General features: G+C 69.6%; 108 protein-coding genes and 1 tRNA gene (1 of these 109 running past the window's edge). 58 read left to right on the top strand and 51 right to left on the bottom strand.

All coding sequences use genetic code 11. The annotated features are described in order from the left end of the window. Positions 1–19: 19 nt before the first annotated feature. The 3 genes from ACQPXB_RS49310 to ACQPXB_RS49300 form a co-directional block, all read right to left on the bottom strand. Positions 20–2,380 (bottom strand): transglycosylase domain-containing protein, encoded by a 2,361-nt coding sequence (locus ACQPXB_RS49310; RefSeq protein ID WP_432857181.1) that lies wholly within the window; start codon positions 2,378–2,380, stop codon positions 20–22. 558 nt (positions 2,381–2,938) lie between these two features. Beyond that, positions 2,939–5,548 carry a transglycosylase domain-containing protein gene (locus ACQPXB_RS49305; RefSeq protein WP_386944827.1) on the bottom strand — a complete coding sequence of 870 codons (2,610 nt, stop codon included), beginning with the start codon at positions 5,546–5,548 and terminating at the stop codon, positions 2,939–2,941. Between the two features lie 517 nt (positions 5,549–6,065). Further along, positions 6,066–6,467 (bottom strand): DUF5318 domain-containing protein, encoded by a 402-nt coding sequence (locus ACQPXB_RS49300; protein WP_285971410.1) that lies wholly within the window; start codon positions 6,465–6,467, stop codon positions 6,066–6,068. A gap of 257 nt (positions 6,468–6,724) precedes the next feature. Here ACQPXB_RS49300 and ACQPXB_RS49295 point away from each other — a divergent pair, with 257 nt between their 5' ends. After that, positions 6,725–7,270 carry a PadR family transcriptional regulator gene (locus ACQPXB_RS49295; protein WP_366587689.1) on the top strand — a complete coding sequence of 182 codons (546 nt, stop codon included), beginning with the start codon at positions 6,725–6,727 and terminating at the stop codon, positions 7,268–7,270. An 83-nt stretch (positions 7,271–7,353) separates the two neighbouring features. Next, positions 7,354–8,442, top strand: a complete 1,089-nt coding sequence (locus ACQPXB_RS49290; protein WP_285971412.1) for an inositol-3-phosphate synthase — start codon at positions 7,354–7,356, stop codon at positions 8,440–8,442. 58 nt (positions 8,443–8,500) lie between these two features. Here the strand turns inward: ACQPXB_RS49290 and ACQPXB_RS49285 are convergent, their stop codons facing one another. Then, a complete protein-coding gene (locus ACQPXB_RS49285) occupies positions 8,501–9,142 on the bottom strand; it encodes an HAD family hydrolase (RefSeq protein WP_366587687.1) in 642 nt (213 codons plus the stop codon). A gap of 65 nt (positions 9,143–9,207) precedes the next feature. Here ACQPXB_RS49285 and ACQPXB_RS49280 point away from each other — a divergent pair, with 65 nt between their 5' ends. The 6 genes from ACQPXB_RS49280 (at position 9,208) to ACQPXB_RS49255 (ending at position 17,103) form a co-directional block, all read left to right on the top strand. Continuing rightward, entirely contained in the window at positions 9,208–9,684 is a 477-nt protein-coding gene (locus ACQPXB_RS49280; protein ID WP_432848989.1) for a MarR family winged helix-turn-helix transcriptional regulator, read from the top strand. Then, a complete protein-coding gene (locus ACQPXB_RS49275; protein WP_432848988.1) occupies positions 9,674–10,894 on the top strand; it encodes an MFS transporter in 1,221 nt (406 codons plus the stop codon). The genes ACQPXB_RS49280 and ACQPXB_RS49275 overlap by 11 nt, the downstream gene beginning before the upstream one ends. A 92-nt stretch (positions 10,895–10,986) precedes the next feature. Next, on the top strand, positions 10,987–13,086 hold the full coding sequence (locus ACQPXB_RS49270; RefSeq protein WP_432848987.1) for a PhoX family protein: 2,100 nt from the start codon (positions 10,987–10,989) through the stop codon (positions 13,084–13,086). Positions 13,087–13,141: 55 nt separating this feature from the next. Further along, positions 13,142–14,593, top strand: a complete 1,452-nt coding sequence (locus ACQPXB_RS49265; RefSeq protein ID WP_432848986.1) for an SdrD B-like domain-containing protein — start codon at positions 13,142–13,144, stop codon at positions 14,591–14,593. 144 nt (positions 14,594–14,737) lie between these two features. Continuing rightward, positions 14,738–16,408, top strand: coding sequence for a hypothetical protein (locus ACQPXB_RS49260; RefSeq protein WP_432848985.1), 1,671 nt, complete (start codon positions 14,738–14,740; stop codon positions 16,406–16,408). Between the two features lie 17 nt (positions 16,409–16,425). Continuing rightward, positions 16,426–17,103, top strand: coding sequence for an SDR family oxidoreductase (locus tag ACQPXB_RS49255; protein WP_432848984.1), 678 nt, complete (start codon positions 16,426–16,428; stop codon positions 17,101–17,103). Between the two features lie 4 nt (positions 17,104–17,107). Here the strand turns inward: ACQPXB_RS49255 and ACQPXB_RS49250 are convergent, their stop codons facing one another. Together ACQPXB_RS49250 and ACQPXB_RS49245 are read right to left on the bottom strand one after the other, a co-directional pair. Then, the gene (locus ACQPXB_RS49250) at positions 17,108–18,415 is read right to left on the bottom strand and encodes an amidohydrolase family protein (RefSeq protein WP_432848983.1); all 1,308 of its coding nucleotides are present in this window, start codon (positions 18,413–18,415) and stop codon (positions 17,108–17,110) included. Positions 18,416–18,449: 34 nt separating this feature from the next. Further along, positions 18,450–18,920, bottom strand: a complete 471-nt coding sequence (locus ACQPXB_RS49245) for a COG4315 family predicted lipoprotein (protein WP_432848982.1) — start codon at positions 18,918–18,920, stop codon at positions 18,450–18,452. 141 nt (positions 18,921–19,061) lie between these two features. Here ACQPXB_RS49245 and ACQPXB_RS49240 point away from each other — a divergent pair, with 141 nt between their 5' ends. Then, on the top strand, positions 19,062–20,084 hold the full coding sequence (locus tag ACQPXB_RS49240) for a CHRD domain-containing protein (RefSeq protein WP_432848981.1): 1,023 nt from the start codon (positions 19,062–19,064) through the stop codon (positions 20,082–20,084). A gap of 61 nt (positions 20,085–20,145) precedes the next feature. Here the strand turns inward: ACQPXB_RS49240 and ACQPXB_RS49235 are convergent, their stop codons facing one another. Next, a complete protein-coding gene (locus tag ACQPXB_RS49235; RefSeq protein WP_366579993.1) occupies positions 20,146–20,799 on the bottom strand; it encodes a response regulator transcription factor in 654 nt (217 codons plus the stop codon). Continuing rightward, complete coding sequence (locus ACQPXB_RS49230; protein WP_432848980.1) at positions 20,796–22,583, bottom strand: sensor histidine kinase; 1,788 nt, start codon at positions 22,581–22,583, stop codon at positions 20,796–20,798. Before ACQPXB_RS49230 ends, ACQPXB_RS49235 begins: the two co-directional genes overlap by 4 nt. Before the next feature lie 178 nt (positions 22,584–22,761). Between ACQPXB_RS49230 and ACQPXB_RS49225 the strand changes: the two genes are divergently transcribed. Next, the gene (locus ACQPXB_RS49225; protein ID WP_366579997.1) at positions 22,762–23,472 is read left to right on the top strand and encodes an ABC transporter ATP-binding protein; all 711 of its coding nucleotides are present in this window, start codon (positions 22,762–22,764) and stop codon (positions 23,470–23,472) included. After that, positions 23,469–25,733, top strand: coding sequence for an FtsX-like permease family protein (locus tag ACQPXB_RS49220; RefSeq protein ID WP_432848979.1), 2,265 nt, complete (start codon positions 23,469–23,471; stop codon positions 25,731–25,733). The genes ACQPXB_RS49225 and ACQPXB_RS49220 overlap by 4 nt, the downstream gene beginning before the upstream one ends. A 123-nt stretch (positions 25,734–25,856) precedes the next feature. On the opposite strand, the gene trmB is transcribed toward ACQPXB_RS49220, so the two are convergent. From trmB to ACQPXB_RS49180, 8 genes are all read right to left on the bottom strand, one after another. Continuing rightward, positions 25,857–26,564, bottom strand: a complete 708-nt coding sequence (gene trmB / locus ACQPXB_RS49215) for a tRNA (guanosine(46)-N7)-methyltransferase TrmB (RefSeq protein ID WP_432848978.1) — start codon at positions 26,562–26,564, stop codon at positions 25,857–25,859. Between the two features lie 121 nt (positions 26,565–26,685). Continuing rightward, on the bottom strand, positions 26,686–27,261 hold the full coding sequence (locus tag ACQPXB_RS49210) for a hypothetical protein (protein ID WP_432848977.1): 576 nt from the start codon (positions 27,259–27,261) through the stop codon (positions 26,686–26,688). 203 nt (positions 27,262–27,464) lie between these two features. Then, positions 27,465–28,208, bottom strand: a complete 744-nt coding sequence (locus tag ACQPXB_RS49205) for a hypothetical protein (RefSeq protein ID WP_432848976.1) — start codon at positions 28,206–28,208, stop codon at positions 27,465–27,467. Beyond that, entirely contained in the window at positions 28,205–29,113 is a 909-nt protein-coding gene (locus ACQPXB_RS49200; RefSeq protein ID WP_432848975.1) for an ABC transporter ATP-binding protein, read from the bottom strand. Before ACQPXB_RS49200 ends, ACQPXB_RS49205 begins: the two co-directional genes overlap by 4 nt. Before the next feature lie 159 nt (positions 29,114–29,272). Next, positions 29,273–30,025, bottom strand: coding sequence for an ABC transporter permease (locus tag ACQPXB_RS49195; protein WP_432848974.1), 753 nt, complete (start codon positions 30,023–30,025; stop codon positions 29,273–29,275). A 38-nt stretch (positions 30,026–30,063) separates the two neighbouring features. Next, positions 30,064–31,005: an ABC transporter ATP-binding protein gene (locus ACQPXB_RS49190; RefSeq protein WP_366580008.1), complete on the bottom strand. Its 942-nt coding sequence runs from the start codon at positions 31,003–31,005 to the stop codon at positions 30,064–30,066. 202 nt (positions 31,006–31,207) lie between these two features. Then, entirely contained in the window at positions 31,208–31,864 is a 657-nt protein-coding gene (locus tag ACQPXB_RS49185; RefSeq protein WP_366580010.1) for a response regulator transcription factor, read from the bottom strand. Then, the gene (locus ACQPXB_RS49180) at positions 31,861–33,078 is read right to left on the bottom strand and encodes a sensor histidine kinase (RefSeq protein WP_432857178.1); all 1,218 of its coding nucleotides are present in this window, start codon (positions 33,076–33,078) and stop codon (positions 31,861–31,863) included. Before ACQPXB_RS49180 ends, ACQPXB_RS49185 begins: the two co-directional genes overlap by 4 nt. 185 nt (positions 33,079–33,263) lie before the next feature. Here ACQPXB_RS49180 and ACQPXB_RS49175 point away from each other — a divergent pair, with 185 nt between their 5' ends. The 9 genes from ACQPXB_RS49175 to ACQPXB_RS49135 all read left to right on the top strand — a co-directional run bounded on the left by ACQPXB_RS49175 (position 33,264) and on the right by ACQPXB_RS49135 (position 43,432). Further along, on the top strand, positions 33,264–34,763 hold the full coding sequence (locus tag ACQPXB_RS49175) for a dynamin family protein (protein ID WP_432857176.1): 1,500 nt from the start codon (positions 33,264–33,266) through the stop codon (positions 34,761–34,763). 32 nt (positions 34,764–34,795) lie between these two features. After that, the gene (locus ACQPXB_RS49170; RefSeq protein WP_366580012.1) at positions 34,796–35,422 is read left to right on the top strand and encodes a hypothetical protein; all 627 of its coding nucleotides are present in this window, start codon (positions 34,796–34,798) and stop codon (positions 35,420–35,422) included. A 119-nt stretch (positions 35,423–35,541) separates the two neighbouring features. Then, the gene (locus tag ACQPXB_RS49165) at positions 35,542–35,955 is read left to right on the top strand and encodes a nucleotide exchange factor GrpE (RefSeq protein WP_386944021.1); all 414 of its coding nucleotides are present in this window, start codon (positions 35,542–35,544) and stop codon (positions 35,953–35,955) included. Next, entirely contained in the window at positions 35,952–37,778 is a 1,827-nt protein-coding gene (locus tag ACQPXB_RS49160; protein WP_432848973.1) for a dynamin family protein, read from the top strand. The genes ACQPXB_RS49165 and ACQPXB_RS49160 overlap by 4 nt, the downstream gene beginning before the upstream one ends. A gap of 98 nt (positions 37,779–37,876) precedes the next feature. After that, positions 37,877–38,572, top strand: a complete 696-nt coding sequence (locus ACQPXB_RS49155; RefSeq protein WP_432848972.1) for a hypothetical protein — start codon at positions 37,877–37,879, stop codon at positions 38,570–38,572. A gap of 354 nt (positions 38,573–38,926) precedes the next feature. Continuing rightward, positions 38,927–40,747 (top strand): phosphoenolpyruvate carboxykinase (GTP), encoded by a 1,821-nt coding sequence (locus tag ACQPXB_RS49150; RefSeq protein WP_366580018.1) that lies wholly within the window; start codon positions 38,927–38,929, stop codon positions 40,745–40,747. Between the two features lie 137 nt (positions 40,748–40,884). Beyond that, positions 40,885–41,490, top strand: coding sequence for an ABC transporter ATP-binding protein (locus ACQPXB_RS49145; protein WP_432857173.1), 606 nt, complete (start codon positions 40,885–40,887; stop codon positions 41,488–41,490). Between the two features lie 43 nt (positions 41,491–41,533). After that, positions 41,534–42,811, top strand: coding sequence for a DUF6297 family protein (locus ACQPXB_RS49140; protein ID WP_432848971.1), 1,278 nt, complete (start codon positions 41,534–41,536; stop codon positions 42,809–42,811). 45 nt (positions 42,812–42,856) lie between these two features. Continuing rightward, positions 42,857–43,432 (top strand): EndoU domain-containing protein, encoded by a 576-nt coding sequence (locus ACQPXB_RS49135; protein WP_366580022.1) that lies wholly within the window; start codon positions 42,857–42,859, stop codon positions 43,430–43,432. Here ACQPXB_RS49135 and ACQPXB_RS49130 read toward each other — a convergent pair. Further along, positions 43,429–43,704, bottom strand: a complete 276-nt coding sequence (locus ACQPXB_RS49130; RefSeq protein ID WP_386944029.1) for a helix-turn-helix domain-containing protein — start codon at positions 43,702–43,704, stop codon at positions 43,429–43,431. The two genes, ACQPXB_RS49135 and ACQPXB_RS49130, sit on opposite strands and share 4 nt — an antisense overlap. A 373-nt stretch (positions 43,705–44,077) precedes the next feature. Here ACQPXB_RS49130 and ACQPXB_RS49125 point away from each other — a divergent pair, with 373 nt between their 5' ends. After that, complete coding sequence (locus tag ACQPXB_RS49125) at positions 44,078–44,356, top strand: DUF3311 domain-containing protein (protein WP_285971437.1); 279 nt, start codon at positions 44,078–44,080, stop codon at positions 44,354–44,356. Continuing rightward, on the top strand, positions 44,353–46,014 hold the full coding sequence (gene mctP, locus ACQPXB_RS49120; RefSeq protein ID WP_432848970.1) for a monocarboxylate uptake permease MctP: 1,662 nt from the start codon (positions 44,353–44,355) through the stop codon (positions 46,012–46,014). The genes ACQPXB_RS49125 and mctP overlap by 4 nt, the downstream gene beginning before the upstream one ends. A gap of 3 nt (positions 46,015–46,017) precedes the next feature. Here the strand turns inward: mctP and ACQPXB_RS49115 are convergent, their stop codons facing one another. Beyond that, positions 46,018–46,677, bottom strand: coding sequence for a hypothetical protein (locus ACQPXB_RS49115; protein WP_432848968.1), 660 nt, complete (start codon positions 46,675–46,677; stop codon positions 46,018–46,020). Positions 46,678–46,747: 70 nt separating this feature from the next. Between ACQPXB_RS49115 and ACQPXB_RS49110 the strand changes: the two genes are divergently transcribed. Continuing rightward, on the top strand, positions 46,748–47,317 hold the full coding sequence (locus tag ACQPXB_RS49110; RefSeq protein WP_432848966.1) for a peroxidase-related enzyme: 570 nt from the start codon (positions 46,748–46,750) through the stop codon (positions 47,315–47,317). Here the strand turns inward: ACQPXB_RS49110 and ACQPXB_RS49105 are convergent. From ACQPXB_RS49105 to ACQPXB_RS49085, 5 genes are all read right to left on the bottom strand, one after another. Further along, on the bottom strand, positions 47,305–47,592 hold the full coding sequence (locus ACQPXB_RS49105) for a hypothetical protein (RefSeq protein WP_366580032.1): 288 nt from the start codon (positions 47,590–47,592) through the stop codon (positions 47,305–47,307). The genes ACQPXB_RS49110 and ACQPXB_RS49105 overlap by 13 nt on opposite strands. Then, complete coding sequence (locus ACQPXB_RS49100) at positions 47,593–48,522, bottom strand: bifunctional helix-turn-helix transcriptional regulator/GNAT family N-acetyltransferase (RefSeq protein ID WP_386944036.1); 930 nt, start codon at positions 48,520–48,522, stop codon at positions 47,593–47,595. Positions 48,523–48,767: 245 nt separating this feature from the next. Further along, positions 48,768–48,917 carry a hypothetical protein gene (locus ACQPXB_RS49095; RefSeq protein WP_162836041.1) on the bottom strand — a complete coding sequence of 50 codons (150 nt, stop codon included), beginning with the start codon at positions 48,915–48,917 and terminating at the stop codon, positions 48,768–48,770. 256 nt (positions 48,918–49,173) lie between these two features. Beyond that, positions 49,174–50,364 carry an AAA family ATPase gene (locus ACQPXB_RS49090; RefSeq protein ID WP_432848963.1) on the bottom strand — a complete coding sequence of 397 codons (1,191 nt, stop codon included), beginning with the start codon at positions 50,362–50,364 and terminating at the stop codon, positions 49,174–49,176. A gap of 766 nt (positions 50,365–51,130) precedes the next feature. Then, the gene (locus ACQPXB_RS49085; RefSeq protein WP_432848961.1) at positions 51,131–51,880 is read right to left on the bottom strand and encodes a MerR family transcriptional regulator; all 750 of its coding nucleotides are present in this window, start codon (positions 51,878–51,880) and stop codon (positions 51,131–51,133) included. A 189-nt stretch (positions 51,881–52,069) separates the two neighbouring features. Between ACQPXB_RS49085 and ACQPXB_RS49080 the strand changes: the two genes are divergently transcribed. After that, positions 52,070–52,573 carry a DoxX family protein gene (locus tag ACQPXB_RS49080; protein ID WP_432848959.1) on the top strand — a complete coding sequence of 168 codons (504 nt, stop codon included), beginning with the start codon at positions 52,070–52,072 and terminating at the stop codon, positions 52,571–52,573. Positions 52,574–52,609: 36 nt separating this feature from the next. On the opposite strand, the gene ACQPXB_RS49075 is transcribed toward ACQPXB_RS49080, so the two are convergent. Continuing rightward, positions 52,610–53,899, bottom strand: coding sequence for an acetyl-CoA C-acetyltransferase (locus ACQPXB_RS49075; protein ID WP_366580043.1), 1,290 nt, complete (start codon positions 53,897–53,899; stop codon positions 52,610–52,612). A 94-nt stretch (positions 53,900–53,993) separates the two neighbouring features. Between ACQPXB_RS49075 and ACQPXB_RS49070 the strand changes: the two genes are divergently transcribed. Together ACQPXB_RS49070 and ACQPXB_RS49065 are read left to right on the top strand one after the other, a co-directional pair. Continuing rightward, positions 53,994–55,328, top strand: a complete 1,335-nt coding sequence (locus ACQPXB_RS49070; protein WP_432848956.1) for a 3-oxoacyl-ACP reductase — start codon at positions 53,994–53,996, stop codon at positions 55,326–55,328. Position 55,329: 1 nt separating this feature from the next. After that, the gene (locus ACQPXB_RS49065) at positions 55,330–56,166 is read left to right on the top strand and encodes a MaoC family dehydratase (RefSeq protein ID WP_432848954.1); all 837 of its coding nucleotides are present in this window, start codon (positions 55,330–55,332) and stop codon (positions 56,164–56,166) included. On the opposite strand, the gene ACQPXB_RS49060 is transcribed toward ACQPXB_RS49065, so the two are convergent. Then, positions 56,155–56,829 (bottom strand): TetR/AcrR family transcriptional regulator, encoded by a 675-nt coding sequence (locus ACQPXB_RS49060; protein WP_386944048.1) that lies wholly within the window; start codon positions 56,827–56,829, stop codon positions 56,155–56,157. The genes ACQPXB_RS49065 and ACQPXB_RS49060 overlap by 12 nt on opposite strands. 117 nt (positions 56,830–56,946) lie before the next feature. Here ACQPXB_RS49060 and ACQPXB_RS49055 point away from each other — a divergent pair, with 117 nt between their 5' ends. The 3 genes from ACQPXB_RS49055 to ACQPXB_RS49045 are packed head-to-tail and all read left to right on the top strand — an operon-like array spanning position 56,947 to position 59,136. Next, positions 56,947–57,561 (top strand): SCP2 sterol-binding domain-containing protein, encoded by a 615-nt coding sequence (locus ACQPXB_RS49055; protein WP_432848952.1) that lies wholly within the window; start codon positions 56,947–56,949, stop codon positions 57,559–57,561. Positions 57,562–57,580: 19 nt separating this feature from the next. Further along, complete coding sequence (locus ACQPXB_RS49050; protein ID WP_432848949.1) at positions 57,581–58,183, top strand: SCP2 sterol-binding domain-containing protein; 603 nt, start codon at positions 57,581–57,583, stop codon at positions 58,181–58,183. Between the two features lie 56 nt (positions 58,184–58,239). Next, entirely contained in the window at positions 58,240–59,136 is an 897-nt protein-coding gene (locus tag ACQPXB_RS49045; protein WP_432848947.1) for a YDG/SRA domain-containing protein, read from the top strand. Here the strand turns inward: ACQPXB_RS49045 and ACQPXB_RS49040 are convergent. Genes ACQPXB_RS49040 through ACQPXB_RS49015 form a run of 6 tightly spaced genes read right to left on the bottom strand, consistent with a single transcriptional unit; the run spans position 59,133 to position 64,824 of the window. Next, entirely contained in the window at positions 59,133–59,597 is a 465-nt protein-coding gene (locus ACQPXB_RS49040; RefSeq protein WP_432848945.1) for an FxsA family protein, read from the bottom strand. The two genes, ACQPXB_RS49045 and ACQPXB_RS49040, sit on opposite strands and share 4 nt — an antisense overlap. 49 nt (positions 59,598–59,646) lie before the next feature. Next, positions 59,647–60,147, bottom strand: a complete 501-nt coding sequence (locus ACQPXB_RS49035; RefSeq protein WP_432848943.1) for a DNA topology modulation protein FlaR — start codon at positions 60,145–60,147, stop codon at positions 59,647–59,649. Between the two features lie 10 nt (positions 60,148–60,157). Next, a complete protein-coding gene (locus ACQPXB_RS49030) occupies positions 60,158–61,657 on the bottom strand; it encodes a hypothetical protein (RefSeq protein ID WP_432848942.1) in 1,500 nt (499 codons plus the stop codon). 55 nt (positions 61,658–61,712) lie between these two features. Beyond that, the gene (locus ACQPXB_RS49025) at positions 61,713–62,303 is read right to left on the bottom strand and encodes an ABC transporter ATP-binding protein (protein ID WP_432848941.1); all 591 of its coding nucleotides are present in this window, start codon (positions 62,301–62,303) and stop codon (positions 61,713–61,715) included. A 5-nt stretch (positions 62,304–62,308) separates the two neighbouring features. Next, positions 62,309–64,243, bottom strand: coding sequence for an ABC transporter ATP-binding protein (locus tag ACQPXB_RS49020; protein ID WP_386944834.1), 1,935 nt, complete (start codon positions 64,241–64,243; stop codon positions 62,309–62,311). Positions 64,244–64,257: 14 nt separating this feature from the next. Continuing rightward, on the bottom strand, positions 64,258–64,824 hold the full coding sequence (locus tag ACQPXB_RS49015; RefSeq protein WP_366580542.1) for a TetR/AcrR family transcriptional regulator: 567 nt from the start codon (positions 64,822–64,824) through the stop codon (positions 64,258–64,260). A 129-nt stretch (positions 64,825–64,953) separates the two neighbouring features. Between ACQPXB_RS49015 and ACQPXB_RS49010 the strand changes: the two genes are divergently transcribed. The 5 genes from ACQPXB_RS49010 to ACQPXB_RS48990 all read left to right on the top strand — a co-directional run bounded on the left by ACQPXB_RS49010 (position 64,954) and on the right by ACQPXB_RS48990 (position 67,311). Continuing rightward, positions 64,954–65,943 carry a LuxR C-terminal-related transcriptional regulator gene (locus tag ACQPXB_RS49010; RefSeq protein ID WP_432848939.1) on the top strand — a complete coding sequence of 330 codons (990 nt, stop codon included), beginning with the start codon at positions 64,954–64,956 and terminating at the stop codon, positions 65,941–65,943. Positions 65,944–66,013: 70 nt separating this feature from the next. Continuing rightward, positions 66,014–66,385: a hypothetical protein gene (locus tag ACQPXB_RS49005; protein ID WP_432848937.1), complete on the top strand. Its 372-nt coding sequence runs from the start codon at positions 66,014–66,016 to the stop codon at positions 66,383–66,385. Between the two features lie 15 nt (positions 66,386–66,400). Next, entirely contained in the window at positions 66,401–66,787 is a 387-nt protein-coding gene (locus ACQPXB_RS49000) for a hypothetical protein (protein ID WP_432848935.1), read from the top strand. Between the two features lie 12 nt (positions 66,788–66,799). Next, positions 66,800–66,982 (top strand): hypothetical protein, encoded by a 183-nt coding sequence (locus tag ACQPXB_RS48995; RefSeq protein WP_432848933.1) that lies wholly within the window; start codon positions 66,800–66,802, stop codon positions 66,980–66,982. Further along, positions 66,979–67,311 carry a hypothetical protein gene (locus tag ACQPXB_RS48990; RefSeq protein WP_366580083.1) on the top strand — a complete coding sequence of 111 codons (333 nt, stop codon included), beginning with the start codon at positions 66,979–66,981 and terminating at the stop codon, positions 67,309–67,311. The genes ACQPXB_RS48995 and ACQPXB_RS48990 overlap by 4 nt, the downstream gene beginning before the upstream one ends. A gap of 48 nt (positions 67,312–67,359) precedes the next feature. Here the strand turns inward: ACQPXB_RS48990 and ACQPXB_RS48985 are convergent, their stop codons facing one another. From ACQPXB_RS48985 to pdhA, 3 genes are read right to left on the bottom strand one after another with little or no spacing between them, the layout of a single operon-like run. Continuing rightward, positions 67,360–68,691, bottom strand: a complete 1,332-nt coding sequence (locus tag ACQPXB_RS48985) for a dihydrolipoamide acetyltransferase family protein (RefSeq protein ID WP_432848931.1) — start codon at positions 68,689–68,691, stop codon at positions 67,360–67,362. A gap of 16 nt (positions 68,692–68,707) precedes the next feature. Further along, positions 68,708–69,700, bottom strand: a complete 993-nt coding sequence (locus ACQPXB_RS48980) for an alpha-ketoacid dehydrogenase subunit beta (RefSeq protein ID WP_366580087.1) — start codon at positions 69,698–69,700, stop codon at positions 68,708–68,710. Then, positions 69,700–70,905, bottom strand: a complete 1,206-nt coding sequence (gene pdhA / locus ACQPXB_RS48975; protein ID WP_366580089.1) for a pyruvate dehydrogenase (acetyl-transferring) E1 component subunit alpha — start codon at positions 70,903–70,905, stop codon at positions 69,700–69,702. Before pdhA ends, ACQPXB_RS48980 begins: the two co-directional genes overlap by 1 nt. Positions 70,906–71,257: 352 nt before the next feature. Between pdhA and ACQPXB_RS48970 the strand changes: the two genes are divergently transcribed. From ACQPXB_RS48970 to ACQPXB_RS48955, 4 genes are all read left to right on the top strand, one after another. Beyond that, the gene (locus ACQPXB_RS48970; protein WP_432848929.1) at positions 71,258–72,688 is read left to right on the top strand and encodes a M20/M25/M40 family metallo-hydrolase; all 1,431 of its coding nucleotides are present in this window, start codon (positions 71,258–71,260) and stop codon (positions 72,686–72,688) included. A gap of 232 nt (positions 72,689–72,920) precedes the next feature. Beyond that, on the top strand, positions 72,921–73,862 hold the full coding sequence (locus tag ACQPXB_RS48965) for an ABC transporter substrate-binding protein (protein ID WP_366580093.1): 942 nt from the start codon (positions 72,921–72,923) through the stop codon (positions 73,860–73,862). Positions 73,863–73,886: 24 nt separating this feature from the next. Beyond that, complete coding sequence (locus tag ACQPXB_RS48960; protein WP_386944073.1) at positions 73,887–74,852, top strand: amino acid ABC transporter permease; 966 nt, start codon at positions 73,887–73,889, stop codon at positions 74,850–74,852. After that, complete coding sequence (locus ACQPXB_RS48955) at positions 74,849–75,622, top strand: amino acid ABC transporter ATP-binding protein (RefSeq protein ID WP_432848927.1); 774 nt, start codon at positions 74,849–74,851, stop codon at positions 75,620–75,622. Before ACQPXB_RS48960 ends, ACQPXB_RS48955 begins: the two co-directional genes overlap by 4 nt. A 56-nt stretch (positions 75,623–75,678) precedes the next feature. On the opposite strand, the gene ACQPXB_RS48950 is transcribed toward ACQPXB_RS48955, so the two are convergent. From ACQPXB_RS48950 to ACQPXB_RS48935, 4 genes are all read right to left on the bottom strand, one after another. Beyond that, positions 75,679–76,425 carry an ESX secretion-associated protein EspG gene (locus ACQPXB_RS48950; RefSeq protein WP_432848925.1) on the bottom strand — a complete coding sequence of 249 codons (747 nt, stop codon included), beginning with the start codon at positions 76,423–76,425 and terminating at the stop codon, positions 75,679–75,681. A 283-nt stretch (positions 76,426–76,708) separates the two neighbouring features. Beyond that, complete coding sequence (locus ACQPXB_RS48945) at positions 76,709–77,953, bottom strand: hypothetical protein (protein ID WP_432848923.1); 1,245 nt, start codon at positions 77,951–77,953, stop codon at positions 76,709–76,711. Position 77,954: 1 nt separating this feature from the next. Next, on the bottom strand, positions 77,955–78,542 hold the full coding sequence (locus tag ACQPXB_RS48940; protein WP_432848921.1) for a DUF3558 domain-containing protein: 588 nt from the start codon (positions 78,540–78,542) through the stop codon (positions 77,955–77,957). A 14-nt stretch (positions 78,543–78,556) separates the two neighbouring features. Further along, on the bottom strand, positions 78,557–79,069 hold the full coding sequence (locus ACQPXB_RS48935; protein ID WP_432848919.1) for a hypothetical protein: 513 nt from the start codon (positions 79,067–79,069) through the stop codon (positions 78,557–78,559). Between the two features lie 314 nt (positions 79,070–79,383). Here ACQPXB_RS48935 and ACQPXB_RS48930 point away from each other — a divergent pair, with 314 nt between their 5' ends. Both ACQPXB_RS48930 and ACQPXB_RS48925 read left to right on the top strand, forming a co-directional pair. Then, positions 79,384–81,684, top strand: a complete 2,301-nt coding sequence (locus ACQPXB_RS48930; protein WP_432848917.1) for an oxidoreductase — start codon at positions 79,384–79,386, stop codon at positions 81,682–81,684. Positions 81,685–81,701: 17 nt separating this feature from the next. Further along, positions 81,702–82,142 carry an SRPBCC family protein gene (locus tag ACQPXB_RS48925; RefSeq protein ID WP_432848915.1) on the top strand — a complete coding sequence of 147 codons (441 nt, stop codon included), beginning with the start codon at positions 81,702–81,704 and terminating at the stop codon, positions 82,140–82,142. Positions 82,143–82,884: 742 nt separating this feature from the next. Here the strand turns inward: ACQPXB_RS48925 and ACQPXB_RS48920 are convergent. Beyond that, positions 82,885–83,541 (bottom strand): hypothetical protein, encoded by a 657-nt coding sequence (locus ACQPXB_RS48920; RefSeq protein ID WP_432848914.1) that lies wholly within the window; start codon positions 83,539–83,541, stop codon positions 82,885–82,887. A gap of 151 nt (positions 83,542–83,692) precedes the next feature. Here ACQPXB_RS48920 and ACQPXB_RS48915 point away from each other — a divergent pair, with 151 nt between their 5' ends. Genes ACQPXB_RS48915 through ACQPXB_RS48905 form a run of 3 tightly spaced genes read left to right on the top strand, consistent with a single transcriptional unit; the run spans position 83,693 to position 87,718 of the window. Beyond that, entirely contained in the window at positions 83,693–85,537 is a 1,845-nt protein-coding gene (locus ACQPXB_RS48915; protein ID WP_432848912.1) for an NHL domain-containing thioredoxin family protein, read from the top strand. A 39-nt stretch (positions 85,538–85,576) separates the two neighbouring features. Further along, complete coding sequence (locus ACQPXB_RS48910) at positions 85,577–85,870, top strand: GroES family chaperonin (protein ID WP_360598303.1); 294 nt, start codon at positions 85,577–85,579, stop codon at positions 85,868–85,870. A 24-nt stretch (positions 85,871–85,894) separates the two neighbouring features. Beyond that, complete coding sequence (locus tag ACQPXB_RS48905; protein ID WP_432848910.1) at positions 85,895–87,718, top strand: VanW family protein; 1,824 nt, start codon at positions 85,895–85,897, stop codon at positions 87,716–87,718. A gap of 65 nt (positions 87,719–87,783) precedes the next feature. On the opposite strand, the gene ACQPXB_RS48900 is transcribed toward ACQPXB_RS48905, so the two are convergent. From ACQPXB_RS48900 to mug, 4 genes are all read right to left on the bottom strand, one after another. Beyond that, positions 87,784–88,059: a GlsB/YeaQ/YmgE family stress response membrane protein gene (locus ACQPXB_RS48900; protein ID WP_354865225.1), complete on the bottom strand. Its 276-nt coding sequence runs from the start codon at positions 88,057–88,059 to the stop codon at positions 87,784–87,786. 229 nt (positions 88,060–88,288) lie between these two features. After that, a complete protein-coding gene (locus tag ACQPXB_RS48895) occupies positions 88,289–90,133 on the bottom strand; it encodes an acyl-CoA dehydrogenase (RefSeq protein WP_432848908.1) in 1,845 nt (614 codons plus the stop codon). A 159-nt stretch (positions 90,134–90,292) separates the two neighbouring features. Next, on the bottom strand, positions 90,293–91,081 hold the full coding sequence (locus ACQPXB_RS48890; protein ID WP_366580117.1) for a response regulator transcription factor: 789 nt from the start codon (positions 91,079–91,081) through the stop codon (positions 90,293–90,295). A gap of 296 nt (positions 91,082–91,377) precedes the next feature. After that, on the bottom strand, positions 91,378–91,926 hold the full coding sequence (mug, locus tag ACQPXB_RS48885; protein ID WP_432848907.1) for a G/U mismatch-specific DNA glycosylase: 549 nt from the start codon (positions 91,924–91,926) through the stop codon (positions 91,378–91,380). A 539-nt stretch (positions 91,927–92,465) separates the two neighbouring features. On the opposite strand from mug, the gene ACQPXB_RS48880 reads away from it, so the two are divergent. Then, entirely contained in the window at positions 92,466–93,131 is a 666-nt protein-coding gene (locus tag ACQPXB_RS48880) for a class I SAM-dependent methyltransferase (protein ID WP_432848905.1), read from the top strand. Positions 93,132–93,176: 45 nt separating this feature from the next. Continuing rightward, the gene (locus ACQPXB_RS48875; RefSeq protein WP_220245205.1) at positions 93,177–93,353 is read left to right on the top strand and encodes a hypothetical protein; all 177 of its coding nucleotides are present in this window, start codon (positions 93,177–93,179) and stop codon (positions 93,351–93,353) included. Here ACQPXB_RS48875 and ACQPXB_RS48870 read toward each other — a convergent pair. Both ACQPXB_RS48870 and ACQPXB_RS48865 read right to left on the bottom strand, forming a co-directional pair. After that, positions 93,294–93,965, bottom strand: a complete 672-nt coding sequence (locus tag ACQPXB_RS48870) for a VanZ family protein (RefSeq protein ID WP_432848903.1) — start codon at positions 93,963–93,965, stop codon at positions 93,294–93,296. The two genes, ACQPXB_RS48875 and ACQPXB_RS48870, sit on opposite strands and share 60 nt — an antisense overlap. A gap of 61 nt (positions 93,966–94,026) precedes the next feature. Next, positions 94,027–94,158: a hypothetical protein gene (locus ACQPXB_RS48865; protein ID WP_364169609.1), complete on the bottom strand. Its 132-nt coding sequence runs from the start codon at positions 94,156–94,158 to the stop codon at positions 94,027–94,029. A 120-nt stretch (positions 94,159–94,278) separates the two neighbouring features. On the opposite strand from ACQPXB_RS48865, the gene ACQPXB_RS48860 reads away from it, so the two are divergent. Together ACQPXB_RS48860 and ACQPXB_RS48855 are read left to right on the top strand one after the other, a co-directional pair. Next, positions 94,279–95,070, top strand: coding sequence for an alpha/beta fold hydrolase (locus ACQPXB_RS48860; RefSeq protein WP_432848901.1), 792 nt, complete (start codon positions 94,279–94,281; stop codon positions 95,068–95,070). A gap of 109 nt (positions 95,071–95,179) precedes the next feature. Next, complete coding sequence (locus ACQPXB_RS48855) at positions 95,180–96,868, top strand: bifunctional metallophosphatase/5'-nucleotidase (protein ID WP_432848899.1); 1,689 nt, start codon at positions 95,180–95,182, stop codon at positions 96,866–96,868. Between the two features lie 155 nt (positions 96,869–97,023). On the opposite strand, the gene ACQPXB_RS48850 is transcribed toward ACQPXB_RS48855, so the two are convergent. Then, positions 97,024–97,971 (bottom strand): LysR family transcriptional regulator, encoded by a 948-nt coding sequence (locus tag ACQPXB_RS48850; RefSeq protein WP_432848898.1) that lies wholly within the window; start codon positions 97,969–97,971, stop codon positions 97,024–97,026. A gap of 132 nt (positions 97,972–98,103) precedes the next feature. On the opposite strand from ACQPXB_RS48850, the gene ACQPXB_RS48845 reads away from it, so the two are divergent. Continuing rightward, positions 98,104–99,381, top strand: a complete 1,278-nt coding sequence (locus ACQPXB_RS48845; RefSeq protein WP_432848896.1) for an MFS transporter — start codon at positions 98,104–98,106, stop codon at positions 99,379–99,381. A gap of 149 nt (positions 99,382–99,530) precedes the next feature. Here the strand turns inward: ACQPXB_RS48845 and ACQPXB_RS48840 are convergent, their stop codons facing one another. Both ACQPXB_RS48840 and ACQPXB_RS48835 read right to left on the bottom strand, forming a co-directional pair. Further along, positions 99,531–100,061, bottom strand: a complete 531-nt coding sequence (locus ACQPXB_RS48840; protein WP_432848894.1) for a GNAT family N-acetyltransferase — start codon at positions 100,059–100,061, stop codon at positions 99,531–99,533. Between the two features lie 9 nt (positions 100,062–100,070). After that, the gene (locus ACQPXB_RS48835) at positions 100,071–100,448 is read right to left on the bottom strand and encodes a nitroreductase family deazaflavin-dependent oxidoreductase (RefSeq protein WP_366580135.1); all 378 of its coding nucleotides are present in this window, start codon (positions 100,446–100,448) and stop codon (positions 100,071–100,073) included. A gap of 114 nt (positions 100,449–100,562) precedes the next feature. Here ACQPXB_RS48835 and ACQPXB_RS48830 point away from each other — a divergent pair, with 114 nt between their 5' ends. From ACQPXB_RS48830 to ACQPXB_RS48810, 5 genes are all read left to right on the top strand, one after another. After that, positions 100,563–101,213, top strand: coding sequence for a hypothetical protein (locus tag ACQPXB_RS48830; protein WP_432848891.1), 651 nt, complete (start codon positions 100,563–100,565; stop codon positions 101,211–101,213). 99 nt (positions 101,214–101,312) lie between these two features. Beyond that, positions 101,313–101,660 carry a YciI family protein gene (locus tag ACQPXB_RS48825; protein ID WP_432848890.1) on the top strand — a complete coding sequence of 116 codons (348 nt, stop codon included), beginning with the start codon at positions 101,313–101,315 and terminating at the stop codon, positions 101,658–101,660. After that, positions 101,657–102,850, top strand: coding sequence for an RNA polymerase sigma factor (locus tag ACQPXB_RS48820; RefSeq protein WP_432848889.1), 1,194 nt, complete (start codon positions 101,657–101,659; stop codon positions 102,848–102,850). Before ACQPXB_RS48825 ends, ACQPXB_RS48820 begins: the two co-directional genes overlap by 4 nt. A gap of 109 nt (positions 102,851–102,959) precedes the next feature. Continuing rightward, positions 102,960–103,352 (top strand): nuclear transport factor 2 family protein, encoded by a 393-nt coding sequence (locus tag ACQPXB_RS48815; RefSeq protein WP_366580143.1) that lies wholly within the window; start codon positions 102,960–102,962, stop codon positions 103,350–103,352. Continuing rightward, positions 103,349–103,663 (top strand): antibiotic biosynthesis monooxygenase family protein, encoded by a 315-nt coding sequence (locus ACQPXB_RS48810; RefSeq protein WP_432848887.1) that lies wholly within the window; start codon positions 103,349–103,351, stop codon positions 103,661–103,663. The genes ACQPXB_RS48815 and ACQPXB_RS48810 overlap by 4 nt, the downstream gene beginning before the upstream one ends. Positions 103,664–103,669: 6 nt before the next feature. On the opposite strand, the gene ACQPXB_RS48805 is transcribed toward ACQPXB_RS48810, so the two are convergent. Beyond that, a complete protein-coding gene (locus ACQPXB_RS48805; protein WP_432848886.1) occupies positions 103,670–103,945 on the bottom strand; it encodes a hypothetical protein in 276 nt (91 codons plus the stop codon). Between the two features lie 78 nt (positions 103,946–104,023). On the opposite strand from ACQPXB_RS48805, the gene ACQPXB_RS48800 reads away from it, so the two are divergent. Further along, positions 104,024–105,183, top strand: a protein-coding gene (locus tag ACQPXB_RS48800) for an IS3 family transposase (RefSeq protein ID WP_432848885.1) whose coding sequence is annotated in 2 segments (ribosomal slippage) — positions 104,024–104,302 and positions 104,305–105,183 — 1,158 coding nt in all. Because the reading frame shifts where the segments join, the coding sequence is not laid out codon by codon here. A gap of 122 nt (positions 105,184–105,305) precedes the next feature. Here ACQPXB_RS48800 and ACQPXB_RS48795 read toward each other — a convergent pair. Next, positions 105,306–105,379: transfer RNA gene (locus ACQPXB_RS48795), tRNA-Gly, on the bottom strand. A 118-nt stretch (positions 105,380–105,497) separates the two neighbouring features. Here ACQPXB_RS48795 and ACQPXB_RS48790 point away from each other — a divergent pair. Continuing rightward, positions 105,498–106,694: an oxygenase MpaB family protein gene (locus ACQPXB_RS48790; RefSeq protein WP_432857168.1), complete on the top strand. Its 1,197-nt coding sequence runs from the start codon at positions 105,498–105,500 to the stop codon at positions 106,692–106,694. Between the two features lie 83 nt (positions 106,695–106,777). Beyond that, entirely contained in the window at positions 106,778–107,359 is a 582-nt protein-coding gene (gene dcd / locus ACQPXB_RS48785; protein ID WP_366580153.1) for a dCTP deaminase, read from the top strand. 252 nt (positions 107,360–107,611) lie between these two features. Here dcd and ACQPXB_RS48780 read toward each other — a convergent pair whose 3' ends face one another. Beyond that, positions 107,612–108,799: an FAD-dependent oxidoreductase gene (locus ACQPXB_RS48780; protein ID WP_432848883.1), complete on the bottom strand. Its 1,188-nt coding sequence runs from the start codon at positions 108,797–108,799 to the stop codon at positions 107,612–107,614. Between the two features lie 105 nt (positions 108,800–108,904). Here ACQPXB_RS48780 and ACQPXB_RS48775 point away from each other — a divergent pair, with 105 nt between their 5' ends. Together ACQPXB_RS48775 and ACQPXB_RS48770 are read left to right on the top strand one after the other, a co-directional pair. Next, positions 108,905–109,375, top strand: coding sequence for a MarR family winged helix-turn-helix transcriptional regulator (locus ACQPXB_RS48775; RefSeq protein ID WP_366580157.1), 471 nt, complete (start codon positions 108,905–108,907; stop codon positions 109,373–109,375). A 63-nt stretch (positions 109,376–109,438) separates the two neighbouring features. Beyond that, positions 109,439–113,706: the 5' portion of a DUF7507 domain-containing protein gene (locus ACQPXB_RS48770; protein ID WP_432848881.1), read on the top strand. It continues 1,087 nt past the right edge of the window; the window shows 4,268 of its 5,355 coding nt (coding positions 1–4,268); it begins with the start codon at positions 109,439–109,441; the stop codon falls past the right edge of the window.

Below are 113,706 nucleotides of genomic sequence, written 5' to 3'. Positions count from 1 at the left end.
TCTCTTTGCGACTCCCTCGTTATTGGCTGGGATCGCCGGTGCCTCCGGGGTCGCCGGTATCGGTGGGACCACCCGTGGGCGTGTTCTTCGGCGGTTTCGGCGTATGGGTCGGGAACGACGGGAAGTTGCCGCCCGGGCCGACCGGGCCGCCGGGACCGTTCGGGTCGCCGGGGTTCACCGGGTTGCCGCCGTTGCCGTTACCCGGGTTGTTCGGGTCGTTGGGGTTGTCGGTCGGCGTGATGTCGCCCTGCGGGATGTTCGTGTCGCTCGGCTGGTCGGACGGAGGCGCGGCGTCGCCGATCAGGTCCACCTGCGAGAAGCGCTCGGCCGGCTTGCCCGCGAGGTAGTTCGTCATGAACTTCTGCCACAGCGGACCGGCGATGGTGGACCCGAAGATCGGCGTGTTGCCCTTGCCGTGCAGGGCCAGGTCGCCGTCGCCGCCGACCCAGACCGCCACGGAGACCGACGGCGTGTAGCCGACCATCCACGTCTGCGCGTTGGCGTTCGCAGCCGAAGCCGGCTCACCCGCGCGCTTCGTGTGCTGCTGCGTCCCCGTCTTGCCGGCGCATTCGTGGCCTGAGGGGCACTTCAGCTTCGAAAAGCCGATCACGGGCTGCAGAGCCTTGGTCACGTTGCCCGCGATCTGCTTGCTCAGCTCGGAGTCGCCGTCGGCGAACGCCGATTTCGCGGGCTGGGCCTGGGCTTCGTAGGCCACCTCGTTCTGCGAGTTCGTCACCTTCAGCACGAAGTGGCGGTCGCGCTGCTGGCCGTCGCCCGCGAAGGTGGCATACGCCGAGGCCTGGTCGGCCGGCGTGATCTTGGTGTCGCCACCGCCGAGGGAGATGTTGTTGTTCGAGATGTCGATCTGCGAGTTGCCGCCGCCGTTGTCCTTGGTCTTCACGCCGGCTTCCTCGGCGGCCTGCTCGACCGGGCCCTGCTTGGTGACGTTGAGGACCATGTCGTAGAACACCGTGTTCGCCGAGATCTTCATGGCCTCGGCCACGGTGCACTGTTCCGAGCAGCTGTCGCTGTCACCGGCGTTGCGGACGATGCGCCCGTCGAACTCCCGGTTGTTGCGACCGTCGAAGGTCGAGTTGATCCCCTTGCCCATCTTGAGGAACGCCGTGAGGTCGTACGGCTTCATCGACGAACCGGGGTTCTGCGGCGTATCGGCCCAGTCGCGCGCCTTCTGCTTCTGGCCGTTCACGTCGACGGTCGTCGGCCCGCCGTAGTACGCGAGCACGCCGCCGGTTTTCGGGTCGACGGCCACGAGCGCGTCGAGCAGCCGCTTGTCCGACTGGTTCGCCAGCGCGTCGGCACCCGCTTGCATTGCGAGGTCCTGAGCCTTCCTGTCGATCGTCGTCTGGATCGTGTAGCCGCCGGAGTAGTACTGGTCGTCCGAGATGCCGTGGGCCGCGAGCTCGGTCTTCACCTGGTCGGAGATGAAGCGGTACGGCGCGGTCGAGTCGTCCTGGTCCTCCGACAGCGGGATCGGCGTGGGGAACACCGCCGCCTTGCGGTCGGCCGCAGTGATGTAGTGGTTCTCCACCATGCGGTCGAGCGCGGTGTTCCAGCGGTCGTGCGCCACCTTCGAGTTCTCCGACCGGCCCGGCTGCTGGATGAGCCCGGCGAGCAGCGCGGCTTCGGAGAAGCTGAGGTCCTTGACGTCCTTGTGGAAGAAGGCCTGTGACGCCGCGCCGACGCCGTACGCACCACGCCCGAAGTAGATGATGTTCAGGTACGCGGTGATGATGTCCTGCTTCGAGTACGTCTGGTTCATCTTGAACGACTTCGCCAGCTCGGTCCACTTGCGGGTGAGCGTGGGCGCGTCGTTGTCGGTGGCCTTTTTGATGTACTGCTGGGAAATCGTCGAGCCACCGCCGGTGCCGCCGGTGACCTGGTTGTACACGGCGCGCAGGATGCCGGTGACGTCGAAGCCCGAGTTGGTCTCGAACGACGAGTCCTCGGTCGCGATCGCGGCGTGCTTCATGATGTCGGGGATCTGGTCGGCCGTGAGGATTTGCCGGTTGCCGCCCGCGGGCACGTCTTTGCCCATCGGGCTGCCGTCGGCGTACAGGTACGTCACGGCCTGGTTCTGGTTCTGCGCCACGCTCTGCGGCGAAGGCACGTCGACGCTGAAGTACGTGATGACGAACGCGATCGCCGGGATCACGATGAAGATGCCGACGAACGCGTAGATGCTGCGCCGGATGATCTTCCAGCGCCGCTTTTTCTTCTGCGCGGCCGTGAGGACGGGCCGGCCCTTCTTGTCGAGCTCCGGCTCGTCCGGGTAGACGTCGTCGGGGTCGAGCGGTCCCCCGGAGTCGTACCGGGCGTCGTAACCGTCGTCGGCAGTGCCGTTGTGCACGTGGTGCGTCATCAGCTCCGGCTCACGACGCGGCGGCGGGGTCGGGCGGCGCGCGCCCGGCGGTGGCTGGCGGAAGCTGGGCGGCGGGGTGCCGGGGCGGTTCTGCGGCGCGCGCGGCGGCTGCCCCGGCTGACCGGGCTGCGCGGGGTTGCCGGGTGGGGGCGTGCGAGGGGCGCCGCCCGCAGGCGGCTGGTTGCGGGCCCATGGCGGCGGCCCCTGCCGTCCGGCGGGGGGTGGTTGACGCCGCGGATCGGGATCCCGGTCGGGCCAGGAGCGGTTGCGGTCGTCGTTCACGTGCGGATCCTCTTCTCGGACGCGGGCGTGCTGCGGGCGCAGATCCCCTCTCCACAAGGGGACGCATCGCGGGTGGGGTCGGTTCACTCGACCGGCGGGACGTATCTCTGGGTAACGGCCCCGGCGCGGCGTGAACCGGACAAAACTACGCCCAGCGTGGCGGCTGGGCGATGTCGCCTGGGTCACTCCGGCAGGGGCACTCCGGGCGTGGGTCGCGGCGGCCCGGACACGACGAGGGGCTCCCCTCCTGACCGGAGAGGAGCCCCTCGCCACGTGTTATCCGCCTGGCTGTCTCGGCGGCGGAGTCACCTCCACCCCGCCGCCGTCGCCGCCACCGCCGTTTCGGCCGGGACCGCCACCGTTGCCGGGGCCACCGCCGAAGATGCCGCCGGGACGGCTGGTCGTGGTGGTGCTCGACGTCGTCGTCTCGCTCGACGTGGTGCTCGACGTCGTGGTCGGGGTCGACTGTGTGGTGGTGGGGCTGGACGTGGTGGTCACCGAGCTCGACGTGCGGGTCGTGGGCGTGACCGTGTCGGCGTCCTTGCCGATCGGGTCGACCTTCGGGAACTTCTCGGTGGGCTTGCCCTTGAGGTAGGTGTCCATGAAGTCCTGCCACGCCGGGCCGGCGATGGTGGCACCGAAGATCGGCTTGTTGTTCTTGTCGTGCAACGGCTTGTTGCCGTCACCGCCGATCCACACCGCCGCGGAGATCGACGGGGTGTAGCCCACCATCCACGTCTGGGCGTTGCGGTCCGCGTAGCCCTTCGGCAGGTTCTTCTGGTTGCCCGGGTCGAACTGCTGCGTACCGGTCTTGCCGGCGCACTCGTGGCCGGTCGGGCACTTGAGGTGCGATTCCTTGATGACCGGCTGGAGCGCGTCGGTGACGTTGCCCGCGATCTGCTGGCTCTTCTGCTCGTCGGGGTCGAACGCCGGCTTGCCCTGCAGCGTCGTCTCGTCGAACTCCACCTCGTCCTGGGAGTTGGTGAGCTTCGAGACGAAGTGCTGCTGGCGGTAGATGCCGCCCGAAGCGAAGGTCGCGTAACCCGCGGCCTGGTCTTCCGGCGTCAACGACGTCTCACCACCGCCGAGCGCGATGTTGGCGTCGTTGGTGCCGAGCTTGGCCTTGCCCTTCGGCGCCGGCTGGACCCCGGCTTCCTTCGCGGCTTCGGCGACGGGCGCGGGTTTGGTCACGTTCAGCACCATGTCGTAGAACACGGTGTTGGCCGAGACCTCCATGGCCTTCTTGACCGTGCACTGCGGGCCACAACTGGCACTCTCACCCGCGTTGCGCACGATACGGCCGCCGAGCTCGCGGTTGTTGGTGCCGTCGAAGGTCTCGCCGAGGCCCTTGCCCATCTTGAGGAACGCGGTGAGGTCGTACGGCTTCATCGACGAGCCCGGGTTCTGCGGGGTGTTGGCCCAGTCGTTGGCGAGCTTGTCCTTGCCGCTGTCGTCCTTCACCGTGTTCGGGCCGCCGTAGTACGCGACGACCCCACCCGTTCTCGGGTCGACGGCGACCAGAGCTCCCAGGATGTCGGGGTCGGTTTGCCCCTTCATGTTGTCCTGCACGGCTTGCACCGCCGCCTGTTGCGCCGCGGGGTCGATCGTCGTGTAGATCTTCGCGCCGGTGCTGTAGAGCTTGTCCTGGTCGTAGCCCTTGGCTTCGAGCTCGTCGAGGATCCGTTGCTGGATGAAGTAGTCGAGCGTGCCCGCATTCTCCTTCGCCTGCGAGCCCTTGGGCACGAGCTTGGGGAACGTCGCGGCGTCGCGGTCGGCCTTCGACAGCCAGCCGTTGGCCACCATCTGGTCCATCACGTAGCTCCAGCGCCTCTGCGTGTACGCCGGGTCTTCCGAGCGGCTCGGCAGCTGGATCAGACCGGCGAGCAGCGCCGACTCCGACGGGGAAAGCTGGCTCACGTCCTTGCCGTAGTAGGCCTTCGCGGCCGCCGCGATGCCGTTGGCGCCGCGGCCGAAGTACACGATGTTCAGGTAACCCGTGATGATGTCCGATTTGGACTCTTCGTTGTTGAGCTTGAACGACTTCGCGAGCTCGGTCCATTTACGGGTCAGTGTGGGCGCTTCGTTCTCGGTGGCCTTCTTGATGTACTGCTGCGAGATGGTCGAACCACCACCGGTACCACCGGTGACCTGGTTGTACACCGCGCCGAGGATGCCCTTGATGTCGAAGCCCGAGTTGGTCTCGAACGTCTTGTCCTCGGCCGAGTACACGGCGTGCTTCACGACGTCGGGGATTTGGTTCGGCTGCAGCAGCTCGCGGTCGCCACCCGGCGGGACGCTGCGGCCCATCACCTGGTTGTTGGCGTAGTAGAACGTGATGGGCTGGCTCTGCAACGCCTTCACGTCCTGCGGGGAAGGAACCTTCACCAGGAAGTACGTGATCACGAAAGCGACGGCCGGCACCACGATGAACAGACCCACGCACGCGTACGCGATGCGCCGGATGATCTTCCAGCGGCGCTTCTTGCGTTGCTTCGGCGTGAGCGGCGGCTTGATCGGCTTGCCGTTCTCGTCGAGCTCGGGGCCCTCGTCCTCGAAGTCGTCCTCGTCCGAGTACTGGGGGTGTTCGGAGCTGTCGTACCGATCGTCGTAACGGTCGTCGTACGGGTCGTAGCCGAACTCCGTGCCGTTGTGGACGGCGTGGGTGATCAGGTCCGGTTCGCGGTCGGGGTACGCGGGGGCCGGCGGCTCCGGCCGGCCCTGCGGCGGACGGCGGACAGGACCGGACGCGGTGCGGCCTGGACCACCGGGCCCGGGCGGGCCCGGCTGGCGGAATCCCTGCGGCGGGCTCGCGGTGGGACCGTTCGGGCCGGGCGGACGGCCACCGGGCGGTGGCGGGGGCGGCGGAGCCTGCCGGCGTGGCGGCATGCCGCCCTGGCCGTTGGCGTTCGGCACGCGCTGGGACTGCTGGGGGCGCTGCGGCGGCCGCTGCGGACGGCGAGGGGGCTCGTCAGCGGGCCACTGAGGGTCTGAACCGCGCGGGTCCGCACCACGCGGGTTCGAACCACGGCGGTCTGCACCACCACGCGGGTCTGGACCACGGCGGTCCGCACCACGCGGCTCGTCACCGCTGGGCCACGCGGGCGCGGCACCACGAGGCTGCCGCGGCGCGGCCCCGTTGGGACTGCGCCGCGGTGGGGCCTGCCGCTGCGGGCGGCGAGGGGCGTCCTCGCCCGGCCAGGCGGGACCCGGTTCTTCCTCCGGCCATTGGGCACGGCGAGGTGCATCTGGCTCCTGGCCGGGCCAGGAGCGGTTGCGATCGTCGTTCACGAATGGGCCTCCGAAGGCGGCACTGCCGGCACTGCCGGTACCGGCAATGCCGGCACCGGCGTTCGGGAAAAGCCGGAGCGTGCAGCCCTGTGCTCTGCAGCGGTTTTGGTACTCGTCACTGGCCCGCTGTCCTCCGCGGCCGGGTGGGCTGGGGCTCGCCCGTGCCGAGGACGTAGGACAGGACCAGGTGATTCCAGTGGCACGTCCGGCACACCTCTACGTCGTAGACGGTGAACTCGCCGAACAGCCCCGCCATGCGGGCCAGTTCGTCGGGTGTCCGCGCCGATCCCGAGACGTGCTTCAGCTCGTCGCCGTAGACCCACGACACGAGGGTCAACGGCGTCCGGCGGCACATCGGGCAGGCGCGGTCGTCCGGCCTGCCGTGGAACTTCGCCGCTCGGAGCAGGTACGGGCTCGCGTCGCAGACCTCATGGTCGCCGACGCGTCCGGAGCGGACGCCGGCCAGCAGCGCACGGCGCTGCAAGGCGTAGTCCACGACCTGCCGCTGGGTAAGCACGAGGAACAGAGTACGGGCTCTTCCTGTGTGCGCAGTGCCCCCTGCGGGAGGCCACCCAGGGCGACCAGTCGGACACGCCGGAAATTCGATAACTCTCTGGTGACGTTCGCCCTGGTCTGACCACTTCCGGGGGTTACTTCCGCCACTTCGATGTATCGGCGCGATATAGTTGCCGAGTAGGTTCGTGGAGGCGGTCGGCCCGGTGACCACTGGGCCAACGGCGGCCGCTGCGGTTTGTTCCCGTGAGGGGGTGCGGTGTGCTCGAACTCGCGATCCTCGGGTTGCTGCACGAGGCACCCATGCACGGGTACGTGCTGCGCAAGCGTTTGCACGAGACGCTCGGGATGTTCCGGGCGTTCTCGTACGGCTCGCTGTACCCGACCCTGCGTCGGTTGCTGCGGGCGGGATTCCTCGTCGAGGAGCTCGACGAGGCGGACGACCGGGCCTGGTCCCGGCGCGGCCGCCGCGTCTACAAGCTCACCGCCGAGGGCAAGGAGCGGTTCGCCGAACTGCTCGGTGACGCGGGTCCGCAGACCTGGGACGACGAGGGATTCGGAGTCCACCTGGCGTTCTTCTCGCGGACACCGGCCGACGTCAGGATGCGAATCCTGGAGGGCCGGCGGCGTCGCGTGGAAGAGCGTCGCGAGGGTTTGCGCGAGGCGCTGGCCAGGGCCGAGGAGAGGATCGACCGCTACACCCGCGAGCTGCACCGGCTGGGACTCGAGTCGAGTGAGCGGGAGGTGCGCTGGCTCAACGAGCTGATCGCGCACGAACAAGCCGAGCAGCGTGACCCGCAGGAGTGAGGGCGCGCCGCTCGGGCCGCGGCGTCCTGAAAACGTCACGGCCAGACCTGCAGATGAAGTAACGGATTGAAGGAGAAACCGGCATGGGCGAGAACCGCCGCGTTCGGGTGGCCATCGTGGGCGTCGGCAACTGCGCCTCCTCGCTGGTCCAGGGTGTGCAGTACTACCGCGACGCGGATCCCGGCACGCGCGTGCCCGGTTTGATGCACGTCCAGTTCGGCGAGTACCACGTCAGCGACATCGACTTCGTCGCCGCGTTCGACGTCGACGCCAAGAAGGTCGGCCACGACCTGTCCGAGGCGATCTTCTCGAGCGAGAACAACACGATCAAGATCGCCGACGTGCCGCCGCTCGGCGTGCCGGTGCAGCGCGGGCACACCTACGACGGGCTCGGGCGGTTCTACCGCGAGACCATCTCGGAGTCGGACGAGGCGCCCGTCGACATCGTCGGCGCGCTGCGCGACGCGAAGGTCGACGTGCTCGTCTCCTACCTCCCCGTGGGTTCGGAAGAGGCGGACAAGTTCTACGCGCAGGCCGCGATCGACGCGAACGTGGCGTTCGTGAACGCGCTGCCGGTGTTCATCGCGTCGGACCCGGTGTGGGCCAAGAAGTTCGAAGATGCCGGTGTGCCGATCGTCGGTGACGACATCAAGTCGCAGGTCGGCGCCACGATCACGCACCGCGTGCTGGCGAAGCTCTTCGAAGACCGTGGCGTGCAGCTCGACCGCACGATGCAGCTCAACGTGGGCGGGAACATGGACTTCCTGAACATGAAGGAGCTCGAGCGCCTCGAGTCGAAGAAGATCTCGAAGACCCAGTCGGTGACCTCGCAGGTCGACCGCGAGCTCGGCAAGGGCAACGTCCACATCGGACCGTCGGACTACGTGCAGTGGCTCGACGACCGCAAGTGGGCCTACGTGCGCCTCGAGGGCCGCGCGTTCGGCGACGTGCCGCTGAACCTGGAGTACAAGCTCGAGGTGTGGGACTCCCCCAACTCGGCGGGCATCATCATCGACGCCGTGCGTGCGGCGAAGATTGCGAAGGACCGCGGCATCGGTGGCCCGATCCTGTCCGCGTCGTCCTACTTCATGAAGTCGCCGCCGGAGCAGTACGACGACTCCACCGCGCGCGACGCGGTCGACAAGTTCATCCGCGGTGAGCTGGAGCGCTGACGCGTTTCCTCGCCGGTAGAAGGGCTCCCCGGTTCGCCCGGGGAGCCCTTTTCGGCGTCTACAGGCCCAGCGCGGCCGGGAGCTCGTTGATGTCGCGCAGCACGGCGGTCGCCTGCTCCAGCACGGCCGGGTCCGGCGGGAAGTGCGGGTTCGGCACCGCGTACACGGCCATTTCCGCAGCCAGCGCCGCCTTCAGCCCGTTGGTGGAGTCCTCCACGGCGGCGCACGACGCGGCCGGCACGTTCAGCAGCTTCGCCGCGCGCAGGTAGACGTCGGGCGCGGGTTTGCCGGCGCCGACCTCCTCGCTCGACACCGCCACGGGCACCAGCGACGTGAGGTCGCAGGCCTGCAGGAACGCCTGGATCAGCACCGGCGGTGACGAGCTCGCGATCGCCACCGGGTAGCGGCGGGCGACCGCGCGGACCACGTCGGGCGCGCCGTCGATCACGGGCGGGCCCGATGCGTAGCGCTGCGCCATCCGGTCGATCACGGTCTGCGCGATCTCGTCGGGCGTCAGCCGTGCGCCGAGCGTATTGACCAGGTAGGCCGCCCACTCGGGCGTGCTCATCCCTTGCTGTTCCCTGGTCGATTCGGGTAACCAGGTACCGCCGTGCTCCGCGACCACGGCGCGGCGCACCTCATCCCACGTCTTTTCCGAGTCCACCAGCACGCCGTCGAGGTCGAAGATCACCGCGTCCATGCCTGCAGCCTAGTCTGTGAGGCGAATTACTTCGCCACCCTAACTAAATTTGTTAGCCTAGCTAAGTGACTTCCGGAATCGTGGATCTCGCGCACCGCCTGTGGCCGGTCGTGTTCCGGCTCTACTACCTGGTGCGCCGCGAGACTTCGCAGGCGTTGACGCCCACTCAGGGCTCGGTGCTGTCCGAGCTGGTGCGCGTCGGGCCCAGCCGCATGAGCCGGCTGGCCCAGCTCGAAGGCGTGCGCATGCCGTCGATGACCGACGTCGTCGGGCGGTTGGAGCGGCTCGGGCTCGTGGTCCGGCGCCCCGACCCCGACGACGGGCGGGCCGTGCTGGTCGAAGCCACCGAGGCGGGCGAGGGCTTCTACGCCGAGCTCGTCGCGGCGCGCGAAGCGCAGATGCGCGATCGGCTGCTGGAGCTGACCGACTCCGAGCGGGCCGCGATCGACGCCGCCCTGCCCGCGCTCGGCAAGCTGATCCGCGATTTCCACGTCGTACCCGGGAAGAAAAGTGAGGAGGAACTGATCAGCGATGAGCGCTGAGCACCACTCGAGCCTGCTGGACGCGGTCAAGGGCCAGCCCAAGCAGGTGTGGATCACGGCGTTCGCCGCGGTCATCGCGTTCATGGGCATCGGCCTGGTCGACCCGATCCTGCTGTCGATCGCCAAGGGCCTGAACGCGTCGCCGTCGCAGGTCACGCTGCTGTTCACGTCGTACCTCGGCGTGCAGGTGATCGCGATGCTGTTCACCGGTTCGATGTCCGCGCGCTTCGGCGCGAAGCGCACCGTGCTGGTCGGGCTGACGCTGATCGTCGCCGCGACCGCGTTGTGCGCCGCGGCCGGTTCGATCGAGCAGCTCGTGGGCCTGCGTGCGGTGTGGGGCCTCGGCAACGCGTTCTTCATCGCCACCGCGCTGTCGGTGATCGTCGGCGCCGCCACGGGCGGGCAGTCCGGCGCGATCCTGCTGTACGAGGCGGCGCTGGGCGTCGGGCTGTCCGTCGGCCCGCTGCTGGGCGCGCTGCTCGGCACGATCTCGTGGCGCGGCCCGTTCCTGGGCACGGCGGTGCTGATGGCCGGCGCGCTCGTGCTGTGCTCGGTGTTCCTGAAGAGCGATTCGCATGAGTTGCGTGAGCCGATCAGGCTGCTCGACCCGATCCGCGCGTTGAAGCACCCCGGTCTGCTGCGCACTTCGGTCGCGTCGGCGCTGTACACGGCGGCGTTCTTCGCGGTGCTGGCGTGGTCGCCGTTCGTGCTGGGCTGGAGCGCGATCGCCGTCGGGCTGATCTTCTGCGGCTGGGGCCTGTGCGTGGCGGTGGCCGGCGTCGCGCTGGCGCCGAAGCTCGCCGCGCGGTTCGGCGAACGGCACGCGGCCGCGCTCGCCGTTCTCGGCTACACCGTGCTGATGCTGGTGCTGGCCGTGCCGAACAAGACGGTCGTGGTGATCGGCATCGTGCTCTCCGGCCTGGTTTCGGGGCTTCTGAACACGTTGTTCACGGGCACCGCGATGTCGATCAGCACCGCGCCGCGCCCGGTCGCCAGCGCGGGCTACAACTTCTGCCGGTGGCTCGGCGGCGCCGTCGCGGCCACGCTCGTGGGGCACGTCGCCGACTGGCTCGGCTGGGAGCAGGGCCCGTTCGTGATCGCGGCCGTGCTGTGCCTCATCGCCGCCGTGCTGCTGTCGTTGCGGGAGAAGAAGGCCGACCCGCACGACGTGCCGAAGGAAGCCGCTCTGGTGGGCGAAGAGGAACTCTGAACCCGGGCCGAATACATCTGTTGTTCACTTGAAGGTCCGATTTTGCCGCATATGGTCGCTTTGTTCCCTTACTGAAGTGACCTGGAGGCCCTGTGTCGACGGAACGCGGGCGACTGCTGCCCCTGTTCGCCACTCACCCTGGCGGCCGTTCTCCCCTGACCTGCGAGTACCGCTGCGGCAACGCCTGTTCGCACGAAGCGCCGAACCCCTCGGGCAACGAGTACTTCGGTGACGTCGCGAAGGGCGTGTCCCGGCGTGGCGTGTTCAAGGCCGGCGCCGTGATGGCCGCGGCGGCCGGCGGGTTCGCCGCCCTGTCGGGCTCGGCCGCGGCTTCGCCCGCCCACCCTGGCGGACACCCCGGCGGACACCCCGGCGGCGGCCACCCGCGTCCGGTGCCTGGCACCGACTTCGACGCCGTGGCGCCCAACAAGCTCGACCGCGTGAGCATCCCCGAGGGCTACGACCAGCACGTGGTCATCCGCTGGGGCGACGCCGTGGTGCCGGGGGCGCCGAAGTTCGACTTCCGCGGGCAGACCGCGGCCGCGCAGGCCAAGCAGTTCGGCTACAACAACGACTTCGTCGGCCTGATCCCGCAGGATTCCCTGGGGCTGCGCAATTTGCTCGTGGTCAACCACGAGTACACCACCGAGGTGCACCTGTTCCCGGCCGACCAGTACGACCCGGCCAACCCGACCGAGGAGCAGGTGAAGATCGCGTGGGTGGCCCACGGCCTGTCCGTGGTCCAGACGCTGCGCGACCCGATCGGCGGCGGCCTGCGCACCGTGGCGAGCCCGCTCAACCGGCGCATCACGCTCGACACGATCTTCGAGGTCCGCGGCCCGGCGGCCGGTTCGAAGTACCTCAAGACGTCGGCCGACCCGTCGGGCAAGCGCGTGCGCGGCACGCAGAACAACTGTTCCGGTGGCGTCACGCCGTGGGGCACCGTGCTCTCCGGCGAGGAGAACTTCCACCAGTACTTCGCCAACGCCGACCAGGTGACCGATCCGGCGCAGGCCGCGCGGCTCAGGCGGTACGTGATCGGCACCGGAGAGAGCACGCGCAAGTGGGAGCGGTTCGACAAGCGCTGGGATGTACCGCGCGAGCCCAACGAGCCCAACCGCTTCGGCTGGGTCGTGGAGATCGACCCGAACGACCCGCACTCCACGCCGGTCAAGCACACCGCGCTCGGGCGCTTCAAGCACGAGGCCGCGAACGTGAAGATCACCGCCGACGGCCGCGTCGCCGTGTACTCCGGTGACGACGAGCGCTTCGAGTACATCTACAAGTTCGTGTCGAAGGGCAAGTACAAGAAGGGCACGTCCGCCCTGGCCCGCCGCCACAACTCGGCGCTGCTGGACGACGGCACGCTCTACGTCGCGAAGTTCACCGGCGACAGCCCCGCCGCGGAGATCGACGGCACCGGCAAGCTCCCGGAAGACGGCGAGTTCGACGGCGCCGGCGAGTGGATCCCCCTGGCCAGTGGCAACAAGTCCTTTGTGGACGGATTCACCGCCGAGGAGGTGTACGTCTTCACGCGCCAGGCCGCCGACAAGGCGGGCGCCACCAAGATGGACCGCCCGGAGGACATCGAGCCCAACCCCGTCAACGGCCGGATCTACGCGGCCCTGACCAACAACACCGACCGCGGCGCGGCCGGCAAGGCGGGCGTCGACGAGGCGAACCCGCGCAACGGCAACAAGAACGGTCATGTGCTCGAGTGGGAAGAAGCGCGCGGCGACTCGGCGTCGACGCGGTTCGCCTGGCGCCTGCTGCTGGTCTGCGGCGACCCGGCCACGGCCGACACCTACTTCGGCGGCTTCCCGAAGAGCCAGGTCAGCCCGATCTCGTGCCCGGACAACGTCGCGTTCGACCCCCACGGCAACCTGTGGATCTCCACCGACGGCAACACGCTCGGCGCCAACGACGGCCTGTTCTCCGTGCCCGTGTCGGGTCCGGAGCGCGGGCACGTGAAGCAGTTCCTGTCCGTGCCGGTGGGCGCGGAGACGTGCGGGCCGGTCGTCACCGACCACCTGGTGCTCGTCGCCGTGCAGCACCCGGGTGAGAACGCGGCGAGCTCGGCGAACCCGTCGTCGCACTGGCCCGACGGCGGCACCGCGCAGCCGCGCCCGGCCATCGTTTCGGTGTGGCGCAAGGGCCGCTTCGGGCTCGCCGGCCGCATCGGCGTGCGGTAACTCTTTGGAGTGGCTTCCGCTGCGCCGAACCCGTGCGGAGTAATAGCTTCGGTGGGTGAGGCGGGCAGGAAAAGTCGCGATCGGACGTTCGGCGGGCGCGTCGGCCTGCACCCTGGTGCTGGCCGGTGCGCTCGTCGTCGTCCTTCCGGGTTCCGCTCCGGCAGCCGACACCCCGGCGTGCGGCGGAGTGGCCCCCAACCCGAGCGTCGAGCAGGCGAATTCGCCCGGCGGACCACCGGCGGGCTACGTGTTCACGCCTGCCGCACCCGTGCCGCGCAGCACACCGCCGGACAAGGTGCCGAAGCTCGTCACCGACACCGCGCACGCGTCCGACGGCAAGCTCAACGCGCGGATCCAGACGCCCGACGGCCGCGTCAGCTCCGCCACCCAGACCCTGCCCGCCGCGCCCGGCGGCATCTACACGCTCTCGGCGGCGACCGGTTCCGTCGGCTCGGCGCTGGCCGACCGCGCCAACGCCCAGTCGACCGGCCTGCGCTTCACCGACTCCGCCGGCCGCACGTTGCTGGAGAAGTCGCAGAACGTCACGCACGACGTGCAGTCCGACGGCAAGCTCGCGCGCCAGGACTTCCCCGCGCAGACGGCGCCGGACAGGACCACGTCGGTGGTGTTCTTCGCGACCACCAACCGCAACTGGGTGATGTGGGACTGCGTGAACCTGCAGCTCGCCGCGTACACGGTGAAGCTGGAGGTGCAGAACCCCGCGACCGGCGAGTGGGGCCCGTCGGCCACGATCCCGGCCGGCGAGACCGCGCACTACCGCACGACCGTCACGAACTCGGGCTCGCAGCCGCTGACCGGCGTGCTGCTGAAGGACTCGTGGTGCTCGTCGCTGCCGGGCGCGTTCGACCTGGCCCCCGGCGGGTCGAACGCCGTGCCCTGCGACCACCCGAACCTGGCCGAGAACGACACCGGCCACGTGAACAAGATGCGGATCACCGGCGTCACCTCGCCGAGCGGCGCGCTGACCGACCAGTCGGCCACGGCGTCGATCACCGTGACGCCGCTGCCGCTGATCGACAAGATCGGCGACCGCGTGTGGCGCGACACCGACCGCAACGGCCTGCAGGACGACGGCGAGCCCGGCGTCGCCGACATCCCCGTGACACTCAAGGACGGCGCGGGCGGCACCGTCGTCACTACGAAAACCGCGGCTGACGGCTCGTACCTGTTCGACAAGCGCAAGGACGGGACGTACCAGGTCTGCTTCGACGTCTCGCACCTGCCGGACGGGCTTACCGTGACGAAGCGGGCGGCCGGCGACGCGGCGCGCGACTCCGATGTCGACCCGGCCACGGGCTGCACGGCGGCGTTCACCCTCGGCGGGGCGACGCACGAGAACCTGAACGCGGACCTGGGCCTGGCCCCGCCACCCCCGCCGCCTCCGGCGCCGGCCCCGACGTCGAGCGCTCCCCCGCCACCGCCTTCTCAAACCCCCGCACCTACGGAAACCCGGCCCCCTTCGGCGAGTCCGACCCCTTCGGCCTGACCCGACCACCCCAATGTGGCGTTCGTTGCGTTGAGCGCACCGAACGCCACATTGGGTGCGTTGAGCGTAACCAACGCCGCATTGGGGCGCTTGCCGTCCAACCCCGGATGCGAGACTGGGAAAAGACCACCGGGGAGAGGGGCCATGACGACAGCCACCACCGCCACGACGAAATCCGTGGCGGCGCCCACGCCGTGGCTCAAGTCCCCGACCACATGGCTGACTTTCGCGACGCTGGCGCTCTACGCGTACCTCTCGTGGCGCCGCCGCTGGATGTCGGACGACGGGTTGCTCGTCCTGCGCACGGTCCGGCAGATCCTCGCCGGTCACGGGCCCGTGTTCAACGTCGGCGAGCGCGTCGAGGCCAGCACCAGCCCGTTGTGGACCTGGCTGCTGGCCGCGCTCGGCACGATCCCGGGCCCGGCGCTGGAGTGGCTGTCCGTGGTCACCGGCCTGGTCTGCGCCGTCGGTGGGCTGTTCTTCGCGATGGACGGCGCTCGTCGCCTCTACGACAGCCCGGTCGTCCCGGCGGGGGCGCTGATCGTGTGCGCGCTTCCGCCGTTCCGGGACTTCGCGACGTCCGGCCTCGAAACCGGGCTGGCGATGCTGTGGATCGGGCTGACGTGGTGGCTGCTCGTGCGCGGCAAGGCGCCCAAGGCCACGGCGTTCGTCATCGGTCTCGGGGTGCTGGTGCGGCCCGACCTGGCGTTGTTCAGCATCGTCGCGTTCGCCGCGTTGGTCTTGCTGCGCCGCCCGCGCCTGCGTGCCGGCCTCGGCTGGCTGGGCGTCGGGCTCGCGTTGCCGGTGGCGTACCAGGTCTTCCGCATGGGCTACTACGGCCTGCTCGTGCCGAACACGGCGCTGGCCAAGGAAGCGGGCACGAGCAACTGGTCGCGCGGGTTCGACTACCTGCTCGACCTCGTCGACCCGTACTACCTCTGGCTGCCGATCCTGGCGCTGGCGGTCGCAGCGTTCCTGAGCCGGAAGTCGCGGATCCTCACGCTCACGCCGGTGGCGGGTGCGGTGCTGCTGGCCGCGTACGTGGTGCGCGTCGGCGGCGACTTCATGCACGGCCGGATGCTGCTGCCCGCGCTGTTCGCGCTGCTCCTGCCGGTGATGGCGGTGCCGTTGACGCGCAAGACGTTCGCGCTGCTGGCGGGCGTCGCCGTGTGGTCGGTGGCCGCGGCGGGGTGGCTGCGCGTGCCGTACGCGAACGACCACGCGGCCGTCGGCGTCACCGACGAGCGCGCGTACTGGTCGTGGGTCACCGGGCACGAGCACCCGGTATTGGCGTCGGACTTCCTGGGCGAGCCGGTGATGCGCGCGGCCGTCGAGGCCACCGACGCGACGCGCGCGCCGGCCGTGCTCGTGTACAGCTACGGGGAAAAGCGCTGGTACACGTTCCCGACGGACCGCCCGTACGTCACGCTCGCGGCCGACAGCATGGGCGCGATCAGCAACCTGGTGTCGCTCGACGTGCGCGTCCACGACGGCTACGGCCTGGCCAGCGACCTCGGCTCGCACTCCACGTCGATCCCCGGCGGGCGGCCCGGGCACTCGAAGTGGCTCACCGCGGCGTGGGAGATCGCCGACGCCGGCCGCGGCGACGTCGCAACGGACGGGCAGATGCATGTCTTCACCCCGGCCGAGATCGAAGCCGCCCGGCAGGCGCTGCGCTGCCAGGGCGAGCAGGACGTGCTCACCTCGACGCGCAGCCCGTTGACCTTCGGTCGATTCGTCGACAATTTCGCGGGATCTTTCAGCCGTACGGGCATCCGGTTCGACCGCGACCCCCGCGCGGCGGCGTCCTGCTGACGCTTACGGTGGATCGCATGACCGATCTTCCACTCGCCCTGGTCACCGGTGCCTCGCGTGGCATCGGCGCCGCCGTCGCCCACCAGCTCGCCCCGACCCACCGCCTGCTCCTCGGCGGCCGCGACGAGGCCGCGCTCGAGAAGGTGGCCGCCGAGCTGCCGGGCGCCGCGCCGTGGCGCGTCGACCTCACGGACGAGGCTTCGCTGGCGGCCGCCGCTGCGCAGATCGAGCGCCTCGACGTCCTCGTGCACTCGGCCGGCGCCGCCCGGTTGAACACCGTCGCCGAAGCCACCGCCGACGACTGGCGCGTGAACTACGAGGTCAACGTCGTCGCCGTCGCCGAGCTCACCCGCCTGCTGCTGCCCGCGCTGCGCGCCGCCCGCGGCCACGTCGTCGTGATCAACTCCGGCTCCGGGCGCACTTCCCGCGCCGGCTGGGGCCCGTACGCCGCGAGCAAGTTCGCCGCCCGCGCCTTCGCCGACGCCGTGCGCGAGGAAGAACCGGACCTGCGCGTCACCACCGTGTACCCGGGCCGCACCGACACCGACATGCAGCGCGCGGTCATCGCCCACGAGGGCGGTGAGTACGACTCGGCGCGCTTCCTCCGCCCCGACTCCGTGGCGACGGCCGTGCTCACCGCGGTGAGCGCGAGCCCGGAAGCGCACCTGACGGAAGTGATCCTGCGCCCGCGCTGACCGATCAGGCGCGCAGTCGCGCAGCGGTGTCGGCGACCGACGCCTGGATCTTCGCGCGGTCCACGCGCGTCGGCTCGGCGTCGGCGACGACCTGCTCGCCCGCGACCCAGACGTCGCGCACGCGGCGGGAACCCGCGGCCCACACGAGGTTGGACAGCAGCTGCTCGTCGGGCACGTCCAGGCCGGCCGCGAAAGCCGGGTCGTCGAGGTCGACGTGGACGAGGTCGGCCCAGCGGCCCGGCTCGAGGGCCCCGATGTCGATGCGGCCCAGCGCGTCGGCGCCGCCGCGGGTGGCCATGACGAAGACGTCGGCGGCGGTCAGGACCGTGGAGTCGTCGTTGGCGAGACGGGCGAGCATGGCCGTGAGCTGGAGCTCTTCCCACAGGTCGATGTCATCGTTCGACGCCGGGCCGTCGGTGCCGAGGCCGACGGCGACGCCGGCCGCGCGCAGGTCCTTGATGCGGGCGATGCCCGACGCGAGCTTCGCGTTCGAGCCCGGGCAATGGGCCATGCCGACGCCGCGGGCGGCGAAGAGCGCGATGTCCTCGTCGGACAGGTGGATGGAGTGCGCGGCGAGAGTGCGGCCGGCGAACATGCCGAGCGAGTCGAGCAGCGCCGGCACCGAGCCGTACGCCTTGCGCTGGGCGAGGTCCTCGTTCGCGGCCTCCGCCACGTGGATCTGCACCAGCGCGCCGCGCGCGGCCGCCGATTCCGCGGTGGCGCGCAGGCCGTCGGGGTTGAGCATGTACGCCGAGTGCGGGCCGTAGCCCAGCTCGATGCGGTCGCCGGGGCCGCAGCGCAGGCCGTCGGCGTCGATCCAGCGGTCGATGGCCGCCAGCGACGTGCGCCAATCCGTGCCCGGCAGCTCCATCACCGGCGGCGCCACGAGCACGCGCCCGCCGGTGGTGAGCACCGCGTCCACGAGCTGCTCGCCCTCGAAGTACATCTCGGCGCTGGTCGTGACGCCGTGGCGCAGCATCTCGACGGACCCCAGCAGCATGCCGGTCCGCACGTCCTCGGGCCGCAGCTTCGCCTCGGTCGGCCAGATGATCTCGCGCAGCCACCGCAGCAGCGGCAGGTCGCCACCCATGCCGCGCAGCAGCGTCATCGGGCTGTGCGCATGGGTGTTCACCAGGCCGGGCAACAGGATCCCGCCGAGCCGCGTCACCTCGCCGGTGAACTCGGGTGCCTCGGCGACCGGGCCCACGAACGTGATCCGGCCGCTGTCGTCGACGTCCACGACGGCGTCGCGCAGCAGCGAGCAGGCGGGATCGGCGGGCAGGACGACGGGCGCGTGGAAACGGTGCGACATGCGGAGATAGTACGGGCGTCCCAGACAGCTGTGGTCAGGGTGTCTTCTTGATCAGCTTCCCGTCGGCCCCGACGACGAACCACAGGTTGTCCACACCCTGGCCGTCGATGTCACCGGGACCCTGGTCGCCGACGTAGTAGTACAGCGGCCACACCCCGTACTTCGCCTGCTCGACACCCGGTGTCCGTTCCGTCGCGGTGAGCAGTTTCTGATCCGCGCCCGCGCCCGCGGTGAAATTCTTGCCGCCGGTCAGCGCGGGCCACGTCGCGAGGCAATCGGACTCGCACGTGCTGGTTCCCGTTTTGTCATCCGCGAAGGCATAAAGGGTCCGACCCTCGGAGTCGGTCAGAATGGGGCCGACGCTGGACTGCCCGATCTTCACGGCGCCCACTGGAGCCGGCGTCGACCCTTCGGGTGCCGAAGCAGATCCGCTGGTCGCGGTGCTTCCGCAGGCAGCGAGGGTGCCGAGCAGGGCGGCACCGGCCAGGACGATCGAGACACGCATGAGAACTCCTCCACCGATTCACGTCGAATTCGCGACGAGACACGGCGGGCGCGGCGAAACGGTTCAACCGAATTTTTCCCTGAACCGCCGAACGCCGGATTCCGTGTCGGCTGCGGAATCCGACGTGAAAGGACGAACCTGATGCGAGCACGAATCGCTGCACTGGCCGCGCTGACCGCCGGCCTCGGCCTGCTCGGCGCCGTCACCGCCACCGCCAGCCCGATGCCCGGCACCCCGACCACACCCGACATGCCCGGCATGAGCGGGATGAACATGGACATGCCCGGGATGGACATGCCCGGCCAGGGCGCCTCGACCCCGGCCAAGGCGCCGGCCAGCCTGTCGACGGCCATCCAGCGCTCCCAGCAGAAGCCGATCTTCCTGCAGGCCAAGCTCACCGGCGCCAACGAGGTCCCGGTGGCCGGCAAGCCCGCCGTGGGCGACCCGAAGGGCAGCGCCACCGGCATCGTCGAGGTGCAGGGCGACAAGGTCACCTACGCGTTCTCGTGGAAGGGCATCAGCGCCCCCACTCTCGGCCACATCCACGAGGGCAAGGCCGGGGTGAACGGTGACGTCAAGGTGCCGCTGTTCGGCACCGCGATGCCCGACACCGTGACCGCGGCCGCCGGCACCGCCACGATCACCGACCAGGCCACGGCCGACGGCCTGCGCAAGAACCCGTCCGGCTTCTACCTCAACCTGCACACCAAGGAGTTCCCCGGCGGCGCCGTCCGCGGGCAGCTCACGCCGCTGCGCTCCTCGGTCGACATGCTGAAGCTGCTGCAGGGCGGTGGCCTGCACGCGTTCATGTCCGGCAACCAGGAGGTCAAGGCCGCTCCGGGCGAGCCGAAGGCCGGTGACCCGAAGGCCAACGCCGTCGGCTTCGTCCGCCCGACCGGCACGCAGGTGCAGTTCTCCTTCGCGTGGTTCGGTTTCCAGCCGACGCTCGCCCACATCCACAAGGGGAACTTCGGCAAGAACGGCGCCGTGGTGGTGCCGCTGATCGGCACGACCGTGCCCGCGGGCGTGTTCGCCGTGTCCGGCACCGCGACCGGCCTCGACTCGGCCCTGGTGAAGGACATCGCGCGGCACCCGCTGTCGTACTACGCCAACCTGCACGACGCCGCCTTCCCCGGTGGCGCCGCGCGCGGCCAGCTTTTCTGATCCAGCACTGAAAACGGGGGCCGGCTCACCAGCCGGCCCCCGTTTTCCTTGGCGAGAAAACTCAGTTCACGACCCCGCTGCGCCAGGCCCACGCGGCGATCTCCACGCGGTTGCGCGCCCCGACCTTGCCCTGCACCGAAGCCAGGTGGGTCTTCACCGTCGAGAGCGACAAGTACAGCTCCGCGCCGATCTCCGTGTTCGTCAGGCCACGAGCGGCGGCCTTCACCACGTCGAGCTCACGTGCGGTGAGCGGTTCGGACGGCGGCGGCACCTCGCGCTTGTGCCCGTTGGCGCCGTCGAAGTGCTTGAGCAGCCGCACGGTGATCTGGGGCGACACGAGCGCGTCGCCGCGTTCGGCCGCGCGGATGGCCTCGATCAGCAGCGCCGGGCCGGCGTCCTTGAGCAGGAAGCCGCTCGCGCCGTTGCGCAGCGCGGTGTGCACGTACTCGTCGAGGTCGAACGTGGTCACGACCACGACCTTCAGCGGGTCGGTGACGTCCGGGCCGGCGAGCTGCCGCGTGACCTCGAGGCCGTCGAGGCCCGGCATGCGGATGTCGAGCAGGCAGACGTCCGGGCGCAGCTCGCGCGCCTTGGTGACGGCCGAGACGCCGTCGGCGACGTCGGCCACCACCTCGATGTCGTCCTGCGCGTCCAGGATCATGCGGAACCCCATCCGCACCATCTCCTGGTCGTCCGCGATCAGTACCCGGATCACCCGTCATCCCCGTTCGCCTCGAGTGGCAGCCAAGCTTCCACGCGCCAGCCGCCGTCGGGCCCGCGCCCGGCCGTGAGCCGGCCGTGCAGCAGGGCGACGCGCTCGCGCATGCCGACCAGACCGTAGCCGCCCGACCCGCCGGCCGGTCGGTGAGCCTTCTCCCGGCCGTCGTCACGCACCGACAGGTGCAGCTCGCGGCCGGTGACCTCGGCGTGGACCAGCGCTTCGGTCGCGTCGGCGGCGTGCTTGCCGACGTTGGTGAGCGACTCCTGCACCAGCCGCAGCGCCGAGCGTCCGACCTCGTGCGGCAGGTCCGGCGGCAGGTCCAGCACCAGCGTGGTCTTCACGCCGTGGTTGGCGCCGTCGACGAGCTTGCGCAGGTCGGCGGCCAGATCCGTGGTGGCCTGCTCGCTCAGGTCGCTCGCGCCGGCGGGCGCGTCGCCGCGCATGCTGCGCACGAGCCGGCGCATCGCCGCGAGCGCTTCCGTGCCCGCGTCCTCGATGCGGCCCATCGCCTCGAGCGCGAGCTGCGGGTTCTTCTCGCCCATCATCCGCGCGGCTTGGGCCTGCACGACGATGCCGGTGACGTGGTGGGCCACCACGTCGTGCAGCTCGCGCGCGAGCGCCATCCGCTCGGTGGTCTGGGCGTCGGTGACCGCGGCCTTCATCACCTGCGTGCGCTCGGAGTCGCGGGACCGCAGGAACATCCCGATCGCGATCGCGATGCCGAGCAGCAGGCCGGCGACCACCACGTACGAGCCGATCTCCTGCGGATCGCTGAGCACGGAGAAGGTCGACCGGTGGGCGTTGAGGATGGTCCCGATGGCCACCACCGCCGACAGCACCGCGATCCTCGGCCACGCCTTGACCAGCGGCACCGCGCGGACCAGGGTCACCACCACGCCGATCCCGGCCACGACCTGCGTCGGCGGGATCCCGGCGGCTATCCGGTACTCGTAGCCCAGCCGCAGCCACGGCGTCACCAGCGCGGACAGCAGCATCAGTCCGGCGACGCCGAGCATCGCGTCGCCCGGCCGGCGCGGCGAGAGCACCGCGACCACGGCGGCGCCGATCGAGCAGAACAGCACCGGGAACCCGGAGGCCCCGCCGTCGTAGGTGAACCCGAACTCGAACAGGAGCGTGATCGCGAGCAGGCCGATCAGCGGCCACTGCCCCATCGCCAGTGCGTTCACGCGCCGCAGGCGACGCAGCCGCTGCTCGCGCTGCACGGTCCGGGTGCGGCCCGAAACTCCGATCACCACCGCCGCGATGAGCAGCACGCTGCCGAAGAGCAGGGCCTGCGCGATCGTCGAGTACGAGAGGTCACCGTACGGGTACCGCCCGAAAACCGCGATCAAAGCGCCGACCACGAGCGAGCTGATCGCTGCGAACGCCACGCCCGGGCGGACCTTGCGCGCGGCGTAGTAGACCATTTGGGTCCCCGCCACGACCTCGGTGATCGAGAGGTTCGCGAGCACGCTCGAATACGCGGGCGCGTGCAGGTAGCGGATGAAGATCGTGAAGAACGCCAGCGCGAACGCCCCGACCATCGCTGCCACGGCAGCGCGCCGGCGAGCCCAGATCGCGCACCCGGCCATCGCGAAGATGCCAGGCAGCAGCTCGAAGTCGACCCAGCGCGGCCCGATCTCGTCGAACGCCGCGTTGGTCACGAAAGCGAGGTCGAACATCAGCGCCGAAAGCAGCACCACCACGGGCATGCCGAGGCGGCGCACGACCTCGGTCACGCGCGTGGAAAAGGAGGAAGACGGCGGAGCTTGGGACACAACCGAACGGTAGAGGATCTCGGGCCGCGCGCACCTTGGCCAGGTGGTTCGAGCCGCATCGGCCGATCGGCCGATGCGGGTGATCGCCGGACTGGCCGTCTGCCCGAAGTGGACACCGGCCCCGATCCGTGAAGGTGGTTCCCGACAAGCCGATGATCAACGAGGGAGAAGCACCCGGATGAGTAATCCACAGTGGACTTCCGGCCCGGTGCTGTCGGGGCGGGGGCTGGTGAAGCGGTACGGCGGGCAGTACGCGCTGGCCGGTATCGACATCGACATCCAGCCCGGCGACGCGGTGGCCATCGTGGGCCCGTCCGGGTCGGGCAAGACGTCGCTGCTGCACGTGCTCGCGGGCATCCTCCGCGCCGACGGCGGCGAGATCCACCTGATGGGCCGGCGCATCGACAACCTGAACGAGAAGAAGCGCAGCGAGCTGCGGCGCACGGAGTTCGGGTTCGTCTTCCAGTCCGGGATGCTCGTGTCCGAGCTGACGGCCGAGGAGAACGTGGCGCTGCCGTCGCTGCTCGCGGGCAAGGCCCGCCGGGAGTCGATCGCCGCGGGCCGCGAGTGGCTGGCGCGCCTCGGCCTCGCCGGCAAGGAGCAGCGTCGTCCGGGTGAGCTCTCCGGTGGTGAAGCCCAGCGCGTGGCCATCGCCCGGGCGCTCACGCATCGGCCGAAGGTGATCTTCGCCGACGAGCCCACCGGCGCCCTCGACACGCGGACCGGCCGCGAGACCATGCAGGCGCTGCTCGGTGCCGCGCAGGAGTCCGGCGCCGCCGTGATCGTCGTGACCCACGACCGCGAGCTCGCCGAGTCGATGCCGAAGACCGTGGCCATCCGCGACGGCCTCATCGCGGCGGCGTCTCAGCAAAAGAGGTTGGCGGTATGAACTCGCTCCAGCTCGCCCTGCGCGTGCTCCGCGTCGACCGGCGGACCCGCACCTCGGCGATCCTCACCGCGGTCGGCGTCGCCGTCGCGACCGGGCTCGTGCTGCTGCTCGCGTCACTGCCCTTCGCGACGCAGGTGCGCGAACAGCGCGGCATCTGGCAGTCGTACTACAACTTCGACACCAGCGGCACGCCCGTCATGCTCGTCACCGGGGCCAAGGACTACTTCCACGGCCAGGAGATCATCCGCGTCGACGTCGCGGCCACCGGCAACACGGCCGGGGTGAAGCTGCCGGCCGGGATCCCGAAGCTGCCCGGACCGGGCGAGACGCTCGTGTCGCCCGCGCTGGGCCGGCTGCTGAACAACACGCCGGCCAACCAGCTCGGCGACCGGTTCGGCAAGCCCGTCGCCGCGCTCGGCGACGAGGCGCTGAAGTACCCGGAACAGCTCGTGGCGCTCGTCGGCCACAGCGAGCAGGAGCTCAGTGCAACGGAGGCCGAACGCGCGACGGAGGCCGTCGCGCAGCCGGTGAGCGCGTTCCCGGACCAGAAGGCGAAGGCGGATCCGCTGCTGACGCTGCTGGCTTGGGTCGGCATCATCGTGCTGCTCGTGCCGAGCCTGGTGCTCGTCGCGTCGTCGGCGCGCCTGACCGCGGCCCGGCGTGAACGCCGGCTCGCCGCGATCCGCCTGGCGGGTGCGACGCCGGGGCAGGTCACGTCCATGGTCGCCGGGGAAACGATCCTGTCCGCGGGCGTCGGGGCCCTGCTCGGCCTGGGGATCAGTCCGGCGCTGCACGGCCTGGCGAGTTTCGTCCCGTGGGACGGCGGCACGTGGCTGGCCACGGACTTCACGCTGCCGATCCCGCTCGCGGTGTTCATCGTGATCGCCATCCCGGCGCTCGTGGTGCTGGCCGGCGTGCTCGGCCTGCGGCGCGTGCTGCGCAACCCGCTCTTCGCGACCGGCGGCCACACGGTGAAGCCGCTGCGCTGGTGGCGCCTGCTCGTGCTGCCGGTGGCGGGCCTGTTCTTCCTCTACGCCGTGGTCGGCTCCCGGGACGGCGGCTCGGCCGACATGGTGCTGGTCGGACTGTTCCTGCTGATCGCGTCGGCGATCGTGGTCGGTCCGTGGGTGACCTCGGCGGTCGGCGGTACGTTCGTGCGGGGCTGGCGCGGACCGTCGGCGCTGCTGGCCGGGCGCCGGCTGCGTGACGACCCGAAGGGCGCCTACCGCGCCACGGCGGGCATCGTGCTCGCGGTGTTCACCGGCTCGATGGCGCTCACGCTGCTGCCGTCGTTCGAGTCGCTCGCCGGTGGCGGGCGGACGTACGCGGACTCGGTGCTCTACGCCGACAGCACCCCGGACAAGGCCGCGGCCGTCGTGGACCACGCCAACTCGACACTGGCCCGCTACGGCCAGCAGGAACGCGCGATCGCCGTGGGCCAGGTGTACCTCGAGCAGGGCACCGGCAACGAGCGGTCGTACCAGCGGGCACTGGTGATGTCCTGCGCCGACGCGGCCCGGCTCACCCGGCTGGGGATCACCGCGGCCGACTGCAAGCCCGGCGTCGGGCTGTACGCGCCGTACGAGCTGAACCCCGCCGAGTACCACGTGGTCGGCGACCCCGAGCCCAGCGACCCGGGCCAGCCGCTCGGCTCGGTGCCGGTCGGGACGTTCAAGATGAGCGACAACGTGAGCAGCTCCTACCTGCTCGACCCGGCCGCGGTGCCGGCCGGCGTGAAGCTCGGCGCGGCCACCGTGATCGCCCCGACGACGGACGCCGACCGCGAGATCGTCCGCACCGCCCTGGCCTCGGCCGCGACGGGCGCGGAGGTCGGCAGCCGCGACCAGTACCTCTACGACCAGCAGACGCAGCTCTCGGACCTGCGCCGGGTGACCGTGATCGGCCTGGTGGCCGCCGGCATCCTCGCCGGCTGCAGCGCGGCCGTCGCCACGGCCGGCTCGATCATGGACCGGCGCCGGACGTTCGGGGCCCTGATGGCGGCCGGCACCCCGGTGAAGGTGCTGTCGAGGGCCCTGCGCATGGAGACGGCGCTGCCCGCGCTGGTCGCGACGATCGGCGCCGGCGTGGTCGGCATCCTCGTCGGGATCGGGCTGTTCAGCACGGCCGGCGAAGGCGGCGTCGTGTTCAGCCCGTGGATCTTCGCCCCGGTCGTGCTCGGCGTCGGGGTGGCGCTGCTCGGAGCCTCGATCTGCACGCCCGCCCTGCGGCGCGTGCAGGCGGAACCGCTGGCCGACGAGTAGCGGGCGGTCCGCCCTTCACGGGGTGGGGCGGACGCCGGGGGTGAAAAAGGGGGAGAAAAGGGCCGCTGCCGGGGGTGGGAACCCGGCAGCGGCCCTTTTCGAAGACCTTTTTACGACAAATTGTCAGCGTTTCTCGAAAATGAGGTCGTGTGACACGCGGCCTTCGGCGTCGGCGCGCTGTTCGAACTTCGTCCGCGGCCGCCATTCGGGCCTCGGTGCCCAGCCGCCCGGTTCGTCCGCGTAGCGGTTGCGCAATGCGGGCTCGGCTGAACACACTTCCAGCATCTGCTCGGCGTAGTGCTCCCAGTCGGTGGCGAGGTGGAACGTGCCGCCCTCCGCGAGCCGCGACGCGACGAGAGCCACGAAGTCCGGCTGCACGATCCGGCGCTTGTGGTGGCGCTTCTTCGGCCACGGGTCCGGGAAGTACAGCCGCACGCCGGCGAGCGCACCGGGCTTGACGTGCTCGGTCAGCAGCACCACCGCGTCGCCGTGCATCAGCCGCAGGTTCTCGACGCCGAGCTTCTCCGCGCGCAGCATCAGCTGGCCCAGGCCGGGGTCGTAGACCTCGGCGGCCACGTAGTTGAGCTCGGGCGCGGCCGCCGCGAGCTGCGACGTCGTCTCGCCCATGCCGGAGCCGATCTCCAGCATCACCGGCGCCTCGCGGCCGAACCACTCGGCGAAGTCGACGGGTCCGGCCGGCAGGTCGGCGACCGTGCGGCCCAGCTGCGGCCAAAGTTCGTCCCAGGCACGCTGCTGGCCGACGGTCATCCGGCCGCCGCGGTTGACAAAGCTGACCACGCTGCGCAGCCGGGGCTGGTCCTCGTTCTCCACCCCGACAAGATACTGATCCGGCCAAAAGCAGGCCGACCCCCACGCGGCACGTAACCGTTGCAACGAAGCCATTCGGCCGTGACTGTGATCGGATCAGTATCCATCGGCGCGGCCGGGCGGGTCAGCGGACGGCTTCGAACTCCCCGAGCCGGGAGCGCAGTCCGGCGAGCCCGGACACGGCGATCGGGTGCGGCGTCGTGCCCGTGTGGGCGGGCAGCACGTCGATCCAGCCGGGATGGCGATCGGTGTTCAGCACGGTCGTCGGGACGGAGTGCCCGGACTTCCCGCGCTCGGACGGCATGAACTCCCAATAGCCCGATTCGCCGTCGGCGGCCCAGGGCACGAACTCCCAGCCGGAGCGGCGGGAAAGCAGTTGCTGGATGCGGTCTTCGATGCGGAACCCGAGCTCACGCGACTCGAGCCGCCCGCTCGCGACGGCGCGCAGCCACCACGGCGCGGGCACCGGACCCTGCATGCCGCTGGCTCTCCGGTAGAGGGCGAGCACCAGGTCTTCGGCCGCGCGGTGCACCCACGCCTGGCGCAGGTCGCCGGGTTTCATCGCGGGCTGCGCGAACCGGGGCAGCTCGATCGCCTGCGACCATTCGAGGTCCAGCATCGGTTCGAGCCGGGGTTGGGGCGCCGCTTCGTTGTGGCTTTGGGGGGCCGCTTCGGTGCGGGCCGAGGGAATGGGACTCATGAGCCCCTGACCAGCGTCCACCGTCAAGGTTCACCTCCGGGGAGCTGAGACGGACGAGCACGCTCTTGATCTCGAATATCCTGGGGACTTTGCCAGTATGTCCGCTCCCTGTGAGAGAAGCCACAACGACTTAACGCGGTCTTAATCCGTTTGCCTCGTGGACACCTGTTCTGCACGTGCAGATTAACGCGAATGTGCTCTCGTCAGGCGTCGCGGCGGTTCGCGGTCACCACGCCGGCGACGAAGAACGCGAGACAAATGCCGCCGAAATACGCGAGGTAGCCCCACGGACCGAAAGCGGGCGTCATGTTCAGCGCCGCTTGCGTGAAATCCCCACCGGCGAACTGCCCGGCCGCGAAGAACGGCAGCCACGGGTAGACGTCGGGGCCGACGCGCGGGATCAGCAGCACCAGCCCCTCCACGAGCTGGGTCCAGACGAGCACGAGCGTCAACGCGAGCGCGGTGCTCCGCAGCAGCAGCCCGACGCCGACGCCGAGCAGCCCGGTGAGCGCGAAGGTCACCGTCTGCCCGAGCACCAGTCGCCAGTCGCCCGCGGAGTGCAGCGCGAGGTCCGCGTCGGGGCGGATCAGCGCCGCGATGCCCCACGAGCCGACTCCCGCGAGCAGCCCGAGCACCGCGCAGACGACCACGACCACGGTGCCCTTCGCGAGCAGCGCGGGCACGCGCGTCGGCACGGCCTGGAACGTCAGCCGGAGCGTGCCCCAGCTCGCGTCGGAGGTCGCGGTGAGCACGGCCAGCACCAGCGCGACCGTGCGGCCGATGCCGGTGGCGAGCTGGGTGTTGCCGACGCTCGCGGTGACCTCCGAACCGGCGAGCGCGAAGAACAACGTCGTGAACGCCAGCGGCGCGAGCACCGAGAGCGCGCCGCACCACCAGGGCGCGCGGGTGGAGAAGAGCTTGATCCGTTCGGCCCGCAGCACGTTCACCGGGCACCTCCGCTCGTGAACTCGGCCGTCTGGCCCGTCAGCTCCAGGTACGCCTGCTCCAGCGACCCGGCCAGCGGGCTCAGCTCGTGGAGGGTGGCACCGACCGTGAACGCGACCTCACCCACGGTGTCGCTGTCCACTTCGGACACCACGAGCGCATCGCCCTCGTCGGTGAACGTGATCCCGCGCTCGGTCAGCGCGGTGCGCAGGGCGCCGGCCTGGGGCGTGCGCACGCGGACACCGCGGGAGCCGGCGCGGTGGACGAAGTCGGCCATGGTGCCCTGGTAGGTGAGCCGCCCGCGGCCGATCACCACGAGGTCCTGCGCCGTCTGCTCCATCTCCGGCAGCAGGTGGCTCGACACGAACACGGTGCGGCCGTCGGCGGCCAGCGAGTGCATCAGCTGCCGGACCCACAGCACGCCTTCGGGGTCGAGACCGTTCACGGGCTCGTCGAACAGCAGCACCTTCGGGTCGCCCAGCAGCGCGGTCGCGATGCCGAGGCGCTGCAGCATGCCGAGGGAGAACTCGCCCGCGCGTTTCTTCGCGACGGACCCGAGGCCGACGAGGTCGAGCACCTCGCCCACGCGCCGCTCGGGCAGGCCGTCGGTCGCGGCGAGCCAGCGCAGGTGCTGCCGGGCGCTGCGGCCGGGGTGGCGCCAGGTCGCGTCGAGCAGGGCGCCGACCGTCCGGAGTGGATCAGCCAGCTGCCGGTAGGGCTTGCCGTCGATGTGCGCGGTGCCGGCCGTGGGCGTGTCGAGACCGAGCAGCAGCCGCATCGTCGTCGACTTGCCGGCGCCGTTCGGGCCGAGGAAGCCGGTGACGCGGCCGGCTTCGGCGGTGAAGGTGAGGTCGTCGACGGCCAGGGTTTCGCCGTAGGACTTGGTCAGCCCGTGGGTCTCCAGCACGCGGGCACCCTACCGAGCCGAGCGCGTGCCGAAAACGAAAAGATCCGGGTCGCCCCCCGAATTGGCGACCCGGATCTTTCTTCTATCCCCTTTTTCCCCCGTTCAGCCGGTTTCGGCCCCCGCCGCTTCCGCCCGAACGTCCCTGTGGTGGGTCTTTCGTCAGGCGTCGCGCTTCTTCGCGACGCCGATCGCGATGGCCAGGAGCACGATCGCGATGCCCGCGAAGTAGGCCAGCGACCAGCCCTGCGAGAGCACTGCGTCGGACTGCGGCGGGCCGCCCCGCGTCGCCCCGCCGCCACCGCGGAGGAACTTCTCCGCGACGTTGAACGGCAGCCATTCGTGGATCTTCGGGCCGACGGTCGGGATGAGCTGCACCAGGCTTTCCACGGCCAGCACGTAGATCAGCAGCAGCGCGATCGCGCCGGCGCTGTGGCGGATCAGGATGCCGACCGCCACCGCGATCACCGCGGCGAAGGCGAAGAGCACGCCGACGCCGGCGACGTTGATCCACTCGGCCGAGGTGTCGAGCGCCAGTGCGTCCGACGGGCGGATGGCGTAGCCCAGTGCCCAGGCGCCGAACGCGCCGACCTCACCGATCACGAGCGAAAGCAGCGCGACGACAGTGGCCTTGGCGATGAGCACCGACGTGCGGCCCGGCACGGCCTGGAACGTGGTGCGGATGGTGCCGAAGCGGTACTCCGTGGTCACCGAGAGCGCCGCCAGCACCATGATCACGGCGATGCCGAACTGGTAACCGAACTGGGTCGTCGCGACGTCGATGGTCTCGTCGCTCGACGCCGCGCTCGCCACGAGCGCGGAGAAGCCGGCGGTGAGGACGATGGCGATGAGAGCGCACCACCACGGTGAGCGGGTGGTGAACAGCTTGATGCGTTCGACCGCGAGCAGAGTCATGGTTCTTTTCCCCGGAATCCTTGTCGTACGAGTGGTCGTCAGCGGGCGGTGGGCTGAAGGGCTTGCTGCGCCTCGGCCTCGAGCCCGGTGTGGTACTCGACGGAGTCGCCGGTGATCTGCATGAAGGCCTGTTCGAGCGAACCGGTCTGCGGGCTCAGCTCGTGGAGCACGACATTCGCGGAAGCCGCGAGCTCGCCGATCTTGGCACTGTCCATCCCGGACACGATGAGCGCTTCACCCGAGTCGGTCACCTGGGCGCTGGCGCGCACCAGCGCCTCGCGCAGCACAGGCAGCTGCGGCGAGCGCACCTTCACGGTGTTCTCCGCGGCGCGCGCCACGAACTCCTCGGTGGACGACTGCGCGATCAGCTGACCCTTGCCGATCACCACGAGCTCGCTCGCGGTCAGCGCCATCTCCGAGAGCAGGTGGCTCGACACGAACACCGTGCGGCCGTCGTCGGCCAGGCGGTGCATGAACTTGCGGATCCAGAGGATGCCCTCGGGGTCGAGGCCGTTCACCGGCTCGTCGAACAGAAGCACCTCCGGGTCGCCCAGCAGCGCGCCCGCGATCCCCAGCCGCTGCGACATGCCGAGCGAGAACCCGCCGGCGCGCTTGCCGGCGACGCTGGTGAGACCGACGACGTCGAGCACTTCGTCCACACGCGACGCCGGGATGCGGTTGGACTTCGCCATCCACGTCAGGTGCGCGCGGGCCGAGCGGTTGGGGTGCACCCACTTCGCGTCGAGCAGCGCGCCGACGGTGCGCAGCGGGTCCTTCAGCTCGTGGTACTTCTTGCCCCCGATGCGGACCTCGCCGCCCGTGGGGTTGTCCAGCCCCAGGATCATGCGCATGGTGGTGGACTTGCCGGCGCCGTTCGGGCCCAGGAAGCCGGTGACCTTTCCCGTGGCCACGCTGAACGACAGGTTGTTCACCGCCAGCGTGTTCCCGTAACGCTTGGTGAGACCTGATGCCTCGATCATTCCTGCTCCCTCGTTGACGGCTGTGCCGCTGTACCCGCAACATCGTGACCGAGCGAGACCGGTCTTCGCGTCATCCTGTGGGTCGAACTCGTCACCCGACCTGAGTAGTACCCAACCGCTCCGGCGGTGGATGTGCGATCGGTGAAACCCCTGAGACGACCCTGAACTTCAGCGTCCGAAATGGATCAAGTGGATCAAGACCTCAGCCGAGGCCGGGGCGCGCGAGGCCGGTCTCGTAGGCCAGCACCACGGCCTGCACGCGGTCGCGCAGGTCGAGTTTCGCCAGGATACGGCCCACGTGCGTCTTCACGGTGGCTTCGGAGAGGAAGAGCGTTTCCGCGATTTCGAGGTTGGACATGCCCTTCGCGATGAGCACGAGGACTTCGCGTTCGCGGTCGGTCAGCACGTCGAGCTCGCTCGCGTCACGCACCGGGGAGCCGCCGGCGCCCACGAAGCGGTCGAGCAGCCGCTTGGTCACCGAGGGTGACACCACGGCGTCGCCCGAAGCCACCGACCGCAAAGCCGACACGAGGTGGTCCGGTGGGGTGTCCTTGAGCAGGAAACCCGACGCGCCGCCCTGCAAGGCCGCGTAGACGTACTCGTCGAGGTCGAAGGTGGTCATCACGAGCACCCGCGCGGTCCCGGCGGCCACGATCTGCTTCGTGGCCTCCACCCCGTCGAGCACCGGCATGCGCACGTCCATGAGCACGACGTCGGGCCGCAGCTCGTCGGCCAGGCGGATGGCCTGCGCGCCGTCGCCGGCCTCGCCCACCACGTCGATGTCGGACTGCGCGCCCAGCACCATGCGGAAGCCGACGCGCATCAGTTCCTGGTCGTCCACGACCACCACTTTGATCACGGCGCCAACCTAACGGGCAGCACGGCCCGCACCTGCCACCCACCGGCGGGCGCGGGGCCCACCTCCAGCGTTCCGCCGTACACGTTCGCGCGCTCCCGCATCCCGATCAGCCCGTTGCCGCCCGCGACCTGCAGCCGTGGGGTCTTCTTCGACGGCGCCGCGGCACCCACCGTCACCTGTTCGAGCTGGCGAGCGCGGCCGGCGCCGTCGTCGCGGACGAGCACCTCGACCACGTCGCCGGTCTTGCTGTCGCCCTTGCGGTGCACGTGGACCTCGGCCCGCGCACCGGTGCCGGCGTGCTTGAGCGTGTTCGTGAGCGACTCCTGCACGATGCGGTAGACGCCGAGGGAGACGCCGGCGGGCAGGTCGGCGAGGCCTTCGCCCACTTCGAGGTCGACGGGCACGCCCGCGCCGCGCATGCGTTCGGCCAGCTCGCTCAGCGCGTTGGCGTCGGGCTGCGGCACGCGGGGCTCGCCGTCGCCGTGGTCGCCGCGCAGCACCTCCAGCAGCCGGCGCAGCTCGCCGAGCGCGCCGCGGCCGGTTTCGGAGATCGTGTGCAGCGCGCGCCCGGCCAGCTCCGGGTTCGTGGGCAACGCGAGCGCCGCGCCGTCGGCCTGCACCACCATCACGCTCACGGAGTGGGCGACCACGTCGTGCAGCTCGCGCGCGATGCGGCCGCGTTCCTCGGCCACGGCGATGCGCGTGGCCTGGTCGCGTTCGGTCTCCAGCAGGTGCAGGCGGGCTTCCACTTCCAGCTGGTACGCGCGCCGCGCCCCGACGAACTCGCCGAGCGTCCAGCACAGCGCGATGCCGAAGGCGGTGAACAGCGCGTTGCCCAGCCACGGGGTCGACTTGTCGGTGAACACCTCGACCCCGGTCATCAGCACGAGCGCGCCGACGTAGATCAGCCCCTGCTTGCGCCCGATGTAGACGAGGATCGAGTACAGGCTCATCGCCAGCGCCGCGACGGAGGAGAAGCCGAGCGACAGCGCCCCGTGCGCGATGGCGACGAAGAAGACCACGTAGGCCGAGACCAGCGGCTTCTTCCGCCGGAACACGAGCGGCGCCACCATGGCGACGTCGATCGGCAGCGTGATGAACCACGGCGGCGGGTGGTTCTTGGTCCCGACGGTGCCGCCGACGAACAGCACGAAGTCGATGAACAGCAGGACCACGGCGAGCAACGTGTCCCCCGCCATGGGGTGGGCACGCATCCAGAGGCTCAGCCGTCGCACCCGACAAGATTAGGTCGGTACTCGGGCACGCCGCGTCATCCTCGGGTAGCACTGTCGGTAGCACTCGCGGCGACGTGGCATGGCACGATTTCCCGGCGAGAGCAGCCGGGCGAGAGGGGACTGGGGCCGTGACGGAGCCGGGGCGCCTCGCGGGCCCGCTGTCGATGTCGGTCGCGAACCTGTGCCACCGGCTCGCCTCGCAGGTCTCGCCACGTACGGCCGCCGGGTTCGCCGAGGTGCAGCGCCGGCTCGCCGCGCCGCTGCAGGTGGCTGTGGCCGGACGGATCAAGTCGGGCAAGTCCACGCTGGTCAACGCGTTGATCGGCCGCCGGGTCGCGCCCACCGACGTCGGTGAGTGCACGCGTCTGGTCACGCGCTTCCAGTACGGCACGGTCGACCGGGTCGAGGTCGTGTTCACCGACGGCACCAAACAGGTGCTGCCGTTCGCCGCCGACGGGTCGATCCCGGCCGAGCTGGGCGTGGACATCAAGAAGGTCTCGCACCTCGAGGCCTACCTGACCAACGCGGTGCTGCAGGGCATGACCGTGATCGACACCCCGGGCCTGGGCTCGCTCGACGCCGCGTCCGTCTCGCGCACGGAGCAGCTGCTGGGTGCCGCGCAGGAGGACACCGGTTCGGACCACCTCGACGACACGTCCCGCAACGCCGTCGCCGGCGCCGAAGCCGTGCTCTACGTGGTGACGCAGGGCGTGCGCGCCGACGACCAGCAGGCGCTCGCCGCGTTCACCGCCGCCACCGCGAGCCGCGAGGCGGGCCCGGTGAACGCGATCGCCGTGCTGAACAAGGCGGACACGATCGTCGCGGAGACCGTCGAGGGGTCGGGTGGCGACATCTGGCTGGCGGCGAAGTTGCTGGCGGAGAAGCAGGCGAGCACGCTCAAGCCGCGCGTGGCCGACGTGCTGCCGGTGATCGGCCTGATCGCCGAGTCCGCCGAATCGGGCGGCTTCACCTCGGCCGATGCCGACGCGCTGCACCAGCTCGCCGCCCTCGAAGACGACGTCCTCGAGACCATGTTGATCTCGGCCGACATCTTCACCAGCTGGGAGTGCGACCTCCCCGCCGGCGTCCGGCTGCGGCTGCTGGAGAAGCTCGACCTCTACGGCGTCCGCCGCGCCGTCGACGCGATCCGCGCCGAGCCCGCCATCACCGCCGGCGCGCTGCGGAGGGTGCTGCTCGACGCGTCGGGACTCGACGCCGTGCGGCAGCGCCTGGCCGTCGTCTTCGCCGCGCGCGCCGACGGGATCAAGGCGGCCGCGGCGCTCGCGTCGGTGACCGCGCTGGCCCACGCGTCGGGCGATCCCGGCGAACGCCAGCGTGTGCACGACGCGATCGAAGTCCTGCTCGCGAAGCCGGAGGCGCACCAGCTGCGGCTGCTGGAAGCGTTGACGCTCGTGGCTTCCGGAGCCGTCGACATGCCGGAGGACCTCGCCGAAGAGGTGCTGCGCGTCGGCAGCAACGCCGATCTCGGCGCGCAGCTCGGCCTTCCCGGCGCCGCCCGGCCGGAACTGGCGGCGCACGCTCTCGAACGCGCGGGCTGGTGGCGCTCCTTTGCCTCGTTCGGCGCAACGCCCGCGCAGAGCCGCGTGGCGCACGTCGTCCACCGCGCCTATTTCCTGATCTGGCAACAGATCCGCATGCCCTAGGTTTGTCGCCGTTCACGCGTAGGGTGGATTTCGTGCGGCTGGAGAACACCACCTCGTGGCGGGCGTCCTGGGGGAGCGAGCAGGAGATCGACATCGCTCTGTACCTCCGGGACGTGCTCGCGCTGTCGGTCGCCGAGGGCCAGCTCCTGCCACCGGTGGAGCCCGCGGTGCCGGTGCGGGTGCCGCCGGCCATCGACCGCGCCGCCGTGCAGGCGCAGTGGGCGGACTGGTGGACCGATCTCCTGGAGTTCGTCCGGCTCCGCGGTGAGTCGGGTTCGCGGACGCCACGCGGCCGCTTCGGCCGGCCCGCTCCCGGCGACGGCTCGGCCATCGACCTGGCCATCCAGCACTTCACGCCCGCGGCCGCGCGCCACTTCACGGAGGCCCGGCGGCCCGCGCTGCACGCCGCGTTGGGCGCCGCCGGCTTCTACCGGCGCCAGATCGTGGCGGGCGACCGGCTGGGGCAGCTCGTCCGCGAGACCGAGGTCGACCTGGGCCGGCGGGCGCGGCCCTTTCGGCTGTCGGTCATCGAGATCTCCGTGGCGGGCCGCGTCTGGCTCCGGACGGCCGAGGACCAGATCCTCGTGTCTTCGCGCTTCGCCGAAGACGTGCCTTCGCTGGAGCAGGCGATGCGCTCGGTGATCCGCGACCTCGCCTGACGCCGTCCGCAAGCGTTTGCGCTCCCGGAATCGCGCCCGACTGGCGAAGATCTGCTCCAGACTGGTGCAATCCCGGTGGGTCGAACGGGCGGTCCGCGGGGCGAGGCGGGGGTGAGGGTGTGGCCTGGTTCCGCAACCGCGGCACGGAGCCCGTCGACGGGGAGCCCGGAACCACCGCCGACCCGGCCACGTCGAACACGGATGTGGACGTCGTAGCTGCCCCCGGTGATCTCGAACGCGCGCTGGCCGATCGTCAGGCGCTCATCCAGCTCTGCCTCTACGCGCTCGATCGCGCCCGCAGCGGCGGCGTCGTCCAGCGGCTCGAACACGGCCTCGCCGACATCGGCGTCACCGCGCTGCGCCCCGACGGCGAGCGCTTCGACCCCTCCTGCCACGAGGCCGGCGGCGCGATCCCCACCGACGACCCGGCGCTCGACGGCGTGGTCGCCGAGACCGAGGTGATCGGGTTCGCCGAGGGCGAGCGGCTGCTGCGCGCGCCCGTCGTCACCGTCTACGCGAAGCGAGCCCAGTGACCTCTCCCAGCCTTCCCGCCCAGGTCCAGGCTGCGCGCGAGCAGCTGCTCACCGTGGTCCGCGACGCCGACCCGCAGGCCGCCAAGTGGGTGGACGACGTGCGCCGGGCGCGCGCGGCGAAACCGTCGGTCGTGGTCGTCGGCGAGACCAACCGGGGCAAGAGCACCCTGGTCAACGCGCTGCTCGCGACCCCGGGACTGTCCCCTGTGGACGCCGACGTCGCCACGGCCACGTACCTCGTCTTCGAGCACGCGCAGGAGTGGGGCGCGCAGGCCTGTTACCCCGGGCAGCTCGCGCCCGTGCCGATCCAGCTGGGCGAGCTGGTCAATTGGGTCTCGGCCGCCCACGAGCTGCCGCCGGGCCAGATCCCGCCGCGCTACGTCGAGGTCTCCGGGCCGGTGCCGCTGCTGGAGCGCCTGACGCTCGTCGACACCCCGGGCGTCGGCGGCCTCGACTCGCTGCACGGCGAGCTGGCCCGCGAGGCGGCGGCGAGCGCGACGGCCCTGGTGTTCGTGCTCGACGCGTCGGCGCCGTTCACCTCCACCGAGCTGCAGTTCCTCCGCGATGTGGCCGACCGGGTCGAGACCGTGCTGTTCGTGCTGGCCAAGACCGACGCGTTCCGCGGCTGGCGCGAGATCCTCGAAGCCGACCGCCGGCTGCTCGCCCAGCACGCTCCGCGCTTCGCCGACGCGGTGTTCCACCCCGTCTCGGCACGCGTGTTCGAAACGGCCGCGAAAGCGCCGAACGAGCAGGTCGCGGCCCTGCTGCGGGAGAAGTCGGGCATCGCCGCCGTGCAGGTGGCGCTGCAGGAGATGCTCGTCGGCCGCTCGATGATGCTGGCCGAGGCCAACACCCTGCGCGCGCTCTCCAGCGCGTTGGCCGGCATCAAGGCGAAGCTGCAGGCCGAGAGCCGGGCGCTCTCGGCGGGCGAGGCCGAGGCGGAGCAGCTGCGCGAACGCCGGGACCACCTGCAGGCCGAACGCCGGTCGTCCACGCGCGGCTGGCAGCTCAAGCTGCGTGGCGAGATCCAGCGCACCCGCGTGGAGGTGGGCCACGAGAGCAGCCGCGAAATGCGCGACGCCCAGACCCACTTCCGCCAGCGCATCGACTCGGCGAAACGCGATGAGCTGGCCGCGTTGCCGCAACAGGTGGACCTCGCGTTGCAGACGACGTCGCAGCGCGTCTCGATGCTGCTTTCGCAACGGCTGAACCACGTGACCAACGTGGCGTTGTCCGAGCTGTTCTCCCCCGAGGAGCTCGACGTGATCCGCGCACAGTTCGCGCGGGCCGGCGGGCCGCCCGTGGTGCTGCGGCCGCCGGACAAGAAGCCGCCGACGGCCGAGGACAAGCTGCTGGTGTTCATGGGCATCTCGGGTGGCGTCGGCGCGGGCAAGATCGCCGCGTTGCCGCTGGCCGGGGTCGCGATCCTGAACCCGGTGGTGCTGCCGGCCACGATCATCATCGGCCTCGGCGCCGGCTGGTGGATGGCCCGCACGCGCAAGCACGCCGCCGACAAGCAGCACATGAAGCAGTGGCTGGTCGAGGCCATCGCCGACGCGCGATCCACGCTCGACCAGCTCGTGGCCGAGCAGCTCATCGAAGCCGAGCAGCAGCTGTCGATGGCGCTCGACGAGGCGCTGAGCCGCCGCATCGAGGCGATCGAGGCCGAGCTCAAGGACGTGGACCGCACGATCAAGATGGGCGCGCAGGAGCGGGCGAAGAACATCGCGATCACCGCCAAGCGCCTGAAGGAGGCCACCGACGGCCACGCGAGGGCGGAATCGCTGCTCGGGCGCATCCGAACGCTGCGTGACCGGGGTTGATCAGCTTGTGGACGGGAACCGAACCGGCCTAACGTGAGTCCTACCGATCGACAGCAGACGCAGCCGGCGAGACCCGGTCCTAAAAGGGGGCTTTTCCCATGTGGGTCGACGAGAGTGGCGGCACCGACACCGACGCCAACGGACCCGAGGCCATGACGGTCCACGTCGAGGGCCAGGACTACCAGGCGGAGGTCAACTACGACGTCGACTCCGACGGCGTGAACGACACCGCCATCGTGGAGCACGACGACGGCACAGCGCAGGCGTTCATCGACTCGGACGGCGACGGCGTCGCCGACCACTACGCCGTGCTGGACAGCTCCGGCCACGCCGTGGACCAGGCGGTTTACGACGAGGCGAGCGGCGCGTGGGTCGAGTCCGGCGGCGCTGAGCACCCGGGCGGCACCGACACGCACTCGCAGGACGACTCCACGACCGGCCACATCCACGCCGACCTGCCCGACGGCGAAGTCGACGCCGGCGTCGCCACGATCGACACCGACCACGACGGCCACAACGACACCGCCATCGTCGAGACCAAGGACGGCGGCACGATGGCGTTCACCGACACCGACGGAGACGGCGAGGCCGACGTCGCGGTGGAGATCGGCGCCGACGGCAGCACCACCACCTACGAGCACACCGGCGCCGGCCAGTGGACCGAGGCCGAAAGCGCCGGCGTCCGCGCGGCCGACCCGGCGAGCGACTCCATCTGGGGCGGCGACGGCACGCAGCTGCTTTCGGGAGTCGCGAAGATCGATTCGGGAACCGGACAATGGATCAGCCCCAACTGACCCATTTGTAACTCACGTCACAACGGGCCCGGCACTCGCCGGGCCCGTTGTCGTTTCCGCGCCCGCTGACCCTCGTCCGAATTGGGTACCCCGCATCGAAAGGATTTCCGGCACTGGACCAATCCGGTGACAACTGAATCGATTCCCTTATCGTTCTTGTGAGAGAACCGACAGGTCAGCTCTCGGTTACCTGCCGGTCATCCGGCTACAGTCGAGGAATCCCAAAAACCCGCACACCGGCTCACCCCCGGTGTGCGAAGCCATTCGGTCGCCGGCAACGAGGCCCGCACCCGGACATCGCGGTCCGGCGTGTGGGCTTATTTGTCGTCGGAAGTTCGGAAGTCAGGAGTAGAGATGACCGCAGTCGCCATCCCCGGACTGGACAATGCGCCGACGACGCACAGTGGCGTGCTGTCCTGGGTCCGGGAGGTCGCCGAGCTGACCACCCCGGACCGCGTGGTGTGGGTCGACGGGTCCGACGAAGAGGCCGCGAAGATCAACGACGAGCTGGTCGAGGCCGGGACCTTCGTGAAGCTGAAGGCCAAGCCGAACTCCTACTGGGCCACTTCCGACCCGGGTGACGTCGCTCGTGTCGAGGACCGGACCTTCATCTGCTCGCAGCGTGAGGAGGACGCCGGCCCGACGAACCACTGGGTCGCGCCCGCCGAGATGAAGGCCACGATGACCGAGCTGTACCGCGGGTGCATGCGGGGCCGCACGATGTACGTCATCCCGTTCTGCATGGGACCGCTTTCCGACGAGAACCCCAAGCTGGGTCTGGAAATCACTGACTTCGCCTACGTCGTGGCGTCGATGCGCGTGATGACCCGCGCGGGCAAGGCTGCACTGGACAAGTTCATCAACCCCGACGGCACCGAGCGCGAGTTCGTGCCGGCGCTGCACTCGGTGGGTGCGCCGCTCGAGCCGGGCCAGAAGGACGTCGCCTGGCCCTGCAACGACACCAAGTACATCTCGCACTTCCCCGAGGAGCGCGCGATCTGGAGCTACGGCTCGGGTTACGGCGGCAACTCCTTGCTGGGCAAGAAGTGCTACTCGCTGCGCATCGCCTCGGTCATGGCGCGCGACGAGGGCTGGCTCGCCGAGCACATGCTGATCCTCAAGCTGATCTCGCCCGAGGAGAAGGTCCACTACGTCGCGGCGGCGTTCCCGAGCGCCTGCGGCAAGACCAACCTCGCGATGCTGCAGCCGACCATCCCGGGCTGGCGCGCGGAGACCCTCGGCGACGACATCGCGTGGATGCGCTTCGGCGAAGACGGCCGTCTCTACGCCGTGAACCCGGAGTTCGGCTTCTTCGGCGTCGCGCCGGGTACCGACTGGCACACCAACCCGAACGCCATGCGCACCATCGAAAAGGGCAACACGGTCTTCACGAATGTCGCCCTGACCGACGACGGCGACATCTGGTGGGAGGGCATGGAGAACACGCCCGAGCACGCCACGTCGTGGAAGCACCAGGACTGGACGCCGGCGTCCGAGGAGAAGGCCGCGCACCCGAACTCACGCTACTGCACGCCGATGTCGCAGTGCCCGATCCTCGCGCCGGAGTGGGACGACCCGCAGGGTGTGCCGATCTCGGCGATCCTGTTCGGCGGTCGCCGCAAGACCACGGTGCCGCTGGTGAACGAGGCCCGCGACTGGCAGCACGGCGTGTTCATGGGCGCCACGATGTCGTCGGAGACCACGGCGGCCGCGGCCGGCGCGGTGGGCAACGTGCGTCGCGACCCGATGGCGATGCTGCCGTTCCTCGGCTACCACGCCGGTGACTACTTCAAGCACTGGCTGACGCTGGGCAAGAACGCCGACGCGAACAAGCTCCCGAAGATCTTCTACGTCAACTGGTTCCGCCGCGGCGACGACGGCCGCTTCCTGTGGCCGGGCTTCGGCGAGAACTCGCGCGTGCTCAAGTGGGTCATCGAGCGCGTCGAGGGTAAGGGCAACGCCGTCGAGACGCCGATCGGTTTCGTGCCGCGCGCCGAGGACCTCGACACCGAGGGCCTCACCGAGCCGGCCGCCGACATCGAGGCCGCGCTCGCCGTGCACCCCGAGGAGTGGCGCGAGGAGCTGCCGCTGATCGAGGAGTGGTTCGCGAAGATCGGCGAGGTGCCCACCTCGCTGCGTGACGAGCTCGACGCGCTGGCCCAGCGCCTGAGCTGACGTTCTGTCCGAAGGGGACGTTCGCACCGTTGTGGCGCGAACGTCCCCTTCGTGCTGCCCGTGGCCCCAAGATCGTCGGCGGCGCCCGGTAGCGTGAGCCGCATGCAAGCGTTCGCGCACCGGTGGTCCCGCCGATGATCATCGACGCCCGCGGCCTCGGCGTGAAGGCCGGCGACCTGTGGCTGCTCGACGACCTGGACTTCTCCGTCGACCCCGGCGAGTGCGCCGTGCTGGTCGGCCCCAACGGCGTCGGCAAGTCCACCCTGCTCCGCTGCCTGTACGGCATGCAGGAACCCCAGCGCGGCCGCGTCCGCATCGACGGCGAAAAGCCCGACGAACGCAGCGTCGCCTTCCGCCGCAAGGTCTCCGTGCTCTTCGACGACTCCGACTTCTTCGCGGAGCTCACGCCGATGCAGCACCTGGAACTCCTGGCCGGCTCCTTCGGAGTCGATCTGGGCGACTTCGACGCGCTGCTGGCCGACGCCGGCCTCGCCGACCGCGCCCGCGTCACCGCCGGCCACTTCTCCGCCGGCCAGCGCCGCCGCCTGCTGCTGCTCGGCGTCACAGCCCGCGCGCACAAGGTCCTGCTCCTGGACGAACCCGAACGCGCCCTCGACACCGCGGGCAAGGACTGGCTCGTGGACCTCATCAAACGCTCCACGTCCTCCGGCGCCGCCGTCGTGGTCGCCACCCACCACCAACCCCTCCTCGACGCGGCCGACAGCGTCCTCGAACTGTGGTGACCTCGACCTGCCCCGCGTGCGCGGCCGAGAGCGGGGCCCTCCCGTGGTAGCCCTCGCCACCCGCCTGCGCGTCCCCGGCCGGAAGCGCTTCGGCGGGATCTTCAGCGGCGACAGCGCCACCTTTGTCCTCATCTTCGGCGTCGGCTTCCTCTTCACCGCGTTCTTCCGCACCGAGGCCTGGCATCGAGTCCTTTTCGGACCGTCCCCTGTGGACTACCCCGCCGTGCTCGGCCTGGTCACGCTCTGCTGCGCCGTCGGCTGGCGAAGCCTGCTCCGGCGGGGCTTCGTCTGGACCGAACCGGCCGAACTCACGTGGATGGACTTCGCCCAGGTCGACCGCCGTCGAGTCGTGGCGGCGCGGCTGGCGGGCGGCCTGACCGGCTTCGTCATCGTCGTCGCCTACCTCGCCGGGCTGATGCTGGCCGTGGGCGGCAGCTCGCTGGACCTGTGGCGCGCGGCGCTCGCCCTGGTCGTGAGCAGCGCGGTCCTGGTGTTCGCGACCGCGCGGCGCACGGCGTTGCGAATCGACACCGCCGGGCCGGTGCTGCTGGCCGTGCTGGGTGTCGTGGTCGCGGCCGCGCACCTCGGGCCCGTCGCGGTGCAGTACGCGGGCGGCGGCATCCTGTTGTGCGCCGTCGCGTTGTCGTTCGGCGGTGAACCGGTCACGCGTGCGGGCCGGGCGATCCTGCTGGACGGCTGGAACGCGCGCGTGCTGCGCTCGGTCGCCGTCACGTTCCTCGACCCGATGATGATGCTGCCCGAGGCCACGGCGTCGGGCCGGTGGTCGCTGGGCCGGCCGACGCCGCTGAGGCTGGCCGTCGCGGGTATCGCCGGTCGTTCGCGCTACGCGGGGATGCTGCTGCTCGTCGCGCTCGCCGTCGCGGTGGGACACGTGGCCGTGCCGACGTTGCCGGGTTCCGTGCTCGTGGGCCTCGCGGGTTACGTCGCGCTGACCCCGTTCGGCGCCGGGCTCGGCGTGCTGTGGCGCAACCCCGGCCGCCGGCGTTGGCTCGGCTCCACGGATTCCGAGCTCGTCGTCGCCCACGGCGTCGTGCTCACCGTCGTCGCCGTCGTGTGGTCGGCGCTGCTCGCAGCCGCGCTCGCGGCGCTCGGCACGTCGGTCGACGCGCGGTCGTGGGTCACCGTGGCACTCGCTGTGCTGTCGGTGTTGCGCACGGTCACGCGCAAGCCGGTGGACTACAGCAGCGCCGGATTCGTCGACACCCCGGCCGGTCCGCTGCCCGCCAACCTCGCCCGCCAGCTCTTCCGTGGACCGGACCTCCTGGTGGTCGGAATCGCGGCGCTCTCACTGCTCGGCTGACCCGCGTCCGGCGGGTTAGGCTCCCACCGGACGAGAGGAGTTCACGTGGGCGGTGGACACGCTCCGGGCACCGGCCGCCGGGCAACCAGCGAGTTCCCACCCGGCTGGAGCGACGAGCAGATCATCGCGGTGATCAAGGACGTCGCCAACGATCCGAGCGAACCCCGCACCCGGCAGTACAACGGCCGCTGGCGCTGCGTCGGCGAACGCTACGGCGTGCAGGTCGTGGTGCTCGTCGACCCGGAGGGCTTCGTCCACACGGGATACCCCATCGCCGGCGACGGCGTGATCCGCAACCCGGACACCGCGCGCGACCCCGCGAACCCGACGGTGGCCGACCGCGCCGAGAACCGCATCAGCTACTTCACCGACAGCCTGCTCGACCTGCTGTCCGACCGACTCCCGCCCGAGGACCTGGCGCACTACCGCACGCTGCAGTGGGCCGGCGAATGGGAAGAGCTCACCGACACCCTCGCCGCCCACATCACCATCGCCGACGTGCCGCTCAACCCGGACGAGACCTCGGACCTCGAGAAGCTCCTGAACTCCTTCGACCTCCCGGTGCGCGCGTGCGCGTTCATCAACGACCGGGAGCACATCCTCGCGAAGCTGCGCGCCTAGCTGGCCTGCGACATCTTGAACGCGGGGTCCGGCTCCTCGCACGCCGTCCGCAGCACGTCCAGCGGCACCCCCACCGCCTCGGCGATCGCCGAGACCGTGAAGAACGCCGGCGTCGGGATGCGCCCGGTCTCGATCTTCCGCAGCGTCTCCACCGAGATCCCGGCCTCGGCCGCGACGTCGACCATGCTGCGGCCCGCGCGGGCAGCGCGCAGCGCCACCCCGAGGCGCTCACCGCGGGAGCGCTCTTCGTCCGTCAACGGCACCCGAACCATGCCTCGCAGTCTAGTCGAAAGTTGTCCACTGCCTGTGGACAACTCTGTGCACAAGGTGTGGAAACCGCCGCGAGCCACGCAACCACAACACCTGGGCGACGCCGAGCCGGGCGCCCACAGCCCCTAGATCAACGCCGAAACCGTCCCCAGGCAGCTGTCCACGAGGTTGTCCACAGCTCGGATCCGGACACTTCGTCCCCCGAAGGCCGGATTGACCGGGTCGGCGCAAGTGCCCTGGAAACGGCCCCGAAGACCGTTCCCAAGTCGTTGACCTGGGCTGATCAAATCGTTGTGCCGTTCACGTGACGCCCGTGTGGCCGAAGTTCTAGGGTCAGGCCCGTCGCGTGTTGCGTGAGTGTTAGGTGAGGTCCCGATGTCCACAACAAAACCGGACGGGCGGGTGCGCGGGTTCCAGTTCAGCCCGTGGAACCTGTTGCTGATCGTCCCGCTGTTGATCCTGGTCACGCCGTTGTTCAACTTCGACGGCCCCCGGCTCTTCGGCATGCCGTTCTTCTACTGGTTCCAGCTCGTGTTCGTCGCCGCAGGCGTGCTGTGCACCGGCATCGTCTACTGGGCGACCCGCAAGGAGCCGACCACCGACGAGCCGGACAAGCTGAGCGTGGACGACCTCGACGAGGGTGAGAGCCGATGACCATCCAGTGGGTCCAGCTGACCATCTTCATCATCCTCTTTGCGCTCGTCACCGTGCTCGGGTTCGTCGCGTCGCGCTGGAAGGCCGGCGCGAACCTCGACCACCTCGACGAGTGGGGCCTCGGCGGCCGCAAGTTCGGCGCGTGGATCACGTGGTTCCTGCTCGGCGGTGACCTCTACACGGCGTACACGTTCGTCGCCGTGCCCGCGCTGGTGTTCAGCGCCGGCGCGCTCGGCATGTACGCGCTGCCCTACACGATCGTCGTCTACCCGATCGTGCTGCTGCCGGCGCTGCGCATGTGGTCCGTCAGCCGTTCGCGCGGCTACGTGACGCCGGCCGACTTCGTGCGCGGCCGCTTCGGTTCGCCGACGCTCGCGTTCCTCATCGCCATCACCGGCATCGTCGCGACCATGCCCTACATCGCGCTGCAGCTGGTGGGCCTCGAGGCCGTGCTGCGCACGATGGGCATCAACGGCTCCGGCATCGTCGGGCACCTGCCGCTGCTGGTCGCGTTCCTGATCCTGGCGCTGTACACGTACCAGTCGGGCCTGCGCGCGCCGGCGCTGATCGCGTTCGTCAAGGACATCCTGATCTACATCGTGATCATCGTGGCGATCGTGTACCTGCCTTCGAAGCTCGGCGGCTGGGACCACATCTTCAACCAGGCGGCGACGAAGCTGGCCACGCCGAGCCCGGCCACGGGCAAGCCGGCGGGCTCGATCGTGCTGACGTCGACGAACCAGCTGCAGTACGCCACGCTGGCCCTCGGTTCGGCGCTCGCGCTGTTCCTCTACCCGCACTCGCTCACGAGCGTGCTCGCCTCGCGCGGGCGCAACGTGATCAAGCGCAACATGGTCGCCCTGCCCGCGTACTCGCTGGTGCTCGGCCTGCTCGCGCTGCTCGGGTACGTCGCCATCAGCGCCGGCGTGAAGCCGCTGACCAACAACGCCACCGGCAAGCCCGACGGCAACACGATCGTCCCGCTGCTGTTCGACTCGCAGTTCGCGCACTGGTTCGCCGGCATCGCGTTCGCCGCGATCGGCATCGGCGCGCTGGTGCCGGCCGCGATCATGTCGATCGCCGCGGCGAACCTGTGGACGCGCAACATCTACAAGGAGTACATCCGCAAGAACGCGACGCCGAAGCAGGAAGCCAAGCAGGCCAAGCTCGCGTCGCTGATCGTGAAGCTCGGCGCGGTGCTGGTGATCATCCTGATCGACCCGCAGTTCTCCATCGACCTGCAGCTCATCGGCGGTGTCCTGATCCTGCAGACGCTGCCGGCCGTGGCGCTCGCGCTGTACACGCGGTGGCTGCACAAGGCCGGCCTCATCGCCGGCTGGGTCGTGGGCATGGGCTGGGGCCTGATCATGCTGTACGGGATCCCCAACCCCGCCAACGGAAAGCTGCACTTCGGCGGCTCGGCGCTCGCGATGGGCAACCTGTCGATCTTCGGCTGGCACCCGTTCTCGGGCACCGGCCTGGCAACGGTGCAGATCTACCCGGGCTTCGTGGCGCTGATCGCCAACATCCTGGTCGCCGTGATCGTCTCGGCCATCGCGCACGCGGCGAAGTGGAACCCCGGCGTCGACGAGACCCAGCCGGAGGACTACCACGCGGACGAGCACGACAAGGACCTGCGGCCCATCGGCGTGCACTGAGTTCTAGTCCACTGTGGACGGCCCCTTCGCCGGATTCGGTTCCGGCGAGGGGGCTTTCTCTTTGCCGATCATCGCGTTCGACACCACGTAGAGCACCACGGCGTTGAGCAGGTGCCACAGGAAGTGCGTGCCGACGGGGAAATCCCCGCACACGACGCCGTCGATGGTGCGGAACGCCAGCGACAGCGCGAACACCGCACCCGCCACGGCGAAGTGCGTCCAGTACGGGTCGCGCGCGTACGCGAGCACGCAGGCGAACACCGCCAGCCCGATCAGTGCCGGCAGGTACAGCCCACCGCCGAGCGCCGCCAGCGCGGCCGTGAGCACCACGAACGCGGGCGCGGCGAGCCAGGACCATTTCGGCCTGACGCCGAGGAAAACGTGGGGGAACTTCGCGGCGTAGTAGAGCACGAACGCGAGGATGAAGCCGGAGTCGGCGGCCCCGCCCCAGCGTGTCGCGAGCAGGTGGAACACCGTGCTGGCCAGGAACACCAGCCCGACGAGCACCGCGAGCGTCCGCCCGGTCCGCCGCCCGTCGGCGCGCCACCACACGGCGATCGCGGACACGAGGAACGCCAGGTTGGTGACGTCGTTCAGCGGCTCGCCCCACAGCCCGGGCGCGAGGCGTTCGCAGTAACGGTCCACGTATGCGGTCCAGTTCACGGGGTAAGCAAACTCCACCCGGGTGAACGCGTGGTGCCAAGGGTGGCGTGTTTGGCGTTAGCGTGGGGCTATGAGCGACAGCCGGTTCCCCGTGACCGAACTCGAAGACCTGCCCGAAGACCTGCGCGCGCGGGTGGCCGCGATCGCGGAGAAATCCGGCTTCACGCCGAACATCTTCCGCGCGCTGGGCCACCGGCCGACGGAGCTGCGGGCGTTCATGGACTACCACGATGCGTTGATGGAGCGCGAAGACGGCTTGACGAAGGCCGAGCGCGAACTGGTGGTCGTCGCGACGTCGGGGGCGAACCACTGCACTTACTGCATCGTCGCGCACGGGGCGATCCTGCGGATCCGCGCGAAGGACCCGGAGCTGTCCGACCGCGTCGCGGCGAACCCGTGGCAGGTGGAGCTGGACGAGCGCGGCCGGGCGATCGTCGACCTCGCGCTGGCGCTGGCGCAGGATTCCGCCCTGTTCGGCGAAGCCGATCTCGAGGCGGCGCGCGACGCGGGGCTGACCGAGGACGAGATCTGGGACGTCGGCGCGATCACGGCACTGTTCGCGATGTCGAACCGGCTGGCGCACCTCACCGCGCTGAAGCCGAACCCGGAGTTCTTCCTGATGGGGCGTCAGAAGCGGTAGAACGGGCCGGGCAGGTCGCGGCTCACCTCGAAGTGGCCGCGCAGCCAGGAGCGCAGCTTGTTCATCGGTTTGGTCCAGATGCGCGGCGCCGGCCCGAAGTAGCGCGGGTCTTCGTGCGGGGTGAACGCGTCGCCGGTCAGGATCACCACGTCGTGGCCGCGCGGGCAGTGGCCGGACACGGAGATCATGCCGCGCGTGAGGTTCTCGACCCACTCGACCTCGTCGACGCCGAGCAGGGTGCGGCGATCGCAGACGGCGCAGTAGACGACGAACATCTAAAGCTCCATCCGCCAGGTCTCGCCGGTGACCGGCGGGCCGAAGTCGCGGGTGGGTTCGGCGGTCTGGAGTTCGAACCCGGCGCTGCGGTAGATGCCGCGGGCGGCGTCGAGGGCCGAGAGCGTCCAGAGCTCCATGGCCGCGTAGCCGCGGCCGCGGGCGAACTCGACGCATTCGTGCACGAGCCGTTTGCCCACGCCGTGGCCGCGGGCGGCGGGTTCGAGCAGCAGGAGGCGGAGTTTGGCCGTGCGTTCGTCCGCGCTCGGCATGCAGAAGATGCTGCCGACGCGTTCGCCGGCGAGCTCCGCGATCCACGCGGCCTGGCGCGGGTCGTCGCGGTGGTCGGCGAAATCGGCGACCACGCGGGCGACGAGGGCTTCGAAGCGTTCGTCGAGGCCGTACTCGCGGGCGTAGAGGGTGCCGTGGCGGTGGACCACCCAGCCGAGGTCGCCCGGTCGCGGGGTGCGCAACACGAGCGTGGGGTCGGTGGCTTTCTCACCGACGAGCTGCGTGATGGTCCCCATCGCGCCGAGCAGGCGGCGCTGGTCTTCGTCGGGGAAGCGTTCGAGGAGGCCGCCGATCTGGCGCACCGAGCGGCCGTCGAGGTCGGCGAACGCCTCTCGGCCGGCGTCGGTCAGGCGCACGATCTGGCGGCGGGCGTCTTCGCCGCTGCGCTCGCGGAGGACCAGCCCGCGGCTCTCGAGGCGGCCGAGCAGCCTGCTCGCGTAGCCGCCGTCGAGATCGAGGCGTTTACGCAGGTCACTCACGTGGAGCTCGGTTTGTTGGGCGACCTCGAACAGCACCCGCGCTTCACTCAGCGAATATTCGGCGTCGGCCGGTCCTTCGTCGAGGACGCCGATCACCCCGGTGTACAGGCGGTTGAACGCGCGCACGGTGGCAACGCGCTCGGCCAGGCTCACGTCGTTCATTGACCACCTCAACCAAATCGTTGACGGAGTCAAGCATCGCGCCGCAAGCCGGTTCGCGCAAGGGTTTCGGGGAATCGGACAAAGGGTCCAGACATATGGAAACCCCGTGATGCTGCCAGGTCGGGGGTCCGCCAGCATCACGGGGTCGTAGTGGGTATCGATGCCGCGAGTCGCGGCGTTACACCCACAGCACTTTGTGGTCTAGGTCACTCATGTGAGTGACACACTAACCAGTTACGGCTGGGTCAGCGCATGAACGGCTGACGCGCCTGGGCGAGGGCGATGAGCTCCTGGCGCACCGTCGAGGTGGCCGCGGTGTCGATCGCCCGGTTCAGTGCCCGGCGAGTACGAGCCTCGGCGCGACGAGCACGGAGCTTGGCGGCGATGTTGCTCATTGTTTCTGCATCCCCTTTGGAGGTTCTCGGTGGCTGTGTCTCTAGTATGCGCCTTTTTTCACATGGATTCCAACGAATCAGCGGTGATGTGGCTTACTTGCCGATGAATCATCGGCAGTGTCCTGGTTTACGCCGGACAAATCGCGTGTCCCGGGTCACTTTGCGGTAACGGCCTAGCGGCGTATCGGCTTGTCTAGCGTTATTGCTAGATACCGCTAGGCAGCGTCATACAGCGGTAGCGAGGGGAAGACGGCGCTCAGTCGCGGCCGAGCAGGTAGTGCCCGAAGTGGGGCACCGTGAAGGCGATCTGCCCGCGTTCGGCGGAGTAGACCAGGCCCTTCTTCATGAGGCTGTCGCGCGCCGGCGACAGCGAGGAGGGCTTGCGACCCAGGTAGACGGCCACGTCGGCGGTGCCGGCGGCCTCGTCGCGGCCTTGGGTCAGCTCGGCCATCGCGAGCAGGTACTCGCGCTCGGCGGGCGTCGCGCGCTCGTAGCGTGAGCCGAAGAACCCCACGGCCAGCTCGGACTCCGCCTCGGGCGCCGCGACCTGCACGTCCTTCACCGTGATCGGATCCGCGGGCGCGGCGTCCCACGCCGCTTTGCCGTAGGCCTGGATGAAGTAGGGGTAGCCGCCGGACGCGTCGAACAGCGCGTCGAGCGCCTCGGGCTCGATGCCGGCTTCCTCGCGCTCGATCGGCGCCATCACGGCGAAGTCGGCGTCCTCGCGGCTCAGCCGATCGATCCGCGCGTAGCGGAACAACCGTTCCGAGTAAGACTTCGACGCACTCAACACGGCCGGTACATGCGGCAGTCCAGCCCCGACCACCACCAGCGGCGCCCCGGACTGCGACAGCTCATGGCACGCGGCGCACAGAGCCGAAACGTCGTCGGGCTGCAGATCCTGGATCTCGTCGATCAGGAGCGCCACCCCGGTGCCCACGTCGGCGGCCAGGTCGGCGACGTCGGTGAACAGCTCCACGAGATCGATCTCGATGTCCCCGGAATCGGCCCGCCCCTGCGCGGCCGGCGCCTCGATCCCGGGCTGCCACCGATCCCTCAGCTTCGCGTCGGCCTTGTTCGCCTTCAACGCGAACGCCTTCAGCACCCCCAGGACCTCCTCAACCCGATCCGGCGCCCGGTGCCGGACCGCGAGATCCCGAATCGCCCGGTGCAGCGCAGCCGACAATGGCCTCCTGAGCTCCGCATCCGGCCGCGCCTCGATCTTCCCGGCACCCCACCCGTGCCGGATGGCCATCGACCGCAACTCCCCGAGCAGTACGGTCTTCCCCACGCCCCGCAGCCCGGTCAACACCAGACTCCGCTCCGGCCGCCCCCTCGCGACGCGCTCCAGGACCACCTCGAACGCCCCAAGCTCACGCTCCCGCCCCGCCAACTCAGGCGGCCGCTGCCCAGCCCCGGGCGCGAACGGATTGCGGATGGGGTCCACTCTGCCACCGTATCGGCCTATCTAGCGTGGGCCCGATATTGCGCCATATCCCGCTAGCGCGTGTCGCCCCTCGCCGCGCTGCGGCCGTTTGCTCTGCACGACCGGTCCCCTCGCCCCCGCCCCGGCCTCGCGACCGTCCCCTTCGCGCCGGCCTCGGAGCGCGAACGGACCCCTCACACCACGCCCGCACGCGAACGGACCGTTCGCACCGGCGCCCCTCCCGACAGACCCGTCGCATCGGGCGAAATGCCCGAGTGGACCCTAGGGGCCCACGCCGCCACGGGACGGGTCCGCCTGCACCGGTTCCGCAGCGAACGGACTCTTCGCCCTCGGCCGCGTGCACGAGAGGACCGTTCGCGTCAGTGCGCGGCGCGAGGGGACTGTTCGTGCCCGGTCGGCCGGGACGGCTGGACCGTTCGCCGTTCCCTTGGCGCGAGAGGGGACTTTTCGCGTCGTGTTGCGTGTGCGAGTGGACCGTTCATTGCCATCGCGTCGCGCGAAGTCACCTTTCGTGCCGGTGCGAGGGGTGCGACTGGACCGTTCGCACCGACGCCGCACGAGGGGTCCGTTCGCGTCTGCGCGCGGCGCGAGGGGACCGGTCGTGCCGGGCCCAAGGGCGCCACTGGACCGGTCACGAAGAGACCGGTCGTGCCAGTCCAGCAGGCGCCACTGGACCACTCGCCAACACCGACCAACCCAAGCCAGAGGGATGGGCGGGTCTGCAGCCCCGACCATCCCCACCCCCAGCGCTCACTCCGACGTCGCCCTACTCCGTCAGGTTCCGTTCCGCATAGATCCGCATCGCGTCCCGGATGTACGCCGCCGTTCCGGGGCCGAAGTCGGCGTCGTAGGACCCGTACCGCGGATCGTCGACGTACAACTGCCCCAGCCCCGCGAAGTACCCGCGCGACACCGTCTTCACCGCCGGCCGCAGCCAGGCGTGGAGCCGGCCCACGATCGCCTGCGCCTCGGCAGACTCAACCGACCACCCCGCAGCCCGCGCCGCCCCGAAAGCGGCCGCGATCTCGCCCTGTTCCCGCTGGTGCGTCGTACGCTCCGAAGCCGACAACGACCGCCACCACCGGTCACCGATGCGGTAAGCCGAAGCGCCCCAACGGGACGTCACCTCAGCCTCGTGCACTGTGTGGTCGAAGCCGTCGAAAACTTCCTCCGCCATGAGTGGTTCACCTCCCTCCAGTTTTCTCAACGTGGTCCGCACGGAGTCGATCTGCCGCCCGATCCGCGCCCGCTCCTGTTCCAGCAACGCGAGGTGCGTCGACAAGGCGACAACGCTGTCGCGCTCGCCGTCGAGCACGGAAGCGATTGCGGGCAGCCCCAGGCCGAGCTCACGCAGCAACAGGATCCGCTGCAGCCGCACCAGGGCAGCCGAGTCGTAGTAGCGGTAGCCGTTGCCGCCGATGCGGCTGGGTGCGAGCAGCCCGACGGCGTCGTAGTGCCGCAGCGTCCGGCTGGTCGTGCCCGCCGCTCGGGCGATGTCCTGGATCGACCACTCCATGCCGTCAACGGTAGAAGTTGACGCAGCGTCAAGGTCAAGCAAGACGGAGCCGCTAACGCCCTCTAAGTAAATCTAGTAAAAACACGATAGACACCTAGGCGACGCTAGCGCGGTTCGGCGACCCTCCGGCGGGGAATCCCGGTTGTAGGTTCGACCAGCACCGAAGACCTCGCAGGAAAGGCGACGACCGTGATACTGCGCCGGGTGGCCCGTCCACTGCTCGCGTCGATGTTCATCTACGGCGGTATCGGCATGCTCCGCGACACCCAAGGGCACGCGAAGGCGATCGAGCCGTTCCTCACCGAGACGTTCGACAAGGTCGAGGGCCTCGTCCCCGAGCAGGTGCCGCGCGACCCCGCCACGCTCGTGCGCATCGACGCCGCCGTGAAGATCGCGGCCGGCCTCGCGCTCGCGGCGGGCAAGGCGCCGCGGCTGGCGTCGCTCGCGTTGCTGGGCACGCTCGTGCCCACGACGGCCGCCGCGCACCGGTTCTGGGAGATCAAGGACCCCGCCGAGCGGCAGGCGCAGCAGGTGCAGTTCCTCAAGAACGCGGGCATCGCCGGCGGCCTGCTGCTGGCCGCGAGCGACACGGCGGGCAAGCCGTCGCTCGGCTGGCGCGCTCGCCGCGCCGCGAAGCAGGCCGGCAAGCAGGCCGAAAAGCTCAGCAAGAAGGCCGAAAAGCAGCTCAGCTGACGACAGGCGGGCCCCCACACCAGGGGGCCCGCATCGTCACTTCTCCAGAATCGCCGTCACACCCTGGCCGCCGGCCGCGCAGATCGAGATCAGGCCACGCCCGGATCCCTTCTCGTGCAACAGCTTCGCCAGCGTCGCCACGATCCGCCCGCCCGTCGCGGCGAACGGGTGCCCGGCGGCGAGCGACGAGCCGTTGACGTTCAGCTTCGCGCGGTCGATCGAGCCCAGCGGCGCGTCGAGACCGAGCTTCTCCTTGGCGAACGCCGGGTCCTCCCACGCCTTCAACGTGGCCAGCACCTGCGACGCGAACGCCTCGTGGATCTCGTAGAAGTCGAAGTCCTGCAAGGAAAGTCCCGCGCGCTCCAGCATTCGCGGCACCGCGTATGCGGGCGCCATCAGCAGCCCTTCGGCGCCGTGGACGTAGTCGACGGCCGCCGTCTGCGAGAACGTCAGGTACGCCTGCACGGGCAGGTTGTGCGCCTTCGCCCACTCGTCCGTCGCGAGCAGCACGGTCGACGCGCCGTCGGTCAGCGGCGTCGAGTTGCCGGCCGTCATGGTGCCGTCCGGGCCGCCGTACACGGGCTTGAGCTTGGCCAGCTTCTCGACCGTCGAATCCGGCCGCAGGTTCTGGTCCTTGGCCAGCTTGAGGAACGGCGTCACGAGGTCGTCGAAGAACCCGCGGTCGTACGCGGCGGCGAGGTGCTGGTGGCTGGCGGCGGCGAGCTCGTCCTGCGCCTCGCGCGTGACGTCCCAGACCTTCGCCGTCAGCGCCGCGTGCTCGCCCATCGACAGGCCGGTGCGCGGCTCGGCGTTGCGCGGAATCTCGGGCACGATCTGGCCCGGCCGCAGCTTCGTGAGGAGCTTGAGGCGGTCGCCCAGCGTCTTCGCGGAGTTGAGCTGCACGAGGATCTTGCGCAGGTCGGCGTTCACAGCCAGCGGAGCGTCACTCGTCGTGTCCACGCCACCCGCGATGGCGGAGTCGATCTCCCCCAACGAGATCTTGTGCGCCACGTTGATCACGGCCTGCAACCCCGTGCCGCACGCCATCTGGACGTCGGACGCGGGCGTCGCGGCCGAGAGCCGGCTGCCGAGCACGCTCTCGCGGGCGAGGTTGAAGTCTTTGGAGTGCTTGAGCACCGCGCCCGCGGCGACCTCGCCGATCACCTCGTCCTGCAGCGCGAAGCGGCTGACCAGGCCGTCGAGCGCGGCGGTGAACATGTCCTGGTTCGACGCCTTCGCGTACGGGCCGTTCGACCGCGCGAAGGGAATGCGGTTGCCGCCGATGATCGCGACCTTGCGGACCGCGGCGGTTTTCCTGGTCGCCATGACGTCCACCTCTCTGAGTCGTCCCTTTCACACTGTAACCTACTAGCGAGTAGGTTAGACTGCGACGTGACGCAGACGGCACGGGAGGCGCTCGATGGCTGACAGGTACCAGCAGTTCACGAAAACCCCGGTGGGGAAGTTCGTGGTGCCGAAGCTCGGCCTGCCCAACCCCGCCACGCTGCGCCGGTACCGCGCCGGCCAGCCCGCACTCGAGGGTCCCGCACTCCTCGGCGCCGCGCCGGGCGGACGGCTCGAAAAGACCCTGAAGAGTCAGCTCGACGATGCCGGCATCGCGGTTCTTTCGACTGCTGCGGACCGCCACGCGGCCCTCGTCTTCGACGCCACCGGCATCACGGACCCCGCCGACCTGCGCGAGGTCTACCGCTTCTTCCACCCGGTGATCCGCAAGGTCGGGCCGTCGGGCCGGGTCGTCGTGTTCGGCACGCCGCCGGAGCTGGTCGAGGGACGCGAGCGGATCGCGCAACGGGCGTTGGAGGGCTTCGTGCGCTCCGTGGGCAAGGAGCTGAAGCGCGGCGCCACGGCGCAACTCGTGTACGTGGCCGAAGGCGCCGAAGCCGCGGCCGAGTCGACGGTGCGGTTCCTGCTGTCGGCGAAGTCGGCGTTCGTCGACGCGCAGGTGATCCGCGTCGGCACGCACGGCACCTCCGCCACGGCGCCCGCCAGTTGGGAAAAGCCGTTGGCGGGCAAGGTCGCGCTGGTCACCGGCGCGTCGCGCGGCATCGGCGAGGCCATCGCAGAGACCCTCGCCCGCGACGGTGCCCACGTCGTCGCCCTGGACATCCCGGCTCAGGGCGCCGATCTGTCCACAGTGGCCAATCGCGTCGCCGGATCCGCGCTGCAGCTGGACATCACGACGGCCGACGCGCCGGCCAAGCTCGCCGAGTACCTCACCACGCGCCACGGCGGCGTCGACGTCGTCGTGCACAACGCCGGCATCACGCGCGACAAGACGCTCGGCAACCTGACCGAGGGCGGCTGGGACGCCGTGCTCACCGTGAACCTCGTCGCGCAGCTCGCGGTGAACGACAAGCTGCTCGCCGACAAGGTCCTGCGCGAAAACGGCCGCATCATCGGCGTTTCGTCGATCGCGGGCATCGCCGGCAACGTCGGTCAGACGAATTACGCGACGTCGAAGGCCGGCGTGATCGGCATGGTCAACGTCGGCGCGCCACAGCTCGCGGAGTACGGCGGCACGATCAACGCCGTCGCGCCGGGCTTCATCGAGACCAAGATGACCGCCGCCGTCCCGCTGTTCATCCGCGAAGCCGGGCGGCGCCTGTCGAGCCTCGGCCAGGGCGGCCTGCCGGTCGACGTCGCCGAGACCATCGCCTGGTACGCCAACCCGGCGTCGGCCGCGGTCAACGGCAACGTGGTCCGCGTGTGCGGCCAGGCCCTGCTGGGGGCGTGACATGTCCGTTCGCGAGCTGACCAGCGCGCCCAGCCTGGCGACGCTGTACCCGAAGGCCCTGCTGCGCCGCGGCGGCGGCTCGACCCTGCCGGACATCGAGCTGGTGCGGCCGTCGGTCACGGTGTCCTCGGAGCACGTCGCTGCGTACGCGCAGGTGTGCGGGTTCCGGTATTCGGATGTGCTGCCCGCGAGCTACCCGCACATGCTGGTGTTCGGGCTGCAGATGGCGCTGATGACGGAGCCGGGATTCCCGTTCCCGCTGCTCGGCCTGGTGCACGTCGCGAACTCGATCACGGTCCGGCGCCCGCTGTCCTTGACCGAGACGTTTTCCGCGCGCGTCCGCGCGGAGAACCTGCGGCCACACGAGAAGGGCCGGCAGTTCGACATGGTGAGCGAACTGTGGGCCGGCACGGAGCTGGTGTGGTCGGAGGTGTCGACTTACCTGCGCCGCGGCGGTTCCTCGGGCTCCTCGAAGCCGCACGCTTCTTTGGTCGCCCCGACGCCGACCGCCCTGTGGACCGTCCCGGGCGACATCGGCCGCCGCTACGCCGACGTCTCGGGCGACCGCAACCCCATCCACCTGCACCCGCTGACCGCGCGCCTGTTCGGCTTCCCCCGCGCCATCGCCCACGGCATGTGGACGAAGGCCCACGCCCTGGCCTCCTTCGAGGGCCGCCTACCCGACGCGTACACGGCGTCTGTCCGCTTCAAGCAGCCCGTGCTCCTACCGGCCCGCGCGGCCTTCACCGCCTGGCCGACGGATGACGGGTGGGCGTTCGAGCTGTGGAATGCCCGGAAACCCAAGCCACACTTGGACGGCGTGATCTCAGCCCTCTGAGTTCATTTCGGGCAGCGGCTTCCAGACCTGACCTTCGACGAGGTCGTTGAACCCCAGCCACACCAGGTTCATCAGCCACGACGCCAGCACACCGTCGGAGATCTCCGGGTGGTCCAGCGCCCAGTCGGCCAGCGATTCTGCCGCGCCGACCAGCGCGGCAGCCAGCCCGGCGCCCGAGAACTCCGCCTGCTCCCCGAGGCCCTTCCGCGTTCCCGCCGACACGACCAGCGCGGCGACCAGCTCGATCGCCCGCCCGCGCATCGCCGTGATCTCCGCGGCGAACGTGCCGCCGACCGTCAGCGCCTGGCGGTGCAGCACGGTCCACGACTCGCGGTACTCGGCGACGAAGCGGTAGAACGAGCGCAGCCCGTGCCAAAGCTGCATGTCCGGCGGCAGATCCGGTTGGACGCCCGCTTGGATGGCCTCGAGCAGGCGCGTCGCCTCGCGTTGGATGCTCTTGCCGAACAGGTCTTCCTTCGAGCCGAGGTAGGTGTAGATCATCGGCTTGGAGACGCCGGCGACGTCGGAGATCTCGTCCATCGAAGCCGCGTGGTAACCGTGGCGGGAGAACACGCGCACGGCGGCGTCCAGGATCTGCCGCTCACGCACGGCGCGCGGCAGCCGCCGGGCCCGCTCGGGCGGGCGCTGATCTTCGTCGGGCACTCTCCGACCTCCCTCTCGCCAGCAGGAGACGGTACCTGCCGCCGTGGTCGGCGCGTGCTTGCCCGCTTACCTACTCATGGGTAGCCTTTGCTGGAAGATCACGGAAGGGGCTTTGCGATGGACCTGTCCGGCCTGCGCGGCGCGGCCCTGCTCGACGCCCTCGACCACGTTGCGCCCGACGGTCTCGACGTCAACACCGTCGCCGACGCCATCGACCCCCGCGAACTCGGCCGCGACGACTTCCGCCGCCTGCTGGAATCGCTGATGCGCCTGTCCGAAGACTCCCCGGCGTTCTCCCTGGCCAAGGTCGACCCGGCTCGCTTTGCCACGCTCGTCTCGCGCGCGTCCCGGCCGCAGCTGGAGGCCGTCGTCGCCTCGCTGGAGCTTCGCGAACGCGTCCTCGACGAGATCTTCGCCCGCATGGGCGCCCACCTCCGCGTCGACCGGCCTCTCGAAGCGGTCATCCACTGGCGCCTCTCCGGCGGCACCGGCGCCGGCGGCTACGACCGCTACGCCACCACCATCTCCGGCGGCTCGTGCACGGTCTCGCGGACCGTCGAGGGCGCCCGCCCGCGCGTGACGATCACGTTGTCCCCGGTCGACTTCTTCCGTCTCATCACACACCAAGCCACCCCGGCGGTGCTGTTCGTGACGGGCAAAATCAAGGTGAAAGGCGACCTCGCATTCGCGGCCGGTTTGATCGGCTATTTCGACCTCCCGAAGCCCGCCTGAGCCGTTAGACTCCGTTTTCGTGTCCCGATTCTCGCGTTCCCGTTCCGCCGCCTCCGAGGGGCACGCGGTCAACGGCTTCGCCCGCAAGCTGGACGTCGGCAAGCTCACGCCCGCGCAGTTCGTGCAGGTCCTGGAAACCTTGCACATGCTCGGAAACGCGGGCGCCGGCATCGAACTCAGCAGCCTGACGACGCAGGCCCTGGTGGACGTCGTCCACCGCGCCTCTCGCGACCAACTCAAAGCCCTGGCCGACCACCCCGAGTTACGCGCGGTCTTCCTCGACGAGATTTTCCGCAGAATGTCCGAGCATTTCCGCGCCGACCGCGCCCGCCACGTCGACTTCGTCGTTTCCTGGCGCTTTTCCGGCGGCACCGACGCCGACGGCTACGACCGCTTCCAAACCGTCATCGAATCCGGCGCGTGCGTCTCCAGCACCGACCTGTCCCGCACCCCGGACACCACCCTCACCCTCTCGGTCGACGACTTCATCCGCATGGCCACCGGCACGTCCGCCCCCGCGGCCATGTTCGTGACGGGCCGCGTCAAGGTCAAGGGCGAATACGCCCCGGCGGTGCGGTTCTCGAGCTACTTCGACATCCCGAAGCCGAGCTCTGGCAACTAGCCACGACGATTGGCAAGTTGCAGATTTTGTCGGTGGGGCGTCCTAGAGTGATCAGCATGTTCGGTGAGATCGCTGGGGTACCCGAGGGGACGCTGTTCGCCAGCCGCAGGGAAGCCTATGACGCTTATGTACATCGAGCGTTGCAGGCCGGCATCGTCGGAACTGCTGCCACGGGGGCGCAGTCTGTTGTCGTGTCTGGTGGTTATCCCGATGTCGATGAGGGCGCGCGGCTTCTCTATACCGGGCATGGCGGCCGGGACGCTTCAACAGGTCAGCAGACCAAACACCAGAGCTTCGGTTCACCGGGTAACGCGGCTCTGGAGACCAGTCGGATCCAGGGGATGGCGGTCCGGGTCATCCGCAAGGTAGGCACCAGATATCGATACGACGGGCTCTACCGCGTTGAGGAGTCGATGCTGGTCTATCCCGACGACGGTGAGTTCAAAGTCTGTCGATTCGAGATGGTGAAGATCGACAAGGCTGTTGACGCTACGTACGCGCCGATTGAGGGAAAGCTCTCGCCCGAGGAGCACCACGCTGGCCAACCGATCGGCAATCCTGCTCCGGGGCGGCGCTCCACCAACGTTCAGCGCATCATTCGCGCCACGAACGTCGCTGACTGGGTAAAGGAACTCTACGACCACACATGCCAGATGTGCGGGACTCGTCTCACCATGGGTGACCGCGGCTATTCCGAAGGTGCGCATATCCGACCGTTGGGTGGGCTACACCAGGGCGAAGATGTTGTCGAAAACCTGCTGTGCCTCTGCCCGAACTGTCACGTGCTCTTCGACGGCGGCGCGCTCACGGTGGAGGAGGACCGATCTTTGCTGCTCAACGGAGAGCCGGCTGTACTGAACGGTAGCCCTGCGGGGAAGCTCCACGTGGACGACGAGCACCTCATCGGCGATGAGTACCTCAATCACCGCCGCGAATCACGCAAGGAGTCCTAGCCTTCGACGATGCGCCCCTCGATCACCGGGTGGGTGGTCGGCCGAGGATCTTCGGCGACGACCTCGCTGTCCACCACCATCACCGGGCCGCTGCGGGTGTTGGCGTACCGGATCGCGCGCTTCTCAGCGCGGTGCAGCCACCAGCGGCGCACCAGCGCGCGGGACGGCGGGAGCAGCACGAACAGACCCAGCAGGTCGCTCACGAACCCCGGCACCATGATCAGGATGCCGCCCACGGCGATGAGCATGCCGTCGGTCAGTTCTTTGTCGGCGGGGCGGCCCGATTGGGCCTTGGTGACGAAGGCGCGCATCGCCTTGCCGCCCTCGCGGCGGGCGAGCCAGGAGCCCACGAAGGCGCCCGCGATGAGCAGCGCGATCGTGCCGAGGACGCCCACCAGGGAGCCCACGGCCCAGATCGCGGCGACCTCGGCGATGACGTAGAGCAGGAACGCGACAGCCATACCGTCTCAACGAACGGGCTGTCCGTTTTTCTCCCGACCCGCGAGACGGTTAGACCGAGGCCAGGAAAGCCGCGACGTCCGCGCGAGTAGACAGCAGGTGGTGGCGGGCCTGCGGAGCGTCCGCGGCCATCGACGCCAAGAGGCGGCTGCGGTGTGTGCGCGGCCAGTTCCAGATCCACTTCACGAACTCGCCGTCGAGCTTCGAGACGCAGCCCGGCGCCTGGGTGTCGCGGCCGCGTTCGCGCAGGTGGCGGAGCAGGACGCGGCGCAGGCTGGTCGTACGGGGCACGTCGAGGAACACGACGGTGTCGGCCAGCGGCAGGCGTAGGCCGAAGCCGGAGCTGTAGTTGCCGTCGATCACCCAGCCGTCCGTGGCGACGGCAGCGGCCTGCGCGGCGCGGAACTCCTCCGGCGGCGCCGGCACCCAGCCGGGGCGCCAGTACAGCTGGTCGAGGTGGGCGACGGGCACGTCCAGCACCGCGCCGAGGCGCCGGGCGAGGGTGGACTTGCCGCTGCCGGAGGGGCCGAGGACGAGGACGCGCCGCTTCACCGCGTGAACCCTAGGGCAGCAGTCCGCAGAGCAGCAGCCCGATTATCAGCAGGTCAGGGCCACGGGCGAGCTGCCGCAGCAAACCGGTGGGGATGAGGACGCCCTCGTACAGCACCAGCCCCATCGACGAGAACTCGAGCGGCCCGCGCGTGACGGTCCGCACCACCGAGTACGCGGTCGCCACCACGGCGACCAGCGAGCCGAGGGTCACGGGGACGCCGAGCAGCGCGACCACGGCCGTCCAGCACGCCGCGAGCGCGACCAGCACCGAGGCCATCACCAGCCGCAAGCGCAGCTCCGACGCGTCGAGCCAGCGGCGCAGGCCCGGCACGCGGTGCAACTGCGCGATCGGCGCGGCGAACGGCAGCAACGCCAGGTACGAGCCGGGCCCGAGCAGCCAAACCGACGTCACGCCCGGGAACGTCGTGTGGGCGGCCGTCACAGCGAGTGCCAGGAACACCGGCAGGCCCAGCGCGTGGCGGCGCGCGAGAGTCCCCGTCACGACGTACCTCGTGACGATGAACCGACCGTCCAACGCGCGGCGCCAGCGAACGGGACGGCCGGCGGGCAGCAGCGCCCACACGTCGAGGAATGCCGCCGACGTGCGGCGCACGAGGCGTTCGCGGAAGTGACGCACGAGGGTGTCGCGCGTCAGCGAAAGGGGCGGTGACCAGGCCAGCAGCAAGGCGGCGGCCGCGGCCACCGCGGCGAATATCCACAGTGGAGTGTCGGGGAAAACACCGAGAACGGCCGGCACGAGCGGCAGCACGGCCTCCCCGAACACCGGGCGCCGGCGAGCCATCACCAGAGCCAGCGCCGCCACGGCGACGGACAGCGCGAGCGGTCCCACCACGTCCGGCGGAAAGCCGATCAGCACCCCGGCGACGATGAAGAAGTACGCGACCGTGGCGAATCGCACGGCCCAGCCCGCCAGCAGCCGTCGGTGCAGCACACGCGACCGGCCGCTGTCGGAGTACGCGACGGTCGTGAACCGAGTGGTCCAGCCCGCGAGTAGCCGTCGGGGCGGCATGCTCTCGCTGCGGTCGTCGACGGACGGGACCGTCGTGAACCGTGCGGCCCGGCCCGCGAGACGTCGTCGGTGCAGTGCGCCCTCGCGGCGGTCGCCGACAGGTGCGGCCGTCGCGACCCGCGCAGCCCGATCCACCGGCAACCGCCGCCCCAGCCGACCCGAGTAGCCGTCGTCGAAGTCTGACCAGGTCAGCGCACCCGGATCCGCCCAGACGTGGCTGCGGCGGAGGGTTGCGCGCCAGGCGAGGGCGAGGCCGGCGCACAGGACGGCGACGCTGCCGTGTGGCCCGACTGCCGCGGCGCCGATGAGTTGGGAGCGCACGAGTGCGGTGTTGTAGAGCGGGGAGCCGAGCAGGCCCAGTGCGATGAACAGGCCGAGTAGCACGTCAGGGCGCTTCAGGGACGCGGCCACGTGGCCACCGATGAACAGTGGCCGCGGGTCGACCGAGCGCGGAGTGCCGAAGCGGCTCAAGCGTGTCACCGAGCCTCACCGATGACCTGCACGCCGCGATACCGCGCGACGAACCCCAACCACCTCACAGCTCAACCACGTAATCCGCCACAGCCTCGACCAACCCCGCACCGTGGCTCGCCACCACCACCGCCGCGCCGGACGACAGGCTCGTCGACACCAGGTCCGCCAGCCCGGCGCGCCCCGCGGTGTCCAGGGCGCGCTCCGGTTCGTCCAGCAGCAGCACCGAGTGCGGCCGCGCGATCGCCGCGTGCAGCAGCAGCCGACGGCGCTGGCCGGCGGAAAGGTCGCCGGCGGGCACGTCCGCGCGCGAAGCCAGCGAGGCCGGCACCGTGCACGAACCGCCGAACGAACGGCCCACCAGGTCCAGGTGCTGGCGCGGGGTCAGCTCGTCGAACAGCGCCGAGTCGTCCAGCACCGCCGAGACGCGCCGGCGGAACCGGGCCGACCGTTCGTCCGGCGCGCGCCCGCAGACGGAGACGGTGCCGGACGTCGGCGCCTGCGCCCCGTACAGGCAGCGCAGCAGTGTCGACTTGCCGGCGCCGTTCGCGCCCGTCACGACCAGGCACTCGCCGGCGTCGACGGCCAGGTCCAGTTCCTCGAAGAGCACGGCCGGACCCGCCGTGACGCCGAGCCCCCTCGTCTGAACCAGCATGCCCGTCACACTAGATAGGCCTGCGCCTGCAAGGTGAAGAGTTCCGCGTACCCGGCCTTGGCGGCCATGAGCTCCTCGTGCGTGCCGTACTCCGCGACCTTGCCGTGGTCCAGCAGCAAAATCCGCTCGGCCTGGCGGACCGTCGAGAACCGGTGCGAGATGTACAGCGTGGTCCGGCCGGCGGCCAACGACCGCAGCCGGGCGAACAGGTCGTGCTCAGCCTGGGCGTCGAGAGCCGACGTCGGTTCGTCGAGGATCAGGATCGGGGCCTCGCGCTGGAAGGCCCTGGCCAGCGCGATCTTCTGCCACTCGCCACCCGACAGCGAAACGCCCTGGTCGAACCAGCGGCCCAACGGCGAGTCGTAGCCGGACGGCAGGCGCTCGATGCGTTCGTCGGCGCCGGCGCGACGGGCGGAGTCCTCGATGTGCGGGCGGTCCTCCAGCCGGTGGAGGTCGCCGAGGCCGATGTTCTCCGCCGCCGTGCCCTGGTACGTCACGTAGTCCTGGAACATCGCGCTGATCTGGGTGCGCAGCTCGTCCGGGTCGTACCGGCGGATGTCCACGCCGTCGAGCAGGATGCGGCCGCCGGTCGGGTCGTACAGGCGGCACAACAGCTTGAACAACGTCGACTTGCCCGCACCGTTGCGGCCGACCACCGCGACCGTCTCGCCCGGGCGGATCTCGAACGACACCCCGTCCAGCGCGGGTTCCTCGGCGCCCGGGTAGGTGAAGCTCACCGACTCGAACCGGATGTGTCCCTCCACAGTGGACGGCAACGGCAGCGGCGAGTCGGGCGCCACGATCTCCGGCGAAGTGTCCAGGAACCGGTACAGCGTGTCCAGGTACAGATTGTTCTCGTACATCCCCGAAAACGCCGTGAACAGCCCCGAAACCGAAGCCTGCACCGAGGTCGCCGCGGCCGTGTACAGCGCCAGGTCACCCAGCGTCAGGCGCCCGCCGACGGCCTCCAACGCGATGTACAACGCGATCGCCGAGCCGGCCAGGGTGGACAGCAGCCCCCACGACGTCGAGCTCACGTTGCGGCGAACCGTCAGCCGCCGTTGCCGCTCGTACGACACCACGCCGAGCTGCCGGAACCGCTCAACGAAGTACGGCCCGAGGCCGAACAGCTTGGTCTCCTTGGCGTACGTATCCGTCGTGACCAGCGAAGACAGGTAATCCATCCGCCGCTTGATCGGCGACATCAGGAACGTCAGCCAGAACGCGCGCGACCCGTACTTCGACTGCGAGATGAACGCGGGAATCGGCGCGAGCAGCGCCACCAGCGCCAGCAACGGGCTGATCGACACCAGCAGCGCGATCATGCTCGAGAACGTGATCGCCGTGCGCACCAGCCCCAGCGCCGACGTCATCATCGACAACGGCCGCGTCGGCGCCTCCTGCGCGGCCTGGCGCAGCATGTCGTACGACGTGGAGCCCTCGAAGTACGCCAGCTGCAGCTTGCTCGCGTGGTCCATGACTTGGTGGCGGATGGTCAGCGTCATCCGTTCCTGCAGCAGCGTCTGCGCGATCGACGTGATCGCGCTGCTGATCGCGGTCGCGGCCAGCACGCCGAACTGGAACAGCGTGATCCGCACGATGTCGCCGGTCGTGCCCTTGTGCTGGATGGCTGCGACCACCGCGTCCAGCAGCAGCTTCGCGATGTACGCCGTGGCCGTCGGCAGCAGGCCGGACAGCAGCGTGACCAGCGCGAGCAGGATCGTCAAGGTCGGGCTGGCCTGCCACGTCAGCCGCGCGACCTTCGGCAGGCCGCGGACGGTGCCGGACACCGACGTCTTCATCCGGCCGAAGCGCGACTTCAGGTCTTTGGGCAGGTCCGGTTGCGGGGGCTCCGGGATGTCGACGGGACCGGTCAGGCCGCTGTCGGGCACCGTCTGTGCCGGTCTGCGCCGCCGTCCGCCGGGCCGTCCGCCCGGCATGAATCCGCCTGGGATCACGCGGACACCGCGCCGTGCAGGAAGACGTCGATCATCTCGGTGGCCTCGGGCGAACCGGGCATGGGCCGGCTCTGCGCGAACAGCATCGAGAGGAACATGGCCGCGGCCTGGTTCACCGGCAGCCGCAGGCGGTCGGCGTCCGGCACGAACAGCTCACGGACGGCGCGGTGCATCGCCTCGAACGACTCGCGCCGGCTGTCGCCGGTCACCGACTTGCGGTTGCGGGCCTCCTCCGGGCGCGTCCGGCCGGCCCGGATCGCGCCCATCACGGCACCCAGCCGCTGCATGTGCGCGGTCAGTGCGTCCACGGCTTCCAGGAGCCGCCGCTCCAACGGCAGCTCACTCGGGATCTCCCCGATCATCTCCAACGCCTCCCCCGGGTCGAGCGCGGCTTCCACGCACGCGTCGAACAGCTCGTCCTTGTCGGTGAACACGCGGAAGATGGTGCCCTCGCCGATGCCGGCCGCCCGGGCGATCTGCGCGGTGGTGACCCCCCGGCCGTGTTCCACGACCAGCGGGAGCACCGCACGCACGATCATCCGGCGGCGGTCGTCGGGCGCCATCCCCGGCGCGCGCTTCCTCGTCTCCATACCGACCAAACTACGGAGTGAGTGCTCACTCCGTCAACTGGGTAACGCGAAGCGACGAGCCGTCGACTTAGGGACGCACATCCGCCGACCCGAGGAGCGCCGGTGCGCGGCAAGCCGTTCGACGAGCCCACCGCGGGACGCCTGCGCCAGGCGCGCGAGGTCCTGTCCGCCGAGGCCGAGAAGAGCCACCACGCGCTGTACGCGAAGCTGCGCGAGATCGTCGGTGGCGTGATGACGCTGGACGCCTTCTTCGTGGCCCTCTTCCGCGACGCCGGCCACGTGCTCTACGCCTACCAGTACGACGGCGCCGAGTACGCGCTCCCGGGCGTCCGGCCGGTCAACCCCGAAGGCCCCACGGGCTGGGTGCGTACCCACAACCGTTCCTACGCCTACCGCGCCGACGCCGGCGCCGTGCTCAACCGCGGCATCCCTTGGGGCGACAAGGAACGCCGCTCGGCCGATGCGCTCGTCGTCCCGATGCGCCGCACGCACACCGGCGAGGTGATCGGCGTCGTCTCGGCCCAGACGTACACCGCCGACAGCTACGGCGACGCCGAGCTCGCCGCGCTGGAGTGGCTGGCCGAGGTGGTCGCCCGGATCCTGTCGGCCGAGGACGAGGACCGCGAGCTCCTGGCGCAGCTCGACGACGGGCACCGGCCGGCCGCCGAACGCGTGCTCGGGCGGACGGTGTCGGCGCTGGTCGTGGAGCGCGTGGCCGTGGTGTGGCAGGCGGCGGCGCAGCTCGCGACTGAGCTGGAGGCGGAGGGTCACCGCCTCGGGGCACGGGCGCGGGACCTGGTGCGCGAGTGCGAGCGGCTGCAGATGGATTCCGCGGAGATCGAGTTCGCCGGCTACCGCGAGGCGGCGGCGCGGTTCGGCTCGCTGAGCCCGCGCGAGCGTGACGTCGCCGAGCTCCTGCGCTTGAGCGACGGCGAAATCGCCACACAGCTGTACGTCGCCCGCTCCACGGTGAAGACCCACGTGCGCAGCATCCTGCGCAAGTACGGCGCCAAGAGCCGTTCGACGGTCGTCGAGGAGGTCTCCACCTACCTCGGTTACGCCCGTGAGCGAGGCGGCTCAGCCTCGGGATGAATCGGTGCGGGCTTATTTTTCATCCTCGCGCCGAGAGAATCGTTGTGGTATCGCGGATAACATGGTGCCGGTGCGTGTGGAAAACGGCTCCGTGTGGAGTGTGCCGCTCGAATTTCTCATCGCTCTCTGGTGGTTTTTCGTCGCGATCGGAATTGCGAAGTTCATCGTTGTTCCCCTCGTCAAATGGTTGCTGGTTACCGCGTTCGAGTCACTCAAGGGCGCCTCGGGCGCGGGCCGGACGGTGCGCCGGCTGCTCGCCGTACCCATCACGGGTTTGCTGAGCAGGCAACGCAAAGCGCGCGGCGGTCACCGGGAAAGCCGGCTCGACCTCTTCGTCGTCGACTTGGTTTTCGGCGTGGCGGTGAGCGGTTTTCTCCAGGGAATCCTGCTGACCGCGGTGTCGACCATCGTGGTCGTCGTTATTTGTTTTCTGGTTTTCTGAACGGAGCGGTGAATCTTGGCTGGCGACGAGTTGGTGCCGAGCGGCCGGAATGTGCCGTTCGAGGTTCAGGACGCGAATGGGAATCTGCCGGCGAGCGGCGGCGCCGATCTCGCGGAGGTCGTGGTCAGCGCGATCGCCCACGCTCTCGGCTTCCCGACGGCCGCGCTCGTGCGTTCGGTCGTGGTGGTGGTCGCGCGAACGTACTCCGAGATCAAGGTGGAGCTGCAAGGGCAGCGGGTGGACCGGCGGATCAAGCTGCAGACGACGACCATCGAGCGGTTCTACACCGCGATGGCGCGGGTGGACGCCGATCCCTACTGGCACCCGGAAGCGAAAGCGACGCTCGCCGAGGCCCTGGCGGTGGAGATGAAGCAGGAAATCGCCCGGCTGCTCCGAAGCTAGAGAGGAACTGCGATGTCCGAACTGATCAGGAGGACCGACGCCGAGGTCGAGCGCCGGCCGCTGGAGAAGGCGGTGGAGCTCGCCGCCACCGCGCACCGGAAGGTCGTGGTCAAGCGTCAGGAGATCCGGGTGGCACTCACCATCGCCGAGCTGACCGCGGAAGCCGAGATCCGGGCCGACCGGCGGCGGCGATGACCGGCACGGAAGAGCTGGAGGGGCTCGTGCGGACCGTCGTCGAACGGCCCGCCGCGGTGCGGCTGCAGCAGCTGCTGGCCGAAGGGCTGATCACCGCGGCCGACCGGGACCTTTTCCTGGTGTCGGCACAGAAGTACCGGGAAGCCGCGTTCGCGCAGTACGCCGACTTCGATCCGGCGGTGCGGCACGAGCTGGTGAAGGCGCTGCTCGTCGACTACCAGCAGGAACTCGGCCGCCTGCTGGACGAGATGGCCGCGCGCCGGCGTCCGCCGGCGGAGATCGAAGCGAGGGGTGGGGTCCTGCGCGGGTTGTGGCGCAGGATCCGGTGAAGCGGTTGCGGCCCGGAAACCACCGGGCCGCAACCGCGCCGGAACGGATCAGTACGTGATCGCCACGGCCGGGTCGGCGAGCAGCGCGCCGACGTCGGCGAGGAACTCCGAGCCCTGCTGGCCGTCGACCACGCGGTGGTCGAAGCTCAGCGACAGCTGCATCACCTTGCGGACCTTGATCTCGCCGTCCACGACCCACGGCGTGTCGCGGATCGCGCCGACCGCCAGGATCGCCGACTCGCCCGGGTTGATGATGGGCGTGCCGGTGTCGACGCCGAAGACGCCGACGTTGGTGATCGTGAACGTGCCGTTCGCCATCGCCGCGGGCGTGGTCTTGCCCTCGCGCGCGACGTCGGTGAGCTCGGTCAGCGCGACGGCCAGCTGCTTGAGCGACATCGCGTCGGCGTCGAAGATCTTCGGCACCACGAGCCCGCGCGGGGTCGCCGCGGCGATGCCCAGGTGCACGTAGTCCTTGTAGACGATCTCCTGCGCCGCCTCGTCCCACACCGCGTTGACGTCGGGCGTGCGCTTCGCCGCGAGGCACACGGCCTTGGCGGCGAACGCGAGCGGCGTCAGCTTCACGCCGCTGAACTCACGCGACTTCTTGAGCTTCTCGCGCAGTTCCATCATCGGCGTGACGTCGACGGTGAGGAACTCCGTGACGTGCGGTGCCGTGTAGGCGCTCTGCACCATCGCGGCGGCGGTGGCCTTGCGGACGCCCTTGATCGGCACACGACGTTCGCGGGTGGCGGCGTCGTAGGTGGTGTCCACAGTGGACGTCACGGTAGCTGTCGGGGCGGAGCCGTTGGCCGCGCGCTCGACGTCTTCACGGGTGATGACGCCGCCGTCGGCGGTGCCGGTGAGCGCGTAGAGGTCGATGCCGAGGTCCTTGGCGAGCTTGCGCACCGGCGGCTTGGCCAGCGGTACGTAACCACCAGCGGGAGCCACGGGAGCCACGGGAGCCACCGGCACAGGCGCCGGAGCCGGCGGAGCAGCAACAGCCACCGCGGCCACGGGAGCGGTCTTGCGCGCCCGCCGCTTCGTCTCCACCGCCTTGGAGCCGTACCCGACCAGCGGCTTCATCTCCTCCTCGGCCGGCGCGGCGGCCTCGGGAGCGGGCGCCGCCTTCCCGTCCGGATCCACGTCCAAGGTCAGCAACGGAGCCCCGACCTCGACCGTCTGCCCCACCTCGACGAGCAGCTCGGTGATCACCCCGGCCCACGGGATCGGCAGCTCGACAGCGGCCTTGGCGGTCTCGACCTCGACCACGATCTGGTTGACCGTGACCGCGTCGCCCGGCTTCACGTGCCAGGCGAGGATGTCGGCCTCGGTCAGCCCCTCTGCCGTGTCGGACAAGGGGAACTGTTTGTACTCAGGCATTTCAGCGGGTTCCCCCTTACCAGTTCAGCGAGCGGTCGACGGCGTGCAGCACCCGGTCCAGGTCGGGGAGGTAGTGCTCCTCGAGCTTGGCCGGCGGGTACGGCGTGTCGAAACCGGCGACGCGCAGGACGGGGGACTCCAGGGAGTAGAAGCACTCCTGCTGCACGCGGGCCGCGATCTCCGAGGTCAGCGACGACTCCGACGGCGCCTCGCTCACGGCGATCAGCCGGCCGGTCTTGCGCACCGACTCGAACACCGGACCCAGGTCCAGCGGCGACAGCGTGCGCAGGTCGATGACCTCGAGCGACTTGCCCTCGTCCTCGGCGGCCGCGGCGGCGTCGAGCGCCACCTTCACCGACGGACCGTAGGCGACGACGGTCGCGGTGGTCCCCTCGCGCACCACGCGCGAGCTGAAAACGCGGCCCGGCGAGGTGTCGGTGTCGACCTCCATCTTCAGCGCGCCCGAGTGGTAGAGCTTCTTGGGCTCGAAGAAGAGGATCGGGTCGTCGGAGCGGATGGCCTCCTGGATGCCCCAGTAGGCGTCGACCGCGTTGGAGATCGAGACGACCTTCAGGCCGGCGATGTGCGAGAACAGCGACTCGGGCGACTCCGAGTGGTGCTCCACCGCGCCGATCCCGCCGCCGAACGGCACGCGGATCACCACGGGCATCTTGATCTTGCCCTGCGTGCGGTAGTGCAGCTTCGCCAGCTGCGACGAGATCTGGTCGAACCCGGGGAAGATGAACCCTTCGAACTGGATCTCGCACACCGGCCGGAACCCGCGCACGGCCAGGCCCACGGCGGTGCCGATGATGCCCGACTCGGCCAGCGGCGTGTCGAGCACGCGCTGCTCGCCGAAGTCCTTCTGCAGGCCGTCGGTGATGCGGAAGACGCCGCCGAGCTTGCCGACGTCCTCACCCATGATCAGGACCTTCGGGTCCTCTTCCATCGCGCGGCGCAGGCCGAGGTTGATGGCCTTGCCGATCGTGAGCTTCTGCAGGTCCGCCATCAGTGCTCACCCGCCGTGGCAAAACCGTCCAAGTAGGACAGGAACTCTTCCCGCTCCGCGTCGAGAACCGGCGACGGCTCGGCGTACACGTTGGCGAAGATCCGCTCGGGCGGCGGCTCCGGCATGTTGAACGTGTAGTCGCGAAGCTGCGTCGCGAACTCGTCGGCTTCGGCCTGCACCGCGTCGAAGAAGTCGTGGTCCGCACCGCCGCCACGAGCGAGGTACGCACGCACGCGCTCGATCGGGTCCTTCAGCTTCCACTCCTCCAGCTCGTCGGAGAGCCGGTAGCGGGTGGGGTCGTCGGTGGTGGTGTGGGCGTCCATCCGGTAGGTGAAGGCCTCGATCAGCACCGGGCCGTTGCCGTGCCGGCACTCCTCCAGCGCCCACCGGGTCACGGCGAGGCAGGCGAGCACGTCGTTGCCGTCCACGCGGATGCCGGGGAAGCCGTAGCCGCGGGCGCGCTGATACAGCGGCAGGCGCGACTGGCGCTCGGTCGGCTCGGAGATGGCCCACTGGTTGTTCTGGCAGAAGAAGACGAGCGGCGCGTCGTAGACGGCGGCCCAGACGAAGCCTTCGTGCACGTCGCCCTGCGAGGTGGCGCCGTCGCCGAAGTAGCAGATCGTGGCTTCGCCGTCGTCGTCGCCGACCTTGCCTTCGAACTTCTGACCCATCGCGTAACCGGCGGCGTTGAGCACCTGGTTGCCGATGACGATCGTGTACGGGTGGAAGCCGTGGGCCTTGTAGTCCCAGCCGCTGTGGTCGGTGCACCGGAAGATGCCGAGCAGCTCACGCAGGTCCACGCCGCGCGTGTACGCGACGCCGTGCTCGCGGTAGCTCGGGAACGCCATGTCGGTGGGCTTCAGCGCGCGGCCGGAGCCGATCTGCGCGGCCTCCTGGCCCAGCAGCGGGACCCAGATCCCCAGCTGGCCCTGGCGCTGCATCGCGTTGGCCTCGCGGTCGGCGCGGCGCACCAGCACCATGTCGCGGTACAGGTTCCGCAGCACCTCGTCGTCGACGTCCGCGACGTACTTGTCGAACTGCGGCGACGGGACTCGCTGACCTTCGGGGGTGAGCAGCTGAGTCAGCTCAGCGCCACCTTCGCTCGTTGCTCGCAGACCCGCGATCACCTGTTCGGGCGAGGGCTTGGCCGCTACGGCGGCGGGCCCGTCTCCAGGTTCCGGGTGCGTCCACTGTTCGGACGGCATGCGCTGTATCTCCTCGGTGTCGGCGCCACGGTGGCCGCTTGTGGCGGCCACAGCGACTGCACCGGCGGGAACCAGCGCCCCGGATTCGGGGCGCCTGGCCACCGTCGGCGTTGACGGTTCTCGCCGCCATCCTGGCACGAAGCCCGGCGCGATGGTGAGCCGCGGATGCTGATTTGTTGCTGAGATCCGGGCGCCTGAACAGGCAAAACGCTGGGAACTCCGAGTATGGGACGGACGATGATCGGGAATCCGCACCGGTGCCCACCAGGCGTCACCGGGTGGGCACCGGCCGCGTCCGGGTGGTGGGTTTCACGAACTCGAGGGCGGTCGTGACGTCGGTCACCGTGGCAGGATGGCCGGCGTGGAACAGAAATCCGTACGTGAAACCGTCGTCTCGACGTGGATCAACGACGTCGTGCCGAGCCTGTCCGGGCTCGTGGCGATCCCGGCGTTGTCCCCGGCGTTCGACGCGGACTGGGCCGCGAGCGGTCGCCTCGCCGCGGCCGTCGAACACGTGAAGACGTTCATCGCCGGGCGCGACCTGCCGGGCGTGTCGATCGAGGTCGTGCAGCTCGAGGGGCGTTCCCCGCTGCTGTTCGTGGACGTGCCCGCCACCGCGGGCGCCACGGACAAGCCGACCGTGCTGATGTACGGCCACCTCGACAAGCAGCCCCCGGTCGGCGGCTGGTCCGAGGGGCTCGGCCCGTGGACCCCGGTGATCCGCGACGGCCGCCTCTACGGCCGCGGCTCCGTCGACGACGGCTACTCCGGCTACGCGGCCGTGTCCGCGCTGGAGGCCGTGCGCGCGGCCGGCGGCGAGCACGCGCGCACCGTGGTGCTGCTGGAGACAGGTGAGGAGTCGGGCAGCCCCGACCTGCCGGCGTACGTCGAGCACCTGTCCGAGCGGCTCGGCGAGGTCGGCCTCGTCGTCTGCCTCGACGCCGGTGGCATGGACTACGAGCGGTTGTGGCTGACCACGAGCCTGCGCGGGATGCTGCACCTCACCGTCACCGTGCAGCTGCTGGCGACGGCCCAGCACTCCGGCCTGGCCAGCGGCGTGGTCGCCTCGTCGTTCCGCGTGCTGCGGCAGCTGCTGGAGCGCATCGAGAGCGGCGAGACGGGCGAGATCAAGCTCGCGGAGCTCAACGTCGAGGTGCCGGCCAGCCGGCTCGCCGAGATCGAGGCCGTCGCCGAGGTGGCGCCCGAGAAGCTGCAGACGGCGTTCCCGCTGGTCAGCGGCGGCCGGACGATGTCGGAAGACGCGCTGGAGCTGCTGCTGAACAACTACTGGCGGCCTACGTTGTCGATCATCGGCGCCGACGGTTTCCCGCTGCCCGCCAACGCCGGCAACGTGCTGCGCGAGAGCACCACGCTCACGCTGAGCTTCCGCCTGCCGCCCACGGCCGAGGCGGCTCCTGCGTTGGCCGCGGTCAAGCGCGCGCTGACCACGGACGTGCCGTATGGCGCTTCGGTGACCATCCACGAAGACGCGCAGGCCGAGAACGGCTGGAACGCGCCCGAGGAGGCGCCGTGGCTCTCGGCCGCGCTGCGCCGCGTCAGCGACGAGGTGTTCGGCCGCCCCCACCGCGCCGCCGGCATGGGCGGGTCGATCCCCTTCATGGGCCTGCTCGGCGAGAAGTACCCGCAGGCGCAGTTCCTGGTCACGGGCGCGTGCGGCGCGGATTCCAACATCCACGTGCCGGACGAGTGGCTGAACCTGGACTACGCGCAGCAGGTCACGGAGGCCGTCGCGCACATCCTGGACGCGCACGCGCGCAGCTGAGGTCGCGGTGAAAAGTCCCGGCGCCGGTTGGCTGGTGCCGGGACTTTCCCAACCGCGGATATCCACTGTAGACCTTGTGGTTTGGACCACACACTGTTCGCGTCTCACCTGACACCGGGAGTCACGACTGCATAGGGTGAAACTGCGCCGTAACGTACAGGTGCTGTGCTTACCCGCTATCGAGTGGCAATATGCGTGCTCTCGACAGTTGAGAACTACGAGGAGTGACGAAGTGGCCCGAGGACACCAGATGAAGGCGCTCGCCCTTCTCCCGGCTTTCGCGCTGGTCGGCCTGACCATGGCCTGCGGCGCGGGCGGCAGTGGCGCGGGCGATGCGGGGAGCAACAGCTCATCGGCTGCGGCTCCTGGGGGCTCGTCGGACATCCCGGCCGTGGCCAAGGACGACAAGCTCGCCGCGATGGTGCCGGCTTCGGTCACCAGCGACGGCAAGATCCTGGTCGGTCAGGACCAGACCTACCCCCCGAACGAATTCCAGGACGAAGGCGGCAAGGTCACCGGTTTCGATGTCGATCTCGGCACCGCCATCGGCCAGAAGCTGGGGCTCAAGATGGAGTTCCAGAACGCCGCCTTCGACGGCATCATCCCCGGCATCCAGGCCGGCAAGTACGAGCTCGCGATGTCGTCGTTCAGCATCAACCCCGAGCGGCTGCAGACCGTCGACATGGTCAGCTACTACAAGGCCGGCACGTCGCTCGCCGTCCTGAAGGGCAACCCGGACGGGCTGAACGTCGACGACCTGTGCGGCAAGAAGATGGGCGTGCAGAAGGGCACCACGCAGGTCGACGACCTGCAGACGCGCTCCGACGCCTGCACCAAGGCGGGCAAGCCGGCCATCGACGTGACCCAGCTGCAGGCGCAGACGGACGTCAACCTGGCGCTGACCGCCAAACGCGTGCAGGGCGAGCTCGCCGACTCCCCGGTGATCGACTACGCGGTGAAGCAGACCGGCGGACAGCTGGAGGTCGTCGGCGCTCCGTATGACACCGCGCCCTACGGCATCGTGCTCAAGAAGGACAGCGGCGACTACACGAAGGCCGTTCAGCAGGCCGTGCAGGCGCTGATCGACGACGGCACGTACAAGAAGATCCTCGACAAGTGGGGCCTGTCCGGTGCGGGCGCTGTGACCACGTCGGAGATCAACCCGGCTTCCTGAGGCCGTAGATAGGACGCAGTTCTCGTGCCCAGTAACTTCGACGCTCCTCCGACCGTGGAGGTGCCGGCCGACACGACACCCATCAAGGCCGTCCCAGTGCGCCACTACGGGCGCTGGGTGGCCGGGGTGATCATCCTTTTCCTCGCGTTCATCGTCATCCGCAGCGTCGTCACCAACCCCAACCTGCAATGGTCGGTGGTCTGGGAGTACATGTTCAACGACCGTGTGCTGCGCGGTCTGCAGAACACGTTGATCCTGACGGTGATTTCGATGGTCATCGGCATCATCGGCGGTGTCCTTCTCGCCGTGATGCGGCTGTCGCCGAACCCGCTCATGAAGGGTGCTGCGGGGATCTACGTCTGGTTGTTCCGCGGCACTCCGCTGATCACGCAGCTGGTGTTCTGGAACTTCCTGGCGTTCGCGTACCCGCGGCTGGGCCTCGGCATTCCGTTCGGCCCGGAGTTCGTTTCGTGGGACACCAACACGCTCATCAACCAGTTCACGGCTTCGCTGCTCGGCCTCGGGCTGAACGAAGCCGCCTACATGGCGGAGATCGTGCGCGGTGGTATCCAGTCGATCGACTCCGGCCAGCTCGAAGCGTCGTCGGCCCTGGGGATGAAGCGCACGACCACGTTGCGGCGCATCATTCTTCCGCAGGCGATGCGGGTGATCATCCCGCCGACGGGTAATGAGACGATCTCGATGCTCAAGACCACGTCGCTGGTCGTGGTGATCGGGTACTTCGAGCTGATGGTCGCGGTGCAGACCATCTACGCGCAGAACTTCAAGATCATTCCGTTGCTGCTGGTGGCGGTGATCTGGTACCTGATCATGACGTCGATTCTGACTGTCGCCCAGTACTTCATCGAACGCCACTTCGCGCGGGGCTCTTCGCGTTCGATCGCCGAAAAGAACAAGTGGGGTTCCCGAATGCTCGGATTCCGGTTCGGTCAGGGCGGCGGCGGCCAGGGCGCAGGTGGTGTCGGATGACCCCCGTCGTTTCCGCACAGAAGATCTGCAAGAGCTTCGGTTCATTGGACGTGCTGAAAGGCATCGATCTCGAAGTCCACGAACGCGAGGTGCTCTGCCTGATCGGCCCCTCCGGCTCGGGCAAATCCACCCTCCTCCGCTGCATCAACCACCTGGAAAAAATCGATGCCGGGCGGCTGTACGTCGACGGCGTCCTGGTGGGCTACAAGGAGCGAGGCGACAAGCTCCACGAACTGCGGGAAAAAGAGGTCGCCTTCCAGCGCAAGGACATCGGCATGGTGTTCCAGCGCTTCAACCTCTTCCCCCACATGACCGCGCTCGAGAACGTCATGGAGGCCCCGATCCAGGTCCGCCGCGAACCTCGCTCCGAGGTCCGCCAGCGCGCCCTGGACCTTCTCGACCGCGTCGGCCTGGCGGACAAAGCGGGTTCCTACCCCGCCCAGCTTTCCGGCGGCCAGCAGCAGCGCGTTGCCATCGCCCGCGCGTTGGCCATGCAGCCCAAACTGATGCTCTTCGACGAGCCCACGTCCGCCCTGGACCCGGAACTCGTCGGCGACGTCCTGGGCGTCATGCGCCAACTCGCCAAAGACGGCATGACCATGGTCGTGGTCACCCACGAAATGCAGTTCGCCCGCGAGGTGGCCGACAAGGTCCTCTTCATGGACGGCGGCGTGGTCGTCGAGGCCGGCCCACCCGACCAGGTGATCGGCGACCCGCGTCACCAACGCACGAAGGAATTCCTGGCCCGGGTCCTGAGCCCGAACGCTTGATTCGTCGGTGTGGCCGCTTCCCCACGGAGGCGGCCACACTGCTGTTCAGGCCTTGATCAGCGGCCGCTGCGCAGCTCGTTCTCCAGCTGCTGCACCTTTTTCACGAGGTCCTGCGGCCCCGCCCCGGCCAGGCTGATCCACCCGGACTTGTCCACCCCGAACAGGATCCGCCCCTGTTCCGTGTCGATCCACCCCGGCGGATTCTCATTCCGCAAGCGCTTTCCCCTGCTGTCCCGGACCGCGACGTACAGCCGCCCGAAATACGTCTTCGGCGTCCGCAGCCACTGCACCACCTGTTTGGCATCGCGAATACTCGGGCTCGTTTTGCTGGGAATCACGCCACTCTTGATTGCGTTGAAGTCCGCGTCCGAACAATTCAACGACGCGATCCGCGCCGCCGGCGCCTCCGGCAGCAGCAACGCGAACTCCCGCGCCAACGCCTCCGCCGAACACGGCGCGATGTACAGCACCTGATCGACGGCCACCACAGTCACCGCGTCCCGCCCACTCGACGCGGCGCGCACGGTCCGCTCACCCTTGTCCGACTTCACCCACGAGTAGTACTCGACCCCCGGGCGCTGCAGCAGCTGCAGCGCCTCGACGAAGTCGTCGTCCAGCCGTCCGCCGCGCGCCAGCCCCCGCCGGTTCAGCTCGGCGTCCGTGTCGGCCGCCAGCTGCTTCCGCTCGTCCGGCGAGTACCACAAGGCCCCGCGCACGAGCGTCGGGTGGATGTCGCCGAGGTTGAGCCGCTCGAGCAGCACCTCGTACGTCTGCAGGCTCAACTCCACCGGCTTGCGCAGCACTTTCCCACTCCCCCTTTGTCAGACTTCGGCAGCCGGCGCCGACGGAATTGTTGCTTGCCATCGGAAAGCGGGTGTTCGCCATTTAGTCCGTCTGGCATCGCCGCCGTGCCTCCCCGCACGTGCCGCTCCAACTCGGGTGCGGCCTACCCTCTGTTCAGGTCCCGCTTCGCTAGGTGACTTTAACAGGGCTCAACCGTCCACAAGGACGCTTCCGCCCCAAGATCACCCGCCTCGGTAGGGCGGCCGACCACCCGCCGGCCGCCCTCGGCTTCTGCTACGCCTCCTAGGCCCCGATCACCGGCGGGGTGGGCTTGTCGCCGTCGTACCCGCCGAAGATGGAATCCGGGTCCTCTTCGGACAGGAGAATCTTGCGCTGGTGCTCCTCGTCCTCGGGCCCCTTGCCACCCTTGGCCCCACCGGCACCCATGCCACCCATCCCAGGCTGGCCCTTGGCACCCGCGGCACCCATCCCACCGGGCCTGGCCGCACCCGCACCTTCGCCCAGCGCACCGGCCCCCGTGCCCGCGCCGGCACCGACGCCACGCCCCATCCCGGCCGCACCGCCGCTCGACGCACCGCCGCCACCAGGCCCGAAACCACTGCCGCCACCCGGCCCGAAGCCGCCTCGGCTGCCGCCTCCTGACCCGAAGCCACCGCCGCCGCCGAAGCCACCGACTGGCCCGAACCCGGGCCCGAAGCCGCTGCTATTGCCACCGCCGGGTCCATTGATCCCTGTTCCGGGCCCCTGCCATGACGGCGATCCAGGTCCACCCGGGGTCTGCGTCGGCCCCGCAAACGCGGCACTCGTGCTGTCATTCGCCGCCGGCACGACGGGTGGCGTATACGCACCGCTCGACGAATGCCCAGGTGGCGCGGGCGCTTTGTAGCCCGCAGCGCCAGGCGGTGCGGTGTAGCTACTTGGCCCGCTGATGTGGCTGCCGCCCGAGTGGTCACTACTGCTGGAAACGTGCTTTCCGCCGGACGTGCCGACGTCGATGGGGTTGGGTGTGACCCCGCCCGCCGACACGTTGGGGTCGTGCGCTGCGGGGTAGTCGGCCGGCATGGTGTCCGTCCGCGGCTGACTGCTCTGGTGGTAACGGTCGTAGAGCTCGACGTTCGTGTGAGTGTCGTTGTCGAACTGAGCAGCTTTGATCTCATCGTTGCTGGCGCCTATTGAAAGCCAGTCTTCGACGGTGTCGTCATCTGGCCGATTTTGGTCGACGTTGACGACATTGTTCTTCACGAATGTGAAGGCTGAAGACTGCTCCTCGATCGATTGCCGCATCGTGTCCATCTTTTGCGCGGCTGTTCGAGATGTGTTGATCAGAGGGCTCAGGCCCGCACTGCCGGTATCGGCGGCCTGGCCTTTCCAGAAGGTGTTCAGCGTCGTCTGGCTGGTGCTCAGCTTCTCCGCGACATCGTTGTGAATGTCGCGGAGCTGCCCGCACCCGCTTCCCATGGCATCCAGGCCGGTAGTGTCACCGGGGTCGTGCAGTTGCTGATAGATGTCGAACCCAGTTTGCGGCATCTCAACTGGCCTTCAGTCGGGTGATCTCAGCGGCGGCGACCTGCTCGGCCATCTTGCACGGGTCCGCCAGGTAGGGGTTCCCCGTCCGAAGCTGGGTGTTCACCGTGTACGTGAGTTCATCACGAACGCCGACAGCCAAAATGCAGGAGCCCGGTCCCTCATCACCCGCGCTGTAAACGACAGCCGGGTACCCCTCGACCGGCGAGTGCGGTGCGAAGGTGGAGAGGCGGCCGGCCTGATTCTCGAGATAGAGGCTGTTGAGGCCGCGCTTGTTCCCCGAATAGAACCCACCGCTGACGTTCCCGGTGTTGTCTGCGAAGTTCCATTGGCACGACTTACCGACGATCGACTGGGCGATTGCGGTTCCCTTGACCTTGCCTGCGGCTTTCTCTACCTCGCTGGTCGGCAGAGCGGAGCAAGGGTCGTCTTCGAAGGCCTTGGTGTTCGTCAACGGATGCTCGACCTTCGGCGCCAGCATCGGTTCGCCGGAGGACGAACTCGGTGCGGCGGGCGTCGGTTGACCTGCCGTCGAACTCCCACACCCAGCCACGACAATTGCTGCGACACCCATGAAGGCGAGCTGGTACACGTTACGGATTCGCATCAATCGACCTTCCCGGCGCTGCGAATTGCATCAATCGCGGCGTGATCTTGGTTCACATATGCTGTGCGGATCTGCTTCAGGGTGTCGACGTAAGACGAAAGGAAGTCGACCGTTCCCCTGAGGAATTGGTTGTACGCGATGGTGGCTCGACCTGTGGCACTCATATAGTCCTTGCTCACCTGGTCCGAGCCCGGGTAACCGAGCTGGGCGAACTGTGCGGCGACGGTGCGCGCCTGCGAGTAGTCGTCGTTGAGGCTGTCTTCCAGCTGCTGAATGACTTTGTCCATCGACTGCGCGTCGAACTCCCAGCTGCCGCCGCCTGACGCCGCAGCGAAGTCGGCCTTTGCTTGACCCGCTCCGAGCGCGCTGTAGTCCGGTGGCGGACCGGTCGTAACTGTCTGGCCACCTGCCAGCGGCACCGGCGGCGCACCTGGAGGCGGTGGCGTCACCTGCCCCGGTGTCAGGCTCTCGTTGTAAACGCCCTGCAGTCCGCCCTGGTTTCCGTCTGGCATGTCGTGCCTCCCCGCACGGGCCGCGTCGTGGTGCGGCCTACCCTCTGTTCAGCTTCAGCTCCAGCAAGTGACCTTAACAGGGACGACGCAGCCACAGAATCGGTTCCCGCAAGATCACCCGGCGAGGCTTCGAAGCTCGTCCGGCGTTGAAAAGGCGCGCGCGTACAGGCTGCGAGCAGTACAGTCAGTGATCATCGGTAAGCAACCGGTAAAAACCCTGACCACGGCCGTCCGGGCTACTCCGTTAGGCCGCTTGCGCCCCTGCGCGGGTTCCGATTCGCTGGGACGCGACACCGCGGCGACGAAGGGGGCACGTGCCGACCGACACGACGCTGCCGCCGTTGGACCCGTTTGCCGGGGTGCCCGACAAGAGGTACGAGGTGAAGGCCGCGGACCTGCTGAAGCCTGGGTCAACAGGGATCCTCAGGTGGCGCAGGCAGGCGACCAACGCGCCGATCGTGCAGGTCGAGGACGCCTACATCACCGGGACGTTCGACCTCCGGGCCGCCGAGTCGGGCTACCTGTTCCGCTTCGAGCGGTGCCGGTTCGAGTTTCCGCCGGATGTGCGGGAGGCGAACGTCCTCGGGCTCGTGTTCCGGAAGTGCTGGTTGCCGGGGCTGAAGGCGCGCAACCTCAGGAGCCGCAACGATGTGCGGTTGATCCGGAGTGTCGTGGAGGTCGGGCCGGAGGACAGTGAGATCCCCGAGACCACGATCATGCGCGGCGACGATCGCGAGCGCGGCATGCCGAACGCCGCCGTGAACCTCACCGACGCCGTGATCGAGGGGTCGGTCGTGCTCACGCGCACGACGATCAAGCACCCCCACGGCAAGGCGATCCAGGCCGACCGGCTCGTGATCACGGGTGCGCTGCTCGCGTATCGCATGGTGGCGCGCGGCGAGGTGCGCGTGCCGGGCATGCGCACGGGCGGCAACGTGAACTTCTCCGGCGCGACGTTCGACAACCCCGACGGCTTCGCGTTCAACGGCAACGGCATCCACATCGGCGGCAGCCTGCTGTGCGAAGTGGACAACTACGGGCCGGCGGCCGAGCGGAAACGGTTCTCCGCCAAGGGCATCATGTACTTCCCGAGCGCCACTGTGGACAGTGACATCGTGCTGCGGGAAGCGAAGCTCACCGTGGACCAGCGCGGGCCGGTGGCCGTGGACGCGTGGAAGTCGAACGACCCGTACCTCGACCCGCGGCCCGCGCTCGTCGCCGACCGGCTGAAGGTCGACGGCAACCTGGAGCTGTCCGACGGGCTGCAGGCGTTCGGTACGCTGCGCATGGTCAACGCGCGCATCGGCGGCTCGCTCAGGCTGGCCGGCGCGGAGATCAAGATGGTGCGCGGCCGCGCAACGCCGTACTACGACCGCGCGTTGCACCTCGACGGGTCGTCGATCGGGGGCGACGTCGAGGCCACCAGCCTGCGCGTTCCCGTGGGGCAGCTGCGGATGGCCGACGTGCAGATCGGCGGCAACTTCCTCGCGTGGAACTCGATGTTCCTGCACCCCGGGCGCGACGTGTTCTCCGCGCGCCGCGCCAAGATCGCAGGTAACTTCCAGCTCACCGACGCGACGTTGCAGGGCACGGTGCGCCTGCAGGGCGTCGAGGTGGGCGGCAGCGTGAACCTCTACGGCAGCAAGCTCACCGAGCCGGGGCAGCGGACGTCGTCGAGCTTCTCGCTGGACGTCCGCACCGCGCGCATCGGGCGTGACCTGGTGCTGACGGAGAACAAGGACCGCGCGTTCGTCGCGGAGGGCGGCGTCAACCTCGACGGCGCGCAGATCGCGCGCCGCCTCGAGCTCGGCGGCGCGCAGCTCGGATCCCTTCCGTCGCACGGGATCGCACTCGACGCGAGCGACGTCACGGCCGACGAGTTCCTCTTCGGCTTCCGCACACCGCCCGCGGGACGCGTCGTGCTGCGCCGCGCGCACTGCGGGACTCTCGGCGACACGGAGGAATTCTGGGCCGCCGAGGACGGCATCGAGCTCGACGACTTCCGTTACGACGCCCTGAAACGCGGCATTCCCCTCGACGACGACCGCGCCCTGGACCACCGCATCGCGCTGCTGAGCAAGGCGATGCGCGGCTACCGGCCCGGCCCGTACGACCAGCTCGCCGCGACGCTGCGTGCGGCCGGCAACGAGGAACACGCGTCGACGGTCGGGTTGCGCAAACAGCAGTTCCGCTACGACGCGCTGGCGAAGGGGTTCAAGATCTTCGGCCCGGGCGTGCGGCTGTGGAGCTTCCTGCAACGCTCGATGGTCGGCTACGGCTACCGGCCCGTCCGCGCGCTCGGCTGGCTGCTGACGCTGCTGGTGCTCGGCAGCCTGTGGTTCGGCCTCGGCTCGGACGACTGCGTGCAGAACCCCGGCCGCTACGCCGTCAGCGGGCCGCGCTGCCTGGTAAACCAGCAGGACACGGGGCTGCAGTGGAACCCGGTGATCTACACGGCCGACCTGCTGGTGCCCATCGTCGACTTCGGCAACAAGTCGCGCTGGTACATGCACGGCGCGGACAACTGGGTGGCCGCCGGCTTCACCGTCTCCGGCTGGCTCCTCGCGACGACCGTCGCGGCCGGCTTCGGCCGCATGGTGCGCCGGGACAGCTGAGGCCATACCCTCGGTATGTGACGGCTCCCGCGGCTACCGGCTCCGTCTCGATCGCGGCGCCTTGTTCGGTCGTCTACGCGCTGGTCAGCAACCCCGCGCGCCTCGCCGACCTCGCCTCGGAGTACCACGCCCACCGCTGGCTGGACGGCGCCACGCACGCCACCGTCGGCGCCCGCTTCCGCGGCACGAACCGCCGCGGCCTCCACCGCTGGACCACCACCTCGACGATCACCGCCGCCGACGAGGGGCGCCGCTTCGCCTTCGACGTAGCCTTCGGGCCGGTGCCGATCTCCCGGTGGGAGTACGTGATCTCCCCGGCCCCACCGGCTGCGTGGTCACCGAGAGCACGTGGGAACGGCGGCCTGCCTGGTTCCGCCTGCCGGGCGCAGTGGGCACCGGCGTGTGGCACCGCGCGGCGGCGAACCGGGCGAACATCGAGGCGACGCTGGCGCGGTTGAAGGCCGCCGCGGAGGCTTGAGCTCAGCCGTCCTTGACCGCCCGCTGAAGCTTCGTCGGGCGCCGCGCCGGAGGCCTTCTTTCGCGGCTTCCCGGTGCCGCCAGAATGGCTCTGACCAGCACTTTTGCCCCATCGGCGCCGCCCGGCCATGCCCCCGCCCTCCCTGGGGGGCGTCCCCGCTCCAGTCTACCGGCGGGGTACGACAGGGAGCCCGGAAAACGGGCGAGGAGGGCCGAGTTGTCCACAAGTGGAGGGGCGGTGTGGATAACTCGGGATCCGCGGTGGTCGGAGGCGAGCGAAGGGTTCGAACCCCGAGATTGCGGAGGCAGTGGTGCTTCGTCAAAGGCGTGGGTCGAAACGTCGACCACTTGGGCGTGGTCGAAACGTTGACCGCTGTGGTCACGCCTCAAGTGGCGCTTAGGTGGTGTTTCGGCCACGGCGGATGGCCGGGCACAGAGGCCGCCCTGCGACGGCCTCCAACCAGGCACGGCCGGCACATCGGCGACCGCGGGCGTCTCGCACGCGCGGCGGGTGATCGACACCAAAGCTGCCCGCGATGCCCTCGAGCCAGCCACAGTCGACACTCGGCGACGTCGGCCACCCGCCTTGCACGCGAGGCGGGTGGCCGACATCAAGGCCGCCCGCGATGCCCTCAAACCAGGCCAGGTCGACACCTCAATGACAACGCGCCAACACGGCTTGCCGCCAACAAAACCAGCCACAACCTCAACCCAAACCCGGCCTCAGTCGACCAGTTCCGACCAGAACTCCACCTCGCGAACCCCACCCACCGGCTCATCCCCCAACACCCCCGCCGACGGGCTGGTCGCGCTCACCGACCCCAAAGGCGCCCCAGACAGCCCCAAACCGCCACCCGAATCCTCAACCGGTTCCCCACCGAACTCCCGCCGCACATACCCCCGCAGATCCCGCCCGCACACGGCCACATCGGCCTGATACACCGACAACACCGGATACCCCGCCTCACCAGCCACTCCCGGCAGGTACCGGTGCCCACAAACCGGCACCAGTTGCGGCACCACAGCCAATAACCGCCGAGCACATGCCAGCGCGTTCGACAAAACCCGAGGCCGCGCGCCCCAAGAGTCGTGCCAGAAGCCGTTGTGTTCGATCGCGTACAGCAGCCCGTCGACCGGCCAATCCAGGCGTTTGCGCAGGTGGTCCGGGTTGCCGTGCAGCCAGTCCGGCCAGCGGTCGCCCACGGGGACGCCGGCGGTGAGGAACACGCGGTGGTCCAGGGAGAACCGGAAGCCGAACTGGGATTCGACGTCGTCGAGTTCGGTCGGCGACAGGCCCGGGCGCAGGGGTTCTCCTAGGCGTTCTTGCAGGATGCGGGCCTCCTCCAGGGTGAGGATTTCCGCCGGCTGGACGTGTGGCATGCGAAGAAGCGTACGTACCGCCAACCGCGCCCCGCGCGTCCTTTTTCGGCGGCTTGACGGTCGTCCGGAAAACTCCCTCGGCGGGGTGAGGTTCTTCTCTCAGACCGTGGATAACGGAACACGCGGCAGCTACGTGTAGTTCACTCGTCGCGTGAGTTCCGCACAGGCGCGAGTACGCGCACCCGAACTGACCGGCGACGTCTGGCTCAACACCGGCGGCCGGCGACTCTCCCTCGCGGAGTTGCGCGGGCGGATCGTGCTGCTCGACTTCTGGACCAGTGGCTGCATCAACTGCCTGCACGTGCTCGACGAGCTGCGCCCGCTCGAAGAAGAATTCGGCGACGTCCTGGTGACCGTCGGGGTGCACTCGCCGAAGTTCCTGCACGAGGGCGAGCGCGCGTCGATCGAGGCGGCCGTGCGTCGCTACGAGGTGCACCACCCCGTGGTGAACGACCCGAAGATGGAGCTGTGGTCGCAGTACGCGGTGCGTGCGTGGCCGACGCTGGTGGTCGTCGACCCCGAGGGTTACGTCGTGCACGTCGCCGCGGGTGAGGGGCACGGCGAAGCTCTGCGGCGCGTCGTGGCGGAACTCGTGACGAAGCACGCCGCGAAGGGCACGCTGCGCCGCGGCGGCAACCCGTACGTGCCCGTCGAAGAGCAGCAGACGGAGCTGCGCTTCCCGAGCAAGGCCGTCGCCACGGCGGGAGGCCGCATCCTCGTCGCGGACACCGGCCACCACTCCGTGGTCGAGTTCGCGTCCGACGGCGAGACCGTGATCCGCCGCTTCGGCAGCGGCGAGCGCGGCGCGCAGGACGGGCCGTTCGATCTCGCCAGCTTCACCGAGCCCTCGGGCATCGCGCTGCTGCCCAACGACGTCGCCCAGCGCGCCGGCTACCACGCCGTCGTCGCCGACACCGCGGGTCACCGGCTGCGCGGCCTCGACCTCAACACCGGCGAGGTCACCACCGTCGCCGGCACGGGCAACCAGTGGCGCAACGGCACCGACACCGGCAAGGCCCTCGACACCGACCTCACCAGCCCGTGGGACGTCGCGTGGTGGGCGCCCGCCGGCGGCGTCGTGGTGGCCATGGCCGGGAACCACACGCTCAGCGTCTTCGACCCGATCTCCGGCGACATCCGCCGCTTCGCCGGCACCACCGTCGAAGGCCTCAGAGACGGCGACGTGCGCGAAGCGTTCTTCGCGCAGACGTCCGGCCTCGCGCCCGACGGCGACAAGCTGTGGCTCGCCGACGCGGAAACCTCGGCGCTGCGCTGGATCGAGCCCGAGGGCGAGACGTTCACCGTGCACACCGCCGTCGGCACCGACCTGTTCTCCTTCGGCCACGCCGACGGCCCGGCCGACGAAGCGCTGCTGCAGCACCCACTGGGCCTGGCCGTGCTGCCCGGCGACCGCATCGCGATCGCCGACACCTACAACGGCGCCGTCCGTCGCTATGACCCCTTCACGCGCGAGGTCACCACGCTCGCCACGGGCCTCGCCGAGCCGCAGGGCCTGCTGTTGCACGACGGTGAGCTGTTCGTCGTCGAGTCGGCTGGCAACCGCGTCGCGCCGGTCGGAGCCCAGGTCACGACCGTGGCCGGCGAGAAGAACGCCGTCCGCCGCCCGCCGACGGTGCTCGCGACCGGCGACGTCGAGTTCGCCGTGGTCTTCACGCCGCCGCCGGGTGAGAAGCTCGACGACCGCTACGGCCCGTCCACGCGGCTGGAGGTCAGCGCGTCGCCGCCGGAGCTGCTCGCCGACGGCGCCGGCATCGGTACCGACCTCACCCGCCGCATCCGGTTCGCCGACGGCGTAACGGAAGGCGTGCTGCAGGTCGTCGCCCAGGCGGCCAGCTGCGACGAGGGCGGCGAGCACCCCGCGTGCCGCATCACGCGGCAGGACTGGGGCGTGCCGGTGCGCTTCGAAAGCGGTGGTGAGCGCACGCTCAGCCTGGTCATGGCGGGTGAACCGAAGCCGGCGGCACCCGGTCAGTAGCATTGGGGCGTGCCTGACAAGCCCAAGCTCCAGATCCAGATGCTGCAGGACCGCGTGCTCGTGCGCCTGTCGCCGGAGGAGGGCGAACGCCGCAGCAGCGGCGGAATCGTGATCCCGGCGACCGCGCAGGTCGCCCGCAGGCTCGCCTGGGGTGATGTACTGGGCGTCGGCAACAGCGTGCGCAACGTCAAGCAGGGCGATCGCGTGCTCTTCAACCCGGAGGACCAGCTCGAGGTCGAGATCCAGGGTGAGGGCCACTTCGTGCTGCGCGAACGGGACATCCACGCCGTCGCCACCGAGCGGACCGAACACGGCACGGGGCTCTACCTGTAGCTCCCCGGCCACGGGAGGGCAGGCGTGCGCGAAGACGAGACCCCGCAGGACCTCTTCATCGACGACCTGCTGCCCGAGCGCGACGAAGACGACCTCGCCACCGAGATCTTCGCCGTCGTCGACGGGCCGCCGCTGCCGGAGACCCCGCAGCGGCGCCTGCGCAAAGGGGTCGCGCGCACGTTCATGATCGTCGGCTGCGCCCTGGGCCTGTTCGTGCTGCTGTACGCGATCGACCTCGTCACCAGCGCCGGCGACGTGCCGCGCGGCGTGCTCGTGGCGGGCGTCGGCGTCGGCGGCCTCTCCCACGCCGAGGCCGAGGCCAAGCTGCGCGCGGAGCTGCAGCCGCGGCTGACCCAACCGGTGGTCCTGCACGCGGGCGACGTCACGACGTCGATGGTGCCCTCGGAATCCGGCCTCGGCCTCGACTGGCCGGGCACGCTCGCGCAGGCCGGGCACCAGCCGTTGAGCCCGATCACGCGGCTGCTGTCGTTCTTCACCACGCGCGACGTCGGCGTGGTCACCCGCTCGGACCAGGAGCAGGTGGCGCAGGCGCTGGGCACGCTCGCGACGGACAAGCTCAACCACCCGCTGGTCGAGGGCAGCATCGGCTTCCAGCCGGGGGCCGACGGCGCCGTCACGGCGTACCCCGTGGAGCCGCGCCAGGGCCAGCAGCTCACCGACGTGCGGGCGGCCGCGCAAACCGTGGCGGACGGCTGGCTCGCGCCCGGCGGCGTGACGCTGCAGATGGCCGTGACACCGCCGAAGGCCACGTCGAAAGGCGTCCACGCGCTGCTCGACCAGGTCGTCGACCCCGCCGTCGCCGCGCCGGTGGTGTTGCACGGGCAGGGCAAGGACGTCGCGCTGACGCCGGCGGCCATCGCGGCGTCGTTCCAGTTCGCGCCGCGCGACGGCGGTTCGCTCGAGCTGCGCATCGACCAGGGCAAGCTGCAGCAGGCCGTGGAATCCGACCTCGCGTCGACCGAGACCGACGGGCGCAACGCGGAAATCGTGTTCACCTCGGGCACGCCGACGGTCAACCCGTCCGAAGACGCGCGGAAGATCAACTGGGCCAACACATTCAAGACGCTCACGACCGTGCTCGCCAAGCCGACGGGACGTGACCTGCCGGTGGCCTACGACGCCACGAAGCCGAGCCTGTCCACCGATGCCGCCAACGCGCTGGGCATCAAGGAAGTGATCGGCGAGTTCACCACGAGCGGCTTCTCCGGCCCCGCGGCCACGAACATCCAGACGCTCGCCGACCGCGTCTCCGGCGCCATCGTGAAACCCGGCGACACCTTCAGCCTCGGCGCCCGTTCGGGCGCGCGGACCGCGGCCGCCGGCTACGTCAGCGCGCCGGCGAACGAAGACGGCACCGGCCCTTCCGTTGTGGGCGGCGGGGTTTCGCAGCTCGCGTCCACTTTGTACAACGCGGCGTACCTGGCCGGCCTCGGCGACGGCGGCCACCTCGCCCACGACCACTACCTCGACCGCTACCCCGCCGGCCGCGACGCGAAAGCCATCGACGACGCGGGAAACCCGGTGGAGCTGAAGATCACCGACAACGACGACACGGGCTTCGCGATCCAGGCCAGCGTCAGCGGGGATTCCGTCACCGTGCGGATCTGGGGCACGAAGCACTACGTCATCGAGGGCCGCACCGGGGGCACGTCGGACGAGGTTTCGCCGACCGTCCAGTTGGACCCGGGCCCGACGGCGCTTGCCGGCCGTCGATCGGCGCGCCGGGCTTCAGCGTGTCCGACACGCGTGTGTTCCACGACCTGGCGACGGGCAACGAAGTCCGCGAAGAAACGCGCGACACCACCTACGCGCCGCAGCCGATCGTGATCTGCTGACGGGCGTCCACGCCGGACGGAACAGCCCGGCCCGCAGAAGGGGGCCGGGCCGCGAAGTCATCTGTTGATACTTCGCTTGCTCCACAGGCTCGCCACCAAGGCCACGCCGAGTGCGGCGACTCCGACCTGGGTGATGATTTCGAGCCAGTCGATGCCGCTCGTGTCGGCGTAACCGATGCCGCGCGCGATGGCGCTGCCGATGAAAGCGGCCGCGATGCCCACGAGGAGCATCAGCCAGATCGGGATGTTCTGCTTGCCGGGCACGACCAAGCGGCCGAGCAGGCCGAGGATCAAGCCGACCACGATGGCGCTGATGATGCCTGAGACGGTCATCGAAACTCCTCTGCCAGATGGGTTCCGGGCCGAGCCGCGGACTTGGCGCCCGGATGCCCTGGGAACGGACGCCCGGAACTCGAGACCACGGCGAAATCACCCACCTGGCACCAGCGTGCCGCGACCCGCGGCGGGAGCTCTCACCCGCAGCGGGCGAAGTCACCCGGAGAAACACGGATGCCCCCGGCCCGAGCTGGGCCGAGGGCATCCGCAGGGGAACAGGGAGGGCTCAGAAAGCGGCCTCGTCCAGCTCCATCAGCGCGTTGTCGGCGCCTTCGACGATCGTGCGGCGCGAGGACAGCTCCGGCAGCACGGACTTCGCGAAGAACGAAGCGACGGCCACCTTGCCCTCGTAGAACGGCACGTCCTTCGCTGCCGCGCCCGCGTCGAGCTTGGCGATCGCGACCTCGGCCTGCTTGAGCAGCTGCCAGCCCACCAGCAGGTCGCCCATCGACATCAGCAGCCGCACGGTGTGCTGGCCGACCTTGTTGATGCTCTGCGCGTCTTCCTGCGACGCGGTGAGGTAGCCGATCATCGCGCCGAGCATGCCCTGCGAGTCCTCGAGGGCCTGCTTCAGCAGCGCACGCTCGTTCTTGAGCCGGCCGTTGCCCGCCTCGGACTCGATGAACTTCGTGATCTCACCGGCGAGGAACGCGAGCGCCTGACCCTTGTCGCGCACGATCTTCCGGAAGAAGAAGTCGAGCGACTGGATGGCCGTCGTGCCCTCGTAGAGTGAGTCGATCTTCGCGTCGCGGATGTACTGCTCGATCGGGTAGTCCTGCAGGAAGCCGGACCCGCCGAGCGTCTGGAGCGACTGCACGAGCTGCTCGGTGGCGCGCTCGGAGCCGACACCCTTCACGACCGGCAGCAGCAGGTCGTTGATGCCGTGCGCCAGCTTCAGCGCCGCCTCATCGCCGTCCTGCGTCCACAGCTGGTCCTGGAACGACGCCGTGTACAGGTAGACGGCGCGCAGGCCCTCCGCGTACGCCTTCTGCAGCATCAGCGAACGGCGCACGTCCGGGTGGTGCGTGATGGTGACGCGCGGCGCGGTCTTGTTGAGCATGTTCGGCAGGTCGGCGCCCTGCACGCGCTCCTTGGCGTAGTCGCGCGCGTTGAGGTAGCCGGTCGACAGGGTGGCGATGGCCTTGGTGCCCACCATCATCCGGGCGTACTCGATGACCTGGAACATCTGCGCGATGCCGTTGTGCACCTCGCCGAGCAGCCAGCCCTTGGCCGGCGTGCCGTGCTGGCCGAAGGTCAGCTCGCACGTGGTGGACGCCTTGATGCCCATCTTGTGCTCGACGTTCGTCACGAAGGCGCCGTTGCGCTCACCCAGCTCACCGGTCTGGGAGTCGAAGTGGAACTTCGGCACGAGGAACAGCGAAAGGCCCTTGGTGCCGGGCTTGGTCTCGATGCCGGGACCCTCGGGGCGTGCCAGCACGAGGTGCATGATGTTTTCGCTCATGTCGTGCTCGGCCGAGGTGATGAACCGCTTCACGCCGTCGATGTGCCAGGAGCCGTCCTCCTGCTTGACGGCCTTGGTGCGGCCGGCGCCGACGTCGGAGCCCGCGTCGGGCTCGGTCAGCACCATCGTGGCGCCCCACTGGCGGTCGATCATGAGCTGCGCCCAGCGCTTCTGCTCTTCGGTGCCGTTGTTGTTCACGATCATGGCGAAGTTCGGGCCCGCCATGTACATGAACAGCGGTGCGTTGGCGCCGAGGATCAGCTCGGACGCGGCCCACTGCACCGTGGGGGGCAGGCCGAAGCCGCCGAGGTCGTTGGTGAGGCCGAGGCGCCACCACTCGCCGTCCAGGAGCTGCTTGTAGCTCTTCTTGAACGACTCGGGGATCTTCACGCTGAAGGTCTTGGGGTCGTACACCGGCGGGTTGCGGTCCGCGTCGGCGTAGGACTCGGCGAGCGGGCCGGTGGCGAGCTTGTTCAGCTCCGAGAGCACGCCGCGCGCGGTCTCCTCGTCCGACTCGGCCAGCACGCCCTTGCCAAGGCGGTCCTGCACGCCGAGTACCTCGAAGAGGTTGAACTCCAGGTCTCGGACGTTGCTCTTGTAGTGGCCCATGTCGTCACTCCGTGTCGTGTTCGGCTTTCCGGCCGGGCACATGTTCCCTTACTCGCCGGTAACTTCAGGATATTACCTACGAGTAACTGGAGCAAGCGGTTCCGCTCTTCCAGGGGTGTGGATTCAGCCGAAAAACCGACATCGACCAGGAAGCCGACCTCAGGGGGTGCCGCGCGCCACGGCGCGGTCGGCGGGCAGGGGCGTGTGGGCGTCGTCGGTGTGGGGCACGAGGATGCCGCTGCGGAACGCGATGGTCACCGCGTGTGTGCGATCCCGCGCCGACAGCTTGCGCAGGATGCTCTTCACGTGCGTCCGGACGGTTTCGACCGAGAGGAACAGCAGCTTCGCGATCGCCGAGTTCTCCAGGCCTTCGGCGACGAGCTGCAGTACCTGGTACTCGCGGCGCGACAGCGGCATGGCGCCCTTCGGCTGGGTGAGGTGCTCCTCGGCCGGCGCCGCTCTGGGCGACGGCTGCCGTTTCGGCCGCGCGGTGAGCGCCGCCAGCGCCGGGTCGATGTAGCGCCGGTCGGTGTGCGCGCGTCGCACGGCTTCGGCCAGTCGCCGCGGGTCCACCGCCCGCGGCACGATCGCGTGCGCGCCCGCCGCGATGGCCGTGGCCAGGTACTGCTGCGTGCGGTTGACGTCGCGCACCAGCGTCACCAGCACTACGGCGGGGTCGCCGGAGTTGAGCAGCTTCGTGAGGTGGCAGTGGGGGTCCAGCGCCGAGTCGAGGATCACGACGTCGGGGCGCACCTGTTCGCACAGCTGCATCGCCGCGTGGTGGCTCGCCGCCTGGCCCGCCCAGTGCAGCCCCGGCGTCCGGTGGACCATCGACGCGAGGCCCTCGCGGAAGATCGGGATGGGATCGACGACGGCCACCCCCAGGCTGCGGTTCGCGGTCGGTTGTCCGGGCACAGCCGGCGTTCGGTGGGGCTCGATGCCGCGCATCTCGGGCCTCCGTCTTCCAGGTCGTTCCCGGGTCGCCCGGACGCCCGCGCACGCCCCCCGGCGTGCCGTCCTGGCACCACCCGATCCCCCCTGCTGGGACCGGACAGGAATGACACCTTGTCCTTGATTCGACTCCTCCGGAAGGCGCTTGTGACGCGGTTTCCCCCTCATGGCCGTATCGGCCGGTTGCAGCAAACTCTCCGTAGAAAAACGGTCGTGATCTGCGGCTTTTTGGCCCTGTACGACGGCGGGTGCTCCTCCGTTTACTACTGAGGGTGTAGCCCGAAAGATGGCCGCTACGTGACAACCCGTGCACGCAGCGCGGCGAACTCACTTGCCAGCCCGGCGGGCGTCCAGTGGGCGTTGAGGCCACTCGGGTTCGGCAGGACCCACACGCCGGTCTCGCCGATCACGCGCTCCTGCGGCCCGACTTGGGCTCGCTTCTCGCCGAACGCGGTGCGGTACGCGGTGATACCCAGCACGGCGAGCCAGCGGGGCTTGTGCGCGAGGACCTTCTCGACGAGCGTCTTGCCGCCTTCGCGCAGCTCCTCGTCGGTCAGCTCGTCCGCCCGCGCGGTGGTCCTGGCGACGACGTTGGTGATCCCCAGGCCGAGGTCGAGGAGCTCGTGCTGCTCACTCGGGTCCAACAGCCGCGGCGTGAAGCCCCCGGCGTGCAGGGCGGGCCAGAAGCGGTTGCCGGGCCTCGCGAAGTGCAGCCCCAGCGCGCCCGAGTACAGCCCGGGGTTGATCCCGCAGAACAGCACGTCCAACCCGGGCGCGATGACGTCGGGGATCGTGCTGTCCTGCGCGGCGGCAAGCTGGTCCTTGGTGGGTCGGGTGGGCATGCGCCCAGTCTCGGGCACGCGGGTCTCCATGACGCCCGACGGTTGCCCAGTCGACCTCTCGCTGCGGCTACCGGCGGCCGGTGAACCCGAGATCGGGCCCGGCGCGGTGCCCGCCGGCGTGGTACAGACCCCTGGCGCGGGACGGACCCCTGGCGCGGGACGGACCCCTGGCGCGGGACGGACCACCGCCGCGGGACGGACCACCGCCGCGGGACGGACCCCCGCCCTCCTCTGGGGGGCTGCCCTGTCCCAGTTTACCGAGGTCAGGGGCCTGAAAATGGCGATTGTGAAATCTGTGGACAACTCGGGGTCGGTGGAGCCAGTTGTGGATAACTCTTGTCTGGGGGCCGGCCGGGTCTGACTCCCTGCCCAGCTGCCTGCCGGGCGGGGACGCTTGCTCGGCGGCCAGCCGGGTCCGACTCCATGCCCGGCGGCCAGCCGGATCTGTCTCCCTGCCCAGCCGCCGGCCGGGACCTGCCTCCTCACCCTCGGCGTGGGTCGGACGAGCCATCGGCCCAACCTCGGGCACCCTGTCAGACATGACCACCACGCCCGACGGTTGCTCGGTGGACCTCTATCTGCGCCTGCCCGCGGCCGGCGAACCGGAGATCGTCCACGGCGCCGTGCCCGCCGCCGCGTCGATCCTGGAGTTGGGCAGCGGCTGCGGGCGCGTGACGCACCCGTTGCTGGCGCTCGGCCACGCCGTGGTCGCCGTCGACGAGTCGCCGGAGATGCTCGCCCACGTCCGCGGCGCGGAGACGGTCTGCGCGCGGATCGGCGACCTTCGGCTCGGCCGCGAGTTCGACGTGGTCCTGCTGGGCAGCCACCTGGTCAACACGGCCGATCCCGCGGAGCGCCACGCGCTGCTCGCCGCGGCCCGGCGGCACCTCGCGCCCGGGGGCCGGCTGCTCGTCGAATGGCATCCGCCGGAGTGGTTCGACCACGTGGCCGACGGACCGGGCGGGCTCATCGGGGAGATCGGCGTTTCGCTGCACGACGTCGTCCGCGAGGGCGATCTGCTGTCCGCGACGGTGCGCTACCGCGCCGCCGAACGGGAGTGGCACCAAGAATTCACCTGCCGGCGCCTGGGTTTTCCGGCGCTGTCCGAGGCGCTGACCTCGGCCGATCTGACCTTCGGCGAGTGGCTGACCGCTGACCGGGATTGGTTCTCGGCACGCGGGGTAGCGGATCAGGTACCGATCTAGGTAGCCTGTGTGATCTCTCGCACAACGTCGTAGGGAGGAGCCCGCGTGCAGCTTTGGGTTGTCCTCGCACTGGTGGCCCTCATCCTGGCAGCCGCCTCGCTGATCGTGGTTCTGGAAGACCGGCGCGCCGCCAAGCGGGCGGCGCTGCGGCGCAAGGCGCGGCTAGCGCGTCTGGGCGAGGTCGATCCGCTCGCGCCCGGCCGGCTGAGCGTGGATCGCTGAAGGGATTGCGCGCAGGGCGAGCAGCAGGGCGCCGAAGAGCCAGCCGAGGCCGGCGCCGAAGGTGTTGGTCATGAGGTCGTCGACGTCGAAGATGCGGTAGACGAACGGCGCCGTCCCGAAGTTCGCGGTGAGCTGCGTGATCTCGATGGCCAGTGACACCGTCGTGCCCACGGCCAGCGCGCCGACGAGGCCCCGGCGCCACAGGACGCGGGCGAAGATCCCAAGCGGCACGAAGAGCAGCACGTTGAGCGCGACCTGCTGGAACGTCTGCGTGCTGAACCAGTGCGCCGCCGAAAGTCCGTGCTTCACCAGCTCGGTGTGGATGTCGGCGATCCACTGGAACGGCCGCAGCTGCACCGTCTGCTCGAGGCGCCGGCCGTTGGCGCTCGGCAGCGGCAGGAAGACGACCGCGAGCGCCATGCACGCGTAGAAGACGACCGCCGCCGTGGTCACCAGGCGGCGCAGCCGCGGGCGGCCGTAGCGCGCCAGCTGCAGCACGAGCTGCGGGACGAGCAGCGTGCCCCACACCGCGAGGAATCCGATGAGCCCGTACTGCAGGGCCGCGACCTGTGCGTTCGTCATGCCGAGAACGTTATGGATCTTGGGGGTCACGCCACTTCGGTCGAAGAGCCGGACGGAATCCGGCCGGGTCGGCCATCTGGCCGAGGGCTGCTTAAGCCGATCGGTCAGGCTCCTCGTCGCGCTGCTCGTCCTCGGCGCGCTCCGACCGCCACGCCGCGAACACCGTGCCGCCGACAAGCAGGGCGACGACCACGATCACGGTCAGCACGATCTGCAGTTCCATGTGGCTCCCAGGGGTTCGGCCGATTGATCGCTGCCGAGGAACCGACCGTTACGCGCTACCGGAAGTAACTGTTACCGCAAGTTGTGGAAATCGCCGCCACCTGTGCTTACGCTGTCGATCATGGACGACGTGGTCTACACCAGGGCCGGCACTGGAGCGCCGCTCGTGCTCATCCACGGGGTCGGGCACCGCCGGCAGGCGTGGGACCCGGTGCTGCCGCTGCTCACGCCCCACCGCGACGTGATCGCCGTGGACCTGCCGGGGTTCGGGGAATCGCCGCACCGCGAAGGCGCGTACGGCGTGGGGCCGGCGCTGGAGCTGTTCGCGAAGCTGTTTCTCGACCTGGGGATCGAGCGGCCGCACGTGGCGGGCAACTCCCTCGGCGGCCTGCTCTCGCTCGAACTCGCCAAGGCCGGCCTGGTCCGCAGCGCCACGGCCCTGTCACCGGCCGGGTTGTGGACGCCGCTGCAGCGGCACTACGCCCTCACCGTGCTGCGCACCTTGCGCACGCTGGCCCGGCACACGCCCGAGCGGAGCGTGCGTCGGCTGGCCATGAAGGGGGCGGGCCGCGCGGCGCTCACCGGGATGATCTACGGCAAGCCTGAGCGGCTGGCCCCGCAGGTGATCGTCGACGACGTCCGCGCGCTGGCCGGCGCCGAAGGCTTCGCCCCGACGCTCGCCCAGGCCAAGGGCGGTTTCCGCTTCACCGGACCGGTGCGCGCCGACGTACCTGTCACGATCGCGTGGGCCGAGTACGACCGCGTGCTCGCGCGGCCGAAAGCGTCGGCGCTCGAGGAGATCGCACCGCACGCCCGGCTGCTCACGCTGCCGGGTTGCGGTCACGTGCCCATGGGCGACGCGCCGGGCGTCGTCGCGCGGGTGCTGCTGGACGGCAGCGAAAACGCCGGGTGACATTTCCCCATCACCCTCCTTTTTCCTCTGGTGAGGCTCTTCCCGTTTGGGCAGACTGCACCGCCGTGTGCCTGTTCCAGGGGACGACGGGCGCGAAATCGGAGGAAACATGAGGCTCTTCACCCGGCTCGCGGTCACCGCCGCGGCCGCACTGGCCACTGTGGCCGTTACGAGCGTGCCGGCGTCGGCCGCGCAGACCACGGACGTCCGGATCATCACGCTGAACGACCTGCACGGCAACCTCGAGCCGCCGGCGGGTTCGGCCGGCAAGGTGTTCATGGCCGACGGGACCAGTGTGGACGCGGGCGGCGCCGCGTACGTGGCCACGCACGTCAAGCAGCTCGAGTCGCAGGTGCGCAACTCGATGGTGCTCTCGGCGGGCGACAACGTGGGCGCGTCGCCGGTGATCTCGGCGCTGTTCCACGACGAGCCGACCATCGACTTCCTCAACGAGCTGGGCGTGAAGGCCTCCGTGGTCGGCAACCACGAGCTCGACGAGGGCTATCAGGAACTGCTGCGCATGCAGTTCGGCGGCTGCAACAAGACCGACGGCTGCCAGTTCCGCCCCACCTACCAGGGCGCGGACTTCCCGATCCTCGGGTCCAATGTGTACTTCACCAACGGCCTGCCCGCGCTGCTGCCGTTCTCGGTGCAGTTCTCCGGCGGCGTGCCGATCGGCATCATCGGCGCCACGCTGGAGGACCTGCCCTCGGTCGTCACGCCCGACGCCATCAAGGGCCTCAAGTTCGGCGACGAGGCCCAGGCCATCAACCGCACCGCGAACCTGCTCGACCTGCTGGGCATCAAGGCCCAGGTCCTGCTGCTGCACCAGGGCGACGAGACGCTGCCCGGCGCCGGTCCGAACGACTGCAAGGTGGCGCCGGGCGGCGAGGCCGACGTCATCGCGAAGAACGTGAGCCCGAAGGTCGACGCGATCTTCACCGGCCACAGTCACCAGCAGTACAACTGCGTGATCAACGACCCCGCGGGCCAGCCGCGGCCGGTGATCCAGGGCGCGTCGTTCGGCCGGCTGCTGTCCGTCGTGGACCTGAAGATCGACCTGCGCACGCGCGACGTCATCCGGTCGCAGACCAAGGCGCACAACGAGATCGTGACCCGCGACGTGACGCCGGACCCGGCCGTCGCGATGCTCGTGGACGAGGCCAAGACCAAGTCGGGCCCGATCGCCAACAAGCAGGTCGGCACCATCACCGCGGACCTCACCGCGGCCGGCGCGCCCTCGGGTGAGTCGACGATGGGCGACGTGATCGCCGACGCGCAGCTCGAAGGCACCAAGTCCAACAACGCGGTCGTCGCCATCACCAACCCCGGCGGCATCCGCGCGGACCTCAACTACGCGTCTTCGCCCAACGGCGAGGGCGACGGCGTGGTCACCTACGGCGAAGCGTTCACCGTGCAGCCGTTCGCGAACATCATGCAGACGATCACGCTCACCGGCGCGAACCTGAAGAACGTGCTGGAGCAGCAGTGGGGCCAGCCGGGCGGCACCAAGATCCTGCAGATCTCGAGCAGTCTGCACTACACGTACTCGGCCTCGGCGCCGATCGGTTCGCGCGTTTCGAACATCACCGTGAACGGCACGCCGGTCGACCCGGCCGCGACGTTCCGCGTGTCGGTGAACAACTTCCTCGCCGCGGGCGGCGACGGGTTCACCGAGTTCACGAAGGGCACCGACCTCGCGGGCGGTCCCGTGGACCTCGACGCGCTGATCGCGTACCTCGGCGCGCACCCGGGCGTCACCCCGCCGCCGGCGGACCGGATCACGATGGTTCCGTAGTTCTGTTCCGAGTAGCCCCGCCCCTCTTGCCGTTTCGAGGGGCGGGGCTCTCGTTTTTCAGACTTTTTGGGGGCTCATCACAGATGCCCGTGGATTAGGGACTTTGACACGGCGACGGTGTCGCAGCTGCTGGCCAAAAGTTGCCGCTGCTCTGACTAATGGCCGTGGCGCGCCCAGGACGGGCGCCAGCTGTCGCTGTCTTGTCGGCCGGCGAAGTCGGCTTCGAGGAAGGCGAGCAGCTCGGCCAGGTCGGGCTGCCGGTTGTCGGTACGCCAGATGACCCAAAGCGGGAAGACCGGTGTGGGGTCGACGATCGGGATTCGTCGAAGGTCGTAGTGCGCGGGCCAGAGATAGCGGGAGCCTTCGCCGACGAGGTTCGCGAGCGTCGCCGACTCGGCGATCTCGGTCACCAGCACCTCGGCCCCGAACGCAGGGCCCAGGACGTCGATGGTGATCCCGAAAGTGGCGGCGAGTTCGTCGTAGTAGGCCGAGACTTCGTCCCCGCTGGGCAGCCCTGGCATCCAGATCGGGTGATCGGCGAGCTGGCGTGGGGTCACAGACGGAGCATCTGCAAGCGGGTGCTTCGGGCCGACCAGCAGCTCGTGGCGGTCCTCGATGACCAGGGCGCTGGAGAGTCCCGTGCCTGAGAGTTGCCGGCTCGGGTCGGTCACGCCGCGGAAGGTGGCGTCGACGGTGCCGCTCGCGACCGCCGCGAGCGCCGCCTCGAGGTTGAGGTCGGCCAATGCGACGACGTTCAGGTCGAGCGCGCGGCGTTGCTGGTAGAAGGCATGCAGAAGCGTGGCCGGTGCCGTCCGCCGGTTCCGTACGTCGACTCGGAGCGCTCGGCGTCCGGGCATCACCGATGCGAGGGCGCGATCCTCGGCCTGGAGCAGCTCGCGGGCGTGCGGCAGGAACGCCTGGCCGTCGACCGTCAGCGTGGCGCCGCGAGGCCCGCGGGCGAAGAGAACCACGCCGAGCTCACGCTCGAGGGCACCGATGCGCTTCGAGACGGCCTGCTGGGTGACGCCCAACTCGTCGGCCGCGCTCTGGAACTGTCCTTCCGAAGCGACCTGGAGGAAGGTCCGTACCGCATCGAGATCCACACACTCACCGTAGTGGCACAACGGGGAGTTGTGGCGCGCCGCCAGATCGGTTGTTACCTCCCACGTCGCCACACGGGATTGCATATCCCGAGCAGTACGGACGGTTGTGGATACACGAGATGGAGGACCGACGTGGCACGCAGGAAGCTCGGGCGGCAGTTCGGATGGCTGTGGGCCGCGAACGCGGTCAGTGCCTACGGCTCCGGTCTCGGGTTCGGCGCCTTCGGCCTGATCGCCATCAGCGTCCTGCACTCCAGCCCCGCCGGCGTTTCCGCGCTCTCGTCGGCAAGCCTCATCGTCGGTGCCCTCGTCGCTGTCCCGACCGGGCCCTGGATCGAAACCCGACGCAAGCGGCCCGTCATGATCACGATGGACCTGCTGCGCTTCGCCGCGATGGCGACCATTCCGCTGGCCTACTGGCTCGGCTGGCTGACCTACGTGCAGCTGTTGCTCGTCGCAATCGTGGTTTCCGCTGCCAAGATCGGGTTCGCCACCGCCGGCGGCGCCTACCTGAAGTCGGTCGTGGCCCGCGACGACCTTCTGGCAGCCAGCAGCCGCTTCGAATCCACCTGGTGGAGCTCGATCGCGATCGGCCCGCCGCTGGGCGGCGCCGCGATCGGGCTGTTCGGCTACACCACCACCGTTGTCGCCGATGGCCTGAGCTACCTGCTCTCAGCGCTCGGCATCACCGCCATCGGCGGCCGCGAGCCGACTCCCGTGAAGGATGCGGCGAAGAAGGTCACCCTGCGGGATCTGCCGGACAGTTGGCGGTACCTGCTCAGCCACCCGCGGCTGCGTCCGGTATTCCTGAACCGCCTCGCCGTAGGCGGCCTCATCATGGCGCAGGAACCGCTGGTCGCGGTGCTCATGCTGCGTGACCTCCACTTCGCGCCGTGGCAGTACGGACTCGCCTTCGCCGTACCGTGCATCGGTGGATTCGTCGGCTCGCGCCTTGCCGGTCCGACAGTCGCCAAGTACGGCGAGCACAAGGTCATGTGGCTCGCGGCCATCGGCGCGGTCCTCTGGCCGATTGGACTGGCGTTCATTCCCACCGGCATCGCCGGACTGCTGCTGGTCATGGTCATCGAGTTCGGTGTCATCGTGCCGATGAGCCTGTTCAACCCGGTGGTCGCGACCTTCCGGCTCAAGCACATCGAGCACGAGCGACTCTCACGGACGCTGTCGGCGTGGCAGATCAGCAGCAGCCTCGCCACGGCCTTGCTCACGCTCGTCTGGGGCGTCCTGGCCGCGCTGACGTCGACGAGGATCGCGATCGGGCTGGCGGGCCTTCTGCTGATTGCCACGCCCCTGCTCCTGTTCCGGGCTGCGACATCGCGCGACAGCGCCCCTGCGCGCATCGGCGCACCTCGCGAGCGCCAAACGAGCCCGCTCATCACTGACGAGCTGTGACCACCCGCCATACGGCGGCGGGTCCGAAGGCAAGCCGCTGCTGATCGATGACGGCAGAGATCTTGTCAGTCCGGCGCGGTTGTGCTCAGGCCCGTGCGGGACTGGGCCAGTCTCCCGGGTTGCCGAGCGAACGCCTGGACGACCGGCCGTCAGTCGATGAGCTCGGGTTCCAGCAGGCTCATCAAGTACATGTCGTAGTACTTCCCATCGCTGCCGCGGAAACACTCGCGGTGCCGGCCGTCCTCCACGAAGCCCACCTTGCGGTAGACGTGGCGCGCGCGTTCGTTGTTGGCGACCACCCACAGGGCGATGAGGTGCAGGCGCATCACGTTGAAGCCGTAGCGGCACATCAGGCGCATGGCCTCGGTGCCGTAGCCGCCGTTCCAGTGGTCCTTCTCGCCGATGTAGATGTCGAGCTCGGCGCGGCCGATCTCGGGCTCGGCGTCGCGCAGGTCGATCACGCCGAGCAACGCGCCCGATGCCACCGACTCGATGCCGAGCACCACGTGCTCGTACGTGTTGACCTTGCGTTCCTCGCAGCGCTTGCGCACCTGGTCCAGGGAACGCGGGTGCGAGCCGGTCATGAACTGACCCACCTCGTCGTCGTGGATCCAGCGGTACAGCGACTCCGCGTCCGACGGCTCGAGCGCCCGCAGCCGCACCAGCTTGCCCGAGAGCACCGCTCCCCCTCACTCCCGCCGCAGCAGCAGGAAGTCCTCGACCCCGACGAGCCCGAGGAACTGGCGCACCCCGGGCGGCATCGGACGGCGGGATCCATCATGCACGAGCCGTGGATCGGTGACGCGCCATTTTTTGCCGCGCGTGACGAGCTCCGCGTGGCCCGCGGCCAGCACGTTCTTGACCCAGTCGGTGTCCGGGCCGTAGGTGAGGGCGACGACGAAGCCGTCGTCGGTGCGGAAGACGTTCAGCGGGGTGCGGAACTCCTTGCCGGACCGGCGGCCCTGGTGCACGACCAGGCCGAAGCCGGGCAGCCACCCGACGAACGGTCCCGTGACCCGGTTGGTCACCACGCGGTTGAAGTGGGCGAGACGTTCTGGCAGCACCATCTGCCCAGGGTAATCCAACGTCCGTGGAATTAGCGCGTTTTCGGCCCGGTGCGAGGCCGGTTCGTACGTCTGGTGGGATGTTCGCGGACGCCGGCACGACGCGGGGAGAAGAACATGTCGAACGACTGGCCGCTGCGACAGGACCCGGAGTCGCCCGTGATTTTCGCGCGGGCGCTGCTGGAAGACCCCGCGCAGCTCGCGTTCGTGGTCCTCGACGATGACGACGACTGGTTCATCAGCGACGGCGCCGAGTTCGACGAGGACATGGACGTCAACCGCGAGCAGTTCGGTGCGGTCCCGCTGCGCGAAGCCGTCGAGCTCATCCCGCAGCTCACGGCGCTGGCGTCGCTGCCCACCGGCATGGCGGCCGACTGGGACCCGGAGCGTTCGGCGTGGCTGCTGAGCTCCGTCGCCGACTCCGACGACGAGGCCGAGGACCGCGAGATCCGCGAAGCCCGCATCGCCGCGTGGCAGCACCCGGGCTCGCCGGTGGACGAGGTGCAACTGTCGACCGGGCTCACCGAGATCGTGACCGGGGGTGACGCGCCCGTACGCGCCGTGCGCCAGGTCGTGCGCGAGGGTGACGGCACGTGGCTCTTCGTGGGCTTCGAGGTGCCGGAAGCCGAGGACTTCGAGGTCGAGGGCCTGGAGCTGGAGCACGTGGTGAGCCTGTACCCGGACGTCGTGAACGTGCTGCAGGCCGCGCCGGGCCAGGTCTTCGACCGCGCGGAGCCGGGTGGCGAGTGGGAGCTCGTCGAGGGCTGAAGTTTTTCCGCGGCGATTGTCCTGGCGCGTTGGGGGCCGTTCGTCCTTAGAGTGTTAGCCGGCGAACGGCGCCGGTCCGGACACTCATCAGGAGCAGCCATGCCCACCTATGCCGCGCTCATCTACTCCGCCGACGTGGACCCGACGCAGCCGGAAGCCGCGTCGATGATGAAGGACTACAACGAGTTCGGCGCGGCCGCTGCGGCCGTGATCCGCGGCGGCCAGGCTCTGTACCCGACCGCGACGGCCACCACCGTCCGCGTGAACGGCGGCAAGGGCGGCGACATCGTGACCAGCGATGGCCCGTACGCCGAGACGAAGGAAGCCCTCACCGGCTTCTACCTCATCGAATGCGGCGACCTCGACGAAGCCGTCAAGGTCGCCGCGCAGATCCCGGCCGCGTGGGACGGCGCCGTCGAGGTGCGCCCGATCGTCGAGTTCTCGTGACGGTCGCCGGTGACACGCTGGCGCGGCTCATCCGGGATGAGGGGACCCGGGTGCTCGCCACGCTCGTGCGGGTCATCGGCAGCGTGGACCTGGCCGAGGACGCGGTGCAGGACGCCGTCGTGCGGGCGCTCGAAACGTGGCCCCGCGACGGCGTCCCGGACAACCCGCGGGCCTGGCTGCTCGTGACGGCGCGGCGACGCGCCGTCGACGTGCTGCGCCGCGAGGCCAAGCGCGTCGGGAAGGAGGCGGACGCGATGCCGCTCGCCGACGACGACCCGCCGCCCTCCGTGATCCGCGACGACCTGCTGCGCCTCGTGTTCACCTGCTGCCACCCGTGTCTGTCGGTGGACGCGCAGGTCGCTTTGTCGCTGCGGACACTCGGCGGTTTGTCGACCGCCGAGGTCGCGCGTGGACTGCGCCTGCCCGAGGCGACGGCGGCGAAGCGGTTGACGCGGGCGAAGCAGAAGATCGCGACGGCGGGGATCCCGTACCGCGTGCCGGCGGCCGAGGAGCTGCCCGAGCGGCTTTCCGGTGTGGCGGCGACGGTGTACCTGATCTTCAACGAGGGGTACGCGGGCGTGCGCGATCCGCTGGTCGACGAGGCCGTGCGGCTGGCGCGGCTGCTCGCGTCGCTGATGCCGGACGAGCCGACGGTGCTGGGGTTGCTGGCGTTGCTGTTGCTGCACGACGCGCGCCGGTGCACGCGCGTGGCCGACGACGGTTTGCCCGTGCTGCTGGCCGATCAGGACCGTTCGCTGTGGGACGCGGCCCTGATCCAGGAGGGTGTTTTGCTGGTGGGGCGCGCTTTGCGGCGCACGCCTTCCGCGCCCAACCCCTACGTGGTGGAAGCGGCGATCGCGGCTTGTCACGCCTTGTCGCCGACGTACGCGTCGACCAACTGGGACGCCGTGAGCTCTTGGTACGACGTGCTTTTCACCGTCCGCCCGAGCCCGGTGGTGTCACTGAACCGCGCGGCCGCGATCGCCGAACGTGACGGGGCCGCGGTGGCGCTGCCGCTCGTGGACGCGTTGGACGTGCTGGCGGACTACCCCTGGTGGCACGCGACGCGCGCGGAACTGTTGTGCCGCTTAGGAAACCTCTGCGAGGCTCGTGCCGCTCTCGAGCTCGCCGAGGAGACGGGCCTTGCCGGCGGCCACGCGGCTCTGCTGCGTCGCCGGCTGGGTGAATAGGGCGGTCTTGACACGTTCGCGGCCCGGCGCGTTCGATGGTGCCACGCCCTGCGGCCGGTGAACACGCCCGCGCCCAGGGCGCCCAACTTTCTTTGCAGAGGGGGCCACGATGGCCGAACACCCCAACGCGACGCTCATCCGCCGCGGCTACGCGGCCTTCTCCGCCGGCGACGTCGCGGCCCTGTCCGAGCTCATCGCCGCCGACGCCGTGCAACACATGCCGGGCCACAACGTCTTTTCGGGCGACCACAAGGGCCGCGACGCGATCCTGTCGATGTACGGCCAACTCGCCACCCGCAGCGACGGCACCCTCCGCGTGGCCCTCGAGGAGGTCTACGCGAACGACGACGAGGTCGTCACCGTCTACCACTCCACCGGCACCCGCGGCGACAAACACCTCGACACCCGCCACGCGCTCGTGTTCCGGATGCGCGACGGCCAAGCGGTCGACCTGCTGGACGTCTCCCAGGACGAATCCTCCGACGACGCCTTCTGGGCGTGATCACGATGTCCGTGCTCATGCTCCTCCGCGTCCCCGGCAACGGCGCCCAGTTCGAGAAGGCCGCCGCCTCCGACCCCGCCCGCATATCGACCATCATCGCCTCCGCCCGCGCCCACGGCCTCCAGTCCCACCATTTCTGGGCCGACGACAAGGACATCCTGGTCGTCGACGTCTGGCCGGACGAGGCCTCGTTCCAGGCCTTCTTCTCGTCCGAAAGCGACCGCATCGGCGCCCTCATGGCGGCAGCCGGCGTCACCACCCAGCCGACCGTGACCTTCTACCACAAACTGGACATCGGCGACGACGTGTGACTCTGTCTACTGTGGATCGACCCTCTTGGTGAGCTCCACCCAGGTTCCGGCCCACCCACTCGAGACGGCGATCTCTTCGAGGGCTCCGGTGGGGAGGAAGAGTTCTCTGAGGCGTTTTTCTGCTTCGGGGTCGCCTTGTCGGATGCGCTCTTTCAGGTGTTCCAGCTCGGTTATCGCGTCGCCGACGGAGCGGTAGCTGCTCCAGGCCGTGTCGTGCTCACCGGTGCGGAGGATGTGCACGAGGTCGTCGATGACTTCGCAGAGCTGCTCGCCACGCGTCATGGGAGGGATTAGGGTCTGCCCAGGGTCTGGTTGACACCTCACCTGTGAGGCTTCGGCCTCGCATGGAAGGATGTCACCGTGCCCAAGCCCTACCCCCGTGAGTTCCGTGACGACGTGATCGCTGTGGCCCGCCGCGGCGAGGTCCCGTTGAAGCAGGTCGCCAAGGATTTCGGGATCTCCGAGTCGTGTCTGGCCAACTGGCTGCGCGCGGCCGATGTCGAGGACGGCACCCGGCCCGGCGTGACCCGGGATGAGTCCGCTGAGCTGCGGGAACTGCGGAAGCGGAACCGGTTGCTGGAGCAGGAGAACGAGGTCCTGCGCAAGGCGGCGGCTTACCTGGCGCAGGGCAATCTGCCGGGAAAATAGTCTTCCCGCTCGTCCGTGACCTGGCTGCGGCCGGCGCCCCTATGCGGGTGCCGGTCGCGGTGACGTGCAGGGTGCTGGGGATCTCCCGGCAGGCCTACTACCAGTGGTGTTCGTCCCCGGTCTCGCAGCGGGACTGGGACGACGCGCATTTGATCAACGCCGCGCTCGAGATCCACTCCGATGACCCGGCCGACGGCTACCGGTTCATCGCCGACGAACTCGCCCGGCGCGGATTCACCGCCTCGGAGAACCGGGTGTGGCGGATCTGCTCGATGCAGCAGATCTTCTCGCTGCACGCCAAGAAGAAAGGACGTTCCCGCAAGGCGGGTCCGCCGGTGCACGACGACCTGGTCCGCCGGGACTTCACCGCCACCGCACCGAATACCAAGTGGCTGACCGATATCACCGAGCACCCCACCGGCGAGGGCAAGCTGTATCTGTGTGCGGTCAAGGACTGCTACTCCAACAAGATCGTCGGATACTCCATCGCCTCGCACATGCGGGCCTCACTCGCCGTCAGTGCGCTGCGCAACGCCATCGCGCTCCGAAACCCACGCGATGTCGTCGTCCACTCCGACCGCGGCGCCCAATTCCGATCGGTGCCCTACCAGCGCCTCCTGCACGCGCATGGGCTGACCGGGTCGATGGGGCGGGTCGGCGCCTGCGGTGACAACGCTGCGATGGAATCGTTCTTTTCGTTGCTGCAAAAGAATGTTCTCGACACCCGGAGGTGGCGCACGCGTGAGGAGCTCCGGTTGGCGATCGTGTCCTGGATCGAGACAAAGTACCACCGCAAACGCCGCCAACGCGCCCTGGGCAAGCTCACCCCAGTCGAGTTTGAGACCATCTACACCACCGCAGCAGCGGCCTGAGAAACAGCCAACTCCGGTGTCAACCGAAGTCTGGGCAGACCCTTATCCCCTGGTTGGTGGTGGCGGTGAAATAGCAGTGAGGGTGTTTCCCGGATTGTCGGAAAACACCCTCACTGCATTTGTGGAGCGGATGACGGGAATCGAACCCGCGTATTCAGCTTGGGAAGCTGATGTTCTACCATTGAACTACATCCGCAGTGCCTCGCCAGCTTACACGGGGGCGTGGTCCGTGTGTCCAGTGGGGCGTGGGTTGACGGCGCCGGGGGCAAGTGACAACACTTGTTGTCGGACGGGTGGCGACGCCGGAGGTGGATGTGGTGGACGACCCGGTGTTGTTCCGGCAGGGCGGGTTTCGGCTGGTCGCGCGGTTGCGCGGGGTCGAGGGGCTGCGCGCCGGGGATGAGCAGGTGCTGCGGCTCAGGGAGTTCGCGCAGCGGCAGGACGCGCCGGCGGATGCGTTGGTGGAGTGGTTCGGGCGGGATGCCGGGAATCGGGCGCGGTTCGAGCGGGCGTTGGTGCATGGGGTCGGCCCGGAGAGCGACGCTGAGCTGCGGGAGTTCATGGCGGGCGTCGAGGCGACGCCGTATTGGGTGGATCGCGCGAGGCTGGAGCGTGGGGCGCGGGCGATCACGCGCGCGGGGTTGCTGGGGCTGTTTCCGCTGGGTGACATGTCCTTGATGGGCGGATACCTGGCGTCACGGGCGACGAAGTCGTTGGTGGGGACCGGGGAGATCGAGTACCGGGCGCCGAAGCGGCTGGTGGAGACCGCCGCGTGGTGGATCGACGTCACCACGCCCGGGGCGATGGACCGCAACGCGGCCGGATTTCGGGCGGCGGTGCGGATCCGGCTGGTGCACGCCCACGTCCGGCGGGCGATGAACCAGCGCGAGGACTGGGACTACGAGCAGTGGGACCGGCCGGTCAACCAGGTCCAGACCGCGGGCACGTTGCTGCTGTTTTCGCTGGTCTACGTCTTCGGCACGCAGCTGCTCGGCCTCCGCTACACCGAGCGCGAGCGCGCGGACATCCTGCACCTGTGGCGCTACATCGGCTGGCTGATGGGCGTCGACGAGGAACTCCTCCCCGCCGACGAGGACGACGCCTGGCGCTTGCTCTGGCTTCTCGCCGCCACTGAGTTCATCCCTGACGATGACTCGAAACGCCTGGCCAAGGCCCTTGTCGAGAGCCATGCGGCGATTGGCGAGGGGCGCGGGGCTGCGGGGAAAGTGCTGGCGCACGTGAACGTGTCGGTGCACTCGGCGATCAGTCGGCTGGTGCTTGGCAAGGAGAACGCCGATTTCCTGGAGCTGCCGGATGACCCGGTCGCCCAGGCGGCGGTCGTGGCGGTGGCCGGGGTGAACTTCGCAGCGGAGACGGCCCGGCGGTTGATTCCGGGGGCGACGGCGTTGCAGGAGCTGCTCGGTGGGCTGGGGCGTCGGCGGTATTTGAAGCGAGTGCATGAGGTGTTCAAGGCGGATACGTCGTACGGGAGTGGCGAGCGCGCCGCCTGAGCTGCTGGTTCGGATTGGAACAACTGTCATCATCTGAACCAACCTGATCCAACCTGCTTCAAAGCAGACGTTAGGCTGCGTCCGTGCTGCTCAGTGACCGTGACCTCCGCAAAGAGCTCGATGCCGGCCGGCTCGGGATGGATCCGTTTGATGCCGCGATGGTGCAGCCGTCGAGCATTGATGTGCGGCTGGATCGGTTCTTCCGGGTGTTCGACAACAGCAAGTACACGCACATCGACCCGCAGTTGCAGCAGGACGAGCTGACCTCACTGGTGGAGAAGGAGGGCGAGGAGCCCTTCGTGCTGCATCCGGGCGAGTTCGTGCTCGGGTCGACCTACGAGATGGTCACGCTGGCCGACGACCTCGCCGGGCGCCTCGAAGGCAAGTCGTCGCTGGGGCGGCTGGGGTTGCTGACGCACTCGACGGCGGGCTTCATCGACCCCGGCTTCTCGGGGCACATCACGCTTGAGCTGTCGAACGTCGCGAACCTGCCGATCACGCTGTGGCCTGGCATGAAGATCGGCCAGCTGTGCATCTTCCGCCTGTCCAGCTCGGCGGAGTTCCCGTACGGCTCGAAGGAAGCGGGCTCCCGCTACCAGGGCCAGCGCGGTCCGACGCCCAGCCGGGCGTACAAGAACTTCCACCGCGTGGACACCTGGCGTTAGACCGGTATCCGGCCGTCCAGTCGATGCGGCGACCCGAGTGGTCCCACCTGGCGCCGGCTCGACGCTGGGTGCAGAGGGCGCCGCGGTGCGAGGCGGGGTCGGGAGTGCGAGAGGTGTCCGTGGACCTGGCGTCAGACCGGCGCACGCGTTGCCCAGTCGATATGGCAGCTGTGTGATCTGGGCGGTCGCACCTGACGTCGGGCTCGACGCTGGGGCCGAAGCGCGGGGCAGCGACCGCGTGAGTGCCTGGCGTTAGGCCGACACCGGGGCGGCCCAGTCGATGCGGTGGTTCCACATGAAGGCGTTGGGGTCGGCCCCGCCGGTGTTCTTCATGGCGCGGCGGATGAAGAAGTCGCGGGCGAGGCGGCCGAGGGGGCCCGGGGATTTGTCGTCGCCGTTGCGTTTTCCTTGGGCCACCACGGCTTCCACGCGGGAGCGGCGCAGGGACTCGAAGATCGGCAGTGCGGCGTCCGGGCTGAGGTCGCGGAGGCATTGGGCCAGGGTGACGGCGTCTTCGATGGCCATGGACGCGCCTTGGCCGGCGGCGGGTGAGGTGGCGTGGGCCGCGTCGCCGATGATGCCGATGCGGCCGCGGTGCCAGGTGGGCACGGAGGGGAAGTCGTAGGTGGGCCACGGGGCGTAGAGGTGGTCCGTGGCGGCGATGATGTCCGCGGCGCGAGTGCGGTCGCGGCGGACCAGGGCCAGCAGGTCGGCGCGCCACTGAGCGCCGCTCGGGACCGGTGACGACGGGGTCGGCTCGGTCGGGCGCGGGACGTTGGCGAACCACCACACCGAGCCGTCCGGGTGTACGACGTGTGCGAAGAACACCTTGCGGCCGAAGGCCATGTGCATCACGCCTGGTTCGTCGTCGATCCGCACGCCCTTGGTGAAGCCGCCGGTGTTGAGCAGGGGGACGTACCGCGGCGCCGGCGCGGCCGGGTCGAGGATCCGGCGCACGGTCGAGCGCAGTCCGTCGGCGCCGATCAGGAGGTCGCCGGACTCAGACGAGCCGTCGGCGAAGACCGCGGTGACCTCGGATGACGTCTGCGAAGCGTCGGTGAGCCGCCGGCCGAAGTCCGTGCGCACCCCGCGTCTGGCGGCCTCGTCGCGCAGCGCGACGTAGAGGTCCGAGCGGCGCACGGTTTGGCTCACCGTGCCGTCCGGCAGCGGGCCGCCCAGCGGGAACTCGGCCAGGCGCTTGCCGTCGCCGAGCCCGATGCTCATCCTCGGCGTGTCGAAGCCCAGGTCCTTGACCAGGTCTTTCAGCCCGAACGGCGCCAGTGCATCTAGCCCGTTCACGGCCAGCGTGAGGAACGCGCCGACCCCCTCGGCCGTGCGGTCGTACGCCTCGAACAGCACGGGCTCGTGGCCCACCTCGTGCAGCGCGATCGCCGTGATCGTGCCCGCGATGCCCCCGCCCGCGATCAACACCCGCGACATCCTTCGTCCCCTCGTATAGTTCCAGGCTGCGTATAGTTCGCAGACTCGAATATTTCGATACGTCGAATAATGCTGACGATCGAATGATGCGCTAGGCTGGCCGTCGTGTCAACCGAGCACGAGAAACTGGTCGACGAGCTGCTGCTCAAGTCGCGGGAGCTGTCCACGGAGACGGTCATGTTCCACACCGCGATCGCGATCCTGCGCGACCTCTCGGCGGTCGAGAGCAAGGTCCTCGACTACGTCGCGCGCCTCGGTCCGCTCACGCCGAAGGAGCTCGCGGAGTACGCGGGCCTGGCGCCGGCGTCGATCACCGCGCTGATCGACCGGCTCGAGCGCAAGCAGATGGTCACCCGCTCGCCGCACCCGGACGATCGGCGCAAGGTGCTCGTGGGCGTGGAGGAGGAGACGATCGAGCGCGCCGTGTCGCTGTGGGACCACATCGTGGCCGCGACGCGCGAGCTCGCGAACGACTACTCCGAAGGTGAACTCCGAACGGTGATCGGGTTCCTCGAAAAAGCCGCGGCGGTCACCCACGAGTCGACCTTGCGCATCACCCGTCGCTCGCTGGAGTGAGTTGCGGCCACGGCCGGGTTGGAAAACGCGATTCGTTCACCGGTTCGTGGAAAGCTCGCGGACATGGGCTCGGCCGGGAAACGTCTGCTCGCGGTACTCGGCCTCCTGGCCACGTTCGTCGTGCCCGCGCACGCGGAAACCGTCAAGGGATTGCAGCAGAATTACCACCAAGTGGTGTACGGCGATTTCCTCTACGCCGGCAACAGCGTGGTCGAGTGCACGCCGAGTGACGCCGACTGCGCGAAAGCCGCCAGTCGCGAGACGAAGAAGCCCGCCGGCGATTTCGCGCTGCGATGGTCCGATGTGGACTCCGACCCGAGCACGTTCGACTCCTCCACGGCGTCCGTCACGATCCCGCCCGGCGCGAAGGTGGCCTTCGCGCGGCTGAGCTGGGGCGGCACGAGGACGGGGTGCGCGAGCCCCGCCGGCGCGCCCAAGACGCAGGCCGTGCGGTTTTCCGTCGGCGCAGCGAAAGCCGACGTCACGCCCGGGTCGTACGCCGAGGACGCCAAGTTCTATTCCGCCTACGCCGACGTGACCGGTCAGTTCGCGACGGCCCCGACCGGCGCGCCCCTCACCCTCACCGCGGCCGACGTCTGGACCACCGCCGGGCGCGGGTGCGGTGGCGGCTGGTCGGTGGCGATCGTCTTCTCCTACCCCGCGCGCGACCCGCAGTACGCGCCGGCCAAGCGCGCGATCTACGTCTACGACGGCCACGTGCCGCAGAGCGCGAACGGTCCCGCCACGACCACCACCGTCACCGGGTTCCGCGCGGCCTCGGCCGACGCCCACGTCGGCGTGACCGCCGAAGGCGGCGACTGGGGCACGACCGGTGACCGCTTCCTCATCAACGACAAACCCGTCGCCGAACCCGGCACCGGCGCGTCCGACAACTTCTTCGTCGCCAGCACCGACAACGCCGCGAAACCCGCAGTCAAGAACACCTTCGGCATCGACGCTAAGGCGTTCAGCAGCGACGCCGTGCCCAGCGGCGCGACCAGCGCGAAGCTCGCGTTCAGCACCACCGGCGACGATTTCGTCGCGCAGAACCTCGTGTTCTCCGTGCCCGTGCCCGATCTGCAGCTCGTGACCCACGCCGATCCGCCGCGCGCGCACGCCGGCGACCAGGTCACCGTGACCGTCGGCGTCACCAACCCGAACGACACCGTCGCCACCGGCGTCGAGGTGACCGACGACCGCTTTCCCGCCTGCGCCAAGAAGATCGGCGAGCTCGCCGCGGGCACGACCACGGGTTACCAGTGCACGGTGACCGCGCCGGACGACGACGTCACGAGCGCCGCGAAGGTCACTGGCACCAGCACGCTCGGTGACGCACTCGACGGCAGCGCGACCACTCGCGTCGTCGTGGTGCACCCGGCGATCACGCTCGCGCAGCAAGTCGACAAGGCGGCTTATCGCGCCGGTGACCCCGTGACGTTCACGGTCACCGCCACCAATACCGGCGACGTCCCGCTGCACGACGTCGCCGTGACCGACGCGAAGGTCGGCGCGTGCGCGCGCACGATCGGGACACTCGCGCCGGGCCAGCACACCACCAGTACCTGCACGACCAAGGCGCCGGTCCCCGACACCAGCGCTTCCGTCGCCGGAACCGATCCGCTGGGCAAGACGGTGACCGCCGACGCCGACGTGAAAGTCCCTCTCATCGCGCCCGCGCTCGACGTCACCAAGACGGTGGACCCCGCCGTCGTCCACGCCGATGAGCCGGTGACCTGGACGATCACCGTGCGCAACACCGGCGACAGCCCGCTGAACCCCGTCGTCGTCACCGACGCGACCACGCCGGAGTGCTCGCGGACGTTCGGCGCGCTCGCCGCCGGCACGCGACAGAGCTTCCCGTGCAGGGCGAACCCCGCGCTGACCACGACGAACACGGTGACGGCGACCGGCACCGACCTCTCAGGGCAGCTCGTCACCGACACCGCGTCGGCTACGGCGAAGGTGATCCACCCGGCGTTGTCGCTCACGAAAACGGCCGCGCCGGCACAGGTGCGCGAAGGGGACCGCGTGACCTTCACCGTCACGCTCAAGAACATCGGCGACGCGCCGCTCGACGACGTCGCGGTGGCCGACGACCGCACCCCCGGCTGCGTGCGGAAGTTCGGGACGCTGGCACCGCAGGCCACGCAGACCTACCAGTGCGACTTGCTCGCGCCGGGCGGCGACTTCACGGATCCCGCCGTCGCGACCGGCAAGGACGAGCTGGGCAAACAACTCAGCGTGACGGCCGACGCGCCGGTCGACGTCATCCACCCCGCCGTCGCCGTCACGGAGTCCGCCGCGCCCGCGCAGGTGCGCGAGGGGGACCGCGTGACCTTCAGTGTCACGGTGAGCAACACCGGCGACGCCGAGCTGAACGCCCTCGCCGTGACCAGCACCGAGGTCCACGACTGCGCCAAACAGCTCGGAATCCTGGCACCACAAGCGAAACAAACCTTCACCTGCACCACGGTGGCCGGTAAGGACGGCTTCACCAACTCCGTGACAGCCACCGGAACCGACCCGACCGCCCGCACGGTCACGGCCTCGGCCGACGCGAAGTTCACAGTGCAGCACCCGGCTGTCACGCTCGCCACCACCGTCCAAGGTGGACCGTTCCGCGAGCACGACAGCGTGCCGCTCCAGGTCACCGTCACCAACACCGGCGACACCCCGCTCACCAAGCTGCACGTCACCACCGCAGCCCGCGCCGACGCCTGCACCCAAGACCACGACACGCTGGCACCCGGCGCCACTTGGACCTTCACCTGCACCACCACGGCGCCGGCCGACGACGTCACCGAATCGCTCACCGTCACCGCCACCCCGCCGGTGGGACCGGTCGTGACGGCGAGCGCCGAGACCGCCGTCGACGTGATCCACCCCGCCATCGCCGTCACGCAGACGGTAGCGCCGACGGTCACCCGGCCCGGCGAGCCGGCGACATTCACCATCACCGCCACCAACACGGGCGACGCCGAACTGCACGACGTCACCATCGAAGACCAGGCCGCACCCGAATGCGCCAAATCCGTCGGAACCCTGGCCCCCCAAGCAAAACAGACCTACACCTGCACCCACTCCACCGGCGACGACCTCACCAGCACCGCGAAAGCCACCGGCAGCGACCCGTCGAACCGCCCGGTCACCGCGTCCGCCGACGCGCACCTCGACGTGATCCACCCCGCCGTCACGATCACCCAGTCGGCCACGCCGCAGCAAGTGCGCCAAGGGGACCAAGTCACCTTCACGATCACCGTGGGCAACATCGGCGACGCTCCGCTCACCAAGATGTCCATTGTGGACGACAAGACCTCAGCCTGCGCCCGACCCGACGGCACCACCCTCGCCCCCGGCGCCACCGACCGCTACACCTGCACGACCCAAGCCGGCCCCGACGGCTACACCAACACCGCGAAGGTCACCGCCACCGACCCGCTCGGCGGCGCCGTCACCGCGACGGCCGACGCCGCGTTCACTGTCGTCCACCCCGGCCTCTCACTCACCCGCACCGTGCACGGCGGTCCCTTCCGCACCGGCGACGCCGTGACCACGACACTCACCGTCACCAACACCGGCGACTCACCCGTTGCCGCTGTGCGAGTCACCGACGACCAGACACCGGCCTGCGCCAAGACCTTCGACACCCTCGCCCCGGGCGCGAAGCAGTCCTACGACTGCACCTCACCCGCCCCGGCCGACGACATCGTCCTGACGGCCCACGTCACCGGCACCCCCACCACCGGCCCGCCGCTCACCGCGACCGCCGATGCGAAGATCGACGTGATCCACCCGGCGCTCACCGTGAAACCCGTTGCCGCACAACCCCAAGCCAGGCCCGGCGACGACGTCACGATCACCGTCACCGTCACCAACACCGGCGACACCCCGCTGACGAAGATCACCCTCACCGGCTGCCCCCACTCCGAGGACCAACTGGCCACCGGCGCCGCCGTCACCTACACCTGCACGATCAAAGCCGCGCCCGACGACTTCACCACCACCGTCAACGCCACGGCCAACGACCCGACGACCCGCCCCGTGACCGCGTCCGGCACCACGAACGTCGACGTGATCCACCCTGAGCTCGCGATCATGACCGACGCCGAGCCGTACCAAGTCCGCGAAGGCGACACGGTCACGTTCTCCGTGTTGGTGAAGAACGTCGGCGACGTGCCGCTCACCCAGGTGTCCGTTGTGGACGATCACACCGCCGCCTGCGCCCACGACGTCGCCGCCCTCGCGCCCGACGCGGAGGAGACCTACACCTGCACCACCGTCGCGGGTGAAACCGGCTTCACCAGCACGACCAAGGCCACCGCCGCCGACCC

The organism is Amycolatopsis sp. CA-161197, from assembly GCF_050942255.1.
Taxonomy (GTDB): Bacteria; Actinomycetota; Actinomycetes; order Mycobacteriales; family Pseudonocardiaceae; genus Amycolatopsis.
Note: the sequence above shows the minus strand (reverse complement) of the source record. Positions and strands in the feature narration are given on the sequence as shown.

Excerpts from the sequence above, each read along its gene's own strand:
- ACQPXB_RS49025 (WP_432848941.1), bottom strand. The coding sequence starts at position 62,303 with ATGCTGGTTCAGACGAGGGGGCTCGGCGTCACGGCGGGTCCGGCCGTG.
- ACQPXB_RS48830 (WP_432848891.1), top strand. The coding sequence starts at position 100,563 with ATGTCGAACGACTGGCCGCTGCGACAGGACCCGGAGTCGCCCGTGATT.
- ACQPXB_RS49310 (WP_432857181.1), bottom strand. The coding sequence starts at position 2,380 with ATGACGCACCACGTGCACAACGGCACTGCCGACGACGGTTACGACGCC.
- ACQPXB_RS49095 (WP_162836041.1), bottom strand. The coding sequence starts at position 48,917 with ATGAGCAACATCGCCGCCAAGCTCCGTGCTCGTCGCGCCGAGGCTCGT.
- ACQPXB_RS48990 (WP_366580083.1), top strand. The coding sequence starts at position 66,979 with ATGACCGGCACGGAAGAGCTGGAGGGGCTCGTGCGGACCGTCGTCGAA.
- ACQPXB_RS49255 (WP_432848984.1), top strand. The coding sequence starts at position 16,426 with ATGACCGATCTTCCACTCGCCCTGGTCACCGGTGCCTCGCGTGGCATC.
- ACQPXB_RS48825 (WP_432848890.1), top strand. The coding sequence starts at position 101,313 with ATGCCCACCTATGCCGCGCTCATCTACTCCGCCGACGTGGACCCGACG.
- ACQPXB_RS49110 (WP_432848966.1), top strand. The coding sequence starts at position 46,748 with ATGAGCGACAGCCGGTTCCCCGTGACCGAACTCGAAGACCTGCCCGAA.
- ACQPXB_RS49250 (WP_432848983.1), bottom strand. The coding sequence starts at position 18,415 with ATGTCGCACCGTTTCCACGCGCCCGTCGTCCTGCCCGCCGATCCCGCC.
- ACQPXB_RS49210 (WP_432848977.1), bottom strand. The coding sequence starts at position 27,261 with ATGAGTCCCATTCCCTCGGCCCGCACCGAAGCGGCCCCCCAAAGCCAC.
- ACQPXB_RS49220 (WP_432848979.1), top strand. The coding sequence starts at position 23,469 with ATGAACTCGCTCCAGCTCGCCCTGCGCGTGCTCCGCGTCGACCGGCGG.
- ACQPXB_RS48995 (WP_432848933.1), top strand. The coding sequence starts at position 66,800 with ATGTCCGAACTGATCAGGAGGACCGACGCCGAGGTCGAGCGCCGGCCG.
- ACQPXB_RS49055 (WP_432848952.1), top strand. The coding sequence starts at position 56,947 with ATGGACCTGTCCGGCCTGCGCGGCGCGGCCCTGCTCGACGCCCTCGAC.
- ACQPXB_RS48860 (WP_432848901.1), top strand. The coding sequence starts at position 94,279 with ATGGACGACGTGGTCTACACCAGGGCCGGCACTGGAGCGCCGCTCGTG.
- ACQPXB_RS49180 (WP_432857178.1), bottom strand. The coding sequence starts at position 33,078 with ATGCGTGCCCACCCCATGGCGGGGGACACGTTGCTCGCCGTGGTCCTG.
- ACQPXB_RS48955 (WP_432848927.1), top strand. The coding sequence starts at position 74,849 with ATGACCCCCGTCGTTTCCGCACAGAAGATCTGCAAGAGCTTCGGTTCA.
- ACQPXB_RS48910 (WP_360598303.1), top strand. The coding sequence starts at position 85,577 with ATGCTGCAGGACCGCGTGCTCGTGCGCCTGTCGCCGGAGGAGGGCGAA.
- ACQPXB_RS49125 (WP_285971437.1), top strand. The coding sequence starts at position 44,078 with ATGTCCACAACAAAACCGGACGGGCGGGTGCGCGGGTTCCAGTTCAGC.
- ACQPXB_RS49100 (WP_386944036.1), bottom strand. The coding sequence starts at position 48,522 with ATGAACGACGTGAGCCTGGCCGAGCGCGTTGCCACCGTGCGCGCGTTC.
- ACQPXB_RS48880 (WP_432848905.1), top strand. The coding sequence starts at position 92,466 with ATGACCACCACGCCCGACGGTTGCTCGGTGGACCTCTATCTGCGCCTG.
- ACQPXB_RS49245 (WP_432848982.1), bottom strand. The coding sequence starts at position 18,920 with ATGCGTGTCTCGATCGTCCTGGCCGGTGCCGCCCTGCTCGGCACCCTC.
- ACQPXB_RS49155 (WP_432848972.1), top strand. The coding sequence starts at position 37,877 with ATGTGGGTCGACGAGAGTGGCGGCACCGACACCGACGCCAACGGACCC.
- ACQPXB_RS48855 (WP_432848899.1), top strand. The coding sequence starts at position 95,180 with ATGAGGCTCTTCACCCGGCTCGCGGTCACCGCCGCGGCCGCACTGGCC.
- ACQPXB_RS49240 (WP_432848981.1), top strand. The coding sequence starts at position 19,062 with ATGCGAGCACGAATCGCTGCACTGGCCGCGCTGACCGCCGGCCTCGGC.
- pdhA (WP_366580089.1), bottom strand. The coding sequence starts at position 70,905 with ATGCCGTCCGAACAGTGGACGCACCCGGAACCTGGAGACGGGCCCGCC.
- mctP (WP_432848970.1), top strand. The coding sequence starts at position 44,353 with ATGACCATCCAGTGGGTCCAGCTGACCATCTTCATCATCCTCTTTGCG.
- ACQPXB_RS49130 (WP_386944029.1), bottom strand. The coding sequence starts at position 43,704 with ATGGTTCGGGTGCCGTTGACGGACGAAGAGCGCTCCCGCGGTGAGCGC.
- ACQPXB_RS49105 (WP_366580032.1), bottom strand. The coding sequence starts at position 47,592 with ATGTTCGTCGTCTACTGCGCCGTCTGCGATCGCCGCACCCTGCTCGGC.
- ACQPXB_RS49290 (WP_285971412.1), top strand. The coding sequence starts at position 7,354 with ATGGGCGAGAACCGCCGCGTTCGGGTGGCCATCGTGGGCGTCGGCAAC.
- ACQPXB_RS49275 (WP_432848988.1), top strand. The coding sequence starts at position 9,674 with ATGAGCGCTGAGCACCACTCGAGCCTGCTGGACGCGGTCAAGGGCCAG.
- ACQPXB_RS48945 (WP_432848923.1), bottom strand. The coding sequence starts at position 77,953 with ATGCCGCAAACTGGGTTCGACATCTATCAGCAACTGCACGACCCCGGT.
- ACQPXB_RS49045 (WP_432848947.1), top strand. The coding sequence starts at position 58,240 with ATGTTCGGTGAGATCGCTGGGGTACCCGAGGGGACGCTGTTCGCCAGC.
- ACQPXB_RS48920 (WP_432848914.1), bottom strand. The coding sequence starts at position 83,541 with ATGCCACACGTCCAGCCGGCGGAAATCCTCACCCTGGAGGAGGCCCGC.
- ACQPXB_RS49040 (WP_432848945.1), bottom strand. The coding sequence starts at position 59,597 with ATGGCTGTCGCGTTCCTGCTCTACGTCATCGCCGAGGTCGCCGCGATC.
- ACQPXB_RS49285 (WP_366587687.1), bottom strand. The coding sequence starts at position 9,142 with ATGGACGCGGTGATCTTCGACCTCGACGGCGTGCTGGTGGACTCGGAA.
- ACQPXB_RS48805 (WP_432848886.1), bottom strand. The coding sequence starts at position 103,945 with ATGACGCGTGGCGAGCAGCTCTGCGAAGTCATCGACGACCTCGTGCAC.
- ACQPXB_RS48890 (WP_366580117.1), bottom strand. The coding sequence starts at position 91,081 with ATGCGCGGCATCGAGCCCCACCGAACGCCGGCTGTGCCCGGACAACCG.
- ACQPXB_RS49020 (WP_386944834.1), bottom strand. The coding sequence starts at position 64,243 with ATGCCGGGCGGACGGCCCGGCGGACGGCGGCGCAGACCGGCACAGACG.
- ACQPXB_RS48835 (WP_366580135.1), bottom strand. The coding sequence starts at position 100,448 with ATGGTGCTGCCAGAACGTCTCGCCCACTTCAACCGCGTGGTGACCAAC.
- ACQPXB_RS49190 (WP_366580008.1), bottom strand. The coding sequence starts at position 31,005 with ATGATCGAGGCATCAGGTCTCACCAAGCGTTACGGGAACACGCTGGCG.
- ACQPXB_RS48780 (WP_432848883.1), bottom strand. The coding sequence starts at position 108,799 with ATGTCGCGGGTGTTGATCGCGGGCGGGGGCATCGCGGGCACGATCACG.
- ACQPXB_RS48865 (WP_364169609.1), bottom strand. The coding sequence starts at position 94,158 with ATGGAACTGCAGATCGTGCTGACCGTGATCGTGGTCGTCGCCCTGCTT.
- ACQPXB_RS49150 (WP_366580018.1), top strand. The coding sequence starts at position 38,927 with ATGACCGCAGTCGCCATCCCCGGACTGGACAATGCGCCGACGACGCAC.
- ACQPXB_RS48815 (WP_366580143.1), top strand. The coding sequence starts at position 102,960 with ATGGCCGAACACCCCAACGCGACGCTCATCCGCCGCGGCTACGCGGCC.
- ACQPXB_RS49175 (WP_432857176.1), top strand. The coding sequence starts at position 33,264 with ATGTCGGTCGCGAACCTGTGCCACCGGCTCGCCTCGCAGGTCTCGCCA.
- ACQPXB_RS49305 (WP_386944827.1), bottom strand. The coding sequence starts at position 5,548 with ATGCCGCCACGCCGGCAGGCTCCGCCGCCCCCGCCACCGCCCGGTGGC.
- mug (WP_432848907.1), bottom strand. The coding sequence starts at position 91,926 with ATGCCCACCCGACCCACCAAGGACCAGCTTGCCGCCGCGCAGGACAGC.
- ACQPXB_RS49260 (WP_432848985.1), top strand. The coding sequence starts at position 14,738 with ATGACGACAGCCACCACCGCCACGACGAAATCCGTGGCGGCGCCCACG.
- ACQPXB_RS48935 (WP_432848919.1), bottom strand. The coding sequence starts at position 79,069 with ATGCCAGACGGAAACCAGGGCGGACTGCAGGGCGTTTACAACGAGAGC.
- ACQPXB_RS49075 (WP_366580043.1), bottom strand. The coding sequence starts at position 53,899 with ATGGCGACCAGGAAAACCGCCGCGGTCCGCAAGGTCGCGATCATCGGC.
- ACQPXB_RS48980 (WP_366580087.1), bottom strand. The coding sequence starts at position 69,700 with ATGGCGGACCTGCAGAAGCTCACGATCGGCAAGGCCATCAACCTCGGC.
- ACQPXB_RS48970 (WP_432848929.1), top strand. The coding sequence starts at position 71,258 with ATGGCCGGCGTGGAACAGAAATCCGTACGTGAAACCGTCGTCTCGACG.
- ACQPXB_RS49225 (WP_366579997.1), top strand. The coding sequence starts at position 22,762 with ATGAGTAATCCACAGTGGACTTCCGGCCCGGTGCTGTCGGGGCGGGGG.
- ACQPXB_RS48895 (WP_432848908.1), bottom strand. The coding sequence starts at position 90,133 with ATGGGCCACTACAAGAGCAACGTCCGAGACCTGGAGTTCAACCTCTTC.
- ACQPXB_RS49015 (WP_366580542.1), bottom strand. The coding sequence starts at position 64,824 with ATGGCGCCCGACGACCGCCGCCGGATGATCGTGCGTGCGGTGCTCCCG.
- ACQPXB_RS49065 (WP_432848954.1), top strand. The coding sequence starts at position 55,330 with ATGTCCGTTCGCGAGCTGACCAGCGCGCCCAGCCTGGCGACGCTGTAC.
- ACQPXB_RS48900 (WP_354865225.1), bottom strand. The coding sequence starts at position 88,059 with ATGACCGTCTCAGGCATCATCAGCGCCATCGTGGTCGGCTTGATCCTC.
- ACQPXB_RS49070 (WP_432848956.1), top strand. The coding sequence starts at position 53,994 with ATGGCTGACAGGTACCAGCAGTTCACGAAAACCCCGGTGGGGAAGTTC.
- ACQPXB_RS49085 (WP_432848961.1), bottom strand. The coding sequence starts at position 51,880 with ATGGAGTGGTCGATCCAGGACATCGCCCGAGCGGCGGGCACGACCAGC.
- ACQPXB_RS49195 (WP_432848974.1), bottom strand. The coding sequence starts at position 30,025 with ATGACTCTGCTCGCGGTCGAACGCATCAAGCTGTTCACCACCCGCTCA.
- ACQPXB_RS48985 (WP_432848931.1), bottom strand. The coding sequence starts at position 68,691 with ATGCCTGAGTACAAACAGTTCCCCTTGTCCGACACGGCAGAGGGGCTG.